Origin of the sequence: Microbacterium sp. Be9, from assembly GCF_011754135.1 — a bacterium.
GTDB classification, from domain to species: Bacteria; Actinomycetota; Actinomycetes; order Actinomycetales; family Microbacteriaceae; genus Microbacterium; species Microbacterium maritypicum_A.
Genome location: NZ_WNWT01000006.1, coordinates 1,234,588 through 1,346,076, shown reverse-complemented (window position 1 = coordinate 1,346,076; position 111,489 = coordinate 1,234,588). Strand labels below are relative to the sequence as shown.

Genomic DNA, 111,489 nt, shown 5'->3' with positions numbered 1-111,489 from the left:
ACTCAAGCCGTCGCCCGCGCCCTCCAGCTCCGATCTCCTCGCGACGCAGCTGCTCGACGGCCTCGCCGACCACGGCGTCACCGGTGACGTGGTCCGCGCCGTCGACCTCTCCCTCAGCCCCGGTGTCGAGAAGGACATGGGTGGCGACGACGAATGGCCCCAGATCCGTCGGCGAGTGCTGGACGCCGACATCCTCGTCCTCGTCACCCCCACGTGGATGGGGCAGCATTCGAGCGTCGCACAGCGCGTGCTCGAACGCCTCGATGCGGAGCTCGGCGAGACGGACGCCCGCGGCCGCCCCACCCTGTTCGACAAGGTGGCCATCGCGGGCGTCGTCGGGAATGAAGACGGCGCGCACCACATCGCGGCGATCCTCTTCCAGTCGCTGAACGACGTGGGATACACGGTCGCCGCACAGGGCTCGGTCTATTGGAACGGCGAGGCGATGCACACCGTCGACTACAAGGATCTCGATGAGACACCCGAGAAGGTCGCGTCGGCCATCGGGACGGCGACGAGGAACGCCGCACACCTGGCCCGACTGCTCAAGGCGCAGGAGTATCCCGCGGAGTGATCTCGGTCACTCCGTGAGGTCGAGTGCCCATTCGTTCACGGTCAGCTCGGCACCGCGGAACTCCTCTGTGAAGCTCCCCGCCAGGGTGAATCCGTTGCGGCGGCACACCCCGTTCGATGCCGGGTTCTCGACCCCGGGAAATGCGGTCAGGAAACGTCGTCCCTCGCGATGCGCACGGGCGTCGTCGATGAGGAGAGCAAGGGCGGCGGACGCCACACCGTGCCCCTGCGCCTCAGGCCGGACGAACCATCCCGTCTCGAGCGCAGGCTCTTCCCGCCAGACGACGTGCCAGTACCCGATCGATCCGAGTGCTCGCGCTCCCTCGTCTTCGATGACGAACATCCGCGCTTCCCCGGAGGCGACCAGCCGCAGGTAACGGGCGTGCCGCTCGATGATCTGGTCGACGCTCTCCGGGCCGTTGATGTGCGCCGTCATCTCCCGGGTGTTGGCCGCGTGCAGCAGTCCGAGGTCGTTCTCGGACCAGATCCGGAGTCTCAGGTCTTCCATGCTCGGATGCTGCCACAGGCCTCCGACACCGCCTTCAATGTGAGGGGGGCTCCGCATCGTGTGTGCTCAACGTCGGGTGCGCTCAGTGTGCGGGTGCGCGTGACGCCGGCTCCGACGCACTCCGGAACGTGACGACCTCGTCGCGCCGAGCCTTCTCGACGATGAGTCCCGCCAGCTCGAGTCGTCGAAAAACCCGCCGAGGCAGTGCGGGAAGCTCGGCGGAGAAGCCGCGCGGCGGCGTGGCGAGCCCGGCGAAGAGCGACAGGTCGACACCGGTGCCACGCACCTCGATCCGCGCGTAGTCGCTGCGGCACCGCCAGCGCAGGAATTCGAGCCTCCGGAACGGGATCGTGTGGAGCTGATCGCCTACCCGTACACGCAACTCGTCGTTCCCGAAGGCGACCGCGCACTGCGCTGTGCGTCGGCGCAGGATCGCCATGAACAGGAGGTACACGGGAAGCCCCAGCACGATTCCCATGAGGACGATCGCGATCCGCGGTCCCATCCGCATCACGATGTCGTCGAGTCCGATCAGCAGCGCGACGCCGAGGAGTCCGACGACCACGACGATCCCGACGATCGCCTGCGTGAGCGTGCGCATCCGCAGCTCGATGGCGGGGAAGCGCACGATCGACCCGTCGCCGCCTTCCTCCCGTTCCCAGTCCGGCGTCACCGGCAGCGGCTTCTTCTTCGCGTCCCGACGGGCGAAGAGATCGGTGATGCGACTGAGGAGTCCGAGCCAGATCCACCCGGTCGCCGGTATCCCCGCGAGCTGCAGGACGACGGCGACCCCGCGCACCGCCTCGGGGAAGCCGTCGAGCAGGTCTCCCCCGAACTCCACCATGAGGACCAGGACGGCCCCGAGCACGATGGCGACACCGAGGTGCAGGATCGCCCCGTTGCGCGCCGGCACCATGCCCAGGGTGACGTTCACGAACGCGAAGCCGAAGCACCAGCCCCCGACCAGCATGAGCAGGAACGGGAAGAAGCTGAGGTCATCACCCGCGAGCGTGAACCCGATGGCTGCGATCAGCAGCACCGTGCCCACGACGATCGGCGCGCGCACGAACGTCCGGTTCACCTTCGCGCGCATGCGCGTCTCGGTGGCGGTCTCGTCGATCATCGGGTCGATTCTAGGTCCGGGCGCGTGTCGACGCGCTCCCGAGCATGCGCGCTCGCCTACGTCTGCGCGTGCTCGTCTTCTTCGTGGGTCCCGTGGGCATTCCTCTGCTCCTCGGTGCGCATGTCCCAGGCGGGCTTGCGAACCGCATAGAAGATGAGCGGCGGAGCGCCGAGCACGACGATCACCGCCGCCACGATCCAGGGATACAGGGCCGGCGGGAACGCCGTGAACCCTTCCGGCGGGATGAAGGCGAACACGAAGGCCGCGAGGCTCGCCAGGAATCCGATGCCCGCCACGAGGTTGATCGCAGGAACACGGTAGGCCCTCTTCACGCTCGCCTGCGTCCGCCGCAGGACCATCGCCGAGGCGAACATCATCATGTACATGATGAGGTACAGGGCTGCGGCCATGTCGATCAGGGCGACGAACGCCGCACTGACGTTGGGGACGATGATGAAGATCGCCGCCAGGGCGGTGACGATCGTGCCCTGCAGCATCAGGATTCCGGACTGCACACCGGCCTTGTTCTTCTTCTGCAGCAGTGGGGGCAGCAGCCCCGTCTCCGCCGCGGCGAGAACACCTTTGGACGGTCCGACGATCCAGGTGATCACGGACGCCAGTGCGCCGGCGGCGATCAGCGCGGACACCGCCGCCGTCGCCCACTGACCCACACCCCAGTGCGAGAAGTACTCCTGGAACGCGAGCATGATGCCGTTGGTCAGGCCCAGCTCCTTCTGCGGGACCGCAACGGCGATGGCGATCGTCGGCAGGATGAACACGATGAGGATGAGGACCGCGGAGATGAAGATGGAGCGAGGAAAGCCCCGGCCCGGGTCCTTCATCTGGTTCACGTGGACGGCGTTGACCTCCATGCCGGCGTAGGCGAGGAAGTTCGACACGATCAGCACGATCGATGCGATGCCGGTGAAGGGGGGAATCACCGCTTCGGGCGTGAGGGGTACCTCGCTCTTCTCTCCGCTGAACACCCAGATCGCTCCGAACACGATGAGGAGGGCTGCGGGGAGCAGGGTGCCGAGGATGCCGCCCCAGGAGCCGAGCTTGGCGAAAAGGTTGCCGCCTCTCAACGCGATGAGAGTGGATCCCCAGTAGAGGACCAGGATGACCACGGCCGTGAAGAAGCCGGAACTCGACAGGGAGGGGTCGAAGAAGACGAACGCGAGCGCTCCGGCGATGAAGGCGAGCTGGGTGGGGTACCAGACCACGTTCTGGATCCACTGCAACCACACGGCGGTGAACCCCCAGCGGTTGCCCATCGCCTCCCTGATCCAGATGTACACGCCTCCCTTCCACCCGGTCGCGAGCTCGGCGGCGACCAGCGCTGTCGGCACGAGGAACAGGATCGCGGGGATGATGTAGAGCGTGATGCTGCCGAGGCCGAACACGGCCATCGCCGGGAGCGATCGCAGGCTCGCGACCACGACCAGGGTGAGGAGGGCGAGCTGCCCCACTCCCAGGAAGGAGGTCACCGCGGAACGGGGTGCGAGCGGATGGTTCGATGCGGTCGGGGACGACTCGGCCGGTGCCGGCGACGGAGCGGAACTCTGAGGCGAGGACATGGCGGCTTCTCTCAGTGGTGGAAGGCCGACTGCGGCTTCTCGATCGGCATCGGCGACTCGAGCGCGTCGAGGTACGCGACCTCGGTCTCGATCGCCTGCAGCAGTTCGATCGCGAGGTCCATGCTCAGCCCGTTGCGGACGACGATGCGCTGCACCGTGATCTGCTCGAGGTCGGCGGGCATCGGATAGGCGGGGATCAACCAGCCCTTCATCCGCAACCGGTCCTGCAGATGGTAGAGAGTCCAGTTCTTCGTGTGCCCGTCCTTGAGGCGCCAGGCGAACACCGGGATGTCGCTGCCGTCGTTCCAGAGTTCGAACGCGTCGAGCTTCGCGATCCCCGCGGAGAGGTACTTCGCGACGTCCTGCGAGGCCTGCTGCACGGCCCGGTATCCCTCGAATCCCAAGCGCAGGAACAGGTAGTACTGCAACACCACCTGGGCGCCGGGCCTCGAGAAGTTCAGCGCGAAGGTCGGCATCTCCCCACCGAGGTAACTGACCTGGAACACCAGGTCCTCCGGCAGCCACTGGGCGTCACGCCAGACCACCCACCCGAGCCCCGGGTACACGAGACCGTACTTGTGACCCGAGGTGCTGATCGAGTGCACGCGCTCGAGACGGAAGTCCCAGACCAGATCCGGCTGCAGGAACGGCGCGATCATCGCGCCGGAGGCACCGTCGACATGGATCGGGATGTCGAGGCCGGTGTTCTTCTGGATCTCGTCCAACGCCGCGGCGATCTCGGCGACGGGTTCGTACATGCCGGTGTAGGTGACACCCATGATGGCGACGACGCCGATCGTGTTCTCATCGACGTACTTCGCCAGGTCATGCCCGTCGAGCGTCTTGTGCTCCGCACTGATCGGCACGTAGCGGGGCTCGACGTCGAAGTAGTTGCAGAACTTCTCCCAGCACACCTGCACGGCGGAGGACATCACGAGGTTCGGCGTCGAGGTGTCCTTGCCCGCTGCACGCCTGGCCTGCTGCCACCGCCGCTTGAAGGCGAGACCGCCCAGCATGCACGCCTCGGACGAGCCGATCGTCGAGGTGCCGATGCTCTTCTCCGCATCGGGCGCGTTCCACAGGTTCGCCAGCATGTGCCAGCAGTTGTCCTCGATCGCCGCCGTCTGCGGATATTCGTCCTTGTCGATCATGTTCTTGTCGAACGACGCCGCGTACACCTGCTTCGCATCGTCATCCATCCAGGTGCTCACGAACGTCGCGAGGTTCAGCCGCGCGTTCCCGTCGAGGATCGTCTCGTCCTCCACGATCTGCTTCGCCGTGTCCGGAAGCGACTCACCGGCAGGGATGACATGACGTGCGGCGCCGGTAGCTTCAGCCGGCCTCGCGAACATCGGTGTTGCCGGGCTGGAGGTCTCGTGATCAGTCATGTCGTCTCCTTGCTTGCGTGCATCGCGGCGGCACATGGAACCGACGTGCAAAATCGGTTAACCGCCACCTGGGTCGATGGAAACAAGGTAAGACGTCCTCAGGGGATCACGCAAGCCTGTACGACGAAGGCGAGGCGGAAACCGCCACCGAAGGCAGCTCGAGAAGGAGGTCAGCAGGGGTCTCGCCGCTTACGAGCTCGGCCATGGCCTTCACCGCGAGGGAGCCGTTCCGGAACGGATCGGTGGCGAAATAGTCCACGCCATGCTGCGCAGCGAGCCCGCCGGGATCACCGACCGTCGTCACACGCAACTGACCGGGCACATCGAGCCCAGCCCGTTCGGCCGCTCGGAGGATGGCTGCGCTGAATGACTCGTTCATGCAGTGCACCACCGTGGGCGGCAGTGCGCCCGAGAGCATCCTCGTGGCAGCGTCGTCCAGCGACTCCCCCGGCTCCAACGCCCCTCCCCGCGGCGTGATCCCCCGCCGCGCACACCAGCGCTGAAACCCGGCGATGGCATCGTTGGTGAAGTGATCCAGTCGCGCCCCGACGAAGATCGCAGGCCGGACTTCTTCGTCACCATCTGCGATTGTGTCGAGGTAAGCCGGAAGCGCATCCCGTATGCCCAGCCGAATCTGCTGGATGCGAGCCGTCGGACGCTCGTCGTATCCGCCGACGGCGACGACCGGTCGACCGAGACTCAGCGCGCGCTCCACCACGGGGTCGCTGGGCATGGGGTCGACCACGATGATCCCGTCATACGAGAGCGTGGTCGTGATCTGACCGTCGACCCCCGCGCGGCCTGCCGTGACCGCCAAACCCATCGCGCCGGCCTCCAACGCCGCCCCCGCGAGGATGTTCCGGAAGCACGGCATGAACGAGGCTTCCGTGACGCGCGGATCGCGGAAGCTCGCCACGACCGCGATCACGTTCGTCCGCCCGAGTCGCAGTGCCTGACCCGTCTGATTCGGCTGGTAGCCGAGCCGGTCGCCGATCGCCTTCACACGGGCGCGCGTGCGCTCGGACACTCTCCCTCGCCCGTTGTAGACGTGCGAGACGGTGGCCGCCGAGACACCTGCGGCGAGAGCGACGTCCCTGATGCGAACGCGTTGTGCGGAAGGTTCGGGCATCCCCTCAGCATAATCGTTTAATCACGGTCTGGTGCCGCTTCTGTCACGCAGTGACGCAGCCCGGCGCCGCCGCGCCACGCGCGTGCCGAGCACACGAACGAAGGGCGACGACCGCGCCCGGCCTCGTGGGCGCAGTGGGCCACGATCCCGCACCCGTGCATGGATGAGCGAAGGGATTCGACGATGCAGAGAGGGCCTCGGGATCGAATGATCCCGAGGCCCTCTCACCCGCTGGTGATCCGGCTGCGCCCGAAGCTCGGGCGTCCTCCCTGACTTCTGTGCCGCGTCGACCAATCCGGCGCAGATCTGCCGCAGTTGGCTCAAGTCCCGACTGAAGTCGGGCTGTCCGTCGCCACCACCGTTGCGTCGTAGAAGTTGGCACAGTCTTGGACCCCCGGAATATCAAGGGTTCCGCGTGTCTTGCTTCGCTCTCCTAGGCGCACTTCCCGAAAGCGCACCGGTGGGGGGGGGGGGGGGGGGGNNCGGTACCCCCCCCCCCCCCCCCCCCCTCGCCAGCAAGACAATCAGTGCTTGGTGTCTCTCCCGGAAGGTTCGTTCCCCGGGTAGACCGTGTCGGCGTCTCGAATCCTCCCGCCAGGACGATGGACGTGGACATGACCTTCGCCCGCATCAGACACTTGGGCCTTCGCCCGTGTCTCCGCTTCTCTCTGCGTCGGTTCCGGGTCAGTCGCCCGATGGTGTGGTTCGTGATTGTCGATCCTCGACGAGATATTCGATGCCGCGCCGAAGGAGCGGCGCAAAATACTGCCGAGCGAACTCTCGTTGCATGACGCCGTGGAGGGGTGGGACGCGCCTCTCCACGGCATCCTGAGCCGGTACTTAGATCAGTTCAGTCGAAGAATGCCATTCCAGGCGACTGTCCCAGGGGCCCAGGACCCACCGTAATCAGCGCTGCGCGCGTTCAGCGCCACGTTGCCGGAGATTGTCCCACCGCCTACTTTTGTGAAGTACTTCCACGTGTATCCCTGGCCGGGATCGAACTGTATCGAGTTGGACACCTGCGCCCCAGAGCCGTTCCGAAGACCGAACCGCATGTACTGATCCGCAGCACCCCAGTTATGGTGCCAATCACTCAGCTGGAACATCGGGTTTGCAATTCCCGTGTTGTAGCGAAAAGTGCTGTACTGAACGAGATGTCCAGCCGCGCTGATACCGCTGTCGTTGAGGTAGTAGTCGGGCATGGTTTTCCTTTCAAGGGAGCGGCTACGCTCGAGATCTCACTGCGCGGACGATGTTCGAGTAGTCGCCGAAGATCGCTGGTGCGATGAGGTGGTCGAACCAACTGACCGGCGCCTGATGGTCATTGAACTTCTTGAAGATTTCCGTGTCGGGCACCATCGCTGCGAGGGTGAGCAAACCGCTTGTCTTGCGGCGGTCACCGTCTAGGTGAGCCCGGACAATAGCCCGCTCGATACCATCGATCCACAGCAGAAGCGCGGCGACCTCTCCCGCACCTTGCTGGTACAGGACGGCTCTGCCCTCCCCACCTCTGGGTGCGTCTACCGGGAATACGAAGCCGTCGAACACCGCTAGAGGGAAATTATCCACAGCGGTTCGATACTCCCAGTTGTGAGCGGCGTACGAGAGAAACTCGCTGGCCCCAACGCGAGGGATCTCGGCGAGAGAAGTCTCAGACGATGTCACCGGCGTTGCGCGCGATTTCTCGTGAGACCGGATCGGACAGGAACTCGGCGATGGATGTTCGCCGGAGGGAATCAAAGTCGCCGTTCTTCGCCGGTTGAACGGCCGTTGCAACGAAGACGTTCTCGTAGTCCTCGACGCAACTCCTTCCGACGTTGGAGATATAGCCGCTCTCGAGCGAGTCGAGGTGCGCCCGCGCCCCTTCGGCATCCCCACGATTGTGAGCGGCGTACGCGGCTGTCGCCATCGCGCCCGCCCAGAACAGGAATGCCTCGGCTCCGCCGGAGCCTACGCGCCAACGAACATCCACCTCTCCGGGAGGATTCGAAGCGAGCGACTTGGTCCGGAAGACATACCCTCTAGGGAGCGTCAGCGGGAATACCGCAACCGCAGCTTCGTATTCAGCATGAACCCCCGACAGGTCTGTCGTCGCTGCCTCGTGCGAGGAAGGGAAAGCCCTCAGATACGCATCCGCAGATGACGTACCGGGTGCAGAAGTCCCGCTCGGCACGCGCGACGTCGTCGATGAAGCAGCGGCTCCAGTAGCCGCGGGACCAAGGACTACGAGGCCCGCAGCGATTGCGGATCCGGTGAGGAGCTGTCTCCTTGAAACTTTGAGGTCTTTCTCTCGCATTAGAGTTCCTGTCGTAGCTCTGGCCAGATCGCAACTCCGCCTAGCTCCCGGGGCGGGAATGGCGATGCGAACAGCTCTCCTCCTCGAATAGTGGACCGAATTCGCAGCGAGGTCAAGAGCTTTTATGTACACCAATGCGGAACGGCAGTGTTGCGCCCGACAGCGACACACATACGCGCCCCGAGGCAGGCCTTGTGTGGTCCGGTGTCGCGGGATGTGGTTCGCGACGGAGCAGAATATGTCGAGCTGTGCCGGCGGCCGAGAACGGCACGCGGATCACGCAGTAGCGGCACACACAACACCTCGACGCGGATCGTTACCGCGTTGCGCTTCTGAGGCCTGATGCTACTACTCGGGACGAGTCCTAGCGTCGGGTACTGTGCACACCGTGCGAGAATCCGAAGTCGTGTCGTAGGACGTCAGCGCTAAATCCTGCGCCCGGCTCGCCGGACTACGAATCTATGGCAGCAGTTCATTCAGCTTGCTCATTCTCCCATTGCGCGCACAGCCCGCTGTCTCCGGCGAACCTCATGTTCTCGCTCCAGTCGCTGCTCCGCAGACCGGGAATGTCCCACTCCGTCGTATCCTCGTCGAGGATGGCGAGCATCGCGTCCGCAGCGACGCGGTCGCCTCCCAGCGCGTGTTCCCACGCCGCTCGGATGGTGAAGCATCCCCACAGGTACCGAGCAACGTCCGCTCCGTCCTCCCCCCAGCCGTCCTCCGGGGCCTCTGCTGGGAAACTGAAGCCAGCCGGGAGCGTGTAGGGGAATCCCTGCACTGCAGCCTTGTATTGCGACTGACGATCCATCGCTGGGGATGGGGATGCGGACGGAACCTCGGTTGTTGCGACGGTAGGAGACGGCTCAGGACTGTCTTCGCTGCGTTCGGGGACGTTCGTGCATCCGACGAGGCTTGCACACAGCGCAAGAACGATCAGAGGGAATGCTACTTTCCTAATCTCTGCCTCCGGGATTTTCGATAGGTGTTTCACGCACACTGAGCGCTTAATGTAGCACGCTCGCCGTGCACTCAGAGCGGCTGGCAGCGTAGACTCGCGCTTCGCGGAGCTCCCTACATTGTGCCAGTGAAGTGTTGCGGCACGCGCTCTCACCGGTGACGCTGCACTTGTCGGTAGAGTCGCTCTCGCGAGCGTATGAGGGCTGCCAGTTAGTCTTTTCCAGACCTTTCCGCCAGTTGCGTCTGGCCCACGCGTTCCCCCGAACGGAACCCTAGGGTGCCGAGCACAGTCACCCGCGCCGTGGTGACTCGGGACGCCCTGTCCTGGGTTCAGTCCCGTCCCGCCGACGACTACGGGCTCTCGGCGGGACGGTCCCTGTGCATCATCCTCTATGGAATCGGATTTTTAGCGTCAACCGATGCGACGTGCTCCAGGTTCGGATGCCGAAGCGCCCTCGTCAATGGGGTGGGACTCGCACTGACGTCCTAGCGGAATGACTCTTCCCACTTGCAGATCGTCAGGTACTGACTCATCCGGTTGCGGCCGTAGACGAGAGCACTGTCGCCGGTGCCGTTGTATCGGACGCATGTTCGCATGATTTGGCTGGGGGTCATCGTTCGCGTCTGATTAGGTTCGATACCCATATCGATGTTGGCCTCCATCATCATCACGAACATCGCCGACCGGAGGTTGTACTCGGCGTTCTGCAGCGCTTTCCACATGGTCCACATGTCTTGCCAGACGTTAAAGTCATAGGTGCGCTCGCTGATGAGGCCCTTGAATACCGCGAAGTTGTGCGCTTTGATCGCGGTCTTGGCGAAGATCTGACACAGACCCGTAGATGAGTCTCGGAACTCGCTGGTCGGATCCTCCGGAGCCCCCATCTCTAGAGCGAGGTAGTACGCCTCCACTAGCAGGTCTTTCCCTCTATCCTCGGCGTTGATACAGAGGCTCTCGTGAACGAAGGGGGTAAGAATCAGAGCCTTGTAGCAATCGAACTGGGCTGCGAGCGCCGTGATGTATGCGTCGTGCTGCCAGACCTCAGCTTTGACTCGCGACTGGTTCCCCGCTGTCACCGCTTGATCCTCCGCATTGCGGTGCTCGTACGTATCGCGGTACATCTCGGCCCACATGTCGTCGTAATCCTGGGATTGAATGAGCGGGTCATCCCCTTGTCCCCACACCGGAGTGAGGTAGTTGAAACCACCGTCGCGCCCCGACACGATGTTCTTGTCGATCTCCACCGCGCCGAGCCCGCTGCCTTCCCATCGCGTCTGAATCTGGTCGAAGGCCCAGTTCGACGGCAGCACTTGCGCGCGGTTACTCCCGTAGCCGATGGACATGTCCGACACGAACGCGCTGACAACGAGACCCGCAGCGTTGAGCTGATGGCAGACTCGGCGGGGCGCGTAGACGCCGACGCGATAGTTCAATCCCATCCGCCCGAGGGTCTCTGGGATGGCCGCGAAGTACGGGACGACGAACTCAGTCACCTCGGCTTCTGTTGCGTCGAAGTCGACTGAGAAGTAGATGATCGTGTTCTCAGGAATTCGGTAAGCCCAGCACGCAGCAGCTGCCTCCTCACCGACTTCCTTACCTCGCCTGGCCGTGAAATGCCCAACCTGTCCCCCTCCGGTCTGGAACAGCGGAAACACGCGTCCGCCAGCGTTGAAGATCCGCTGGAGCTCGCCGTTCTGGATGCACTTGTCGAGCTGGTTGTCAGGGGTATTGGTCAGGTAGCGCCCGAAATAGCTGTAACCAGCCGACATCAGCGCCGTCAAGCGCGGCGATGTCAGTGTGGTCACACAGTCCGCACCGGTGCCCGCTCGATCCGCATCACCGGTGCTCACGAGCAGAGAGCCCCATGTCTGTACATTCGCGCCGCCCGTTGCGGGCAGTTTGACGAACTGTTGGAAGGCGGTGGTCTTGCTTGCTGTGCCAGCCCCGTAGTTGCCATCGAAGGAGACGTCGTATCCGTTGAAGATCAGTGCAGCCTGGAAGAGATGGACGAAGTACTTGCTGGAATCGACGGACCCGTTGGAGAGGTTGGCCTGGGCCTGGAGCCGCGCCTTCGTTGTAGGGCCAAAGTTACCGTTGGCGACTCCGTCCTCAAGACCGAGTTCGTACTGAATCCCGTACAGCAACGCCGTCTGCACGTCGCCTGTGTATCGGCCGTCGGTGGGCACGGCGTAGAAGTCGCGGCGGTTGAGGTATCGCCCGTTCAGCGCCTGCTGGATCGTACGCACCGCGGCTCGTCCACCACCCACGAGTTTGAACGCGTCCATGTTCAACAGAGCTTTAAACACCTTCGGTTCGATGTCGCCGTTCCCAGGTGCGAGGCCGATGTCTTGGCGAAAGCTTTTCATGCCGGCTACGGCGGTCGCATCCCATACTCCGCCGAGCTCGCCATCTCCGCCCGGGTATCCCTTGCAGTACATCCCGCCCTGCGCGATACGGATGATGTTCTTCTTGGTCGATGAGTTGCTGATGGGCGACACGGCGCTCAACGCTGTGAGCGTTGTCGGCCCGAAACTATCGGATCGGTTGGTGATGCCAAGCTCGTACTGGAGCGCGCGCACCAACGCCGTCACCGTCTGCCACCCAGTGAAGCCGTCCTCAGTCACCGGCCCGATGTCGGGAGTCGCTGGACGTCCTGAGTATGTCGCGTTGATCCACTCTTGAGTGTTCTTGACGTATGGATCCATTCGTTCCTCCGGTTGTGTTGGCATGGATGAGAGCTCTGCACAACCGCGCGAAAAATCGCCGACGGCTGATACAGATCGGCGACTCTGTACCGAATGAGTACACCATAGAGTGCGGTTGGGCGTTGAGCTGGCAGTTCCGATCAGAATCTCAGCTTTCGAGAACGAATGTCCCCCAAACGGAGGACGCCGTGCTGGGAGATGGACCAAGAGCGTGTTGATTTAGAGAAATCCCGATTAGTCTGGAGCCCCGTGGAGCTCAAGACGTCGGGTAGCGGTCTTCTCGTTGCCTCGCACGGCTCCCATCCTCGAACAGTCAGGGAAACCATGAGCACGTCCGCCGTCTCCAGGTTGATGTCCGTCGCGGCGGTAGGCGCTCTCCTAGTTTCGTTGACCGCATGCACCGAACCCGCACGAACCTCTGAGGAACGCGCTCGCGACATCGCTGAAGAGTGGGTCGCAGCGAGCAATAGGGGGGACGAGGATTCAGCGCAGAGCTTGGCTTGTGGCGGCGCCATGCTTGGAAGCGTTAACTCCGACACTGCAGGCGCCGAGAGCTACACACTCGCAATAGAGTCTGTGGGAGACGGCGACTTTGCCGTGACCGTGACGCAGTCCTACAGCGACTACCCAGATCTCGTTTCGAATTTAATGGTGCGAACAAACGAATCCACGACCTGCATTGCGTGGGTGCGGTAACTCGTAGCCGCTGAAGGCGCCGCGCACCGTTCATCTAGGTTCTTCCTCGACCTCGCCGAGTGACGAGGAACGTATGGCGAGGATACGCGCGAGGTCGGGCACTGTCCGGAGCCTTCTATACGGTCGCTCCACGAAGCACACCAGAAGCCGAAGTACCTGACGACAGTTCTCCTCGAGGAACCCGAAGATTCAAATCATGATGACCCTCGCTCTCGGAGAGGAGATTCTCTGCGACGCCGAATACTTCGGATACGGCGTCGACTACTACGATCCAGACGGAAGCGGCGGCAAGCGCATTGGAGCCCGGTTCGGGGACGGCGGAGTTACTGCGTCCATCTTCGAGTGGTCCAGTGCTACGAAGGCGAACGCGGGAAACGTCGTGCGAGTCGATGATGGCCTGGTGATCATCTATCCGGATGTTAGCTTCGGCGTGATGAGGTGGGTTCGATTCCCGCGTTCGCGCATGTAAACGAAGATGAGGTGCAGACGGATCACGAGGTGACCGTCGTACGCTCTCGACCTTCTGCGTAACGAACGTTCAGAGCACAGGGACTATGCCGCCGGAGAGCGCAGAGCGCCCTGGCGCCGTCGCTGCACTCGCCTGCGGCCCCTTACGGCTCCTGGAACAAGTTGTCGGTGAGAACGATGCCTCGCGCCCGCAGTTCCCTCACGTCGATGTCACTGCTCCCGCCGTCCCGCGATGAGATCCTGAATCGTTCCCCCATGAAGCCGGCCTGTCCCCAGTCCTCGATGATGAGCGCGTCGTTACCCCACTGCGCGTCGACGAATGCCCCGATCCTCTCCGAAGCATTCGCTGCGCTCGGCGCGTCAACGAGGGGCCGCACTACGACCGCACTCTCTCCATCGGTAAGTCGCCATGCCTCAACGCGGTAAGCATGTCCTCCGATTGTGGCCACAGTAGGGCCGTCAATGAGCGTCGGGGTCAACTCGTCAGGCGCGAGTTCTGGGCGTACAGTGAGATTGGAATCAGTGAAGGTCACATATTCACACTAGTGCGCTCACAGAGTGATTCCTGCACGAAGGCCATCGCCGATGCGCTCCACCACACAACGCGAGCAGTGCTCGCGCATCAGCTGCACGGCGAGGCGACGCGGGAGCTCCGGCTGATGTTCGAGCCAGAGGTGGAGTCCGAGGCGACGGGTTTCGACGATGTCTCGGATCATCCGAAATCGCCGAGGCGTCTTCGAGGAGGGTCGCATCCAGGACCAGCGCTCGGACGCCTCGACCCGCACGGCCCCTTGCCCGCACTCGGGCCTCAGCATGGAAGGCGTCGAGCGCCACCAGCTGAGCGCCGACTTCGTTTCCACGCACATCGGTGAGGTCGGCGTCCGCGTGAGACGCCGCGACGAGCAGCGTCGACACCTGCTGCGCCGTGCCGGCGAAATGGGGACTCTCGTCATGGGTAGGGGCGACGCAGCAGATGGGACGGATATCCGCGCGAGGTACTTCGAGGTGTGCCATGTGAACTCCAATGTGAGGCGACCATCCTCTACCCTGCGGCGAACCGGTCGGCCCGACGGTGAGGATGGCACCGTTCGATATGTGGCACAGTCACTTTTGGAGTGACCTCCACTAGTCTTTCCCTGAGTGCACACAGTGGTGCACAGAATTGGGGATGCACTATGCCGAACTACATCGTGAACAGAAACGCTCAATCGAACGGCGACCACGAGGTCCATGACGAGGCGTCGACCCGCGGTTGCCTACCGAATTGGGACAACCGCGTATCGCTTGGCTACTTCTCCTCGTGTTCCGGTGCAGTCGCTGAGGCGAAGCGCCTCGGCTACACTCGCGCGAACGGTTGTGCTATCTGCGCGAGTGCCTGCCATACGAGCTAGGACACCGCACCGCAACGGACAGACAAGAGCGTGGGGCGCCGCCGGAAGCGACGTCCCACGCTCTTGCGCGTTGGCGCGTGTGCGCCGCTTCGGTCGCACACGCCTATCGATAGGGCTAGCCCTGACCGATGTGCCAATGTGGGAGCAGGGCCGCCTCGGCGTCCCAACCATCCTTCGTCGTCACCTCACGTCGCACCAGCTCAGCAAGAATGCTGGGCATGACCTTCTCGCGGATGACGGAGTGCGGGAGCTCGTCCGCCGCGCGCCATCCTGCGCCACCTCGAAGGTGATCCCACTCCCCGAGCCTTGTGCTCTCCACCGTCGCTGCGATCTCGTCCGAGGTCAACCAGATTGGGGCGGAGGCGAGCGGAGGTTCTGTTCGCCACACATCGAGCTTCGACCCAGCCGGCACCTGGTCGGCCACAATCGCGCGCACCACGACGACTCGGTCAGAGATGTTTCTCAGGTAGGGCGTCCATACGGATTCGATCTGAGCCGTGAAGAAAGCCGACAGCGCGAGTTGTGCTCGTCGAGCCTTGGCTTGGTACCGCCGCCTGATCTGAGAAGCGACCATGACATCGTCGATGCCCTTCAGCTGGTCATCGAGAGTGGGTAGCGAAACCTCGACACGAAACGGCTTCTCCTCATACAGCGCGACGACGATTGCTTGGACAACATCAGCGAGTTCATCCTCCGAAGCTATGAGCGCAAGCTCACCGTCGAGCTCGAAATCGAACTGCTCACCCTGCGGCTCTGGTTCTTCTGCAGAGGCGGCCGACTGGCGAAGTTGTTCAATCGCCGGCTCGATGACCGCGTCGAAGTGCGCTTTGATGTCGTCGGCGAGGTCAGGTAGACCCCGAACAGCCCGCAGTGTTTCGCCCGCGGCCTGCGACATAGCGGCTCGATTCGCCTCCGCGTTCGTCGAGTACCACTGCGAGATCAGGTAGGCGATGGCCTCGGACACAGCGGTGACGTACGCCTGCACGTCATCCGAAGACGAATTCAGAACGCGCCGGTCGTCGGCAACGATCATTGCGTCCGCCAGACGCGCCACCGCTTCGGCCCCGATGAGGCCTTCACTCATGACGGGCCGCGCGGGATCTGTGGCCAGACGCACGTAGGTGCGCGAAAGCATGCTTTCCGCCCACTCGCGGTCCGCCTGGCCAACGGCAACGAACTCTGCGGAGGCGTGGTCGGAGATCTGGCTCTTCGCCGTTCGCACCAGCGTGTCGATGCTCTTGCGGCCAAGTCCTGTGAGGTCGCCGATTGCGTCCGCGAGATCCGATGCGCCGATAAGGCGGAGAGCGACTTTCGTGAGCGCGACGGGGATGTTGGGGGATGATTTTCCAGGCAATGCTTCGGCCAAGTTCTTCTCCTTCTTGTAGGATGCTCAATCTATCGACAGCTGTCCGCGCTTCAGCTACGCGGCATAGCCCGGGTGCGCGACGAGAAGCGTACAACACAGAGATAGTGCTCTATCGCCATAGAGTCGCGGTAGTGTGACGAATCGTCTCGCGCAGATCATGGTGAAGTTCTCGCCCAAGCCCACAGCGCGGAGCGATTCATGCTCCTCGGTTAGAGAAGGTCGCGGACGGACCCGTGCCGATGCGGGCGCGGGTGCAGGCTCATGCCGCCACTCACGTCTAGCACTGCCCCGGTCGTGCGATTGGCGCGTTCAGAGACGAGGAAGCTCACCGCGTCCGCTATCGCTGAGGGCGTGGCGACACCGCCCAGCATCGACAAGGAGCTCATGTAGGCGACGGCGGTCTCGTTTGAGAAAGCCGGGTGCCCGTTATCGGTGAATCCCGGCATGACCGCATTGACGCGGATCCCTGCTGGCGCCAGCGCCTCTGCCATGTTCCGAGTGAGGGATTCGAGAGCAGACTTCGTCATCGCGTACACGATGTCGCTTGCGCTGGCGATGTGCGCGCTCGCCGACGAGATGTTGACGATGCTGCTGCCCGCGGCCATGTCGCGGGACAAGGACTGGGCGAGGAAGAACGGCGCTTTCGTGTTGATCGTTACGAACTCGTCGAACTCGTCCGGCGTCGCATCAACGAACGACGGTCCGAGCATCCGGGCGGCGTTGTTGACGAGAATTGCCACCTGAAGCCCCGACTGAGAGGCTCGAGAGCGAACTGCGTCGATGAGCGCCTCAAGCCCCGCAGAGGTCGCCAGGTCCGCTTCGACGACCTCGCCACCCGCGGGGGAAGCCGCGAGAACAGTTTCGAGTTGCGAAGCCTGCCCCCTGCCGCTCCGGAACTGTCCGACCACATAGAAACCATCTGCGCTCAGCGTTCTCGCGATCTCCGCGCCGATGCCCCCTGAGGCTCCCGTGACCACTGCCAGTCTCTCGGTCAATGCTTGCCCTCTCGTAGATCAAGTACGCCCGTGACTTTCGCGGAGCGTGCGCCACGCTGCGTGACCTCAGCCTGAAATCTCCCGCTCTGCGCGACGTTGAGCCGCAACAACGGAGCCGGCTCCACATCGGTGTACCGGTAGAACGCGAGCTTGAGCTCCCGAACACCCGCCGACGGGAAGTTCTCGACAGCCACTCTCTCAACATCGGCGAGCACCTGCATCGCCGTGAGGTGGTCCGACGGATGATCCGAGATCAGCGGGTCACGACCGTCGACCACGAGGGCACCTGCATACCTGGAGTCGGACGTCGTCGGTCGCTTCTCTGACGGCACCGATTCGGGCGGCAATCGACGCACGCGGTCGTAGACCCCCTGAGGGATCAGCGACGCTCGCGCAGTCCCCACGGCCAAAAGACCGGAGGGCACTTCGATGGAAAAGTGCTGCGAAAGAGATCTAGGCCGACCTCGGGCGCCCGTCGCGACGATGTGTGCTCGGACAGTGCCCGCGTTCCGTGGCTCGTCTGCGACGGTCGCTCGTGTCACGAACTTCAACGCAATGCGGTCGAGCACGAATACAGTGTTGCGGGGTACTCCCAGTTGCCGGTGGGCTTGCAGAATGCCGATCTGACGCTGCACCTCAATGAGGTCGACGAATCGGAGCCTCACCCCACGAGGGGGCACCTCGAAACGCGAGCGCATCGAACGCGGCGACTCGTGAACCGCGTCCTGCAACCAGACGTTCTCCGGTCTTCTCTTGTGCACCTCGTCGGGGGAAATACCCTCGACGTTCGAACCCTCCCTGCCAGGCGCAGGGTCGGAACCCGGGGGTGGGAGTAACTCTGTTGATCCAGCGACCATCGCCGGTCAGGCGCTCATGCGGACAGGACCGCTCTGAGGGTGGGAATGAGGCGCTCAACTCTTCGAGGTAGCGAAGCCCAGCGGTCCTCGAGCCCGGCGAGGACTTGCGAGCCGACGAACACGGTGTTGAAGAGTTCAGCGTAGAGGTCGACATCGGCGTCACCGCGGATCGAGCCGTCTCCGATGCCGCGCGATATGAGCGACCGCGCGATTCGCACCCATTCCATGTAGGGCTCACTAGCTTCGGGGTTCACCTCCGACGATGGTTGTCCGGCGAGGTGGATTCCCGCTTGTACGATCTCGTCACGAGAGATGAGATCTCCGAGATTGGTCATCAGGCTCAGCAGGATCTGTAGCCCAGATCCTGCCTCTTCTTCGGTGCGCACCAGGACGGCAGTCATTCGCGCTTGCTGTTCGTCGAGGACAGCTCTTGCAAGGTCGGCTTTGCTGCGGAAATGGAAGTAAAGAGCGCCTTCGCTAGCGCCAGACTCATCCGCCACATCGCGGTAGCGAGCTTCGGCATAGGTGACACGCGCGAACACGCGGGCTGCACCTGTCAAGATCGCTTCTCGCGTGTCAATCGACCGCTGTTGCTGGAGGCGCGGCATCCTGCTTGGGCACATGACGTCGCTCCCCTCGGCCGACACGTAATCGTCGATGCGCGCTCAGTCTAACGGCGCACACGCGGAGCGCGACAGTTCCAGGTATGGGTGCGGACATAGTGAACGGCTTGAACTCGGCTTCACCGTCCCTCTGCTCGACGCGGGAGACTCTGCGAGAGTGCATGGTTCGGTGGCACCGGGCGCCGAGCGCTTCGAGCCTCGCTCGTCGCGAACAGAGCCCGCCGCAGAGGGAAGTCCGTCCCGAACAGATTGATTTCTTGAAAATTCAAGTCGGGCACATTGCTTTTGTATTCAGTCGAAATACTCACCGGAATGGGGAATTGTTTGCTTATCCTGGATCGTGAGCGCGGGACCCGAACCCGCGCTCTCCCCGGACCCTGACGAGGAGCGAAATGTCTAAGCGAGTGACGGTCGAACTGTTGGACGATCTCGATGGCACACCTATCACGGACGGTGCTGGGGGTACTGTGCAGTTTGCGCTGGAGGGGCGTGAGTACGAACTCGACCTCAGCGCCGAGAACTTGGAGAAGCTGAAGGAGGCTGTCGCCCCGTTCGTGGGGGTGGCCCGCTCCTCGCAGAGTGCGCGCTCCTCATCCGGGGTTCCGCGACGCCGAAAGTCGACCACTGAACTGGCGGAGATCCGTGAATGGGCGCGTGCTCAAGGGATCACGGTCAGCGACTACGGACGCGTGCCGACCGAAGTTCGTGCGGCATACATCGCGAGCAAGTCCAAGCGCTGACGTTTTTCAACCCTCGAGAGCCGACAGCGACTGCTGAACCGGCATAACATTCGGGGAACCTTCCGCGCCCGACAGGAAGGCAACGCCTACGCTGTCCGGCATGACGGGGATCCAGCAGCGCGCTCTGCTCATCGGATACAGCGATGCAGGCGACTACGAGTACGGCGAGAAGTGCATACCCTTCGATGGTGCGCACTACCATCCGTTCATCGTGGAAGAGCGAGCGGACGGGCTGTTCCAACTGTGGCAGCTCGACGAGGGTTATGCCGCGAGCGGCCGCGCTGTCTACCGGCCGAAGGAGTCCGCGAGTCTGTCGAAACTCATAGACGCCGGTTTTGGTGATGTGCCTCGCTTTCGGATCCCACCCGCGACCGACTGACCGAATGCGGCTCCCCCGGTGGTGGTGCGCTACGTCGTCCATAGCCTCCACGAATCGGGAGTGAAGTCGCGCCACACGCTCACCCTGTCTGCACGCGGAAGCATCCACTTGCGCTTCCACCAGGCAGCGAGATCGTCGACAGGAGACGACACCCACTCCAAGTGCGGTTCTTCTCCCCTCAACCATTCCAGGCTGTTGCGCGCGAGGGGCGCGAGGAAGACCTCCCGCTGGACACCATGCATCCGGAACCGGGATGAGCTCAAGCCAACTGCGGAGAGCCCGCGTTGGATGACCTCCCGTCGATTGCGGAATCCGGTCCCCCAGTTTGCATGGCGGTGGGTTACGTCGCCCTCCCCCATCTCGCGACGAGCTGCCTCAGCCAGCAGGTCGTAGACCTCGCCTGAGAAGTGGAAATCTCCTGTCCCTTGCGTGAACCCCACGGTGCGGAGCGCCAAGGAACCGTCGGAGTCCCGCACCCTGTTGTACACGGAACTTCTCCCGAGTGCTGAAGCCGTCGTCACCAACGCGAGAGAAGCCTCCGGATCACGCCGAGAGATGAGAGTCTCCCTGTTGCCGTACCTCTCATCGAACACCGCACGCAGTTCATCGCTGCGGAGAAGAAGAGCAGCGAGCTTGCCACCGAGCAGGGCATTGTATGGCGGGATTGCGCCAAGGACGAAGGCATCCATGACGGATGTCAGCCGGCTCTTGCGTTGCTCGGCTGACCACCCGATAGCACGGTCGCGGACGCCGAGGGAGTAGACCGGATCTGCCAGTCCGATGAGCCCCATCACCGCGTCGTCATGACCTTCATCGAGGATCAGTGCACGTATCCGACGCCCGTACCCGCCGGAGACAGGAATAGACCAGTGCAGCGATAGCCATCGCCACAGCAGCGCATCACGGCCTCTGCCCGGCGGGAGGACAACCAGGCGTGGAGACACCTTCGCTGGGTCGATGGCACCTCCGTGGGCGAGGCGCCGGATGAACGTCGGCTCATGCCTCTCCAATGCACCTCGTGCTCGCTCCCGTTGCGTTGCGACAGCCAGGTCATGCAGAGAACGGACGCTGGCCTTATCTCCGACTGGTGCGAGGAGACCCTTGTCGTCGAGGAGCTTGAAGCCTTGTCCAGCAAGGCTAGAGAGGATGCGCTCACGGAGTTCCGATTCGACCGAGGCGTTCGCGCCCGGCACGACGCGAATGTCCGGGGATGCGCGTAGCGCGTTGGTCTGCACGCTTCCCTTTCCTCTCGGGGTGTCCCTGCTTGCGTTTATCGTACGGTTCACAGCCCATACATGCGCGGTCGGCACGGTTGCTCGCGACAACCATGCCTGCAACGTCCTCGTCACGCGTCCTGCGGCTACCGAGATCCAGTGTTCACTCTAGTTCTCGGCACCTCCGCGCCTCGACGCCGGCTATTCGAACATGACCGTCGTGCGAGTTACTCCCGGACGATGCCCGAGCGGACTCCGCTACTTCCGCGCGCCCGGATCATCGAGGAATGTGGGGGTTGAACACTGACCCCGGCGCGGGGACTCCTCCTCCTCCTCCTGGCTACGGTCGCGGTAACTCGATGGCTTGCATCGACCGGGGACGTGTTCTCCGCGACGCTCTCTCACCGTCTACCCTGCGGCGACTCCGGGGTGATCTCGGCCAGATTCTCCAGAAAATCTCGATGTCACGGTCGCACCAAGCTCGCTGCCAAGCCAGAACGGCTCGTTTGGCCAGTCGAGAGTAGGTCTGGTGCTCCATCTGCCAAGGTGACCAAGTGCAGGGTGTAGCCCTGTAGAGGATTTAGAGGTGAGTAGGGCCCCCTTTACTACTTACTTACTTTTGATCTCTCATATGAACTACCTACTACTTGGCAACCTTGCCACCGGCCCCCGATCCCTCGAAAACACTGGGGAAACTCCAGCCAAGGTCACCTTGGCCGACAGTTGGCATTTTCGTCATCGACCACGAATGCCGGCGTGAAACCGTTTCGTGACGGCGGCGCGCATACGGGCTTCGTGGGACCCCGTGGCACCTGCCGCAGGGTACTCAGAGACAGCGAATCACAACCGGCTCACAGACTGACAGGAGACGCCATGCGTGCACTCGACGCACAGGCTAGGCGCACTGGGACAGCGACAAGCCATTCCTGCTACGTTGTCCGTCCGTTCCGATGCTCGCCTATGCCAGGAGGAATCTGACCCCTATAACTTGAAGCCCAACGTCAATCATGTCGAAGCTGGCGGCTCAGTACCTCGGCGTTCGCGTCGCGGATGGTGAGTTCGGCGTTGACGTGCATCGCCACGCGAGCTCCGTGGGCGATAGCTTCACTCACCTGCTGTGCGGACTGTGCGACGTACCAGCGCTCAATATGTGCACGTACAGCTGCCGATCAGCCGGATCGGGGTCACCGCGATGAACAGCAGCCTTCACTCCCTCACAGACGGTTCGGTACATCCGCGCATACTGCGAGAATCGACGGATGAGAACTGCAGTGCTGCTGGGGGCCGGGGCTTCCTTCGATGCGGGGTTGAAGACCACCTTTGGCCTCGCACAAGAAGTCGTCAGGCGTTTCAACGCGCGAGACTCCAGACTCCCGCCCGGAGTGCGCGAAGCTCTGAACTTCGTGTACAGCGAGATGGTCGCCCATCGGGGTCGACACGGCGACAGCCCGCTTGAGGCGGTGAACACCGAGCGGTTGATCTCGGCGGTCCGGCTCCTCAAGAACCGCGACGAGCACGAAGCGGATCCTTTCGTCGCGTCGTGGAAGTCTGCGCCCGGCATCTTCAGTGCAACAGCATCCGCCGGCGTTCCCGATCTGCGTCGCGCGCTCTACGACGCCCAGTACTCGGAGGGCGCAGGAATCGACCCCGAACGATTGGCGCTCGCGATCCGGCAGATCGCGTCAGATCGTCACGACCACATCTTCGACCAACTGGAAGAGCACCTTCTCAAAACTGTCTCGAGCATCCTTGCGGCGCACGGGGACGTCGGCTATCTCCGACCGCTGATCGACCTTGCACATCACCAAGACGGCGTAGACATCGCAACACTGAACTACGATCTCACCCTCGAAGCGGCCGCGGCGGAGTTGTCAGCTCCCGTGCATCGCCGTATCGACCAATGGGTCCCAGGCACGCAGATGACGTTCGAGTCTGAGGCTGGTCACATGAATCTCTTCAAGCTGCACGGATCTCTCGACTGGCAGTATGTATCCGCGGAAACCCAGCTTGATGAGTGGTCAGAGGCCCACGACGCGGACTCGCCTTTCCCATTCGTTGCGGGTCCATCCGTGCGGGTGTCGCCGCATGGACCCGTAGATCGCCCCGCCATCATCATCGGCGACCGTGAGAAGCTCAACGGCGAAGGACCGACACTCGCGCTCATCGCGAGCTTCGAACGCGCCTTGTCACGGGCGACACATCTGGCGGTCGTGGGCTACTCGTTCACCGATGTACACGTCAACGCGCTTGTCCGCACCTGGGTGAACGCAGATCCGACTCGGACCATATCGGTCATTGACCCGGGTTGGCCATCGCGACAGGAAGTGGATGGCTTCCGACGGGTCCTGATCGATGCCCTCCGGCCTGAGCGTGTCCGCGCCGAAAGTGCGCCTCCCCGCCTGGATGTGATCTTCCAAGGGGCGAAGGACGCTCTACCGACAGCCCTCGACGGCATCCGGCCACGCCCCGTGCATCCCGTCACCCTCGAGATTGTACGCGGCGAGACCGGCCCCGAGCTCAGGGCGGCTAACGACTACGCACTGCTTCAGAAGGTGACGCTCTACCCGCCTTTCGCCACCCCTGACGAGCCCAATGTCGTCGAGGTTCAGATCGGTAAAACCGCGTGGGGCGGTCCATTCGCCATTGGGGCGATGCTCGCCGATGAGCATCGCACGGCCCCCATCTCAGGCGACCTCGCCGCCGGCGATGAGTTCACCGTCACCGTGGAAGCGCGAGACCACCAAGACTGGTGGAGCTACGCGGTGGCACTCCAGTGGCCAGCCGACGAAACCAGCTGAGAATCCTCGCGACAGGACCATGGCCACAGCTTTCATCGAAGGCACCGACGCACTCTCGCCGGCGGATTTCACCGCCTGGGATCGGCTCCACCGAGAGTTCGCAGGCGACCCGGACGAGCATCGCGCAGCGCAGGTACTCTGCCGTTTGACGGGCGGGGCCCCTGAACTGTGGGACAGGGATGGGCGTCACAACGCCGTGGACATTCTTCTGACGTTGCCAGGTGGAACGCTCGCGGCCGTCGAAGTCTCCTCTACCTTCGACCGGATCCTGCGACGAGATATGCACAACAGTGATCGCTTCGCGGCAGAAATTGTCTCTCGCTACAGGGGCGCGGATCACTGGGTGCTTCACCTTCATCCGGGTTGGGAGGTACCGGCAGCCCGCCAAAGACGCACACTCGCGGCGGCGGTCGCTAAGGAGCTAGAACAGCGAGAGCCGGACGGTGCATACGGCAATCTCGCCAGCGCCAACTGGGTCTTTGCGTGGCGCGACGACACTCAGCCCGCGGGCGTCGAGATTCGCGGGTGGGACTCGAGGGTGCCACCAACCTCGATGAGCGCGTCCGCGGAACTCTCCCGCTTTCTGGACGGCGAGGCGATGCGAGGAAAGCGCAAGAAGCTGGTGACGGGTGCGCACAGCACCGGCGGGCGCTACAAGTACCTCTACATCCTCACCACCCCAACCGGCGGCAACGCTCACATCGGTACGGCGACCATATGGGAACTCTCGGATGGCACCTTCAGCCTACCGACCGATATCGACGAACTGTGGCTCGACGGGCTGAATGGAACCGTCCGGCGATTCGTGCAGGCACAGGAGCTGTGGACCGAGTATTCGGTGTAAGTCACCCGTTGTGCGGACGCGAGGTGAGCGAAGCTGAGACACTTGGGGGCGCGGCCATCCCGCCTCGAACATGCAACGTGGTGGAAGCCGCGTGCGACAGCCATCACCGGGACAGCTCGCAGAGAACTGTCACCACACTCCATGGAGCAACGGCGCATGACCGCAGTACTACTATCCGTAAAGCCACAGTTCGCCCGTCGTCTGCTCTCCGGAAAGAAGACTGCGGAGGTTCGTCGTCGCTTCCCGACGCTCCCCCCTGGCACGGTCGTTTATCTGTACGCCAGCAGTCCCCTGCGGGCCGTGATCGGCGTGCTCAAGATCCATCGAGTGCACACAGGGACCCCGCAATGGCTCTGGCCGACATTCGGCAAGCAGCTCGACATCTCGGAAAAGTACTTCCACGAGTACCTCGCGGGCAGGGACTCCGCTGCCGTCATCGAACTGCAGATCGCTGAACGATGGGAGCGGCCGGTGGCGCTCGACGACCTGCGAAAGGGCTTGGGGGTGCACGCTCCGCAGAGCTACCGCTACCTGAGCTCTGAACTCGAGCAAGCACTCCGTCGTCTGTCCGCGGCTGCGTGAAGCAGCGTCGTCGCCGCTTCTGCACAACGATTCCTCCCGTTCGTCGATACTGTCTGAACAGAACAGGTCCGTCACAGTTTCGGCGCACTTACCCGCTGACACGTACCTCTACCGGCATAATGTGCATTGGACTGGGGACGACATCACCCCGCTTACGAGAGGGGCAGTATGTCCGGTCATGGGGGACCGCGGCTTGACGCGGAAACTATCGCGCTGATGACTTCGACCGATGCCTTCGAAGATAAGACCTTCGAGGCGGGACACACATACACCGCTGAGGAATTCGTTGCGCGCGGCGACACAGGCTTCGTATGGCGGGTGAAGGACCGTTACGGGCGCGAGCGAGCGGCGAAGTTCACTCCCATCGAGTTCACCGACGAATCTGATCCCCGGCGCGAGTTCGATCTTCGACAAGCGCTGCCCTCCCCGCTGTTCACCCGCGCGGAAGACGTCGACATATGGACGCACGAGGCCACCGGCAAGCGATTCCAGGTCATCGTCGAAGAGTGGGTGGCGGACGCACTCACCCTCGAAGACTTCGTCCAGCTTCATTCCGACCGTATTGACATGAACACCGTCGTGGGGCTCGTGCGCCACCTGTCCAGCGCACTCGACGCGCTGGCCGCCAAGGGCCTGGCACACGACGACCTGCACTGGCGCAACATCCTGGTCCGCGATTCGCTGCCCGGCGAGGTGAACTACTCGCCCGCCGCGAACACGCTGCAACTCGTCATCGTTGACACGGGGAGCCTGAAACTCATCGAGAACACGCGCAAGCCGTGGACCGACTACAACCACGTCGCGCACCACCTCGCCCACATGCACAACGTGATGCACGCGCGACGAGATCTGACGGCCAGCGACCGGGAGTTCCTCGGCGAGCTTCGGGAGATCATGCCGATGCTCATCGAGGAGGATGCGAACCGCGGGATACGGACGGGCAAAGAACTGCGCGATGCCATCGACGAGGCGTTCGAACGGGTACGTTTCGGCGGCCCACGACGTACACGAGCGCTGACCAACCCCTTCGAGTTCATCAGCGCGGAACAAATCAGCAGCGACAGCCTTCTTCTCGACCTCTTCGCTCAAACCTCGTGGCTCGAACAGGTCACCTCTGGCGACGCCGTTCTTCTCACCGGACCGCGCGGCTGCGGGAAAAGTATGGTGCTGCGATGGATGAGCCTACGCGCTCACGCCGAGCAACGGGGCAAGGAGGTACCTCTGGACCTCCTCAACGTCGCCGGAATCTACGTCTCATGCACCGCGGACTTCCAGAATCGTTTCGCGGAGATTCAAACGCAGTCCGACCTTGAAGAGATGCGCCATGAGGTCATCCACTACTTCAACCTGATTCATGCACGCGAACTCGTGGCGACGCTGATGGCTATCGCTGCCCGCGACGACGCCGAAACGGTCTTCGGGTTGGGTGACTCGGCGGCTGCGTCCATCGCTGCGTTCTTCGCCGCGCACATCCACGAGCCGGATGGAGCATCGTTCGAGAACATGCCGCTGCGTTCATCCGCCAGCAGCCTCGAACGAGCCATCTTCGAGTCGCAGAAGCGCCTCCACACGCACGCAGCCCCCGAAACGCCCCTCACCTCCATCTCCTTCTTAGGAGACTTGACTTCGACACTCGTGCGAACAGCTCCCTTCTTCGACAAGCACCGCATCGCGTTCCTTCTCGACGATTTCAGCCTCCACAGGTTGTCGGAGCATGTTCAGAGAGCCTTGATCCCTATCGTGTGGGAGCGACGCTCCAGCCACATGTTCAAGGTCAGCAGCGAGAAGCACGGCATCGTTGACGACTACCAAGGCGGTGAACTCACCATCGACCTCACGCGCGAACGAATCGAGGTCGACGCGGGATCCGAATTCGTCTCCGCCACGTCAGAACGCAACCTCGAGTTCGCAACTCAGTTGCTCGCCAACAGACTTAGAGCCGCGGAATGGTCCGGTACCCCCGACGAGCTCATCGGTGGCTCGCCGTCGATGAGGGCCATCGCGGACAAGCTCGCTGATCCCGCGCAGAGCAACGATGGGACGTACTACGGAATGGGCACCATCGCCAACCTCTGTTCCGGCGATGTGGCGACGCTACTGTATGTCTTCAGGCATGTCCTCGCCGGCAGCACAAGCTCGTCGAAAGCTCAGGTACCGACGAAGCAACAGCATAAGGCCATCATCGGAGTGAGCCGGGAGATGCTGCAGTCATTGATGCATCATCGGCCGCTTGGGAAGCAGTTGCACACGCACAGCGAGGCCTTCGGGCACTTCGCCCGCCAAGTGCTCGTCGACACCGCGAAACAGAGCGGAGGCAAGGCTGTGCAGATCCCGCGCATCGAGGTCGACGGCGACAGCGCGGCACTTCAAACGTTGACCGCGGAGCAGCAGCGGCTGCGGAAAGAGCTTCTCCGCAGGGCCGTGTACATCGCCATCCAGCCCGGCCGTAGCCGGCATGACATGGTGACGACGACACGGTGGCACTTGCGGCGCATCTTCCTTCCGGCATTCCTCGCAGGGCTCGGTAAGGACGAAGCGGTGAAGGCGACCGCCTCTGAGTTCGGTGATTTTCTCGACCGGCCCCACGACTTTCTCGACGACTGGCGCAAGCGGCGGCGCACGCATGACGAACCCGCCGAACAGCTCGACATCTGGGGGGAACAACAATGAGAATCACAGCCGTCTCCTACGACCGCGTGGCCGAGACACTACCCGACGTCCAGGAACTCGAAGCTGATCTTCGCGATTACGACGTGCTCATCTGCGCCGCAGGGTTTGAAGACCGCGCCACGCACATCACTGAGCGCGTCCGCATGAGCAGCGCGTCCATCGCGACCGCCATCATCCTCGACTACGACAGCAACACCGAGGACAACGCGCGCAAGCGAGACGAGCTCGTGACTCTGGTGACCGACTCCGCGAACGCGGTACACATCATCAACGACCGGGGCACGGAAGCCGATTTCGACAGTCGACTGCAGACCCTTCTTCCCTCAAACGCCCGCATTCTCTTCGATGTGAGCGCGAGTAGCGGGACTTATCTTCTCCGCGTCATGCGGGCACTCTTCGGGCATGCGCGAAGTCATGCGGTCGATGTGGACATCGCCTACGCATCCGCGCTCGACTACAAGCCGTCGCACGAGGAAGCGGAGGCACTCATTAAGAGGCTCGACGATGGCGAAGCCACCGAGGGGACAACGCTCGGCCTCGACTTCGATGCCGATGAGAACGCGCACGTCATCGCTCCCGGCGACGTGCGTCTGGAGCCCGTCTCCGAGAGTGCAGTTGTCATCTGCGGATTCAACGCCGACAGAGTTGCCGCGTCACTGGACAAGATCGACACGTCGTTCAACATCGATAAGAACCACCCCGACGTCAAGTTCATCAGTGGGCACCCGCCGCGCGCCCGCGACGAGTGGCGCTACGGCGTGATGAACCGGATCAACGGCCATCGCCCGTCGCAGAAGGCTTCGACGTTGCACTATCAGGAGACGCTCCGGCACTTGGAGGCTGCCTACGCTGCCACGGAGCCACGGAGCCGCCTCACAGTATTGCCTTTCGGCTCGAAGATGCAGTCCATCGCCGTCGCACTGTTCGCCGAAGCACATTCCGATGTGCGCGTGCAGATGCTCCCTCCCGTCAGCTACGGAGGCGCCGGGTACTCCCACGGAGTGGGCGAGACCTACCTCCTCTCCCTCGGTGACCTCGGGCGCCTCAGCCGCACGGTCAGATCCATCAACGCGCTGTGCATCGAGGAGGACGAAGACAAGCGTCCGCGCACAACAGCGGTAACGTTGACCGACCCGCTGGGAGGGGTGATCTGATGTCGTTTTTCTCTGTTCTCGACGCCGCAAAGGCCGCCGACCGGACCGGTTTTGAGGTCAGGCGTGTGCACCTCAACCTGTGGTCTCTCGCGGCGCTGGGAATCCACCGGCGGATGTTCGTCCTCGACGTCGGACTCCTCATCGAGGCGAAGAAGAAGAATGTCGGTCAGGTCACTCTTGCTCTCCCGTTTGACACCCTCGCACCGTCAAGTCTTCATTCGAAAGTCCTCGACAGGAAGCTGGCGGGACTGATCTTCGACCGCGAGGTCAGCTTCGTCGGAGACAGGGTGACCTACGGAAGTACCACGTTCACCGCGCTGGAAGCGATGACCCAGATGGCGACGAAGGTCGACGCGTTCACTCAGCGCGGCTTCTCGTTGTGGGACATCCCGCTGACGAAGGAGATCCAGAAAGGGCAGTCTGCGTACGTCCGCGTCCGCTTCCCTATCAGCGGCACCGGCCGAACGTGGCAGTGGACGAAGTCACGCCTCGTGAGGAACGGAGCGATCTTCGACTTCCGCATCTCCGATATCCGCAGTTCTCAGAAGGTTGTCGGCGGCTCTCAGCTTATCGACCGCATCCGGCCCATCCGTTCGGTGGCCGCGTTCGTGATGGCACCGATCTGGCTCCATGCAGCGACGCTGCACCCGGAACCGGAATACATCCGGCTGCTCGAGGGGAACGTCTGGTCTGACTACCTCGAGCGGTCGCCGGAACTATCGCGCAGGTCTCGCCTCGTCGTCTACTACTGGAAGGAGGAGCCCCGGCCAGACAAGCCCATCACGACGCAGAATCCCATGCGTGCCTTCGCCCAGTTCCGTGTCACGGCGAGACCTTCGGCGATTCGCACTGCTCTCATCGCGTCTCCCATTCTCGCGTTCGTCGTCTGGGGACTCTTCGGTGTGCCTGTGCGGGCCGAGATCGTCCAGTGGTGGAACGAGACATGGGCGGCAATCGCCGGCTTCATCGCACCAAACGGCATCGCCATCATTTCGATAGCCATCGTCATCGCAGGAATCACCGCCATCCTCAAACTCGTTGGTTGGTCAAAATCCATCGGCCGCTGGGTCAAGAAGCGGTTCCACGGGTTCGAGCAGTGGTTGTTCCATCTCCTTCGCGACGTCGGACCTCGCGACTGACGCGCAGGTCCGGTGCTCCTTCTCACAGTCAGAAAAGGGGTCGCGCCATCGCTTTCGCGCCATCGTCGCAGAGCCGCTCCGATGCGCCTACTGCCGTCCCCGTTCGGGCCGCTAAGCACCTATCGGCAGCCGAGTAGCCGCCTCACGGCCTCATGAGAGCGACGACCCGTGTGTCCGACTCATCGCTGCGCACCGCCGCTCCGCACTGCTCGCGGGTCAGACCGCGCGACTATAGACGTCCTCGTCACGTCCCACGCCATACCGGTCTTTCTCGGTGGCGACGCGCACAAACCCTCGCGATGACAGCAACGGGGACAGCTCGTCCCGCACCGTCGTCGCACCGGTGATGTAAATTTCCTCGCACTCAGCCTGGCGCGCGTGCAGGAGAGCAGAATCAATCAGGGTCCGACCAATGCCTGTACCTCGGTGCCCGGGAGCGACGTACAGCGTCGACACCTTGAATCGGCGAGACTCCTTCGCGATGCCAAGCAATACTCCAATGAGAGCGCCCGCGCTGTCACGTACGAGGTGGGCGACAGCTCCACCTTCGTCAATGAGCCGGAGTCGCGCGTCAAGCCACTGCTCCCCGCCCGGGTACAGGACAGGGAGGAAGTCCAGCAGGTTCCGGACGTCCGAATGCCAGCTGTTGTCGTTCGTGTGGTTCAGTTGGAGACGGGGCGGAAGAAGTCTCGTCATTACATCACCTTCAATCGACTCACTTCGAATGATAGCTGCTCGTTCATGCGAGCGGCTGGCGGAGACATGGGCGTGCAGGATATTCCGCGTCTCATCGCCGACCGCCGTTGGCAGTCCATCCACGATAGCGGTTACCGGGGACGTTTCGTCAGGCGTGTCGCGTGCGTGCACGACATCGTCAGGTCTGGGGTTTTTCGACACGCGTGCTCTATGCGCGTCACCAGTACGCAGGACCTCACTCCTGCCGCACCACCGAGCGTCGTTCTGCCGTCGCGCTCAGATCGTCAGCGGCGGGCTGTCGGCAGCGCCCGAAACGTCAGCCAGCTTCGCACTGGTCCGCCAGCCATGCCTGCGCAGCTAGGCGGGGATCGCGTCCGCCGCGCGGGTTGACGGTGACGTCCGGGTCGATAGGGCCGTCATAGACGATCTCGTCGCGGTCGACCATGAAGCTCGTCGTGAGGACTAGGAGTGCCCCGTCGCTCAATTCGAATACCTCGTTCCCCGTGGTGTAACCGGCCGTGCGGCTGCCGAAGCTTCGGACGCTGTCCTGTCCGGTGAAGGCGATGACGACTGCCTCCGCGGCGCTCGATGTCGCAGAGCTGGTCAGCAGGGCTACGGGTGCGTCAAGAACGAACCCGCTATGCCCTTGTACGCCAACGGAGAGTCAAGGAGGCGACCGTTCGCCACGTCCACGTGAGAGTGCGCGCTCTCCGACTCGAGCGTCAAGACGGTGCCGTCATCGAGGAGCGGTGCCACCGCCGCCAGCATGGGGAACATGTTCCCACCGGCGTTGTCTCGCAGGTCGATCACCCACCCGCATGACGCATTCCGATGTCCCGCCTGCAGGCCGTCGAGAGCCGCGTCTACATACTCCTGCTGCAACTCCAGGTCGCTGCTGTTGAAAGCGGGGAGTGTCACCGTCCCGACACGACCGTCGGACGTCACCTCAGGAAGCTGCACAGACTCGCCGGTCGTCTTCCACTCGCGAGCTTGGTCGGGAGTGATGAAACTTGAGTGCTTGCCGCCCGCTTGGACTGCGAGTGTGTTGAGCTGCACGTATGTGTCCTCGATAGTTGGCTGCTGGTAAAGCTCCTCGAGCGCCGCTTCGCGCTGCTGCTCCCACCGCGGACCGTCTGCATTGATGCCCTGACCGAGCAATGGGATCACCTCATCGACGTAAGCCCGAGCCTCGTCGTCGCCAGCATCGGGGACACAGCCCGCCATCGCCAGAGTCGCGAGCACGGCGAGCCCAGCCGAGCTCACGCGCAACGACTTAGCAGCGATACTCGCCACCTCCTTTCATACGCTCGTACTCGCTGGACCGCCGCTCTACTTGCTGAACCACTCCCACGTCTTGTGATCTTGCATTCCAAACGCCCCGCTCTCGTTACGACGCAACCACGAACGCGAGGACGGGTCCTCCGCACCCCACCCCAAAGCGGCTTCGATCTCCTCTCGGGACGGCGAGGCACCGCGAGTCACGACGAGGACCTTCGGTTTGATCGCTCGACTGATGAACTCGCGACGCAACAGGTCGTTGACCGCCACATCCCGGAAGCTATAACCGATGATGAGCCAGTGATCTGAGTCCTCAAGCCCCTGGTTGAACATCTCGTATGCGAGCTTGAAGGGGTGAGCAAGCACGTCGTCGATCTTCTGCCGTTCTCGATTCAGCACGACGAGAGGGCGGAGATCGGTCCTCCCCCGCCGCAGCTTTTTGAACAGCTGCTCGGCCATCACTTCGGTTCGGTCGAGCTTCCCAAACTGCTCTCCGTCTGCCGTCCCCCAGTACGTCAGGGAGCCGTGCAGATGAAGCAGCTGCACGGGAAAATCCGCCGCATCTGGAAAGTCCTCGGCGCTCTCGCGGAGAGGCATTGCGTCGATCCGGTCGTCCCCCAGTTTGATGCGCATACTAGGCTTTCCCCACGCGAGATCGGCGAAACGCCGAGTCCTCACGTTCATCAGGGCTGCGAGGAGAAGGGTGTCGTAGTTCAGGTTGCCGAACGTAACCCGCCCAGGGAATGCCGCGTACACGGCTTGCACAAGCTTCTCGAGCGGTTCAGATTTCATGAAGCTACTCCGACTTTCTCGGTAGACCACTTCGAGGACGTGACCAGTCCCCAGATCGCGAAGCTTCTGCGCAAAGTCGATCACTGCCTCAATCGATCTACCGAGCTCGCGGTCATCTGGATAGGAGTACCGCGCCAACGATTGAAGATGGGTGAGACTGCGTCCCTCAGCGCCGAATGCACCGACCAGTCGCTCGAAATCTAGGATGCTGGTCTCGCCGGGTGGCAGCGATACGTTCGCAAGCTCCCGCATCGCGCGGACAATCTTTCGTCCACCGTCTCCCGAATTCATGATTCGTTTCCGCACCTGCTTGGTGATGTTCGGCAGCAGCAACTTCTCATTGAAGGCGATAGACAGCCCATTGCCCACGAGAACTGCAACATTGTGGCGACGCTTCCGCGGCATCGGACCTCCATAATTCGGCTCTGATAGTCAGCCTACGGATAAACCCTGAGGCGGCCGCACCGCGTGCGCACACTCACGCCTACGCAAGCGTGCAACTGATCAGCTCAACGGAGACCAAGTCTGCGACTCCGTTGAGGATCTGTGTCGGACTGTGAGCGGCACTGACCGTTTCTCGAGCACTCCACGCGCGTGTCAATAGAGACCCCTCTGTGGGCGCTGGCCAGTGTCGGGCAACCCGTGCAGTGCTGACCAACGCGAACACCCCTCCCTGCGAGGAATGTCCCATGCATGTCGGAACCCGCTCCTACACTGAACCTGCTCGGCCGGAGGAAGGATGCCGTGGGCTCCAGCAAGAGGCTCGCGCCGCTGTACGACATGCAGGCGCAACACCGGTCGATTCTCAAAGCGGCGGAGGCGGGGCCGCTACAGTCGCTGACCGACCGCGAGTTGAATCTTCGAGAGCGGCCGGTGACCATCTACCCGCGGCCCTACACGAAGGTGCGGGCCTGGGTACGATTCGGCCCGGAAGCGATTCGAGTGGACGCGGTCCTGCTTCGTTCCACGCCGACCGCCGCGGGCATCGGCTTCAAGGCTGAGGGGCAGACTTTTCGATGCTGGGTGTGGGGCAACGCTATCTCCCCACTTGACGAGGAGTGACGACGTCGCTCATCAGCTTGTTGATCTGTTCTAAGTGGTCAGCTTGTCCCCTACGCGTATCGAGTCGACAGCAGAGCAACGCCGTCCCAGAGCAGCGCCCGTTCCCAGCCAGACAAGCGTAGGTATGAGTCCCCACCGTCATGGACGATGCGGCGACGTTGCTCTTCGCTGCGGAACACGTCGAGCGTCGGGACAATGACGGCCCGAGTAGGGCTGACGATCTCGATGATCCGCGACTCGATCCGTCGCACGACGACAGTCCTCGGCGTCGCTCGGATCACCTGGTAGAAGTCGACGATGTCCTGATCCCGCCCCCAGGTAGACATGAGGATGTCTCCGCGGGCGAACGGGTTGGGGTTGGCGACGGGCATCGCGCGCTCCTTGGGAGATCGGAAGGACGAGACGCCAGTTGGCGGCCCCTATGTTCCATGCGCGGTGCTTGGTCGAGTCAGCGCTATCGCGAGCCCATGGATGAGACCACCGCCACGCTCGTCGCCGCCATCATCGCCGCGGCCATCGCGGCGCTCGGCCTCGCATGGTCAGTCGTCAGTTTCTTCATCACTCGCCGCGCCCAACAGGCAGATGCCGCGCGGCAAGAGTGGGCAGGAAGGTACGAGCAGGCATTCGCGCAGGCGCTCAGCACGGATGCACGTGAGTCAGCGGCAGGGCTGCTCCTCATCGAGAAGTTGTCGAAGGCCGAATGGGCGACCGACGAGGATCGTGCGACCGCGGCGAGCGTCCTCTCCTCGCTGGCGCCTTCACCCGATGACGAGGCGGCACATATCCGTGCCTCCGTCGTCAGCGACATCACCGACAAGAGTGTCGCCGAGCAGCTGATGAATGCGCCCGTCGGTCCGCGGGGTCGATTCGAGGTGTACGACGACCGCGCCGGCGCCTACCGCTGGCGGTTGAGGGCAGGGAATGGTGAAGTTCTCGCAGTCAGCGAGGGCCACGTCACGAGGGACGCGGCCCTCCGCTCCATCGGCATCGCGAGAAGAACACTCGGTGCTCCCGAATAGTGAACGGTCGGGTCAGCGAACGCGATTCGGGAGATCGCGGACACCCGGGAGACGCGGCTTCGGCATCACGCCCGAGACCGTTCCCGTCGCGCGCACTCCTTGCACCCCCGCTTGCTGTTCGCCCGCGAGTCCCCGGTCGATGGCCATTCGTGTCTGCAGGTCTGGCATTCCCACCAGATGCGCTTGCCGGTTCCGGCCACCACGTCCTGTGGGGTCAGATCACCGTTGCGGGAGCGAGAGAACTCCGCGGCCATATCGGGTCTGGTTGTCGCCATGTCGTTGAACCCCACCCACATCTTCTTGCCGCTGCAGTACGGGCAACCCGTACCCTGTCGGACACGATTGTCGCCAGACACCTCCCAGTCGTGACCGTGCGGGATGCACAACCACCACAGCTTGTGGGACGTGCCCGCCACCACGTTGTCCGGAGTGCGCTCACCGTTCTTCCAGGGGTGGAACTCGGCACTGAGGTCAGGCCTCGTCACCCGCATGCAGTTCTTCTCGCTCACGGCACGGTTCGAGCAGTAACGACAGCCGACGCCCTCGACGCGCTTGGCGATGACGCCGTCATAGTCGCATCCGTTTACGCACTTCCACCATGCCTTTTCGGAGGACCCCGGGAACACATCCCACGGGGTGAGGTCGCCGTTCATCGTCTCGTGCCACATGGCGGCGACGTCCGGCGCGACGGTTGCCAGGCACGTGCTGGGGTGAACCACCTGGTGGGTGCAGACCAGGCACTGGGAGCCGCGGGTCCGGTTCGCCGGTGTCGTCTCGTAGTCGTGCCCGAGGGCGCACGTGAAGGTCATCCTGCACTCGGAACCCGCGACGACATTGTCAGCTGTTCGCCCCCCGCTCAGTGCCTCGTTGACTTCGGCGGCGATGTGCGGGTGTGTAGCACGGAGGGAGTTCGTCTCGTCGACGAGAAGATTCGCGCAGTATCCGCACCCAACGCCGGACGTGGTCCTCGCGTTCGGCGACACCTCGAACGAGTGGCCCATTGCAGCGCACACCCAGAACCGCTTCACGCCGGACCCGGCGAGCACGTCCTCAGGGGTGATGTCGCCGTTGCGCTGAAAATCCCACTCGGTACACAGCAGCTCGTGGGTCGCGGCGAGTGACGTGTCCGGGCTCGCCTTCTTTCTGGCGCACACGCCACATCCGCCACTCGCCTTCGATGCGCGCAACCGCCGACCGGTCGACGTGAACGGATGGCCTCCAACGCACACGTAGTCGTTGTCCCGGTCCAGGCGCCCAGCGTGCGTGAAGCGGTCACCGATGCCGTCAGGGCGCACCATCTGCGTCAGCTGCAGGTGCCGCGTGCGCGGGTAGAAGCTCGTGGTCAGATGACTGAGCAGATCCTCGTGCCCCACCATCTTCCCGTCGCTGCCGACGACGAGGTCGGCGTAGTGGTTAGCGCGCAGTAGCAGCCAGAGTGCGTCCACGAGGACAGTGGAGCTCCGGCAGTCCACCGTTTCTTCGACGGCCGTAACAAGGCGGGCGCGACGGTCCGCGGTTTCCGCGGTCACCGCGGCCTTCGGCAGCGCCTGGACGAGCGCGACTGCAACACAGAAGCGCTGAGCGGCGTCCATGGGGTGGCCTGCCGCTTCCGTCCATGCACTGACGCACGCGAGAATCTCCCCCAGACGCACGGCGTCGACGAGGCCTGCTCTCCGCATCCGGCGGTAGGCGCGGTCGGCCCGGAGGACGTCCACGTCAACGGGGTGCTGGTCTTCCGGTTCGGTACCCGGTCCCATCCACCGCATATGCTGCCGGCAGACGCGGGGACCATCGTGCGGAGTCTGTTCCGCGTGCTCCCCGTGGGTGCAGAGCACGCACGCGTGGCGTTGTCCGATTCCCTCGAACGGGCGTGCACGACGCGCGTCACGCTCGAAGTGCCGTGGGCGCAGCCCGCCGAGGATTTCGAGCACAGCGGGCCGCTCGGCGGGAGCGTGCGCGCGCAAGGCGTCATTGATGGCGACGTTCCAGGCACGCTCGGTGTAGCCGTTCGCCGCGCTCAGGCGCCGCTCGTAGCTGGCGGGAGTTTCGTGGGCGACGGGTCGGACGCGTTCCGGGAGCGCCTCCATCTGGTCACGCAGCATGAGCGACCACCTTCTTCCCCTTCGCCTTCTTCTCACCTTCGCGCTCGTACTCCCGCTCGCTGGTCAGGTCCAGTCGCACCGTCGCCATGTGCTCACGGGTGATGAACTCCTGGGTGGGGTCGCCCGCGTCGATGAGGTCGAGCGCGACCGTGGTCAGCAGGCGTGACAGGGCACTGAGCGAACCGCGGGTGCGGCTCCAGAGGTAGTCGGCGTGCGCGGCGGGGAGCGACTTCGGTGTCTGCGCGAGGAGCCCGAGCTGTGTCTCGAAGGCGTAGACGATGGCTCCCCAGAGCTTGCGTTCCTCGACCGTGTCCCGGCCGAAGTGGTTGAGCCGGACGAGGGTGGAGCGGGCGGCGAACTGCTCGCCGAGCCCCTTATCCGAGTGCAGCTTCTGCTCGAGGTTGAAGCCGAGGTAGAGCGGGACGGCGGGCACCGCGTTCATCAGATTCTTGGTCGCCTGCTGCGTTTCGGAGTGGCCGCGCCCGTTGAAGGCCATGTTCTGCATCTCGTCGATGACGATGAGCGAGGTGCGCCGGCGGATGAGGGCGTCGGTGACGAGCTTGGTGCGCTCCTCGACCGTCGTGTGGGCGGTGAAGCGCACGCCGAGAAACGTGAGGAACCGACCCATCAGGTTCTTCGGGGTGCAGGAGGATGGCGTCTCCACGTACACGACGGGTGAGTGCTTTAGGGTCCTCCACTCGGGATGCTTCCGCTCGTGCCGACGCAGAGCGTCGACCATGACGTGCTTCGCGGCGGTGGTCTTCCCGGCGGTCGGCGGGCCGCTGACCATGACGCTCGTGCGTCCGACGGCGCGGCTCATCCGGAGGGACGCGCGATGAACCTCGCGGAGGAGGTCTTTCAGGTCGGGAGTGAGGATGTCGGTGTTCCCAGCGATGCGCTCGATGCGGCGGTCATTGAACGCGGTCTTCTCCTGCGCGCCGAGGGCGGTGAACTCGTCGAGCGTCATGGGCTCGGGCTGCGGCGTCTGGTAGTTCTCAAGCAGCGGCAGCAGAGTGCGCTCTCGGTCGAAGTGACCGAGGGGCTCGTCGTCGATGAGGGACATGAGTGTGTGTGTTCTTTCTCGTGGGAGAGGTTAGGCGAGCTCGAGCTCGTCGAAGTTCAGGTAGTCGTCGGCGACGTGGCTGCGGTCGGTGACCGGTTCGACGTCGATGAGTGCGCGGCGCTTGGCGGCCTTCTTCCGGGCAGCGTCTGCTTCGGCTTTCAGCGACTTCTCCAGCGCGCCGGCTTCGCGCCGGGAGCGGGCAACGAAGGCGTGGGACTCATCATTGGTGAAGCGCTTCGTGGTCTTGCCGAGCTTGCGAGCCTGGTGCAGCATGGCGCGCTCGTTGGGCCGGAGGAGGCCGGCGTCGTCGGTCCAGCCGCAGGTAATCCACTCCCCATCGGTCGGCGACAGCACCCAGACCTGGGACGGGTCGTGACGGTCGTAGTGAACGGAGACCTTGATGCTGTGGCCGTCCGCGTCCTTCTGCAGCCGCAGGGGCGCGAGGTAAGGGCTGTCATAGGTGCGGCCGCGGAACGAGATGCCGTCGGTCTGGACCGTGCGGTCTTCGCGGGGCATGAGGGCGATGTAATCCTCTTCGCCGAGCGGGAGCATGAACTGACCGGTGAACTCGATAGACGCGGCATACATGGTGTTCGGGGAGTGGACGAAGGTCGGGTCCAGCGGGTCGGTGAGACCTTCATGCTCACGGTTCTGCCAGATGATGCTGACCCACTGGTCGAACAGTTCGATGACAGTGCGCAGCTCCAACACGTCCTCTTCCTCGGGCTTCGAGCCGCGCTCGTCGAGGTTGCCGCCGGCGTATCCAGGAAGGTGGCGGGTGAACATCGTCTTGATGGTGTCGAAGTGTCGCTCGACATGCGGCTTACCGGTCGGGGTTCGCGGCGGCGTCTCACTGATGTGCATGCCATATCGGGTGCAGGTGCCGAGGACGACGATGGCCCTGTAGTCCTGGCCGTTGTCGATGAGGATGCGGCGGGGGAAGATGTACGGCCGGTAGGTGTCGTACGAGTGGTTCTCGCCGTCCACGAACGCCGCCCACGGCATCTCCGGGAGGTCCAGTTCGGCATACTGAGCGCTCCACGGGCGCAGCGCGTGCGGAACGACGGTGCGGGCGATGACCCATGCGTGGTCTTCGGCGACGGGGGCGCCGTCGGTGAAGTTGAACCCGATGATGCTGCGGGTGCGCTTGTCGATGAGGGTGGTCAGGTGCGGGCGGATGACGGACCCGTCCGGCATACGCACGAATGCGTCGAACCAGGTCGTGTCCATCTGGCACTCGTCGCCGGGGGCGCTGACGTCGCGCTTGCGGAACGTGTGCTTCGGCACGAGAGCCGCAGTCCTTCGCAGTTCCGCGGAGGTGGTGGGGTTCTGGTTGCCGGAGAGCTGCTTCACGTACCGTTCGACGCTGGACGTCGACGGGAGCGCGGGGCGGTCATTCGGGTGCGGGAACTCATCCTTCAGCTCCAGGTCCAGGTCCGACCGGATGACGGCGTAGGACGTCCTCGAACGTCCGGCGTATGACTTCAACACCCGTCGCAGGGCGGTGATGACCCTCTCATCGGCGCGCGAGAAGGCCTCCTCCTTGCGCCCTTGCGTGCGCTTGTCCCCCAGCGCGGCGATACCGCCATCACGGTACCGCTGCAGACGCCGCTGCAGCGTGCGGTACGGCATCGGCATCCCGAGGTCATCGAGTTCCTTCATCTTGGACTCGAGGCGACCGGTCATCGGCAGGCGCGGGTCGTGCTTCGCCTGACGCTCGCCCCCGTCGACGGGGGTACCGTCCAGCAGTTCCTGCAGGTGCGGGATGAGCGCGAGGGTGTCCGCATCGAGGTGGTCGATGACCTCTGCGAGCGGCGTAAGCACCTTCTTCTTCGTGGTCTCGTCCTCTTCTTCTTCGACGGCATCGAGACGTTCGCCCGGCGCCATGAGCCGGAACAGTTCCGACTGGTGGAGGACGATGGTCTCGTTCGTGAGCTCGTGGCGGAGCCGGAAGACGACGCCTTCGTAGCCGACGAGCTTGTAGAGGCCGTCGGTGAGTTCGATGTTCTGTCCGATGAGGATGGTGCGGGGCTTGCGCATGAGGGTGGTCTTTCTCTTGGGCGACGTGGATGAGGGTGTTGTCGGTGAAGGGCTTGTCGATGGGGAAACGGAGGGCGCGCTGCCACATGAGGTGGAAGACGGCGGGCAGGTGCTCTCCCGGGCGGTCGGTGCGGAGAGCATCCCGAAGAGCACCGAACGTCCCGACCTCGCGGGCGACGTGGAGGATGAGGTCGCGGGTCTCGTCGTCGGGTTCGAAGCGTGGGTGGTGGTAGCGGCCCATCATTTCGATGTTCCACCGGGTCACGTCCGGGAACATGTCGAAGAACTCGTAGCGCCACCCGATGCGCTCGCACATCTGCCCAGTGAGCTCGAACTTCAGTGCTTCGGCCTCGGTCGTGCGGTTGGTGTCGTGGACATCGACGAGGATGTTCTCGCCCTGCGCGGTGCGGAAGAAGACATCGGGGACATGGTGCAGGTCGTCGCGCTGGAAGGTCAGCATCATCGGCTGGGAGACGATGTCGACGATGTCGAACAGGTGGTCCAGGAGCATCAGCGCGGTGAACTCGCTCATGGACTCGTACCGGACCATCGTTCCGGTGCATGCGCACCAGTAGTAGCCCTGAGACGAGCGCTGGGTATCCCACTTCATGGGCAGTCGTGCGGGGTGCGCAGGCGCGACCTTTTCCACGGACGCGGGGTCGGTGGCCCGGGCGGAGTGGACGCGGTGCTTGGCGTCCTTCCATTCGATGCGGTCGACCCCGGTGCCGGGGGTCTTTTTGATGCCAGTGATCTTGCTCATGGTTCTTCTCGTGCGCGGCGACCTCGTGGGATGACCGGGGATCACAGCATTCTTTGCTCTTTTGGCTCGGGTAGGTGCCAAAAGATAGAATTCGGGCCATGTCGAACCCCCGATACGTGCCGCGCGAGTTCGCGCTCTACCCACTCGAATACGGCCGGAAACCCCTCATCGAATGGCGCAGCGAGGAAGGTCTGACGAGTCGAGAGCTCGCCCAGCGAGATGCAGCTCACCTTCAACACGGCGTCGCGTACGGCGTCACTCAGCTGTACATGCCGCGCTCGGAGACGCGGCAGATGACGTCGCTGGCGGAGGCGTTGGAGATCCCCTACGCGCGGCTGCAGAAGGTGCTCTCTGGGCACAGCGTGATGCAACTGGAAGACCTCGGCCGCCTGCGCAGACTCATCGGCGACAGCGTCGATCCGTGGCTTCTTCGAGGACACCATGCCGCCCTGTTGACGGAAGGTCGCGCGGCAATGGACCGGGAGGCCGCACGAGAACGGCGCGAGCGACTCTCCCGGGCAGGAGCCTGGGCACGGTCGACGCCGAAGACGCCGCCACCGATGCGATAACCGAATTTCGTTGACCATCGGCGTGTCGAGTTGTATTTTCGACATATGCGGATACTAATCCGCACGTCTCCTCGCGACAAGGGCCGGTGTCGCAGACGAAAGGACTCTCATGGAAGCTCTCGAAGTGACCCGATCCATCGTGCTCCCGGACCCCCGCGTCGCCGTTTGCGGCGATTGGCACGGAAACGTGGGGTGGGTCCGCACCCTAGCCAAAGCCCTACCCCACCTCGCCCCCGACATCCGCACCATCTTGCAGCTCGGCGACTGGTGGATGGACCCGGGCGCCGACGCCCTCCTCATGGAGGCGGGCATCGAACGCGTCTACGTGACCTTGGGCAACCACGAGAACTACGGCGAGATCACCCCGCTGCTCAACGCGCACCCCGGGCACGCCGTCCGGGTCTCCGACATCACCTGGATCCTCCCTCGGCCGGCACGCCTGACCATCGGTGGCCGATCTGTGCTGTCGCTAGGCGGCGCGACTTCCGTCGACAAGGCGTGGAGACGAGAAGGAGTCAGCTGGTGGCCGGACGAGGACATCACCGACGAGCAAGTCGAAGCAGCTATCGCCGGAGGCTCAGCCGATCTGATGCTCACCCACGAGGGACCCGACCGCACTCCCGTCAGCGCCGTGCGGGCGGTACTGAGTTCGAACCCGATGGGGTTTCCCGACGACGCTCTCGCCGACTCCCTCCACTCTCGCCGGCAGGTCGCGAAGGTCTGGGATCGCGTTCATCCCGCCCTCCTCGCGCACGGACACATGCACGCGCCCGGTGGCGGTCAGACCGACGACGGCCGGCGCGTTGCGAGCTTCGGATGCGATGGACAGCAGGGCAGCATCGGGTTCCTCGACATGTTCACCCTGACCATGCAGACCCCCGGCCTCCGCGACATCCGCGACGCGGCCGGGCGATGACGAATCCGTGGGCCGCCATCATCGGGCCGTGCTACACCCGCTCCTCTCTGGCGCGAGCCCTGAGGTGGACGGAGCAACAGGTCGTGGATGCGGTGGGCGCATTGGACGTGCTGGAGATTGTCCCCGTCGACGGACAGGCGCTGTACCCCGCCTTCCAGGTTTCGGACGGCCGGATCGTCTCAGGTCTGGGCGAGGTGCTTCGGACGCTGCACACTGGGACCGACTCTCGGTGGACGTGGGCGCAGTGGCTGAATACGCCCGTCGACGACGAAACCGGCCAAGAAGGCCGACGCGCTATCGAACAGTTGCGTGCCGGGGAGATCGACGACGTACTCCTTGATGCACGTCACGCCGCAGCATCCTGGCGCGGTTAAGTCTCGACTTCCCAGCGCCCCGATGCCGACCTCGGTGGTGAGCACGTCATGCTGCCGCTGTAGCGCGCAGAGATCGAGCGATCTCACACACCGGTCAACGATGCCGCTTTCTCGTACGCGGCCTTCAGCTCCGCAGACAGTCTGCCTCGGACACCGACCGCATAGCCGTTAGCGATCCCCCACGCGCGTATCTCCCCCGGCGACCCGGCCGCCGTCCCCGGGACGGCCGCCCCCGGGGCCTTGCGCTGCGTAGCCGGCGCTCTCGGTGCGACCTTCGGGGCACCAGTGAGGGCGGGCTGCAGGTGCTTCAACAGGGCCGCATACGTCTCAGGGTCGACGATCCGTGTTCCCAGCTCGTGTGCGCGCTCGAGCTTTCCGCCGGCGAACGACCCGTCGGTGACCAGCATCGCCGTCAGCCCCGAAACTGAGCCGAGAACGCGAACCCCCAGCTCTCGGGAACGAGCTTCGAGGCGCGCACGCTGCCGGTCCTTACCCACGAAGCCGGTGAACACGACCTTGTCGCCCACGCGCAGAGGGTCACCGTGAACCCACGTGCTCGGCAGCGGCCGCAGACCTGCGCTCAGACGCGCGGCGCGGGCAGCATCAGCTTCGGCGATGAGGCCCGGCACCATCTTTGCGGGCAGGCGCAACGCCGAAGCGATGGCCTCAAGCTGCGCGCGCTCATCACCGGAGACATGCCCGTCGTCGAGCGCGTTATGGGCGAGCGCCAGGAGGAGCGCGGTGTGCGCCGATGTGATGTCGGCCGCGCTGAGATCGTACGCCTCGACGAGGTCCTGGAGCGCGGCCGCCTCAGCGTCGGTGATGACGCCGTCCTCAAGGGCATCGAGGACCGTCTCGACATATGTGAGGGACCCGACCGGAGCGCCCTCGTCTAGCACTTCCGCGAGGCTCAGTTTCGTGAGCTGCGCGATGAGCGCCGGTCGGCGCGGTGCGGTGGTGGTCCGTCGGGTGCGGCGGCGAGTCGCCGGCTCGTCCGGCACGAACGTGAGCGGTGGGCGGCTGGGTCCTGTCGGCCAGACGACGGCGCGCGCCTCGTTCGGAACGGACACGAGCGCGGGGTGCGGCGACACTCGCCCCTGAGCCTGAAGGTAATGGCGCAGAAGCCCGGCTGTTGCACGAGCGTCCCCGAGTGCGGAGTGCGCGTCGTTCAGAGGTACTTGGGCGCTCCAGCAGCAGTCAATCAGACGACGTCGGTCAAGGTTCGGGAGGTAGTGGTGGCTGCCGTCGAGCGTGCAGTACGCGGGGAGCCACGGGACGTCCCACCCTGCGCGTCGGAACTCCGCGCGGAGGAACCCGAGGTCGAAGCGCGCGTTGTGGGCGGCGATAGGAAGACCGGAGATGTAGGGGACGATGGAGGTCGCAACGTCGCGGAACAGAGGCGCGTGGGCGACGTCGGCGTCCGTGATGCCGTGGATGTGAGTCGCTCCGACGGGCCCCTCCGGGTTGAACCGCGTCGACCACTCATCGACGACCTGGCCGAGCTGATCTACACGCACCACCGCGAGTTCGAGGACACGGTCCCTCTTGGGGGACAGGCCTGTGGTCTCCACGTCGATGATGGCAAAGTACGGCGGCTGGGCCGGAGTTCGCAAGGCGGGTGCCGCGTCCGTCTTCTTCGCACCGATACCGAACAGCCTCTTGAGCCAGCTCATCGCCACCCCTTCACCTAGGTCACCAGTCATCGACGTACGTCATCATCATGCCCGAGACCAAGCACAAGTCTGGCGAACTGGTCAGTGCCGTCACGCCAGGATGGCGGCCTCATGGTCAGGCGTAGCGCCGAAGAAGCGACGCGGCGCGCTGCTGAACTTCCGGCCGCAGGTCCAACCGATGCATCAAGACCAACGTCAGCAGCCCCACCGTTTGCAGCTCGAGGTCGAACATGTTCGTGCCCCCTTCGTAGTTTCCTGTGTGCGCCAAAGCGTTACGCGCAGTGACCAAGTTCCTCACCCATTGGTCGGCATCGTCGATGACGATTGCGCGGGCAAGCTGGTCCGGAGTGCTGACGAGCTCAGCGAGGCGATCCCGGTAAGTAGGGCCGTTGCGGATCTTCGCACGCAGCCACGACCGTTCCGCCTCATCGACGGCTGCGTTGAGCACCCTTTCCCGCAATGCTTCGAACCGCTGGGCAGGCATTGACGTCGCGAGCGTTGAGAACGTGGTCTCCAGCGATTCCGCGGCAGTGGCGCTCAGCAACAGTCGCGTCTCGGTGTAGCCCGGACGCGAGTACTGCAAGCCGAAGAACACGTTGCACGCAGTGTTCGCCTCGCGTCGAAGCCGAAGCCAAGAGGGAATCAGAACCTCGAATGGGGCATCATCGCACGTGAATCGAAAGCGACCGTGCGTCGGACCGACCCGGTCGGGGACTGCCGTGTGAGTGCGCTTGCCGTACGCGTCGACCATGACGAGGTCGTCCGGCTCCATCCCCGCCCTACGTAGGATGAGCATCTCACTTATCAGCCCGGATGGCTCGCCGGAAGCCAGCGTCATCAGATCCGACAAGTGCATGATCGCTTCGTCGACCCCCTCCGCAGCCACGGGCTCGGGTGGGGTGATGAAGAGGTACGGTGTGATCTCAGTCGACACGGTCTGCGTGGCGTGCGTTGTCTCCACCCCGAAGTATTGCGGTATCGAGCGCACGCGAAATTTCCATCCGTCGGACTCGGCCTCCTCCGATCTGTACTCGCGCACAGTAGACGAAAAGCCGAGCTCGGGTCTCACTTCACCTCGCTCGATACCCGGTGCTGACAAGAACGTCGGGAGATTCTCCAGCTGTACGCGAGCGCTGGTGAAAACCTTCTCTTCAGGAAGGAAATGCGCACCGATGAAGCATCGGCTGACGTGTAGCCGCTGGAAATGGTCGCCTCCGCCCATCCCTCCGCGAGTATGCACCGCAAAGGCTCTCAGCAGCGTCACCGGCTTTCCTTCTGCTTCGCCATGAATCACGGCGATGGTGTCGCTCAGCTGAGCAAGATGGCCACCCACCTCGAGTCGCGTCTCCCCGTCGGCCTTGACCGTAAGCCGGCCCGCGACAACGGAGTCGGGCGTTCCCGCCACCCACCAGCGGCCGTGAAGGTCATGAAGAAGCTGTTCCATGTGATCTTGTCAGCGCCCGTTCTCGCGGCGCGCCTGTTCGCGTTCCTGCACAGCCACATCCGCACCCAACAGTCGAAGGAGGTGAGCGCGCACAGCTCCGTCCAGTATTCGCTCAACGTCGCGGAGTTCACGAGCGTCGTATCCGCGATTCCCGTGAGCGAGGTCATTTCGAACGATGCGCAGCGCATCGAACGGTCCCGAAGTGGTTACCTTCTCATCACGCGTGACACGTTGAAGGAGGTCGGTGTTGGCCAGCTCGTCGGTGAGGTCACGAGGGAGTCCACCCAATGTATGACGAAGAATGTGGTCGAGGCTTTCGCCGGGACGGCGAGCGAGGTGCTTCTTCACGAAGGCAGCAGCAGCCGCGGACGCTACCCCACGGATCTCCGCGACGACCGACTTCCGCCGCTCAGAATGCTTCCGAAGCCGCTCCTCATAGGTATTGCGAGTCTCATAGCCGTACAACCCCTCCAATGCCTGCAGAAGGGTGAGAAGCTGCGACCGGGGGTGTTGGGTCGGCGCATACATCATCTCCGCGTAAGTCTCGAGGAGCGGATGGTGATCCGCGCGCAGCGCCTGCCAAGAACGAAGCATCCCCAGCAAAGAGGGGCCCGCATCGCCGAACTGGAAGCTGCGATAGCCCCGTCGAGCAACGTTAGCGTCTGACGCATACGGATTCTGCGTCAACCGAGAGCCGTACACCTGGAAGGGGTGACTAGCCCCTGAAGAGCTGACCGCGGCGCCCAGATAGGTTACGGCCTCTTGTCCGCCCGTCGAGAGCGAGATGATGCGCCGCAGGGGCTCCACCCACGAGGTGAGAGCATCCTGAAGAGACAGCGCGACGACAGCGCAATGATGAGGACTGGGCTGAACAGCACCCTGTAGATGAAGCCGTTCGGAGGACTCACCGAGTTGTAGAACTTCAGGGTGATCTCAGCTCCGTCGTCTTTCCATACCTGCGTGCTGTCGGGATTCCCGTCCGCGTGCCAGCTTCGGTCCAAGTAGCGAGCATCTTTCTTGTCGCCCGGGAAGTTGACCCACTTGATGGGGCCAACGCCAGCGACAGCGTCGAGACCATGGAGTTGAATCTCGAGTGAGCTCACCGCGTTGTCGAGTGAGTCGTCGTCCGCGTGTCCGACCAGTGCCGCAGCTGCAGCGAGAACACCGACCTGGCCATCTATCGTTGTGACCTCGGCATCCAGCAGGATGACGGACATACCGTTGAGAAGCTGACCGCGGATCAGCTCGAACACCCGAACCTGCGGTCCCGTCATGTAAAAGGAACCGTCTGAGAGAGAGGTTCGTTCGACCGGCACGTCGTACACAGCGCCGGTGGGTGGATGCTCGGCACGAAGTTCGAGATCCCCCTCGCGATCAAGGAGCGAGCCGTCCAAGTCAGGCAACGCCCACCGGACGCGATATTCTCCCGGCTCGAGCACTTGACGCAGCGGAGCAGCCTCCACGACACGCTTCCTTCCCCGCTCCTACCTCGTGTACAACCGGACCCCGAGGGATTCCTCCAGCATGACGATTGCCCGCAGATGGGGCCAAGCGTGCCCTGACAGCACACGTCGCACGGATCCCTCATCGAGACCGGCATCCGCCGCGACTTTTCGAATGCTGGCCGCCCCCATCGCAGCGCGCAGATTCAGCACGAATCGGCGTGCGGCCTCACCAGCGGGATCCTCTGACGGAACGTCAGGCCAAGAGCTCGAGAGGTCCTTGGGAGTGGGGTGCGGTTTGTTGGGCATCGGCCCTGCACCCCACTCTCAATGGTTTCTTACGCCAACTACCGAATCAGTGCCTGGTCCTGTGACGTGTGCCAACTTCAACGTGTGGCGGCGCCATCTTGCGTGACGCCGCACAACTTCTCAGAAGTCCCAGTTCTTGCCAGCGGAGGACGGAGGGGCGGAATCATGCGGTTTCTGCCAACCTGCTGTCTGCTCGTGCCTTCTGCGTGCCACTCGCGGCTGTCTACCGCTCTGGCCGCAGTCGTGGACCAGGAGCACTCCCCCAAGTTTACTCGCCGCGGGCCCACCCAGACAGCTCGAATCAGCACTCCGGCTGGACGGCGCACGTCAGTCAAGTCTTCACTCGGGCGGCCGGGAAGGTTACGCACGACCTCTCGAGGTAGAGGCTCACTGAGGTGGAGACGGATCCGATAGTCGTAATTATGTCAGTCTGATTTTGGGCAGACTCCTCCTTAACCATTGGCGTAGGGCGCTTTTTGTTACTTGCTCCGCTTGGCCCGGATCAGTCGAACGGCGAGCTTGTTAGCTCGCTTCGACAGAAGGGGCAGCAGCCGGTAGGTGATTTGACCGGCTGCGATCAGCAGAGCAGGCAGCAACAGCGGATCCGAGAACAGGCTCGAAAGATCCACGTTGCGACCTCCCCTCTGGGTGGTCCGTCCACGAAACTGTGGACGGTGGAACGCGGCAATAGCCGCGAACGTGGTCCGTGCACGCATGCCCTTGGGCCACGGCTCCGGAGTAGCTCTTAACGACAAAACCCGGCTCAGGGCCGGGTTCGGGGCGCACGACTATCGCGCAGTGTCACTCTAGGGGGTCCAACGGGATCAGGCGGCTACGACACGCCGTAGGAGGGGCGGAGCCTCGCGCAGGGGCTGGTCATTCTGACGCTAGGGGGTGACAGTACTCCGTCGGCCGCTCGCCACGCCGGCCCGTGAGAACGGGTTTAGCGCGTGTCCTTCCGCGGCGACTCGTTGTTGCGACCAGAGTCGGAGTCGCGAAACTTGCCGTCACGGCCCTGGATTCGGATGTCTCCACGCCCTCCACCGGAGTTGTCGACGATCTCCCGTGCACGGTCGATCGCCTCCTTCTGGGTCTGGAAGTGACCAGATGAACGCTCTGCGTTCTTCTTCTTCACGTCCCAGCCGCCACGATCCTTGTTCTGGACGACGTACCGGTCCTCGTCATTGTTCGCCATCGCGTTTCCTCCCCGTTGAGCTGGGGCTCACGGTACATCTCATGGGCAGGTGTATCAAGAACCTCGTTGACGCACGGCTACACGGTGGTGAGGGAGGACCTCTCGGCCCATACTCGGAAGACATTGATTGGCATCCCAAGGGAGCTGTTGGTGGGGGCTCCAACCCTTGCCGGTGTCACGACGCACTGGCTGCGTCCGGCCAGCGAACGTCGACGTGTCCGGTGTGATCCCAGGCGGAGCGAAGCGACTCCTCGAACTGTTCCGGCGAGAACTTCTCTCCGCCTTCCACGCTTTCGTTGAAATTCGCAAAGAACGACATGGAATCACCAGGGATGTTGAGGAAGGGCGCCGCGCTCCCGACTCCCCAATCCACGTCATGACCGGCTCGATGCAGGTCCTTGAAGAACCACACCAGCCATTCGATGGTCAGCCAGCCATGTCGTGACGGCCCGAACTCGGCGACTGATCCGAGAGGCTCTTCGGATTGGGGAGAGAACCAGATGTCCCATCCCTCCGCATTTTCTCGCGAGCTCGAGCAGTAGACCCGGATCCCGGGGAGCGCGTTCAGTGCGCGCATCGCGCCGATCAGGTGGGCAGGTATACGGGAGTAGTCGACTACGGCCTCTCCGGGCGTTTCCTCCCATAGCGCTCGAGGCACATCAACGCCCGCAGGTACGGTCAACTGGCGCGCGCGGATAGCGGCCTCTTCGAGCAGATCCCACACCTCCTCGGGCTCTCCTTGAAGCGTTCGGGCGTTGTTCGCCCGGAGCACGGTCTTCGCGGCATGCAGCACGTCCCGCGTTCCCTGAGCAACTTCTAGCTCGGGGCGCCCCACCGACGTGGACAGCGAACCGTCGAGATAGACCGCAAGCGCTCGACGAAACAGGTCGAGATCACGGCGCCTGAAGTTTGTGATCGCGGACGAAACCGACTTTGGGCTGACTCGCAGCCTGGCCGCGATTGACTCACCGGTTTCACCTGGCACCAACGTGGCCTCGTAGATCGCTTGCCGACGGACCTCAGCTATCTCCGCCTGCAGTCCCCGTGCGTCCTCGGCTGCGGCGTCACACGATGCGATCCGTTCGAGGGGGTTGACGATCAGCTGTAGCCCGCGGACGAGTCGATCGGTGGGTTTCAAAATCGAGATAAGTTCGTCGTTCATGGCTAAACATTACCACCCGGGGTAAGAAAAGTCTTAGATTGAGAGAAGTTAGTAACGGCCGGGGCCGACACGACGAACGCCGGCGCCGTCGCGTGGTCAGGAGAGGGGCACCTACGTCAGGCGCGCTGGACAGTGAGTGCGCTGGTGGGCACGCCGACTTGAAGCACATGGGAGGCTGTCGCCGTGACATTGTTCTCTTCTCTCGAGCCCGCGGCCGAAGCTGCCCTTCGATTTCTCGTTGCAGTCGGTGAGGCCAGCGATGCGGAGCTCGCGACAGCCGCCAACCAAGGAACGAGGTCAGCCATGTTGCGATCATTCCCGCTCTCGGGCTTCGTTGGCTTTCAGTACATCGCCTCGGATTTGCGCGAGCTGGGTCTTGCCACCGCTGAACGTGGCGTCAACCGGCCTACAGAGCGCGCCCAGCGGTTGCTAAATCACACGGACACAGCACGCCTAGAGGCGGCGGATCGGAGCCAAAATCACGAGCCTCGCACGATCATCGGCGTACCTAGCGAACCGCTCATGTACGCCGGCATTCTCAGTGCGCTGGCCGGTTTGAACAGCGTTCTATTCGTCGATCCTTACCTTGCTGCCGTCGACCTCGAAGTGCTTCAACGAGTGGGAACCGTCTCCCGTGTCCTCACCGGCTCACGACTGGTCAGGGACCGCGATGAGCAGGGCGATCGAGAGACGCTATTAGCAATCTCGGCCGGACAGCAGCCGGAACTTCAAGTTCGGATCTCAGCGGGCATTCATGACCGATACGCACTCCCCGCTAGCGGCGCTGGATTCATGCTTGGCGCCTCGCTCGGCGGCACCAAGACCACAGTGGTGATCGAACTGTCAGAAGAAGCCACTCGGGATTTGCGAGAGACGCACGAGGTGCTCTGGCAGAATGCGGCACCGGTCTCCCCGATTATCCCGCCAGCACGACGCTAGGTTCGGGTAACGGTACGGCTCCTCGGCCGCCGCGGACCAAGACGCGCAGCGCCCGGTGCGCCGCGTAGGCGCCTTGCCACCAGGCTTTGTCCGCGGAGAGACGGTGAGGCGGCAAAGCGGTGCGGGTAGCCTTCGGTAGCCTCATGACATGCATCTTCACGCTGTACCTGGCAGGATGCCGGCGCCCCCATCTGAGCCGGCCGAGACCCTCCGACAGCTGATTGCTGAGGGCGTCACTTGGGGCGACTCCACCGCGTGGCTTCCGCAGCTGCCTCCTAAGAGCGTGGATCTGTTCTTCACCTCGCCGCCGTACGCAGATCAGCGGGCTTACAGCCGGATCCATCCAGATCGATATGTGGAGTGGTTCCTCCCGTACGCACGCGCGATGTACGACGCAACCTCGGACACGGGGTCGCTCGTGATCAACATCAAGAACCGCGTCGCAAAAAGCGGTCCCCTGCGCGGACAGCGGCACCCTTACGTCTTTCAACTTGTCCTCGCACTGCAGAACATGGGATGGCGGTGGGTCGAAGAGTACATCTGGCAGAAACCCAACGCGATCCCGGGCAAGTTTGGGCCACGGACGAAGGACGCCTTCGAGCACGTCTTCCACTTCGCTCGCGGCCAGAAGCCATACTTCGATCTAGATGCGGTCCGCGTCCCCTACAAGACCACAGCCGATGAGATCGCACGTCGGAAGCTCGACACCAATGGTCGGCGCACCACCGAGGCAGGATTCGGACGAGACCGGGTTACCACCTACCGGCATGGTGGGGCAGACCCGGGAAACGTCATCGCCGTCAGCCAGACCTACAACCAGCATCGTGGTGTCGCACACACCGCTCCAATGCCCGAAGGACTCGCAGAGTTCTTCATCAAAGCGCTCTCGCCCGAGGGAGGCGTAGTAATCGACCCGTTCGCTGGCGGAGGCACGACCTCCGTCGTGGCACGCCGACATGGCCGCCAAGCGGGAGGCGTTGAATTGCATGAAGAGTTCGCTATTGAAGCCCGACGCCGGATTGCCGCAGACATAGCTGATGACATCCCTGGACACGCGGTCGGCTTCAGCGCATGAGTTCGGTTGATCAGACCGTCGACAACATCGTCGGCGCAGCGACGTGGGATCAACGTGTAGCGCAGATTCGGCTGATCAGCGAAAAACACGGTACGGGACAGCACCAAGCGATCTTCGCCCGCGTAGCGCGCGAACTTTACGTGCCCCACCTCTCACCAGACTTCGCCTACATTCACTCTGCGCCGTTCTACGAACTTCCCACTTTTCAGGCTGCCTACGCCTCTGCTAGCGCTGCCACCAGCAGATTCACGGATGTGTCGGAGGAAAATCTGGCCAAGGCGATCATGGATGACCCGCGCACGCTGCTCGTGTTCCGCACGATACTCGGCCTCATAGGCAAGGAATTTGCGCAGTCCACCAAACTTCTCGCTGAGTCGACCGGGGTTTCGAGCATCAGTGCAGGGAAAGTGGACTCGATGGAGCGCAACGGCACCGCCGTCACGGCGCAGCAGGCCGAGCTGATCGCGATGACCATCACGAAAGTCATGGACGGTTCGCTCTTTGGCGACCCACCCGGTGATCTGAAGACCAAGCAGGACAAATTCGATACCGAGAACGGTTGGTCCGGCGTCGAAGCCTTTGCGCGCGAGGGAGTCCCGTTCGATGCGTTCCTGCATCAACGTCACTACGGCGGATCATTCCGTCAACTCTTGGACGCCACGTCGACCCAGCGAGGCAATCTGCTCGAGGATGCCGTTGAAGACCTGTTTACCGAGAACGGCATCCCGCACATTCGCACCGGCAGCCACAATCAAGCTGAGATCGCCGCCCGATTCGAGATCAAAGTCGCCCCCGCCCCCGACTTTGTTGTCTACGACAGCGCCGGAGCGTTGCGCGGCATGCTCGAGTGCAAGCTCGTCAACGACGGCGGGACTGCGAGAGATAAAGCGCTGAGATTCGAACGATTGCGGGCCGAGTCGGCACGGTTGGGAGGCGTCCCGCTCCTGGCAGTTCTTGCTGGTCTCGGGTGGACCCGAGTGAATGACACGATCGGTCCGGTCATCCGTGATACCGACGGGCGCGTCTTCACTCTGGCTACGCTTCCGGAGATGTTGGGAGTCAGCCCCTTCCCATCGCTCATCGGCACCGCACCGGCAGAGCCGGTGGTATGAAGATCTGAGGCGTCAGGCGCGGCCCAAGCCGAGCCTGGTCTATCTACTGACAAGTGATGAGGATCTAACGTGGCGGAACCAAGCGATGGTCAGATTGAGTTTGAGCAGCTCGGGATTGCCTCCGTTCTGAAACGACACCGTCTCGTCGTGCCGACTAACCAGCGCGAGTACGCCTGGGAGGAGGGGCACATTGAGCGACTGTTCCAAGACATCGCGCGAGCAATCACTGAAGGAGATTCGTCTTACTTCCTTGGCACGGTTGTCACGATCAGGAGAGGGCCTCATCTTGAGGTCGTGGACGGCCAGCAGCGGCTTGCCACTACCGCCCTCCTCATCCATGCGATGGCTAATCATCTCCAGGGCAAGGTCGAGATGCTCGAGCAAGCCCTCCGAAATGAGTTCCTGTTCACCGTCGACCGCAAGCAACTCGAAAGGGTGCCCCGCCTCACGCTGAACTCCATCGATAACAACTTCTTCAAAGCGGTCATCACTGACGAACACCCGCGTCCGAAGCCCACCAAGCCTTCGCACGAGCTCATCGCTGAATCGTCGAGACTTGCGAAGGCGCAAGTACGGAAGATCGTTGCCACCCTCGACGAGGCCAACCATGGCGATCACATCGACCGGTGGGTGACGTTCCTTGAGGAGAAGGCAAAGGTGGTTCTCCTCATCGTCTCTGACGACGCCAACGCCTACCGGATGTTTGAGACTCTGAACGATCGCGGGCTGCGTGTCTCCCAGGCCGACCTAGTCAAGAACTATCTTTACGGCCGTGCGGGTGACCGCCTGGAGGAAGCGGCCACCAAGTGGTCTCTGATCCGCGGCACACTTGAGGCCCTCTCTGATGAGGATGCGCTGATCGACTTTCTGCGGCACAGTCTCACCGTCAAGAACGCGCTGGTGAGGGAAGCCGACCTCTACAAGAAGGTCGAGTCGACCGTTCGTTCGCCTCATCAAGTTATGAGCTTCGCCAACGATTTGGAGGTGCTGGCAGGCACGTATGTGGCGATTCAAAACCCCGAACACGAGGCGTGGAACGCGCACGCGAAGACCGCGCGACAAGCAATCCAAGTGTTGTCGATGTTTGATATCAAGCCGATGCGACCGCTGGTACTCGCTGTCGCATCGCGCATGCCTACCAGAGAGTGCGATACGGCTCTTCGGATGCTGGTGAGCCTCGGGGTTCGTCTGTCTATAGTCGGCGGAACCAGGTCCGGCTCGATGGAAACTACGTTTGGCTCAGCCGCCGCGAAGGTTTACACCGGGGAGATCACGACGGCCGCCGCGCTCAAGCGAGCGCTGAACGACATTATTCCGATGGACAGCCAGTTTGAGGAGAGGTTCGGCACGGCGAAGGTGATCAACGGGAAAATCGCGCGCTACTACCTCCGGTCTCTCGAAGATGGACGCGAGGGTGCAGACGACCCTTGGTGGACGCCGATCGACGATCCTGCCGTCGTAAACCTTGAGCACGTCTTGCCGCGCAAGCCTATGAATAACTGGCCGCAGTTTGGCACGGACGTTGAGGCCAACGCCTTCAAGACGCGTCTAGGCAACCAAGCGCTGATCCTCGCCGACGACAACTCAAGAAACCAGAGTGATGAGTTCGCGGCGAAGAAGGCTTCCTTCGCCGCTTCCAGCTACTACTTCACCAAATGGATTGCAGATGCTGAAGAGTGGACACCGGTTGAGATCGACGAGCGGCAGCGGCTTATGGCGAAGGCTGCGGCTCAGATCTGGAAAGTCTGAGCATACGGCAGCCGGTGGACGGAACGCCGGATGAGCGATCGCATCCAGTCGATTCACGGGGGTCTATTCAGCTCCTGAGACACTACTGGCGAGAGCGCGCCTCACGCTCGAGGGTCCGACTCCGAGCACGCGACCGATACTCTCCCAACTCTGTGCCTCGGCGCGCATCCGCTCGGCCGTGATGATTCTTTCGGGCGTCATGACGCTCGGGCGGCCGCCGACGCGGCCTTGGCTGCGCGCGTAGTCGAGGCCGCGCTGCGTGTTGTCACGGATGGTGTCGACGCGGAGCTGGGCGAAAACGGCGACGATGCCGTAGAGCGCGCGCCCCATCGGGGTTGTCGTGTCGATCAAGGGCTCGGTGAGACTGACAATGTTCACTTCCCGGGCGTCGAGGTCTTGCAGCGTCTCGATAAGGATGCGCTCACTCCCGGCGAGGCGATCGAGTCGGCGGACCTTGAGAGTGTCCCCTGGCCGGAGGTAATCCAGACAGGCGAGCCACTGCGGGCGGTCAGTGACGCGGCTGGACTCGCCATGGTCGACGAACACTCGTTCGCAGCCGGCGGCGCGCAGCTCGGCCTCCTGCGCCTCGGGGTTCTGCTCCCGCTTCGAGACGCGGGCGTATCCGACTTCATGTGTCATGCCGAAAACGGTACCGCCGAAGTTACGGCGGGTTTCGGTTTCGGCAGGGGGTGTGGACATTGTCGCTTTTTGGCGGTGTTTTGTGATCGCTTAGTGACGGGTGTGGCTGGCCGGCGACTGACGGAAAGCAGAGGTAGTCGGCTCTGTGTGTTAGTTGGTCAGAGTAGGGAGCCGAGGTCGGAGCCGAGGGAGGGGTAGGTGGCGGTGGTGGATTTGAGTTGCCGGGTGGTGAGACCCAGTTTGATGGCGATGCCGAAGGTGTTGATCAGTTCGGAGTAGCCGGGGCCGAGCAGGTGCGCGCCAAGGATCTGATCGGTGTCGGTATCGATGATGATCTTCGCGGCGGCGGTGGTTTCGGCGACCCGGTAGGTGGAGTACCAGTTGCTGGTGTCAGTGAAGCGAACGGCGGTGTTGTGGCTTGTGGCGGCTTCTTCTTCGAGGAGGCCGACCCGGTTCAGCTCCGGGATGGTGAACACGGTCGTGGGGACCCCGGTGTAGTCGGGTGCTGTGGTGGTTCCTTTGAGCATGTTCGACGCGGCGACTTTCCCCTCAAACACGGCCACCGGAGTCAGGGGACGTCCCGCGGTGTCGGCGGCGTCTCCTGCGGCATAGACGGCGGGGTTGGTGGTGCTTTGCAGGTGCCCGGCGACGGTGACTCCACGTAGGCTGCCGGCAATACCGGCAGCGTCCAAATGGAGGCCATCGAGGGCGGGGACGCGACCTGCTCCATGAACGACGAGGTCCGCGTCAAGACGGGTGGTCGTGCCGTGGGTGTTGATGCTGATCTGGAACCCGGCGGGGGCGGCCTCGATGGCGGTGACGTTGGTGTTTCGGTAGACGTGGATGCCGGCTTGCTCGGTGCGGGAGGTCAGCAACTCCACCAGGTCGGGGTCGAACTCGCGCAGGGGTCGCGGGCCGTGGTCGATGATCGTGCACTGCGCGCCGGCGCGGGCGGCGATGTGCGCGAACTCGAACGAGATGAAGCCGCCGCCGATGAACACGATCCGCTGCGGTAGAGCATCGAGGTCGAGGAATTGGGTGCTGTCGATGAGGTGTGCCGCACCGGGGAACGTCAACGGCCTCGGGGTGGCCCCGGTGGCGATGAGGAAGCGGTCGGCGTGGTGGGTAGTGCCATCGATGGTGAGGGTGTTCGGGCCAGTGAACTCGGCGTGGCCGTGAAAAGTGGTGGCACCGTTGCCGGTGAGTTCGTCTTCCATGCCTTTCGGGACACCGTCGGTGAAGCCGCGCTTGCGCCGCATCAGGGCCGGCCAGTCGACACGGAGGCCGCCTTCTGTAATGCCGGTGTCGTTCATCAGCCGGGCGGCATCGACGATTTCGGCGCCGCGGCGGAGGATCTTTTTCGGGTCGCATCCCCGGAGCGCGCAGGTACCGCCGTAGGGCAACGCGTCGACAATCCCGACCCGCCAGCCCTGCGCCGCACACTTGTTCGCAGCGGACGTGCCCGCCATGCCTGCACCGATGACCAGCAGATCGAACGCGTCACTCACCGGATACCCGCTTCGACGGTCCTGATGGCGTCCCGGATCTGCTCTGTCGTGGGCGACCCGGCAAGACCTGCCGGTGTCAAATACACCCGGCACGACAGGCCGGGCGGAGCTTCTGGCGCGGGAAACAGCGGCACACCGTCGGCCAGGAGAGTCGGGGACCCGCGGAAGTCGAGAGCTTCCGCTTCCTCCTGCGTCTCGATGAGCTGCCGGCTCACCGTGACGTCGGATCGTTCCGCGGCGATCACCGTGAGGCGATCCGCGGCCGTCTCCCAGTTCGGGCACCCATCGAAGTACTGCAACGTGATCTGCATGCATCGACCGTAAACGTTGCAGCCCGGTACAAGGTCAAGTGGTGAAATGGGGGTATGCGCATTGGAGACCTCGCCGCCACCACGGGAGTCAGCACCCAGACCCTTCGTTTCTACGAACGCGAAGGGCTACTTTCTGCACCGAGTCGACAAAGCAATGGATACCGGGTCTATGACGATGAGGTCGCTTCCCGCGTCGGATTCATTCGCGCCGCTCAATCTGCCGGATTGACGCTGGCCGACATCGCCGGAGTCCTCACTCTCCGGGAAGACGGGCAGGCGCCCTGCTCGCACGTGCACTCGCTGCTCGATGGCAAACTCAATGAAGTCAGGGTCCGTCAACAAGAACTCGCCCGTCTCGAAACAGAACTCGTCGACATGCTCACCACCAGTTCGGCCGTCGACCCAGCGACGTGCTCGGAGCGCAGCATCTGCAACGTCATCCCGCGGCTGCTACCGTAAACCCGTCGTTGTACGCACCAGCAGGGCATCTCGAAAAGCTACAGCTTTTCGAGACATCGGCCGGATCCCGGCTGTGTGATCGCTGATCCGTGTGATCCTCGGTCAGCGTCTGTCTCAACAATGCGTCTCACCGGAAAGTGTCTCAGCGCGATGACGCGGCGGGGTTTGTGAGGCACAATGGCCGAGTGAGACTTCTTGGATACACCCGCGTGAGCACATCGAGCCAGGATGCGCAGCTGCAGCTCGACGCACTCGTCGCCGCTGGTGTTCAGAAGCGCGACGTGTTCGCCGATGTCACCTCCGGGAGCAAGACCGCGATCGAGCGTCGTGGGATGAAAAAACTCCTCGAGCACGCAGAAGCCGGTGACACCGTCGTCGTCTGGCGCGTGGACCGCCTCGGCCGCTCCCTCATCGACGTGCTGAACACCGTAAACCTGCTGCGCGAGCGGGGCATCCATGTGCGTTCTGTCTCGGATGGGATAGATCCAGCGACATCGACGGGCCGGTTGATGCTGAACATGCTCGCCACGCTCGCGGAGTACGAGCGTGAACTGATTGTCGAGCGGGTAAATGCTGGGATCGCCGCCGCCAGGCAGAGCGGCACTCGCTTCGGTCGTCCACTCTCGGACCCAGCGGTAATCGCCGACAAGCTCGCGATCGCCGCCGACGCCCGAGCGAAAGGTCGCACCGCCGAAGATGCAGCACGGCTCGTCGGGTGGAGTCGCGCCACGCTCTACCGCCACCAGCAAGCCCTCGCCAGCCGCGAGAGCATCACCATCTAGCGATGTGATGAGCGGCGGGGAGCGGTGGCGAATTCTTCGACTACACGTCGAGGACCAGATACCTCTCACCGCTCTCTCCCGAGAAACCGGGATTGGCCTGCGTACGCTCCAACGCTGGCACCAGCTCTACCGAGACCACGGCATCACTGCACTCGACCCTCAACCGAGAGCCGACGCCGGCATTCGTCGCACGGGGGGCGAATTGGTCAGATTCATCGAGCACCTCGCGTTGACCAGGCCGAGGCCAGCGATCGCGACGCTGCACCGCCTTGCGAGTACCGAAGCGGAGCGGCAAGGCCTGGTTGGTGCCCAGCTACGCCACTGTCAGAGATATCGTGCAGTCCCTCGACCCGGCACTGGTAACGCTCGCGTTGGATGGACCCATTGCGTATCGCGATCGATACGAGCTCGTATACCGGCGCCGAGCCGACGGGCCCAACCAGATCTGGCAGGCCGATCACACCGAACTCGACATCCTCATCACCAGTGCCGTAGGCGGCAAATCTGATCGACCCTGGCTCACGATCGTGATCGACGACCACTCACGCGCGATCTGCGGATACACCGTCTTCACCGGTGCACCATCAGCGATGAACACGGCCCTCGCGCTCAGGCAGGCGATCTGGCGCAAGACCGACCCCGCGTGGGCCATGTGTGGAATACCCGACGTGCTCCACGTCGACCACGGCTCCGACTTTACCAGCCATCACCTCGAACGCACCGCCATCGAGCTGCGCATCCGGATCATCCACTCCACCGTGGCTCGGCCCCAAGGCCGCGGCAAGATCGAACGCTTCTTCCGCACCATCAACACAGAGCTTCTCTCCACTCTCCCCGGGCACCTCAGACCAGGCGACAGGAATCCTCACCCCGCTCTAGATCTGGCCGCCCTCGACCAGGCGATCGGCGGGTTCATCGGGATGTACAACGCACGCCCGCACCGGGAGCTCGGAGTATCGCCTCGGGACGCGTGGGTCGCGAACGGCTGGCTTCCGCGAATGCCCGACAGTCTGGAACAACTCGACGGCCTCCTGCTCACGGTCCCCAAGAACCGGGTCGTGCAGCGCGACGGCATTCACTTCCAGGGCCAGCGCTACCTCGCTCCGACACTCGCCCCCTTCGTCGGGCACACGATCACAATCCGCTACGACCCGCGCGACATCTCCGAGATCCGCGTGTACGACCGCGACACATTCGTCTGCATCGCCGTCGACGAAGCCCACCCCAATCTCCGCCTCAGCCTCCGCGACATCGAAACCGCCCGCCGAGCCCGCCGCCGCGCACTCCGACACACCATCAACGACCGCATCCTCACCGCCGTCACCCGCGACGAGCCACGCGATGAACCAGCCATTCATCGTCACCAAAGAGCACCGACGCTTCACCGAATTCGCGAACGCCGTCCGCAAAGAGAAAACCATCGGCATCTGCCACGGCGACGCCGGCGTCGGCAAGACCAACTCCGCCCGCCGCTACGCAAACTGGGACGCTCTGGAGCCCTACATCAACAAGTGGGGACCTCGCGGCGAGCACGACGCCAAGCACTACGCCCTCGCCAACCGATCCCGGACTGTCTTCTACACACCCGAGGTCCTCTGCAGACCCAAAGATCTCATGCACGACATCGACCGCTGGCAGGCAAAGGTCGAGATCTGCGCCGACGAACACCTCCGCTCGCGTGAGACCGAACCGACCACCACGCCGATCGGCATGTCTCACCTCGTGGATCTGCTCATCATCGACGAAGCCGAAAGGCTCACACCGACTGCGCTCGAGCTGCTCCGCGACCGCCACGACCGTGAACACCTCTCTATGATCCTCATTGGCATGCCCGGCATCGACCAACGGTTCCGCCACTACCCACAGCTCTACAGCCGACTCGGCTTCTCCCACCACTACCGAACCCTCGGCCGAGAAGAACTCCTCTTCGTCCTCGACCGCCACTGGAAACACCTAGGACAGCAACTCGACCCAGAGGACTTCACCGACGCGCAGGCGATAGCTGCGATCGAACGCATCACCCGTGGCAACTTTCCTCTCCTTGAACGGCTCTTCCCTCAGATCGCCCGAGTGCTGAAGATCAACGGGCTTGAGACCATCACCGACGACGTCATCGAAGCCGCAGCTAGCATCCTCGTCATCGGCAACTAACGCCGCCAAGCGATCACAGAACACCGCCACCGAGCGATCAACTCCACAGATCGACTCACGGCGTGTCGCGCACCTGGTCGGCGTCAACGACCAGTCCACCGAAAACGATCGTTTTCGGCAGCTCTCGCGCAAGGCTGAGGCATAGGGTTGCCTGATCGACCCGGACCCTGTCGACGGCGGTGGTCCGGTCCGCTCGTCATGAGAGCGGTAGCCGGTCCACTCGTCGCAAGGGTGGTGCCGACGCCCCACTAATCGTCGAGACGGTCGAGAATCTCATTCATCTGGTCGATCTCTTCCTGCTGTGACGAGATGATCTGCTCACAGAGATCTTGGATCTCCGGGTCGCTGATGTCTGATTGCTCACACACCAGAATCGCTCGGGAGTGATGCGGGATCATGGAACGGAGGAACTGGTCGTTACCGACGAACGCTTCCGAGCGTCCCATGAAGAAGGCGGCAAGGAAAAGCGCGGCGAAACCGACGAGCAAGCTGATATTCGCGGCTTTGTTCGGGAACATCTTCCACATGACGATGACCATGATGATGCCCATTGGGAAGACCATCATCAGTGCCATGTAGAGGTTGCTGACGTTGAGGAAGAGATCGTCCAGAACGTTGATCATCGCGAACGTGAGGAAGTACATCACAATGAAGCTGAGCGATAGCGAGATGGCGAGCTTAAGGTAGCTCGACATCCCGCCCTGATTATTCCCCTGGGAGTGGCCGGCCGGCGGGCGTGAACCGTTGTCGGTGTGCTGGCTTGTCATAGCGACTCCAGTAGTGCAACGCACGCCTGTTCGCAGCGTCGGCATGCCTCAGCGCAGATCGTGCAGTGCTCATGCATGGTGTGCTGTTCACACTCGTTGGCACAGCTCGAGCAGGCCGTTCGAGATGCTTCGAGGGCGGCGCGGGTGAGGCTAGCGTCGTGCCCGGTGTGTCGGGAGAGGATACGGGCAGTGGTCGCGCAGAGGTCTGCACAGTCCTGGTTCGTGCGGATGCACTTGGTCAGGTCAGCAACCATGTCCTCGCTGAGGCAGGCGTCGGCGCACGCGGTGCAGGCTTGCGCGCATTCGAGACACGCGTCGATGCAGTCGACGAGCTTCGTGTGATCGATTTCGCCCAGATCTTTCGGGTATGTGCGGAGCATTTCTTCGGTGACTGTCATGAGTGAAATCCTTTCGTGAACCACGAAAGGTACGCTCGCATCGCCCGCGCAGTGAGGCCCTTGAATACCCCGCTGGGGTCTGGTAACCCGGTACCGATACGCCGCCGCGCGGCGCAGGTCAGCTTGTGAGCTGAACAGAGTCGGCGACCACGTTCGCCTAGCGGGAACAGAAACGAAACCATTGAGTTAGATACCCCCAGGGGGTATACTCGAGGCGTGAACGGGTACGACGGAAGCAAGGACGACCTGCGCAAGCGGTTGAATCGCGTCGAAGGCCAGGTGCGGGGGATCTCCCGGATGGTTGATGAGGACAAGTACTGCATCGACATCCTTACGCAGGTCTCTGCGGCGACGAAGGCCCTAGAGACGGTGGCGTTGTCGTTGCTTAGCGATCATCTGAGTCACTGCGTCGCTCAGGGAAGTGCTGAGGGGGGCAACTTCGCAGCGGAGAAGGTTCGTGAGGCCAACGAAGCCATCGCCCGCCTGGTTCGTTCATGACCACACGTCTGTTTAGTGAAGGAGAACACCATGACTGATCGCATCGAGCTGGGACTGACGGATGCGAACGCTGGCTGCGCATGCTGCGCTGCCCCATCGAACATAGAGACAGCCGTGCGCGACGATTCTGCGGTCACATCGGAGGTGCTCGTCGACGGGATGACGTGCTCGCATTGCGCGTCGAGCGTCAGTGAGGAGCTCGGCGCTGTCGACGGTGTCGAGTCCGTCACCGTGGATCTGAACGCGGGTGGCACCTCCCGGGTGACCATCCGCAGCACCGCCCCGGTTGACCCCGCTGCTGTGAAGGCTGCGGTGGAGGAGGCCGGCTACGCTCTCGCGACCAGCGGCGTCTGAGTCGCATCTGACGGCGTCCGGCTTACCCGGGCGCATCCGAACAAGGAGTCCCCGATGAGCCAGCACGACGAACACACAGATCACACCGCGCACCGCAATCACACGGCGGCGGCCGCGACGGAGCACGACCATGGGGCGATGAGCCACGATCACGCTGCACCGCACGAAGACACCGGGCACGGCGGCCACGAAGATCACGCCAGCCACGGCAGGCATGGTGGCCACGGGGATCATGTGGGGCAGTTCCGGCGCCTGTTCTGGATCATGCTGCTCCTCGCCGTGCCGGTGGTCGGGTTCTCGATGATGTTCTCGATGCTGCTCGGGTACCCCCTGCCGGACGCCGCCTGGGTCGGGTGGGTCTCACCGGTTCTCGGAACGGTCATGTACGTGTGGGGCGGCGCACCGTTCCTCACCGGCGCGGTGAGTGAGCTCCGTGCACGTAAGCCCGGGATGATGTTGCTGATCGCCCTTGCGATCACCGTGGCGTTCCTCGCGTCGTGGGGTGCGAGCCTGGGTGTGCTGCACCACGAGCTGGATTTCTGGTGGGAGTTGGCGCTGCTGGTCGTGATCATGCTGCTCGGCCACTGGATCGAGATGCGCTCCCTCGCACAGACGACCTCGGCGTTGGACTCTCTCGCCGCGCTGTTGCCCGATGAGGCGGAGAAGGTCGACGGAGACACCACTGTTACGGTCGCACCGTCTGATCTGCAGGTGGGTGATGTGGTGGTGGTGCGCCCGGGCGGGCGGGTTCCTGCTGACGGGCGGATCGTGCAGGGCTCGGCCAGCATGGATGAGTCGATGATCACCGGAGAGTCCCGCCCGGTGCGCCGCAGCGACGGCGACCCGGTGATTGCTGGCACGGTCGCCACCGATTCCGGGGTGCGGGTGGAGATCACCGCTATCGGTGAAGACACGGCTCTCGCGGGTATCCAGAAGCTGGTGACGGAGGCGCAGAGTTCATCGTCGCGGGCGCAGCGGCTCGCGGATAAGGCGGCGGGGTGGCTGTTCTGGTTCGCGCTCGGTGCTGCCGCGATCACCGCGCTCGTCTGGACTCTTGTTGGCCAGCCTGACGCTGCGGTGATTCGCACGATCACGGTGCTGGTAATCGCCTGCCCGCACGCTCTCGGCTTGGCGATCCCGCTTGTCGTGTCGATCGCGACCGAGCGCGCTGCCCGTGGGGGCGTGCTGATCAAGGATCGTCTCGCCCTGGAGAGCATGCGCACCGTCGACACGGTCTTGTTCGACAAGACCGGCACCCTCACCAAGGGCGCCCCCGCCGTGACCGCGATCGATCCCGTGACGGGGGCCGACGCCGATCAGCTGCTGGCGTGGGCGGCGGCCGCGGAAGCGGACTCCGAGCACCCCCTCGCCCGTGCGATCGTCAACGCGGCGAAAGAGAAGAACCTCACCGTTCCGCGCTCGTCCGATTTCGAGTCCTCCCCCGCCGTTGGGGTGCGTGCCCGTGTTGACGGACGTGTCGTGCAGGTGGGTGGCCCGTACATGCTCGAGCAGGAACACGCGCAGGAGCTGTCGGTTGCCGATGAGTGGCGGGAGGAGGGTGCGATCATCCTTCACGTGCTCGTCGACGGGCAGGTTGCGGGTGCGCTGCGCCTGGCGGATGAGATCCGTTCTGAGTCGCGTCACGCGGTCGAGACCCTTCATGAGCGGGGCGTGCAGGTGGTGATGATCACCGGTGATGCCGACGCGGTCGCCGCGTCCGTGGCGGGCGAGCTGGGCATCGACCGATACTTCGCCGGGGTGCGGCCAGAGGACAAGGCCTCGAAGGTGAAAGATCTACAGAGTGAAGGCCGCAAGGTTGCGATGGTCGGAGACGGCGTGAACGACGCCCCTGCCCTCGCCCAGGCGGACGTGGGGATTGCAATCGGTGCGGGCACAGATGTCGCGATCGCTTCGGCCGGTGTCATCCTCGCCAGCGACGACCCCCGATCGGTGCTGTCGGTGATCGAACTATCGCGGGCCAGTTACCGGAAGATGAAGCAGAACCTCTGGTGGGCCGCCGGCTACAACCTCCTCTCCGTGCCCCTCGCCGCCGGCGTGCTCGCCCCCGTGGGTTTCGTGCTGCCGATGTCTGTGGGCGCGGTGCTGATGTCGCTGTCCACGATTGTTGTTGCGTTGAACGCGCAGCTGCTGCGGCGGCTGAATCTCAGCCCGGACACCGTCGTCAACAAGTAGGCCCATGCGCGGCGGCAACGTACGCTGGAGGAAAGGGAGGTGAGACGGTGTTGATCTCGATCGCACGGCGCGTGAATGACCAGCGCACCCTCACCCGCACCCTTCTCACCGTCGTCGCCGTCGCCCTGTCCGTGATCTTCGGGCTCTTGGCGATGCACTCGATGAACACGCACACCATGCCCTCCGGGCACAGTGAGACCATCGCCGTCGCACCCGCGCAAGCCGACGCTCACCCCGCACACGCCTCAGACGAAGCCGCAGCGGTGGATGAGGCAGGTTGTGCGACGTGCTCTGACGATCACGGCATGGCGTGGATGGCCTGCGTTCTCGCGCTCCTGATCGCCGTCGTGCTGGTCGCGCGACCATCCACCTGGTGGCGTGCACTCACCGAAAACCCTGGCACGCTCCTTTCACGCTTTGCGTTTCGCGGCGCGCTGTATCCGCTGCGGCCGCCGTCTCTCACCGTTCTCTGTATCAGTCGCACCTGATGGCTGACGTGCCCGCGTTCTGCGGGCAACGCCCCTTCGCCCAGCCTGGTCTCGCTGGGCGCCGTCATCGACTCTTGGAGAGAACCCCTCATGAAGACCCGTTTTGCGGCGACCGCCGCACTTACCCTCACTGCTGTGCTCGCCCTTGCCGGCTGCGCTGGAAACACCTCCGGCGGCGGCGATATGCCCGGTATGAATCACGAGAGCAGCAGCTCCGCCCCGGCGTCCGCGGACGCCAATGACGCCGACATCACGTTCGCCAGCATGATGAAAGAGCACCACGCTCAGGCCATCGAGATGTCTGACATGCTCCTCAGCAAGGACGGCGTCGACGACCGCGTCGCCGCCCTCGCGGAAGAGATCAAGGCCGCTCAGGGCCCCGAAATCCAGACGATGGACAAGTGGCTCGAAGAATGGGGCGCTGACACCTCCGACATGGAAGGCATGGACCACGGCGGCGGCATGATGTCCGACGACGACATGCAGGCCCTCGAAGATGCCACCGGGCCCGACGCCAGCCGCTTGTACCTCGAGCAGATGATCCAGCACCATCAGGGTGCCGTCAAAATGGCCCAAGAAGAAGTCGACAACGGTCAGAACAGCGACGCGGTCGCCCTGGCCGAAACGATCATCGAGGCACAAACCACCGAGATCGCCACGATGGAAGACCTCCTCGCCACGCTCTAATCCACAGACGGGGGCGGGACTCTCTCCCGCCCCCACTCTGGTTCTGCCCTCACAACTCACACCCGCACGCCCGTGACCCCGCTGGTTCTCATCCCGTGACGTACCCGCGCACTCGCCTGCTTTCTCACGTCGGAGCTTCATGAACCGCTACTCACCCCTACCCGCTCTCGCGATCGCTCTCGCAGCCGTCGTCCTCACCGGATGCGCCGCACCACAAGCCACCGGCATCAACGCAGTTCCCCCCGTCATCGAACACATTCACGGCGTCGCCGCAGATCCACGTGGGGACAACCTCTTCGTAGCCACCCACGCAGGAATCTTCACCCTCACACCCGCTGGCACGATAAGCGGACCCATCGGAGGGCACGACTTCGACGCGATGGGCTTCACCGTCCTCGACGACGCCCTCTTCGCCTCCGGACACCCCGGCACCCAAACACCGGCCGAGCTCGGCGCCCCGAACCTGGGCGTCATCCGCAGCGACGACTTCGGCGAAACATGGTCGCCAATCGCCCTCAACGGCACCACCGATTTCCATGTCCTCACCGCCGGACCAAACGGCACCCTTTACGGCATCGCCTCCGACAGTGTGGACCTGCTCGTCAGCACCGACGACGGCCAGGAATGGACCCGCGGCGCCACACTCGCCGCAGCAGACCTCGCCGCCACCAACGACGGCCTCTACGCGGCCGCCGAAGAAGGGCTGCTGGTCAGTACCGACAACGGTGTCAGCTTCACCCCGGTCGCAGACGCCCCCTTGCTCTATACCCTCGACTCGCGGCCCGACGGCTCGCTCGCGGGAATCGGAACGGACGGTGCCCTCTGGTCACAGAACACGGAGGGAACCTGGGAGCGCCTCGACGCTCTCCAAGGGGCCGCGCAGGCCTTCACCGTCCTCGATGACGACCTTTTCGTCGTGGTTGACGATCGCGGGATCGTTCAGATCACGCCCGACGACACAACCGTCCTCGCGCCCGCCCGATAGGGCAACACCTATAGAACGGCCGACCATGACCCCGCGCCGCAACCCCTTCCGCCGCATGCCCGTCTTCATCGCGTGCGCCACGATTCTCGCCGTGCTAGTCGCCCTCGCGAGCTTCTACCTCATCGGAGCCACGTTCACATGATCCACCGGCATCCCATCCACCCCCGCGAGCCAAGCGCAACCGCCCGGTCGCCTATGCGCACCAGTCGGCCGACACCTTACCGACATCACTATCGACTCGTCCGGCTAGGAGCCTTCATTCTCCTTGCCGCCCTTGCACTGACCGCGATCCATTTCCTCATCGACACAACTGCCCCCGAACAACGGTCACTGTGGGTGTACACGCTCGGAAGCTACGAAACAGCGCTCATCCTCGTGATCATCGGACTCGCACTCGTGCTCCGCGAGCCCCCGGGAGGCACGGATGGATCTCGATAGCTATGGGGCAACACCCTCTGGTCCATCGTCCCCACCATCGGCGTCGTCGGACGCAGGAAAGTGGCGAACAACAGCGGCATCAGTGCCGGTGCGATCGAGTGCTCAAGGGTCGGAGCGGCTTGCCGCGTTTTCGGCCCTACGGTCGCTCCGAAGGCGATAGCGCCGATGTAGTGAGCAAGTTGATGAGTGTTCTACCACCTCACAAGGGATCTGACCCTGTGGTCACATCGCCGGCGCGGGTCATGAGGAGTGCTCCGGTGATCGCAGCGGTGAACATCACGATGTCGGCGATGTTCCCGATGAACCAGTTTCCGTAAGCGAGGAAGTCCACGACGTGTCCGCGGGCGAATCCAGGGTCCCGAAACAGGCGGTCGCCTGCGTGTGAGGCTGCGGCCCCACCGAGCGCGCCGATGATGATCGCCCATCCCGGCCGTTGAATTCGGAACGCGAAAACGATTGCTGTGACGGCAGCGGCGACAGCGATCAGCGCGAACACCCAGGTAAAGCCCTCCCCAAAGGAGAATGCCGCCCCGGGGTTATACGCGAGTTGCAGGCCGAGCAGGTCGCCCACCACCGGGATGCGCTCGCGCTCCGAGAGGGTAGCTTCGGCCCATATTTTCGTCCCCTGATCGATCAGAACGACGACCAGCGCGATCAGGAGCGCTCCACCAGTGAGCCGCCAGCGCCGCGCCGACGGCAACTTTCGCGCAGCGGACGACTGAGCCTCTGCCCCGGACGACGTCATGCGAGGACCTCAATCAGGCGGACGATGACGCCCGATTCGATCAGGATAAACAGGCCCAGACCAATGAACACGGCCGGAACGAGCCAGTGCTCGATACGTTCCAGTCCCTCAGTGACTGCCTTGTTGGTGCCGATCAGCCGTCCGGCGGCGCACCAGACCGCGACCAGGATGAGGAACACGACGATCATGACGGCGACGTCGCCCGGCGCGCTGGTGCGGAAGATCGGCGTGTACAGGGAGATGTTGTCCGCCCCGTTGGCGATCGTGATCCCCGCTACACCCCACAGTCCGACCGCGGTGATCTTGGCGTCGTCGTCATCGTCATCGCCGTTGCGACGGAGGCCGCGGACGAGCGTCCAGATGCCGATGCCGAGCGGGATCAGACCGAGGAAGCCGACCCATTCGTCCGGGACGATCGTGAGTCCGAGCGCGGCGATCACGCTGATCAGGACGAGGGTGATGAACCCGAGGTATTGGCCTGCGACGATTTGCCACGGTCGGGGTTTGCCTCGGCTGGAGGCAAGGAACAGCACGGTGAGCACGACGATGTCGTCAATGTTGGTTGCCGCGAACAAGCCGATCGCTGATCCGATGGTGGCGAGCATCAGCCCTCCAACCGTGGTGTGCGGGTGCGGGCGGCACGTAGGCCGTTGAGGATCACGATGACCTCGGCGACCTCGTGGACCAGGACGACGGCCGCGAGCCCCAGGACGCCGAAGAGTGCGAGCGGGAGCAGTGCGGTGATGATCAGCAGCGACAGGATGATGTTCTGGTTGATGATCCGTCGACCGCGGCGGGCGTGATCAAATGCCCGCGGGATGAGGCGCAGATCATGTCCGGTGAAGGCGACGTCGGCGGATTCGATCGCCGCGTCGGAGCCGGTCGCGCCCATCGCAATACCGATGTCCGCGCCAGCGAGGGCCGGGGCGTCGTTGATGCCGTCGCCGATCATCGCGACCGGCCCCGCCTTCGACAGCTCCCCGATCGCGGCCGCCTTGTCTTCGGGGCGCAGTTCGGCTCGCACCTCGCTGATCCCGGCCTGCGCAGCCAGTGCACGGGCGGTGCGGGCGTTGTCGCCGGTGAGCATCGTTACGCCGATGCCTTGACCGGTGAGGGTCCGGACAACGTCGGGGACTTCGGGGCGCAGCTCATCGCGGACGCCGATCGCTGCGACCGGTGACCCGTCACGATGCACGATCACCACGGTCATGCCTTGCTCTTCGAGCCCCGCGACCGGCTCCACGAGTTCGCCGGCGTTCAGCCAGCGGGGGCTGCCGACGGTGATTCTCGATCCGTCGACGGTGCCATCGATGCCGTGCCCGGCCTGCTCGGTCACATCTGCAGCTGCCGGAGTACCCGGGGCGGCGGCGGTGATCGCAGACGCGAGAGGATGCGTGCTGTGCTGCTCCAACGCCGCAGCCCAGGCCACCGCCTGAGCCTCCGTTACACCACCGGTGGTCAGGACGGCGGTGACCGCGGGCTCGTTGCGGGTGAGGGTGCCGGTCTTGTCGACGGCAACGTGCCGTATGGTGCCGAAGCGCTCGAAAACGGCACCGGACTTGATGATCACACCGAACTTGCTCGCCGCACCGATCGCGGCGACGACCGTCAGCGGCACCGAGATTGCGAGCGCACACGGGCTGGCCGCGACCAGCACAACGAGCGCCCGAGTGATCCACACCTCTGGATCTCCCAGCAGCGACCCGATAATAGCGACGAGCGCCGCGAGGATCAGAACGCCGGGCACGAGCGGGCGGGCGATCCTGTCCGCCAGACGAGCACGCTCGCCCTTCTCGGTCTGCGCTTTCTCTACCAACTCGACGATCGTCGTGAGCGAGTTGTCGATGCCGGCAGCGGTCGTCTCGACCTCCAGCGCGCCGGCGCTGTTGATCGCGCCGGCCGACACCGCATCGCCGGGCTCGACCTCGACAGGGATCGATTCCCCGGTGATCGCCGATGTGTCCAGGCTGGAGCGACCAGAACGCACGATCCCATCGGTCGCGATCCGCTCGCCGGGGCGGACCACCATGACCTGGCCAACCATCAGCTCTCGCGCCGGCACCTGCACAGCGGCGCCGCCCTGCAGCACGGTTGCTGTCTCCGGTACGAGCTTCAACAGTGCACGCAGCCCGCCGCGGGCGCGGTCCATCGCCTTGTCCTCGAGCGCCTCAGCGATCGAGTACAGGAACGCCAGAGCTGCAGCCTCCTCCACGTAACCGAGGATGATTGCACCGATGGCACTGATTGTCATCAGCAGACCGATGCCGAGCTTGCCTTTGAACAGTTTCCGAATCGCGCCAGGGGTGAACGTCGACGCGCCCAGCAGTAAGCCGATCCAAAACAGCGCGAGCGCCGGGATCTCGAGGCCGGACCACTCGAAGATCAGACCGGTCAGGAACGCAACGCCGGAAAAGACCGGCACCATGATCCCGCGGTCCCTCCACCAGGGCCGCTCAGCCTCTTCGTGTTCCTCTGCCGCAGTGGTGGCAGGCTCGTGCTCGCACCCGCACGCCGCGCTCACGCGTCAGCCCCCGCTCCGCAGCAGCCCGGCACCGTGCAGGCCGAGTCCACGCACGGCGCGTGCTCGTCAACAGCCAGCGTCACATCCACAAGTGCAATGAGGGCTGCGGCGAGATGAGGGTCGGCGATCTCGTAACGGGTCTGCCGGCCCTCAGGCTCGGCGACAACGATCCCGCAGTCGCGCAGGCAGGTGAGATGGTTCGACACGTTGGACCGCGTCAGCTCTAACTCGCGCGAGAGGACTGCCGGGTAGCTCGGGCCGCCGAGCAGAGTCATGAGAATCCGAGAGCGCGTAGGATCAGCCATGGCGCGGCCGAGCCGATTCATGACATCGAGACGAGAAGCAATAGTCAGCATAAGCTGAACTATACAGTGACTACTGACCTATTGCCTACGCGGTCCACCTAATATGCCTCGGGGCATGGAGCCCGCAAGCACGCCGCCGCCCAAAATGTACAGTCGAGCTCGACGAGTCTCTGGCATGGGTCGTCTTCTGGTTCCGGATGCACTCCGCGGGTTCGCGATTGTCGCGATGCTCATCGCGCACGCGGCTCCTTTCGTGCCGAACGCACCGTGGGCGGTGCAGTTCATCACCGCGAACTTCAGCAGTGTCGCGTCGCCGCTCTTCGCGCTCGTCATGGGCATGTCGGCGGAGCTTGTGTGGCGACGCGGCGGCCCCGTGGGGGTGACGTTGCTGCAGCAGACTCTGCGTGGCCTGTTCCTCATCGTCCTGGGTGTGTGGATGGCCACGTGGGGCTCTGGCTGGCGGTCATCCTCAGCTACCTTGGACTGCTCATCATCATCGGCGCGCCCCTTCTACTCCTGCGCAGCTCAGTCGTGATCGCCGCGACTGCGGTCCTCTTCCTAGCCAGTCAGCCATTGCTGAGCGTCGCACGCACCTGGATTTGGGTCTACACCGCGCCACCGCCCGTACGTGAGGTCATGACCTGGATGTTCCTCGGCCCTCAGTATCGGGTGGTCAACCTGTTACCGATGTTCCTCATCGGCGCCCTGTTGATCCGTCACGGCTTGAAACGCGATCGCTTGTTGTGGATCATGGCGGCCGTGGCACCGTTGGCGTATCTTGCCTGGGGGTTCGGGCAGCGCTTCGGCACGGTGTTGTCCGGGGACTACCTGGACTCTCTGAGAGATATTGGCCTGGTGTTCGCCGTCTACGTCTGCGTTGTACTTGGGGCTAATGCACGGCGGGAGCATACAGAGCGCTTTTGGGGCGCTGTCTTTGTTCCCCTGTCCGCGTGCGGTCGGGTGGCGTTGTCCCTGTACATACTGCACGGCGGCCTCATCGCACTCTGGAGTAACGCGTATGGCCGCCCGGTCGAGAACTTCTACTTGGGCTGGCTGGTGATCGTTCCGGGCATGATCGTGGTGGGTTGGCTGTGGTGGCGGTTCGTCGGAACTGGCCCAGTTGAATGGGTGATGGGCTGGCTCAGCGGACGTCCCAAGACTTCCTCGTTTCGCCGGTAGAACAAGCGCGTGGCTCACGGGTTCGCAAGGAATCTCGATTGGTAGGGCTGGTAGCATCCTGAGGTCATGGTCGTCCACGGTCGCACTCGCAACTGCGCCAGCCGCACCGACGATTTCCTGATAACGAAGATCATTACAGCCCTCGGACTGGCGCTTCTTCTCGTTGTCGGAGCATGGCCGGGCGGCCATCGTGACGCGACGGATGCGACTCAGTATCTGAGCACGACATCCTCGTCGTCACTAGGGACGCCTTCGACTGGCCAGGTTTCGGCTGGTTCGGATGAAAGGGTTGTCGGCACGACCGCCGAACAGGTCGTGGCCGGGGATACCGCGAACGACATCGTGATCGGCGTTGCCGGGTGCCTCTTGGGTATCCTCTGCTGCTTCTTGGGGCTCATCGTCACGCGGACCTTCCGCCGTCACGTCCCCTCTCACGTTCGCGAACGTTTGCCGCGCGCACCATCACCGGCGGCCATGACGGGGCGCCTGTTCGCCTTGCCTCCTTCTCTCACACAGCTTTCTCTGTCGCGGACCTGACTCTGGCGGCGCCATCTCTTCGATGGCGCTCCACTGATCGTCCTCGTTCGTTGTGTGTGTCTGGAGTGTCTATGAAATCTTCCGTGAAAGCGGTACTCGTCACCGTGGCTATCGCCGTGGTGTTGCTGATAATCGCGCTGGTCTTCGTCCTCACCAATCAGAGTCGAGCCGCCGCACCCGAGACGGGGACCGCTGACGGTCCCCAGGTCGTCCGTGAGAACTCGCATGTCCTCGATGACGGTGGAGAAGGGGCGGTGACGGTTGTCGAGTTCCTCGATTTCGAGTGCGAGGCATGCGGTGCTTTCTATCCGCTCGTCGAGGATCTCCGCGGCAAGTTCGATGGCGAGATCACGTACGTGATCCGCTACTTCCCGCTGCCGGGTCACTTCAACTCGAAGAACGCCGCAATCGCTGCCGAAGCCGCAGCACAGCAGGGACGGCTGGAAGACATGTATCACCGCCTGTTCGAGACGCAGCCTCAATGGGGTGAGGCTCAAGAGTCGCGTGCGGACCTGTTCCGGGGGTTTGCGGAGGAGCTCGGATTGGACATGGCCGCGTTCGATGATGCTGTCGCTGATCCTGCGACAGCAGAACGAGTCCAGTTCGATCTAGACGAGGGTGAGCAGCTCGGTGTCGGCAGTACCCCCTCGTTCTTCATCGATGGGGAGCCTGTCGTGCTGGAAACGTGGACCGACCTGGAGGACAGCATCGAAGCCGCGGTGAACGGTGCTGAATGATGGCGCGTTCGCTATCGCACCGTCGCGTCATCATCGTCGGCGCCGGGCACTCCGGATTGGCTGTGGCCGCCGCGCTCAGGGCCTCCGGGCTTGAGCCACAGAAGGACTTCGTGATCATCGATTCTGCACCCCCTGGTCAACGAAGCTGGACTACACGGTGGCAGTCGATGAAACTGCGCAGCGCGGCACGCCACAGTGTCGTCCGCGGGTTCCCTTTCCCGGGCGATGGAGACCGTCATCCGAGTGCGGATGAGATGTCCGATTACCTGTCTTCGGTGGAGAGAGCCCTCGGTGTGAAAACGGTGTGGGGCACCCGTGCGCTGGGAGTCGCCCGGTTGGGCGACGGATCCACGCTGCATTTGTCGACCTCCGCCGGGGAGGTGCAAACCCGAAATGTGGTCTGTGCAACGGGTGCTGCCGCAGTGCCGCGCATACCGGGCTGGCGCCAGGAACTGGCAGTCCCCGGTGCTGTGCTGCATTCCAGCCAGTACCTCTACCCCGCGCAGATACCTCCCGGCCGCGTGTTGATCGTTGGCGGTGGATACAGCCGAGTGGAGATTGCTGAAGAATTGGCTTCCTCCCACGACGTCACCCTCTCGACTCGAGCGGAACCCTCACGGGTATCAGAGCGGCCCGTCTGGTCAAGGCTGCGACGTAAGGGTCCAATGTCCGAGGCACGCCCCCGCGTAGATTCGACAGACGTCACTCATGCCGCCGCCGTAACAGAGGTTCACGGAGACACTGTGATGTTCGCCGATGGGGCGTCTATGAAGCCGCATTCCGTGATCCTTGCGACCGGGTACACGCCGGCAGACGCATGGCTACCCGATTCGGAGCCGCCCGGTCAGTCTTTGCAGGTCAGTGCACGCATCCCGGGACTATTCACTGCTGGCATGCCGCGATACTCCCGAGCGGATGCGGACACCCTCGCTGGGGCGGGTCGCGATGCGGCGACCGTCGCCCGGCTCATCGTTGGACGGCCGTAAAGGAGCACCATGACAGAAACAGGACACAGTCACGGTATTGGTGACGCCACTCCCCGCAATCGCCTAGTCATCGCGTTCGCGATCACCTCTTCGGTCTTCATCATCGAAGTGATCGGGGCGATCATCACGGGCAGCCTCGCACTGCTCGTTGATGCCGCGCACATGCTCACCGATGTCATCGGGTTGGCACTGGCCGTCACCGCTGCACATCTGATGAACCGTCCCCCGACTGCCAAATACACCTTCGGTCTTCAACGCACGGAGGTGCTCGGTGCGCTCGCTCAAGCAGCTCTGCTGCTCGGAGTGGGCATCTTCGCGCTCGTGGAAGGCGTACGGCGGCTGTTCGAGCCGCCTGAGATCGCCTCGGGGAGCCTGCTGTTCTTCGGCATCGTCGGTCTCGTCGCCAATATCGCCTCCATGCTCGTGTTGTTCAGCGGCCGCGGACGCAATCTCAACATGCGCGCCGCGTTCCTCGAGGTCGTCAACGATGCCCTCGGTTCCGTCGGCGTCATCGCCAGCGCCATCCTCATCGCCGTTTTCGGGTGGTATCAGGCGGACGCCGTCGCGGGCGTCTTGATCGCGCTGCTCATCATTCCCCGCACCCTGATCCTGTTGCGAGCATCCGGTCGGGTGCTGTTGGAGTCCACACCTGCCGGCCTCGATCTCGAGGATGTCCGCCGCCACATCCTTGCCCTTCCGCACGTGGTCGCGGTGCACGACCTCCACGCAACCCAGGTCTCGACCGACCTCCCCACGCTCACCGCCCATGTGGTGGTCGATGACACCGTCACGATGGAAGCTTCCGCCGCACTGCTGACATCACTTCAGCAATGCGTCAGCGAACACTTCGCCGTGAGCATCGAACACTCCACCTTCCAGATCGAACCCGAATCCCACCCCGGAGAGCACGACACCCATGCATAAACGCCTCTCGGCACGCACCACTGCCGTCCTCACCACCCTGTTGTTGTCGGCATCCGTCGTACTCGGGACTGCATCTCCGGCCGCCGCTCATGACGACTTCGTCTCGTCGTACCCCACCGCCGACTCGACAATCAACGGCTCTCCCGACGAGATCTCTCTGATGTTCACCGGAACCGTCACCGGTGGTGACGACGCAACGGTCGTCGAGGTTATCGATGAAAGCGGAGCAAACGTCGCCGTCGACCCGCCAACGGTGAGCGGTGACTCGATCACTCAACACCTCTCCCCCGACGCCGCAACCGGTATCTTCACCGTCCGCTGGAAGACCATCTCTGCCGACGGACACCCGATCAGCGGAGAGTACGTGTACACCGTCGCACCCGCGACGGGCACGGAAATCAGCACACCGACCGCAAGCCCCACCCCTGAAACCTCCCCAACGGAGGAACCAGAACCGGCCCGACCCGCGCAAACATACGGTGGCACGGCATCCGGCGGCGGCGCTTTCGAACTGCTACCCCTGTTCTTCCTCTCGGGTCTGGCACTGATTCTGGGGATCGGCGTCGTGGGAGTAGTTATGGCCGGGCGCCAGCGTCACCAGCGCGACCGTGCACAGGCCGCCAAAGATGCCGCGGCTGCGGAGAACGACGCCGATGCGTGATCGATTCCGCCGGTCGGCCGTGATGCTCATCGTCGCCGCCATCGTCATCCTGATCGATCAAGGCACCAAAACCCTTGCTCTGAACACGTTGCGGCAAGATGCGCGTATACCGCTGATCGGTGACTGGCTCGGTCTTCAACTGGCCTTCAACCCCGGGGCGATCTTCTCGCTCGGAGAAGGCTCCACATGGGTCATCACCGTCATTGGGGTCGCTGTCACCGCGGTCCTTATCGGCGCCGCCACCCGAGCCCGGAACATGTGGTCGGCGGTCGGTTTCGGTTTCATCGTGGGAGGTGCGATCGGGAACCTCATCGACCGCTTGTTCTCGCCGCCCGCGTTCGGAATCGGGCACGTCACCGACTTCCTCGCGTACGGGAACCTGTTCATCGGCAACCTCGCCGATGTCGCTCTCGGCATCGGTGCCGTGTTCCTCATCGTCGCGGGTCTGCGCACGAGCCGTCGCCGGCAAGACCCCGCATCCCGCCCCGATCCCGTCGACCCTGTACCCGCCGAAGAAACGGTTCACCCATGAGTCCCAAAGAACGCGTCCCCTCCAAATATCAGCGGAACGCCCTGGCCCCCAGCCTCGTCGCCGCCGCGATCCTGTTCCTTGCACCGGCGCTTTTCCAGGCGAACTGGGCACCCCTCGTCCTCTTCATCGCCTCAATTTTCGGGCTGATCATTGCGTGGTTTGCGCTGCAGGCACGCCACTGGTGGTGGATCCCGGTCTTCCTCGCGATCGCCGTGCTCTGGAATCCGGTGATGCCGTTCCCCTTCTCCGGTGTCGTATGGACCACAGCACAGCCCATCGCGGCCGTGGTGTTCCTGGCAGCGGGGGCGACGATCAGGGTGATCCGGAAGTGAGCGGCGTGAGCTTCGTGTCACGACCATGCGTGTGAGCGACGAGATCCCCAACAGCCCCCCGTCGCTGCAGGCGTTCCTCGCACCGGCCGATATTCCGCTTCCGGTGCTGCCCGTCGTCGCCGGGATCATCGCCGCGCTGTATCTCGTCGGAGCAATCCGATTGTGGACGCACGGGCGTCGTTGGCCCGTGTGGCGGACGGTCAGCTTCCTGCTTGGGTGCGCTCTCCTTGCGGCGGTCACCGGTCTGGGCGTTGAAACGTATGGCCAGGCGCTGGTGTCCGTTTTCATGTTCCAGCAGCTCACTTTGATGATGATGGTGCCGCCGTTACTGGTCCTCGGCTCTCCCGGAACCCTTCTTCTGCGAGCAACGCCGCATCATGGAGCGGGACGGGCAGTCCTCCAAGCGGCCCATGGTGCTCTTCGAAACCCGGCCGCGAGATGGGTACTCAGTCCGTGGGCCACTGTCCCGCTCTACCTGTTCGCGTTCTACGGCATCTACCTTGCGGGTGCTGCCGATGCCATCCTCACCATGCCCGGGGGTCACGTCGCGCTCGAGGTCGGATTCCTCCTCGCCGGCATGCTGTTCACCATCCCGATCTTGTCCTCCGATCCTCTGCCAGTCAGGTTGGGTCATGCTGCGCGTGCGCTGGACGTGTTTGCCGAAGCCGCGCTGCATGCGTTCTTCGGGGTATTCCTGATGATGGCCAGTACGATCCTGGTCGGCTCGTTCGTCGCTCCCACAGAGGCGCTGGGCATCGATCCCCTCGCCGACCAACAGCTTGCCGGCGCCCTGGCATGGTCCTACGGTGAAGCCCCGACCGTGCTGATGTTGATCTACGTGATGCATCGTTGGTTTCGCAGCGACACTGCTCGTGCGGCCGCGGCCGACCGGTACGTCGACGTGCATGGGAACGCCGACCTCGACTCGTACAACGCCTACCTGAAAAAACTGAGCTCTCATGACCGTGACCGCTGACCCGTTGGTGAGACGCGCCCTCTCCGTTCGATCAAGGTGCGGCGACCACAGAGCGCGCGATGCGCGCCCGCCTGTTGCGGTGCCGTTTCCCGTAGCGATCGTCGCGTCCGCCATCGCAGGAGGAATACTGGATCTCGCGTACCCCGCATTCGGGTGGTGGCCCGCAGCGTTCGTAAGCGTAACCATCGGGCTGTGGACGCTCCGCGGACGATCCCTACCCGGGGGGTTCCTGATCTCCCTCATCTACGGCGCGGCCTTCTTCTTCACCCACGTGGTCTGGGTGTCACGGTTTCTCGGACCCATCCCGTGGGTTGCGCTGGCCGGCTTGGAATCGCTGCTGTTCGGTGCCGGCGGCGCGCTGATCGCACTCGCCTATCGAGTCACCACCACCCGGACCGGATACGGGTACCGCGCGATCACCCCCGTGCTCGTCGCCGGGGTGTGGGTGCTGCGGGAAACGCTGATGGGGAATGCGCCGTACACCGGGTTCCCGTGGGCGCGCGTCGGTTTCAGCCTCGCCGAAAGCCCGCTCGCGGAAGCTGCTTCCTGGATGGGAACAACCGGGCTGTCCTTCCTGACAGTCCTCGTCTGCGCGAGCGTCGTGGAAGCCCTCACCCTCCGCCGATGGCAACCGGGAGCAGCCGCCGCGATCACCGTCGTCGCCGCGATAGCCGTTCCTCTGTTCCCCACCGAGCAAGCGGGAAGCCTGCGCGTCGGATGGGTGCAGGGCAACGGCCCCAGCGGCTACTTCGACACCAAGACGACCGGTGACATCCTGCGCGCACAGGAAGAAGCGACCGCTCCTCTCCTGGGACGGGAGATGGATCTTCTCGTCTGGCCAGAAGGGGCCGTCGACGCCGATCCCCTGCGCGATGACATCGTCGCAGGCCGCCTGAATCAACTCGTGCAAAGTGTCGGCGCTCCGGCGCTGGTGAATGCGGCGACCACCCGTGGAGCCGACACGTTCAACACCTCCATCCTGTGGACGAGCGCCGGGCCGCAGCAGCTCCACGACAAGGCCAACCCTGTCCCTTTCGGCGAATACGTCCCCGACCGTTGGTTCTACGAAGCCATCGCCCCCGACCTCATCGGGCTGATTCAACGCGAGTACACGCCCGGCTCCAACACACCCCTCATGAACGTTGGCGATGTCCCCATCGGTCTGGCGATCTGCTTCGACGTCATCTACGACGACGTCATCTACGAAAGCGCGTCATCTGGCGCGCAGATGTTCGTGTTTCAAACCAACAACGCGGACTTCAGAGGCACCGACGAGAACCTCCAACAGCTGGCCATCGCTCGCATGCGCGCGATCGAAACGGGGAGAAGTGCCGTGAACGTCTCCACGACCGGGACCAGTCAAGTCCTCGGGAGCGATGGGCAGGTGTTGGCTCAGGTGGCGGTGGACACGACCGCGGCGAAGACCACCGAGGTCCCCCTCCGTACCGGCACGACCCTCGCTGTCGTGCTGATGCCGTGGCTCGGCTGGACGCTCAGTGTCGGAACCGTACTGGCCCTGCTCGTCATGTCGATCCGACAGCGGCACGCGGATGCTCACTCCCAGGGAGATGGATGGATGAAGTTGTGAAGTTCAAGATTCTCACCTTTACCGTGGCGGTATGCGCGCTGCTCGTGCTCAGCGGCTGCGCACCCACCGTCCACCTCGAGCCCGCAGCAAACGCGAATGACCCGCTGTGCGCGGAGGTCACCGTGCGACTACCGGACTCGATTGGCGATCAGGCTCGCGTCTGGACGGACGCTCAGGCCACGGCAGCATGGGGTACCCCCAGCAGCGTGCTCCTCACCTGCGGCTTGGAGGCCCCGGCCCCCACCACGCTGCAATGTGTCAGCTTGGGTGGCGTCGACTGGATCGTCGATGAGGAGGAGACCCCGAATCTGCGGCTCACAACCTACGGCCGGGAGCCGGCTGCCCAGGTGTACGTGGACACCACCACCCTGTCTGCAGACACGGTTCTTGAATCTCTCGCCGGGGCGATCCAGCAACTCCCGAAGACCGGTGAATGCACGGCGCCTGTGACGGAAGACCCAGACGTCGCGGACGATGAAACGGGAGGTTCCGCTCCATGAATCCCGTCGTTCTCCGGATCGTTGGACCGACGATCCTCGTTGTCGCGGCACTCATCGCTGTGGTGGTCGGACTCGTGATCGGTGGAGGAGCTGCACCGAGACTCACCAGCGACCCTGGAGCGATCGTGCGATGGGGACTCCCCGCCGCGAAACTGTTCGTCAATCTCGCCGGTGCGTCGATGCTCGGGCCCCTGGTATTGGCGGTGTTCGCTCTCCCATCGGCAGGGAAGCCTTTCACCGTCGCGCTCGATGTTGCCTCTGCCGGCGCCGCGACCCTCACCATCACAAGTGGGGTGGTGGCTTTCCTCACCTTCCTGTCGTCATTCAATCCGCAAGTGAACCTGAGCGCCGAGTTCGGTGCGCAGCTGGGCCGCTTCCTCCTCGACACGGAGCTAGGACGATCATGGCTTATCACCGCGATCCTCGCCTCGGTCGTGACAGTCCTCGCATTCGCTGTGCGCAGCTACGGTGCAGTGCTGATCACAACCGTGCTCGCGGTCATCAGTCTGATACCCATGGCCACCCAGGGCCATTCGGGTGAGCTCGCCAACCACGATCCCGCTGTCATGTCCCTCGTCCTGCATGTCATTGCGGCCGCGATATGGCTCGGGGGCCTCATCCTGCTCGTCGTCGTGCGACCGATCAGCTCTCCGCACGAACTCGACAACATGCTCCGCCGGTACTCGACGGTGGCCCTCATCGCGTTCATCGGCGTCGCTGTCTCGGGATACGCGCGGGCGCTCACGGCCCTCGGCCGGTGGGAGGGCGTGGCCTCACCGTACGGCCTCATCCTCCTCACAAAAATCGGCGCTCTTCTGGTCATGGGAGTGCTGGGCGCCACCTACCGCCGTCGACTCCTCGCCAAGGCCAGCGAGGGCCGTGGCGCCTTCTGGATGATCGTGTGCGTCGAACTCGGTTTCATGGGTATTGCGAGCGGGGCCGCCGCCGCCCTCGCCCGCACCGCCGCCCCCGCCGATACGATCGCGCTGCCGCAGAACACGGCCGCGGAAATCCTCACCGACGCACCCGTCCCGATCGAACTCACCCTGCAGCGATGGTTCACGGCGTGGAGCCCCGACCTCCTCTGGGTGCTCGTCGCGGGTTTCGGAATCGTCTTCTACCTCGTCGGCGTGCGACGCGCTCAGCGCCGCGGGTATCCGTGGCCAGCCCGGCGGACAATCAGCTGGATTGTAGGGATGGGGGTGCTTCTGTGGACGACCAGTGGACCGCTCGCCGCCTACGACGACGCGCTCATCAGTATGCGATTCTTCTCCTTCGCTCTCCTCAGCCTCGCGATCCCCTTGCTCCTTGTCTTCGCGGCGCCCGTCACCCTCGCAACCTTGGTCATCCATCCACGGGACGATGGAAGCCGAGGACCGCGGGAATGGCTTCTCTGGGCCGCCCACAGCCCGCTGGCACGGTTTACTCTGCGCCCCGTCGTCGCCGCGGCTCTTTTCGCCACGTCGCTGTGGGTATTCCACTATTCCGACCTGTTCCGATGGTCGCTCTACGACCAGCTCGGCGCGGAATGGATGATCAGCCAGCTCCTCGTCACCGGATGTCTCTTCGTACGATCGCTCGCCCTCAACGCGTCCACGACCCCCGAGGGGCGGTGGCGTTTACCCTCGCTCATCGCGCTCACAGGCGTGGCCACCTTCTTTGGCATCGTCACTATCACTCGCTCCGACCTCATCGTCGCGGAGTGGTTTGGTGCCATGGGGCGGACGTGGGGGCCCGCCCCCCTCCAGGACCAGGCCCTCGCCGGAGGCGCCACCTTGATGATCGCCGGAACGCTCGCAATCCTCACCGGCTTCTCCGTCCTCCACACGAAACGCAACAACAGACCTACCGACAGCACCCCCGTGCCCGGCGTACGAAAGGACCCGCACCTGTGACCTCCTCCCGCCGCACCCGCTGGCTCGCCAGCACCCTTCTTGCCCTCATCGCCCTAGGAATCGTGGCTGCCCCTGCCCCTGCAGCTCTCGCGCACGACAACCTCCTGGGGACCGTGCCCGGGGCAGACGAAACTGTCATTCAACTTGACGACGTCGCTCTCACGTTCAGCGGGGAACTCATTGACTTCAGCCAGGCGAGCTTCGCCCAAGTACAAGGCCCCGACGGCCTCTTCTACGAATCCAGCTGCTCCACCGTCGACCGCAACATCCTCACCACCCCGGTCGCACTCGGAGAACCGGGCGTCTACACCGTGCTGTGGAACGCCGTGTCCAGCGACGGTCACCCTATCTCCGAGACCTTCACATTCACGTACGCTCCCACCGGCATCGAGCCGGGACTGGGGTGGAACAAACCAGCATGCGGGAACGAACAATCACGGATCCAACCAGCAAAGGCGTCACCCTCCGCCACGCCAACCACCGAACCTCCCGCAGCGGACACCACTCCACCGGCGGCATCCGCAGGCGAGAACGAGGTGACTTCGATCGCGATCCCGCTCATCATCGCCGTCGCTGTCATCGGTGCCGCGGTGATCACCGCCACCGTTGTCGCACGGCAAGTGAAGAAGAAACGCCACGGGTTGAGCGCCGACGTTCACTCGGACACGAAAGAGTGAGCTTCGTGTCAGGGCAGTCGAGCTCGAGAGCGGGGCGTCAGATTTGGGCCGCAGATCAGGGATCGCGGGCGAGTCTGCGCCGCTTGGGCGACCACGCACGGACGATAGACCAGACGGCAGGCAACGGGAGCATGGCTAATCTGCGCGCCCCTGGCCGCAGAATCCATGAGGCCGAGCTCAAGGAGAGGGCACAGTGAACGATCGAAGCGTCTCTGCGGCTACGGAGGCGGCCGAGGAATGCGGGTGTGCGCCCACGCCGGCCGAGCGCGATTCGTTCTGGAAGCTAAGTGTTACTCGACGTGGTGCTTTCGGACTCGGCGCCCTCGGCGTCGCTGCATTCGCTGCCTTCGGTATCGGCTCCGGCGTCTCAGCGGCGTACGCTGCGTCGTACCCGAGTTGGGACGATGTACAACGCGCCAAGAACAACGAAGCTGCCAAGGCTGCCGAGATCACGCGCATCGAAGGGCTGATCGAGTCCTTGACGCAGAAGGTCGCCGAGACTCAGGCTGCCGCCGATACAGCCTCCGACGAGTTTTATGCGGCGCAGCAGGAATACTTCGCTGCGATCACGGAAGCCGAGAGCCTGCAGGCGCAGGCGGACGAACAATCAGCGATTGCCGAAACTTCTGCGCGCAGGGCGGGCCAAGTCGCGGCACAGCTCTACCGCAACGGTGGAGACGATTCAGCACTTCAACTGTTCTTCTCCGGTTCCGCGGCCAATGCCGATGAGCTGCTGTCCCGTCTGGGCACCATGGACAAGCTGCTCGAGTACAACCAATCGGTCTACGATGACGCTATTTCGGCACGCAACACCGCCCAATCGCTGACGGATCAGGCAAAGGTCGCCCGCGACGAACGCGACCGCCTGCAGCAGGTTGCAGAGCAGAAGATGATCGCCGCACAGGAAGCGGCCGACGCTGCCCAGGCCGCTCTCGATGAGCAAGCCGAGAACCTCGAGACCATGCAGGCTCAGCTCGCCGCCCTCAGGGACACCACTACGCAGACGGTCGCCGGTTACCAGGCCGGTGTAGCCGCACGCGAGGCCGAAGAGCGAGCCCGCCGCGAACGCGAAGCCGCCGAAGCGGCAGCCAACGGTGGCGGCAACGGTGGCGGCGGAGGCTCCGCCGGAAGCGGCGGTTGGGTCCGACCCCACGGGGGCGGCCGCAGCTCAAGCTACGGTCCTCGCACTCCGATCTGCGGCTCGCAGGGCTGCTCGTCGAGCTACCACTACGGTGCGGATCTGGCCAACGGTTGCGGGGCGGCGATCTACGCCGCCAACTCCGGAACAGTGGACTACGCCGGCGCCAACGGTAATTACGGCAACTACGTTCGCATTCAGCACGGCGGAGGCATCAGCACCGGCTACGCGCATCAAACCCGGAGGTATCGTCGTCGGTCGAGGCCAGTGGGTCAACTCCGGCCAAGTCATCGCCTACGCCGGCGACACCGGCCGATCCTTCGGCTGCCACCTCCACTTCGAGGTCTACATCAACGGCGGATACACCAACCCCGTCCGATTCATGGAAGACCGCGGCGTCTACATTTAAGGCTCCGATACGGATCGCGAAGTGGCTCCGTCGACGTGAGCACTCGGGTCGAGAGGGCTGCTCCAGAAGTGACTCGCGACATCCTTGCTAAGGATCTCAGAGAGGGAGGATGACGGTGCCCATTACCGCCGTCAGTCGCGACATGATGTCGGTCCACAGCCCGGTCACCATCAGGATGCCGAGGGCGATCAGCAGGATGCCGCCGCAGACGTTCACCACCCGGATGTGACGACGGAGGAACTCGACTGTCTTCGCCGCCCAACCGAATCCGAGTGCAACCAGCAGGAACGGGATGCCGAGGCCAAGCGAATACGCGAGGCCAAGGAAGCCGGCCCGGACAGGGTCGCCCGCGTTGAACGAAAGCGCGATGATCGCGGCCAGCGTCGGACCCATGCATGGCGCCCAGCCGATACCGAGTGCCACTCCGAGTAGCGGCGCCCCTATGATTCCTGCCCGGGAGCCGACGTGGAAGCGGACCTCGCGCTGGGCGAAGCTGAACAGTCCAAGGAAGACGAGCCCCATGAGGATGACGACGACTCCGAGGATACGTGTGATCACGTCGCCCCAGCGGAGGAAGAACACGCCAGCCGTCCCGCCCAGCGCAGTGACGAGAACGAAGACGACACTGAAGCCAAGGATGAACAGCAGCACGCCGGCTACAAGCTGACGGCGCCCGGGCGCGACTGCGTTCGTCGCCCCACCCTTCGAGCGAGGCGTGACCGCCCCGCCAAGGAAGCCGAGATAGCCGGGGACCAGCGGGAGCACGCAGGGCGACAGAAACGACACGAGACCGGCGAGCATCGCGATGGGAACTGCGAGCCAGAGCGCACCAGACCCGATGATGGTGTCGGCGTTCACGGTGTCTCCGCCAGAGCGTCCTTGACGAGCGTCGAGAGGATCGAGGTGCCGTCGATGGGTCCGATGATGCGGGCGGCGACACGGCCCTGTCTGTCGAGAACGAGAGTCGTCGGTGTCGCCTGGATCGGCACGACCTTGGAGAAAGCGAGTTTCGCCTCAGCCGTGTTCACGTCGATCAGGCTCGGGTAGGTGACGCCGAACTCGTCAGAGAAGGCCTGGGCAGTATCGGCCTGATCGCGGGTATTGATGCCGATGAAAGCTACATCTTCGCCGCTGTACTCCTGCCAGACACTCTCGAGATCCTTCGCCTCGACGCGGCACGGCGCGCACCCGGCGTACCAAAAGTTGACCACCGTGACCTTGCCAGAGTTGTCGGCACTGTCGAACTCATCGCCAGTTTCAGTAATGCCGCTGAAGACGACCGGTTCGCTCCGCTCGGCCACCGGAATCTCGACAATCGCGCCGTTGGCGGCTACATAGCCGGTGTTCTCGCCCCGCAGGAAGGAATCGCTGACCGGATCCGGCGCACACCCGCTCAGGCCGATCGCGAACACCGCAGCGAACATGAGTCCGACCGACCCACGAACGGTACGGAATTGCGGGTTTCGGGACACGTTTCGCACTCTATGCAGATCACCTATGCGTCCGCCGAGCCCCAACTATTTCGCGATCTCGAGGCCGCAATCCAAACGCCGCTCTAGAACACATTGAACGCCGCCGATAGGCGCGGTTCGCGCTCCCATGCCTGGGTTGCGACCTGGACGGCGTCCCATGGGGAGCCGAGCGGGGGTGTGTAGGAGAGGTCGAGGTCACTCATTGCTGCGACGGTCATTCCGTGGTGCAGGGACGTGGCGTAGGTGTCGACGCGCTTGGAGATTTCCGCACCGCGGGTGCCGACGAGCTGCGCGCCGAGCAGACGCCCGTCGTTGGTGTCTCCGGTGATGCGGATGCTGATGGGCGTGGCGCCCGGGTAGTACCGCTTGTGGTCGTCCGCGATCGCGGTGTGACTGTGCGGGGCGAAGCCTGCGGCTGTCGCTTCGTGGTCGCGGAGCCCCGTGCGTGCGGCCACGACGTCGAAGACCTTCACGACCTGCGTGCCGAGGCTCCCTGCGAACCGTGTATCCCCGCCGATTGCGTTCTCCCCTGCGACGCGTCCTTGCTTATGCGCCGTGGTGCCGAGAGGAAGGTATGTGACGCCGAGCAGGCGGTGGTGGGTGATCACCCCGTCGCCGGCCGCCCACACGTTCGGCAGACCGGTGCGCATCTGTTCGTCGACGACGACAGCGCCGCCCGCTCCCGTGGTTGCGCCGGCTGCGGTGAGCAGGCTGGTGTTGGGCCTTACTCCGACGACGACGAGCACCACGTCAGCGGTGCGAGAGAGGGCCTCTCCATCGTGAGTGCCGGTGACGGTGATCCTGCCGCCGTCACGGGCGACGGCTTCGACGCGCGTCCCGGTGAGGACGTCGACGCCGTGTCGGGTGAGTTCGTCGTGGACGAGTGAGCCGAGTTCGGGATCGAGGGTGGAGAGGACTTCGGGGCCGCGCTGCAGCTGGGTGACCTGGAGGCCCCGCACAGTGAGCGCTTCGGCCATTTCGAGGCCGACGTAGCCAGCTCCTACGATGATTGCCGTCTCGGGCTGGTGCTCGTCGAGGTACTTCTCGAGCGCGAACGTGTCGCCCATCGAGTGCAACAGGTGCACCCCGTCGTCGGGACCGAGCTGGTCAAGACCTGCGATGCCAGCGGTTGACGGGGATGCTCCGGTACCGACCATGAGCTCGTCGTACGGGATGGTCGATTCGCGGCCGTTCGCGTCACGGACCGTGAGTCGTCGGCCGTTGACGTCGATGCCCGTGGCGAGGGTGTCCAGACGGAGGTTCATGCCGGTGGCTTCGAGATCTGCGTGGGTGCGGTGCGCGAGGGACTGCCAGGGCTGCACCTCGCGGGAGAAGTAGTACGGGATGCCGCAGATCGAGAAGTTCGGGTACGAGTCGGCCACCACCACGGTGACGTCGACGGACGGGTCGAGTTCGCGGGCACGGAGGGCGGTGGAGATTCCGGCGTCGCTTCCGCCGATCGCTACAAGATGCATGAAGGCGCCTTTCAGGGCTGGGTTTCGAGTTTCTGAGGAACCACGACGTCGCCGGCCGTGCGGGCGGCGATTGGATAGAGGGCGAGGAGCAGTGCGAGGCCGATGGCAGCCCCGACGAGCTGTGCAGCGATGAACGGCGCCACAGACGACGGTGCGATACCGGCGAACGTATCGGTGAACATGCGAGCGATCGTGACGGCGGGATTCGCGAACGATGTGGAGCTGGTGAACCAGTAGGCCGCGCCGATGTACGCACCGACCGCGGCGGCCGTGACCGACCCCTTTCCGGTGCGGGCGAGAGCGAAGATCAGCAGCACGAGCCCTGCAGTGGCGACCACTTCCCCGACCAGGTGCCCGCCTGTGGCCCGGTCGTTGGACGAGAACCCGGGGCCGGTGTCGAACATGACCCCCGCTAGCAGGGTGCCGGCGATGCCGCCGAAGATCTGCGCGAGCACGTACGCAGCGACGTCGCGCAACGGAAGCCCGGTGCTGGCGCTGCGGCCAAGCAGCCAGTCCGCGACCGTCACCACGGGGTTGAAGTGCGCGCCAGACACTGGCCCGAGCATCAGGATCAGCACCGTCAGACCGAGGGCAGTGGTCAGGCTGTTCTCCAGCAGCTGGAGGCCGACATCATCCGGGGACAACCGCTGCGCGGCGATACCGGAACCCACCACGATAGTGACGAGCAGACCAGTTCCAAGGAACTCGGCGGTAGCTCGGCGCAGAAGGTGTGGCCGCGCGAGGGCGGGGTGAGGTGTTTTCATGTCGGCTCATCTTGACCCGAACGGGGTACTTCAGTCAAGATTGAGACAATGAACACTGAACGAACTGACCAGGTGGAGGTGCGCGCCGCGAAGCACGCTGCGCTGAGCGACCCATCTCGCCTGCGGATCGTCGATCGTCTCACGCTGGGCGACCTCTCGCCCACCGAAATCGGAATGGCGTTGGGCCTTCCCTCCAACCTCGTCACCCATCATCTGAACGTGCTGGAGTCGGTGGGGATGGTCTCGCGGTCCCGCTCGGAGGCCGATAGACGGCGCAGCTACGTTCACCTCTCAGATAACGCACTCCGCGGGCTCACACCCGGCCGGGTCGAGCGCGCAGATCGCGTCGTGTTCGTTTGTACGGCGAACTCCGCCCGGTCGCAGCTCGCCGCGGCGTTGTGGTCGACCCGCAGCAGTATCCCCGCGACGTCGGGAGGAACGCACCCGACGGGGCGGATAGATCCGGGCGCAGTCGCCGCTGCCGATCGCCACACTCTCGCGCTGCACGATGAGGCACCCCGCGCTCTGACTTCGGTCCTGACCGATTCAGATTTCGTGGTGACGGTGTGCGACAGCGCCCACGAAGAACTCGGCGCCATCGGACACCTGCACTGGTCGATCCCCGACCCCGTTCGGATCGGCACCGATGACGCCTTCGACACCGCCTACGACGAGCTGGAGCGCCGCATCGCGGAACTCGCACCCCGGCTCGCCGCCAGCTGAAACCCAACCTGAAAGAGCCCCCGTGACTGACACCACTCCGACCGTCCTTTTCATCTGCCAGCACAACGCCGGCCGGTCGCAGCTCGGCGCGGCTCTCCTAGAGCACCTGGCCGGGGACCGGTTTCGGGCCACGTCTGCGGGCCTCTCCCCCGCCGACGAAGTGAACCCGGCCGTGGCCGACACTGTCGCAGAACTCGGAATGAAAATCACCGATCGCGTACCGCGCGCCGTCACAGTCGAAGACCTGGACGCCGCCGACCTCATCGTCCTTATGAAGCCCGGACTCACCCTGCCTTCCACCCCTCGCGGAAAGGTTCTGGAGTGGTCGTTCCCCAACCCCGAGTCCTGGGACGCCGAAGCAGTGCGCCCGCTACGGGAAGCGGTGGCCGAGAAGATTCGTACGACGATTCTCACCTGAGTTTCCCTTGTCACGAACCCGGCCCTGGCGTGGGTGATTCGTGCGGGACCGGGTGAGTCGACATGCTGGGAACGTGAGCAACCTCGTCGCCTGGTGGGAACGTCATCAGATCGCCCTCTATCTCGCAGCGATCGCTGCGGGCGTCGTGCTGGGCTTGTTGACACCAGGAGCCGCGCACCCTCTCGAGCTCGCGATCAACCCCGTTCTCGGGCTGTTGCTGTACGCGACATTCCTCGGTGTCCCTTTCTCGATGATCGGACGCGCCTTCCGCGATATGCGGTTCCTGTCCGTGGTGCTGGTCGTGAACTTCGTGATCGCCCCCGTCATCGTGTTCTGCCTGTCTCGGTTCGTCGCTCACGACCAGGCGCTGCTGGTGGGTGTGCTGTTCGTCTTGCTGACGCCCTGCATCGACTATGTGATCGTCTTCACGGGGCTCGCCGGAGGGGCGAAGGAACGGCTACTTGCGGCCGCGCCGATCCTCATGCTGGGACAGATGCTGCTCCTGCCGGCATACCTCTGGCTGTTCGTCGGCCCTGAACTCGTCGCCGCGGTCGACCTCGCGCCCTTCGTCGACGCTTTCCTCCTGCTCATCGTGCTCCCGCTCATGGCGGCCGGCCTCACCCAGTACGTCGCCTCCCGCACGCGCTGGGGCCGCACTCTCCGAGACACCGCTCTAGCCGCCATGGTGCCGCTGATGATGCTCACGCTCGCCGTCGTCGTCGCTTCCCAGGTCTACGGCGTCAGCCGGCAACTTCCTGCACTGTTCGCCACAGTTCCGATCTATGCCGCCTTCGCGGCGGTCATGATCCCGGTAGGGATATTCGCGGGGCGTGCGGCACGACTCGATGTCTCCAGCACTCGCGCCGTCGTATTCTCCGGCGCGACCCGCAACTCCCTAGTGGTTCTCCCGCTCGCCCTCGCGCTCCCCACATCGTTCGCCCTTGCCCCTCTCGCCGTCGTGACGCAAACACTCGTCGAGCTCGTCGCCATGGTGATCTTTGTCCGCCTGATCCCCCGGCTCGTGGGTGACCGTCGTCTCGCAACCGATTGAGGCACCGCCGAAAACCCCTGCCGTAAGGGACTTCTGGAGAGCGTTATCGGCAGCTGCTCACGGCCACAGAACGGTCTCACGCCGAAAACGATCGTTTACGGCAGGCGCACGAGTTCTCGTCGGACTCGCACCGCTAGAGCTACCAGTCACGCGGGAATGCACACGACTGGCCTTGAGTTGGATACCCACAGGGGGTATGTTTTAATCATGAACGGGTACACCGACAACAAGGCTGATCTGCGTAAGCGGTTGAGTCGCGTCGAGGGTCAGGTGCGAGGGATCGCACGGATGGTCGACGAAGACAAGTACTGCATCGACATCCTCACGCAGGTTTCTGCAGCGACGAAAGCGCTCGAAGCGGTGGCGTTGTCGCTGCTGAGCGATCATCTGAGTCATTGCGTCGCCGAGGCCAGCGCTGAGGGCGGCGAAGTCGCGGCAGAGAAGGTCCGCGAGGCTAACGAAGCCATTGCCCGCCTGGTCCGTTCATAACCGCCACGTCTGTCTACTTGAAGGAGCACACGATGACTGATCGCATTGAACTTGGCCTGAAGGACGAGAACGCTGGCTGCGCGTGCTGTGCCGTTCCATCGAACACCGAGGCATCCACACCCACTGCGGCCTCGTCTTCCTCGGAAGAGGTTTTGGTTGCGGGTATGACGTGCTCGCATTGCGTGTCGAGCGTCAGTGACGAACTGACGGCTGTGGACGGTGTCGAGTCCGTCGACGTCGACTTGAACGCCGGCGGCATCTCCCGCGTGACCATCCACAGCGCAGCACCGGTCGATCCTGCTGCTGTGAGGGCTGCGGTCGAAGAGGCCGGCTATACCCTCGCGACCAGCCAGGCCTGAGTCGCTAACTGTCTGCACCCGGCTCGACCGGGCGCATCCGAGCAAGGAGTTCCGATGAGCCAGCATGACGAACATAGCCATCACGCCGCGCACGAGAACCACGGCAGCGCGCCGACAACGGAGCATGACCACGCGGCGATGAGCCACGATCACGACACTTCGCCAGAACATAGCGGCCATGGTGGTCACAGCGGACATGGTGGCCACGGTGATCATGTGGGCCAGTTCCGGCGGTTGTTCTGGATCATGCTGATCCTCGCGGTCCCGGTTGTCGGGTTCTCGATGATGTTCTCGATGCTGCTCGGATACCCACTGCCAGACACCGCCTGGGTCGGGTGGATCTCCCCGGTTCTCGGAACCGTCATGTATGTGTGGGGCGGTGCCCCGTTCCTCACCGGCGCGGTGAGTGAGCTTCGCGCCCGTAAGCCCGGGATGATGCTGCTGATCGCCCTCGCGATCACGGTCGCGTTCCTCGCGTCATGGGGTGCGAGTCTGGGCCTGTTGCACCACGAGCTGGACTTCTGGTGGGAGCTGGCCCTGCTGATCGTGATCATGCTTCTCGGGCACTGGATCGAGATGCGCTCTCTCGCGCAGACCACCTCGGCACTGGATTCCCTTGCCGCTCTGCTGCCCGATGAGGCGGAGAAGGTAGAGGGCGACACGACAACCACTGTCGCGCCTGCTGACTTGCTGGTGGGGGATGTCGTGGTGGTGCGCCCCGGCGGGCGGGTCCCCGCGGACGGGCGGATCGTGCAGGGCTCGGCGAGCATGGACGAGTCGATGATCACTGGCGAGTCCCAGCCGGTGCGCCGTAGCGACGGCGATCAGGTCATCGCCGGCACCGTCGCGACCGATTCTGGTGTGCGGGTGGAGATCACTGCGATCGGCGAGGACACTGCTCTGGCGGGGATTCAGAAGCTAGTGACCGAAGCGCAGAGTTCGTCGTCGCGGGCGCAACGGCTCGCGGATAAGGCGGCGGGGTGGTTGTTCTGGTTCGCGCTCGGCGCTGCCGCGATCACCGCGATCGTGTGGACGGTCGTCGGCCAGCCCGACGCCGCGGTGATCCGCACGATCACCGTGCTCGTGATCGCCTGCCCGCACGCTCTCGGCTTGGCGATCCCACTGGTTGTGTCGATCGCGACGGAGCGCGCCGCCCGTGGGGGTGTGCTGATCAAGGATCGTCTCGCGCTGGAGAGCATGCGTACCGTCGACACGGTCCTGTTCGACAAGACCGGCACCCTCACTAAGGGCACCCCCGCCGTTACCGCGATCGACCCCGTCTCCGGCACCGATTCCGACCAGTTGCTGGCGTGGGCTGCGGCCGCGGAAGCGGACTCCGAGCACCCCCTCGCCCGCGCGATCGTGAACGCGGCCAAGGAGAAGAACCTCACCGTTCCCGCGTCCTCTGACTTCGAGTCGTCCCCGGCTGTCGGAGTTCGTGCGCGTGTCGATGGACACGTTGTGCAAGTCGGTGGACCGTACATGCTCGAGCAGGAGAACGCCCACGAGCTGCCGGTTGCCGACGAGTGGCGCAATGAGGGTGCGATCATCCTCCACGTCCTCGTCGACGGCAAGGTTGCGGGCGCTCTACGCCTGGCAGACGAGATCCGCTCCGAGTCGCGTCACGCAGTCGAGGCCCTCCATGAGCGCGGTGTGCAGGTGGTCATGATCACCGGTGATGCCGATGCGGTCGCCGCCTCCGTGGCGGGCGAGCTGGGCATCGATCGTTACTTCGCCGGGGTGCGACCGGAGGACAAGGCCTCGAAGGTCAAAGAGCTGCAAGGCGAAGGCCGGAAGGTCGCGATGGTCGGAGACGGTGTGAACGATGCGCCTGCGCTCGCGCAGGCGGATGTCGGTATCGCCATCGGTGCGGGAACGGATGTCGCGATCGCCTCCGCCGGCGTCATCCTCGCCAGCGACGACCCCCGGTCGGTGCTCTCGGTGATCGAACTGTCCCGAGCCAGCTACCGGAAGATGAAGCAGAACCTCTGGTGGGCCGCCGGCTACAACCTCCTCTCCGTCCCGCTCGCAGCAGGCGTACTCGCCCCCATCGGTTTCGTGCTCCCGATGTCCGTGGGTGCCGTGCTGATGTCGTTGTCGACCATCGTCGTCGCGCTCAACGCGCAGCTGCTGCGCCGGCTGGACCTGCGCCCCGACGCAGTGGCCAGCAAGTAGCAAGAAACAGTCGGGACGACGGACGTAGGCTGATAGGAACGGGAGGTGAGTATGTCGCTGATCAACGTCGCACAACAGGTGCGGGGACCGCGCACGCTCACTCACACCGTCTTGGCCGTCATCGCGGTCGCCGTGGGCATCATCGCCGGCCTGCTGGCGATGCACTCCTTCAACTCGCACGCGACAACTGCCGGCCACCACGACACCGTCGCTGTCAGCACTCAAGCCGGAGCGTCCGACCATCATCGCGATGCGTCCGCTTCCGCCGTCTTGCCGGACTCACCGCAAGTGGACGCGGGATGCGCGACGTGCGGGGGTGGGGACTCGATGACGTGGATGGCGTGCGTTCTCGCGCTCCTGGTCGCCACCATCCTGCTCGGGCGGATCGGGCTCGGCTGGCGGCGTACCGCACTTATCGCGGTACTCGCTGCCGCGACGACACGCTCGCCTGCCCGCGCTCGCGCCCTCCCGCTACCCCCTTCTCTCACGGTTCTCTGCATCAGTCGCACGTGATGACGCGCTAGCCCACCCAGCAGGCAACGCACCCCTGGCGCCGGCAGTAGCCGGGCCCCATCACCGACCCTTGGAGAACACTCATGAAGATTCGACCCGCGGCGATCGCCGCACTCACCCTCACAGCTCTGCTCGCTCTCACCGGCTGCGCCGGAAACACCGGTTCCGGCGACGGCATGGAAGGCATGGACCACGGCGGAAGCTCGTCCGCACCCGCCGACACAGCCGACGCGAATGACGCCGACATCATGTTCGCCAGCATGATGAAGGAGCACCACGCGCAGGCCATCGAAATGTCCGACGTCCTTCTCAGCAAGGACGGCGTCGATGAACGCGTCGTTGCTCTCGCGGAAGAGATCAAGGCCGCTCAGGAGCCGGAGATCCAGAAGATGGATCAGTGGCTTGAAGACTGGGGCGCGGAGATGGACAGCATGGAGGGCATGGATCACGGCGACGGCATGATGTCCGAGGAAGACATGCAAGCCCTCGAAGATGCCACCGGTCCCGATGCGGGGCGTCTGTTCCTCGAGCAGATGATCCAGCACCATGAGGGCGCTGTCGACATGGCACAGGAAGAAGTCGACAACGGTCAGAACAGCGACGCCGTCGCACTCGCTGAGACGATCATCGACGCGCAGACCGAAGAGATCGCCACCATGAAGGAGATCCTCGCAACCCTGTGATCCATTGGGTGGGGTGCGGGACTCCCGCACCCCACCCAGTGATCTGTTGCGCACACCATCATGCGAACCCTCAAGACGTCCATGCTGCCCACCTTCCGAACGCGACGCCGTGCGGCACTCACGGTCGCGACAACGATCTCGGCCAGCATCGTGCTGGCCGGGTGCACCGCACCCGCCGAGCCCACCACCGGACACGACCACGCCACCACCATCAGCCACGTTCACGCGATCGTGCCCAACCCCGCAGAGGACGGGTACCTCCTGGGCGCCCATGACGGGATCTACACGGCCACATCCGATGGCGAGGTCGGCTCCCGTATCGAGACCACCGACTTCGACGCGATGGGCCTCATCACCGTCGGTGACGCTCTCCTCGCGTCCGGGCATCCCGGACCGACCACGCCCCCAGAACTCGGCTCCCCCAACCTCGGAATCATCCGGAGCGACGACAGCGCCAGATCTTGGACGCCCGTCTCGTTCACTGGCGAGAAAGACTTCCACGTCCTTGCCGCCGGGAAGAACGACACCCTCTACGGGATCGCCTCGGACTCCGCGGAGCTCCTCCGCACCGACGATCTCGGTGAGACCTGGTCGCCGGTCGGAGAAATCCTGGCGTTCAGCCTCGTCCTCGACAACGCGGGACAACTGATCGCTGCCACCCCAGACGGGCTGCAAATCAGCACTGATGAGGGCGCCACCTTCGCGCCCCTGAACGACGCACCTGCGCTCTACCTCCTCGCCGTATCGCCTGACGGCAAACAGCTGGTCGGTGTCGGCCGCGGCGGGCAGATCTGGGCCAGCACAGGATCCAACGCCGAGTGGGTTCCCGCCGGCGTCACCCATGGCTCCGCGCAAGCGCTCGCGACCACGAACGACGGTGACATCTTGGTCTTTGATGACAGCGGCCTGGCGGCAATCGCCAAGTAGCCGAGAAGACGACATCTCCAGCGGAAGGCGCTCACTTGTCCCGCTATACGCCGAAACTGTCTGCCGATAAGAGGTTTCGGCGAACCATAGCGGCACGCCTTCGAGCGCCGACTAACTGCTGCTGCCGCAAACGATCGTTTCTGGCGGGGCCTATAGCTAGGCCGTGTTGCTAAACCGGGGTCGGGGTTTCGAGCCGGCCCCGCCCCCGGTCAGCATCAGGGTGGGCGGAGCGAATGTTCCGTCGCGCCCGCTGCGGGTCAGAGGTACGGCTGGGTGATCAGCTCGAGATAGTGCCCTGAGGGATCGAGAAGGTAGACGCCTCGACCGCCGTGCTCGTGGTTGATCTCTCCGGGCTTGGAGCGCTGGGGGTCTGCCCAGTGATCGAAGCCGTAGTCAGTGATCTTGGCGTATGCACGGTCGAAGTGGGGGTCTTCGAGGAGAAATGCGTAGTGCTGCGGCGGGAACTCCATCGGCGGGGCTGCGAACTGCAGCAATACCCCGCCGGCGATCTGGACGTTGACGAACGGGCCCCATGCGGGCGCGTCGTCGGCTTCGAGCAGGTCACGATAGAACTCCGCCATTTCGGCAGCGTCGATCGAGGCGATGATTGTGTGGTTGAAGTGTGCTGTCATGATTCTCCTTGTGTCGTGTGGGTGAGTTTGGGTCACTCACACAAGGAGGAGCGCGGATCAGCGCACGACCAGATCGCCGTTCTGGGAGCGGCCGACGCGGGCCTGGCTGGTCATCATGCTCACAAGGATACCGTGACCGCGAGTTGATCTCCCTCGATGCGCTCCGGAGCCGACATGCTGCCGAGCCAGTGCAGAGTGGCGGCGAGGCAGAGGCCGGCGTGGTAGTTGCGGGCGAGCTTGTCTGAGCGCATCGCTATCCCGCGCCACTGCTTGAGCTTGTTGAAGCACCGCTCGACGACGTTACGGCCGCGGTAGCGGGCCCGCTGCTCGTCACCGAAGTCGATCGGCCGGCCGCGCCGCTTGCGTCGGTGAGCGATCTGATCCTCACGCTCCGGGATCGTCGCCGCGATCCCGCGCTCGCGCAGCCCGGCCCGGTTCGCCTTCGATGGGTAGCCCCTGTCCGCGAGCACCCGGTCCGGCCTCGACCGTGGCCTACCCCTCGCGCCGGGGACGCGGATCTCGCGCAGCGTCGCGGGCAGCATGCTGGTGTCCGCCGCCTGCCCCGGGGTGAGGATGAACGCGAGAGCGCGTCCCTTCCCGTCGCAGACCAGGTGATTCTTCGTCGTCAACCCGCCACGGGAGCGGCCGATCGCATGATCGGGCGGCTCGTCACCGAACTTCTTGTAGTTCGACAATGCCCCCCGTGGTGCGCGGAAGGGTCGCACCATGCTGATGCACGCGCACGATCGTGGAGTCGATCGACGCGACCCAATCCAGATCACCGGACTGCTGCGCGAGCGACTGTGTCTTCTCCAGCACCCGCGCCCACACGCCCTGCTCGGACCACCGGTTGAAGTTCTTGTAGATCGTGTTCCAGTTCCCGAACCGCTCCGGCACGTCCCGCCACGGTGCCCCGGTCCGGAACCGCCACGCCATCGCCTCGACCACCGTGCGCCGATCCACCGGCGGCCGACCCGTCGACTTCGCAGTCGGGAACAGCGGCCCGATCACAGCCCACGCCTCATCCGAGATCACATCACGCAACACGGTTCAAGATTCGCCCACGAGGCACCCGAAGGCGTTTATCAACACGGCCTAGGGCTAGACGTGAGTTCCGTGCTCCGTGCTTCTCCCGGTCGCGGTGCTCGCACAATTGAGCGCCTCAACAGCCCAGCCGCGACGTTATGTGGGGAGGAGAGGAGGATGGTGCGGAATGGTGATGGGTCGCGTTGACCTGCTCTGCTCGTGCAGTCGCCGCACATCGTCGAGCGCCTCGACGGGTGACATGTACCGTGTCGCGACGGGCAAGGTACGCATCCACATCACTTCGACTTCGTACGGGTCAACTTCGTAGACGCAACCGACAGTACGGCGGGGGTCGTCGGCTTCGTATTTGTGGTCGAGGATCAGCCAGTCTTTCTCCGCGACTTTGCGGAGTTCGAACCGCGCCTGAGCCAGTTCCGTCATCTCGTCCTCCATCTCGACATCCTCACTGTCGCGGTGCGTAGCTTCCAGGAGAAGATCCTTGACAGCTCTCATTCGGCATGGGTAGGTCCCCGGTCCCCCTCAGGCGTTCACGAGCGAGGGTGCCAGACTCTCGGACAGGATCCGTGAGGTGAGCTTGAGGCGGAGATGCCAGGCGGCGCCGTAGTTCTGTTCGGGGAGGTCCTGCAAAAGCGCACGGTCGTCTGCGCCGAGCCCGTCACGGGTGGCCTCGCGGAGGAGATCGTCCCGTGTGGCGGGGTATTCCATTTCGGTGAGGAATCGTTCGAGCGACGGTGAGAGTGACATGGGTCGTCCTTCCGAAGGGTGTTGGGGACGGTGGGCGGTCGCGACGAGTAGTGCGACCACCCACCGTCGCTGCGGTGACGCGGGGATCCGATGAGTTAGGCGGTCACGGCCTTGGTGTCGTGAGAGCCCATCGATTCGATCTGGATCTTGCGCGGCTTGGCGCGTTCAGCGATAGGGATAATCACGCTGAGCACACCGTTGTTGTAGGTGGCGCTGATGCCCTGGGCATCGACGTCGTCGCCGATGGTGAATCGGCGGACGTACGAGCCGAAGGGGCGCTCCTGTGCCAGCCAGCGAGAGTTGTCGCGGCTCGCCTCCGTGCGTTCGGCACGGATCGTGAGGAGGTGACCGTCGACATCCACGTCGACCGAACCGGGGTCAACCCCCGGGAGGTCAGCGTTGAGGACGTAGCGGTCGCCTTCGCGGAACAGATCCACGGGCATCAGACGCGGCTGCCTGCTGGTGTCGAACACGCTCTGCGCGATCCGGTCCAGCTGGCTGAAAGGATCAAATGACATCGACATGGCGAAAAATCTCCTTCCGAAGATGAACGGCGTGACGCCGTTCGACGAATGATGATCAACGGTGGAGGCCGCGCGCGGCCACATCACACGGAGGCGCGCGCACCCGCTCGGGAAGCTCGTCTGCCCGGAGGATCCCAGCAGGCGGCGTCACAAATTGCCGCGGACCTGCGGGAGCTTTTGCGCGAGGTGGCATCGCGGCTGTCATGGTCGACAGGGCGCGGATGCCGGCCACCATCCGATCGAACTCGGTACGGACCCACTCGGGATCCGCGCAAACGATGTCCGCGAACACGACCCGCGTGTCATCGACCCGGCTCGGTACCGCCACGGTAAATCACCTCCATACCTGTCATCGCCAACTGCTGCGGGCGTCGGAGATTCCAACACCTGCAACCCCGAGAGATCTGGATCACTTGATGCATATTTTATAACCCGGCTACTTGACCTGATGCAAGCGCTTCGAGCAAAATTTCTGCATGGAATCGACTCCTCAAGAGCGACCCGTCTACACGATGGGGATCGCGGCCGAGCTCCTCGATCTCCCTCCGGCGACACTGCGACTCTACGAGCGCAAGGCCCTGATCTAACCCGCACGCACGGACGGCGGAACGCGCCGCTACAGCGCGAACGACATAGAGCGGATGCGCCGCATCGCGGACCTACAAACCGACGGCGTCAACCTCGCTGGCATCGGCAAAGTGATGGGCCTTCAGGATGAGAATGCCGAGCTGCGGGCGTCACTCGACCGCGCAGACCCGGAATAGGCTCATTCGGATTCCGTGCTGCTCGTCGCGTGCGGCGTTCCGACAGGTTTCGACTCGCTGGAGCCGCGTTGTCGCAGGTAGATACTGAAGACCACCATGGCCCCGACGGCGAGGAACTCCGACTGCCAGTTCTGCAACGTCCGGTTCCAGAAGTCAGACGACGCGACGTAGCCCGCCCACGACACGGGAGGCATCCCGTGCTGCGCGTTCTCTTCATTCGCGACGATCTGGCCGGCAAGCGATTGCGCGAACCAGGACAAGAGGAAGATCGACCCCATCAGGATCAGCAGAGAGTTGGAGTAAGCCCACAATCGGATGCCGCGGACGCGTGCCCACGCCGGTGAATCGGCTTTCGCGTGCTCATCGACGAATTGCTCCTCGTCGGTGCCCACACCCTCGTCTCCAGGTCTCTTGGACTCCGGAGAGCCTCGTTGTATCAGCCACACCGTGGCCAGGATGAAGAGAAAGAACTGCAGGAACTCCGACTGCCAGTTCTCCGCGACATCAACTAGAAAATCCGACGAGGTGATGAAGTCCAGGTACCCCACCGCCGGCTCACGGTGCTGCAGCAGTTGCTCGTTCGCATACGCGTGACCTGCGAGGGACTGACCCACCAGGGCGAGGAGGAAAATCGCCAGGAAGGCCAGACTCAGCCCGTTGTCCCGAATCCGCCGACGCATAACCTCACCGTCCCGCGATCGGCAGCACGATCATCACCGCGAGCCCCGCGCCGATGATGACGATCCACGTCCAGAAGACGCCCCGACCTGAAGATTCGCCACTACTCGCCACGAAATCAACCCTTCCTACGCGATGAACACGCCACAAATGTACGACCCGCCCGCTAGACACGGAAGGGGACCGCCATTCGCGGAAGGGGACGTCCGTCCGCCGGTTACCCGCTACTGCGTCGGTTCGGGAGTCTCGAGAACCTCGTCCACCAACTGGATGCCGCCGGAGGAGCTCGCCGAGTGCATCAAGTCCTCGATCCACCTCAGGTTCAGTTGCGGCGCCTCGGGCTCTTCGAAGGTGAAGCGCAACGGAATCGAGGGGTGTAGCCAGATCGTGGAGCGGCCCCCGGATTCATCGTCGGGGTGCTTCCACGACAGTGTGAAGCTCTCGTTCCGGCGGAGCTTGGTGGCGATGACGACCTTGAGGTGCGCGAGCGCGCGATCTTCAATGTGGATCGGAGCATCCTCATTGCCATATGACAGAGTGGCCATGTTCAGAACTCTACTGTCCGTCGACTCACGCCCACCGACCGCCTATGTGAAACGTAGGACGCACTACGCGGGGTCGGATGTGCCGAGCTTTTCCGCCGATGCTCCGTCCGTCGGCTCCGCAACGAGGTAAAGACCGCTCGGGGAACTCGCCATATAGGCGAGCGCGTCGACCCATTCACGGTTGATCGACGGTTGACGACTACCGTGATACTTGAAGACGAGCGAGCTACCAGCGTGGATCCACAAGTCGTGCGACCGCCACCGACGCTCAAATCCTCCCGCCAGGCGAAGCTAAACGGCTCTCCCCGCCGCAGCTTCGCGGTCATCACAAGTTGCAAGTGAGTAAGGGCAGGGTCTTCGATCTCAGTCTTAACGGACCCGTCCGGGGTGGCTTCGAAGTTGTCGACCTGCCCGCTGTTGAAGCAGCCATCTGCGGCATCCATCTCGGTTCCATGGATTACATCGCCGAAAGCTGGCAAGCGATCCACGCTGAGATATTTGCTCGAGGGCTTGTTCACTCGGGACCGTGTCGTGAACTGCATGTTCGGGCGGTCTCGCAGAACCAATCCGATTGGGTGACGGAGTTGCAGCAGCCTGTTCGCCGCAGCTGAAGACTGTACGGCGCCCCGCATTCCCGCTGGATGTTCCCCACAGCTTGAGTCATGCTCGCCCGCCAAAAACGATCGATTTCGGCAGCTCCTGAACCTCGCTGCCGAACGACCGGCTCGGATCTGTCGCGGGCGAATTGCTCGCCGTGAAACTGCTTGAGGAGGCCGCGGGGAAAAGAATGAGCCGCTGAGAGTGTGGCGGGGCACAGCAGCGGTCCCGGTTCAGTCTGGGGAACTGGTCGGGACCGCCGGTCGGCTTCGCTGGGGACTCCGCCGACCCAGACCGCCTACGTAGCGCGGCCACAAACAACGTAGCCGGGGCCTCCCCGGTGTTCAGAGGGGCTTGCTTAAGCAGCCGCCGTGATAATTCGTTGCAGTGACGCGGGTCACTATCAGCAATCCGCAACAGACGAGAGCGTTGCCCTACGTCCAAGCCCGGTTCAATCGGCGGAAGTTACAGCAGCTCGTCCACGCCATAGATTTGTCGTTTCGGGGGGCGACGAGAGTAGTCCCCGGCTGTCACTGCTGGGCTGTCCCTGAACCAGGGTGTCGTTAGGGGCAGCCCAGCCCGGCTCAAACGCCGGCTCGAACAGTGCGTTGCGCCCGCTCCCCAGTACCGACCGACCCACCGCGCGGTAGATCCATGGTCGCACCTTTGCTCGGATGACAAAAGGTCTCGTGGACGCACCGAAGTAATGTGGTGTTCGGACATCACAGACTGAAGGACGGGGGCTAGCGACTATCGTCGTGGCTCCAAGTCGGGTATCCGTGGAGACAAGAAAAGGATCCGTCATGGGCAAGTTTATTTACGAGGGTGGGCCGAAGGTTGAGATCGAAGACCGTGCTCTCACGCATCTTCAGCTCGTGATGACTGCGAAGTTGCGGCGCGGTGAACCTTTCACTTTCACGTGGAAGGAAGACGTGAGCACTGGTGGGGGCCGTACAAGCGTCTGGATCCACCCGGGCAGTTCGATGGTGTTCAAATTCTTCGGTAGTCGAGCGCCAGCGATCAACCGTGCCTGGGTGGATGCTCTCGCTTTTGGCGCGAACTCCCCCACGGGGCTGTACCTCACGCCTGAACCGGTAGAAGGAACACGGTTGGAGCGCGACTCGGAGACTGCCTCAATCCGCGCGTGATTGCAACCCCCGTCGAGCGCGTATCACTCGTATGTAGGGTTCTGGCATGCGTGAGCGTTCGGTGGTGCAGACTCGTGTCAGCATCGACGGCTCCAGTTTTGTCCTTGCTCCCTCGCAGGACATCGAGCAGCTGTGTGATCGGCTGGAAGCTGCCGTCACGGGGACGGGGAGGGTAGTGCTCTTCGTAACCGCGGATGAGCGACGGGTGAGAGCGCTGATCACCCCGAGCAGCCGGGTTGTGATCTCTGAAGAGGACGTGCATGTCGATTCCGACGACGCCGTGCTTTCGCTGAATGGGTCGGGGAGCTGGGATCTGCTCTAGGCCTGCTCGAGTTCGGGCGTGTCCAGCACTTCATCGACGAGCGCAATCCCGCCGCTGGAGTTCGCCGTCTGCATGAGCTGCTCCACCCATTTCATGTTGATCTGAGGTGGTTCCGGTTCTTCGAACACGAACCGCAACGGAATCGAGGGATGAATCCAGATCGTTGAACGCCCGCCGGGTTCGCCGACGGGGTGCTTCCAGGAGAGCGTGAAACTCTCATTGCGGCGGAGCTTCGTCGCAATCACCAGTTTGAGATGAGCGAGCGCGCGATCTTCAATGTGAATCGGCTCGGTGCCTGGACCGTAAAACAGGATCGCCATGCGACCTACCCTACTTACGGTGCTAGTCACAGTGTGGCCGATACCCGCGTGAGACGTTGCGTCCATGATCGACGGCTGACCACATAGTTGTACGGCAGGCGCATCTGCGTCTGATCTTCGTGGTCGGGCCGTTCGCTAACGTAGAAGACGCACTCCTCAGACCCCGCACTTGGAGGCAGCCTTGAGTCTTCTGGAAGAGGTTCGGCGAATCGTCGACGCAGTTCCCTCGGGGCAGGTGATCACGTACGGCGAGATTGCTTCGCTGGTGGGGGTTCATCCCAGGCAGGCAGGCAGGCCGGCTGGTGGCACGGCTCGAAGATGACAGTCCTTGGTGGAGAGTGGTGTACAGCGATGGGTCTCCGGCGACCTGTCATGATGGTGCCGCTCGTACTCTTCTTCGGGAGGAGGAGACACCGATGTGTGGTGAACGAGTCGATGTCAGGAGATCTCTTGAGCAACGTCGAAGCTCCTGATCCTTTCGCTCTGCTTCGCCATGAGCTGATCCACGATGTCGCCAACAGCGGTTTCCGAGAGCAGGGCATGGATCCCGTATATACGGCGGGCGCGAGCGCCCGTGTCGCTGTCATCGGTCAGGCGCCGGGTCGGCGTGCACAAGCCAGCGGGGTGCCCTGGGACGACGCGAGTGGCGCCACGCTCATGGAATGGCTGGGGGTCACGGAAAGACAGTTCCGTGACCCGGAACAGTTTGCTCTCCTGCCGATGGACTTTTACTACCCGGGACCCGGTCGGAACGGATCGGGCGATGCACCTCCGCGACCAGGCGTCGCCGCTCGGTGGCACCCACCTTTGTTCTCGTTGATGCCGAGTATCCGATTGACCCTTCTCATCGGTAGATATGCCCAGCAGGCATATCTACCGATCGCCACCACACAGACTCTGACCGACACCGTGCGGAACTACGAGCAGTTCCTTCCCGAACGATTCCCGCTGGTGCACCCCTCGCCGCTGAACTTTCGCCGGCATGCCAGGAACCCGTGGTTTGCGACGGATGTCGTGGAGGACCTTCGTCGGCATGTCGAGAAGGCACTGCGGTAAGTCCTGTAGTGAACGCCGAGCCGCTGCAGCTTGGCCGCCATGTCCCCCCTTTGGGGGACATGGATGGTAACGTTTGGTTAGTAGCTGGGGCTACTTGCGGAGCGTCTGGGGCGCTACGCCACACGCAACGAGGCTATGTCACGTTTCTGTGACGAGCCCTCTCGGAGCCTCGGTTCTGGGGAACTCATCGTTTCGAGAGGGCTGCCCCCTCGGCTCGAGAGTCTTCGACTCGCAATACTCAAGGCGGGCCCACGTAGTGTCGTTCCCGCTCGAGCGGGGTCATCCTGTGGGTGTTTCCAGGACTTCCTCGAGGAACGTGATTCCTCCGGAGCTGTTGGCTGACTCCATCAGCGCGTGGATCCATTGCAGGTTGAGTTGCGGAGGTTCGAGCTCATCGAAGGTGAATTGCAGTGGGATCGACGGGTGTAACCAGATGGTGCTGCGCCCTTCAGGGTCCCCTTCCGGATGGCGCCAGGACAGGGTGAAGGACTCGTTGCGGCGGAGCTTGGTGGCGACGATAACTTTGAGGTGAGCGAGGGCCCGTTCCTCGATGTGGATCGGTGCTTCGGAACCGCCGTAGTGCAGTGTGCCCATGGTGGACGACATCCATTCTCGGAATGACAATTCGGTCACATCGGCGGGAGGCTCGCTATGTCTCCCCTTGCTCTTTCAGGTTAGTGGGCGGGTACCAGACCCGATTGCCCTCCACCGATGCGAACGACGTGAGTGTGTGGGGTTTGGTGGAGGTGGCGCTCATGATGTCCTCCACAGAAATGTGGCGAACGACCAGCGCATCCGCGATGAGAGACCGGTGGCAGCGCCACGGGACCGCTTCCGCGCACATGATCGCCACAGTCTTCTCTCTTGCTCGATCGATCAGACGGTCTATTCCACGCGCGAAGGGCTCGGTTTGCATGTAGTCGGCGTAGCTGCGGAAGCTTTTGTTGCGCCAGGCGCCGTTGATGCTCTCCACATTCACTGGGGTGTGGCGGAGACCGCCGAGTTCTTCCATCCGCGCATAGTGCAGGCCTGCGTCCGTCAGGCTTTCCTCAAGCGCCTGCGCGCCGAATTGCGGGTTATGTCGGGAGCCGGGAACCGTCCGCACATCGATGAGTTGTTGCACGCCGTTGTTTTCGAGCAGCGCTATGAACTCCTCGATCGGGTGTGTGGAGTGACCGATGGTGAACACTGTCGGGGGTTGCATCCTGCTCCTGAACGGTTGCGAGCGGTCGGTTGCGACCGGGGAACTCCTCGCACCCAAGGGGTCCCCCGGTCAGCCGATCAGCGGCTCGCTCCCTTGCGCGGCTTGAGGAAGACGTCGGGTTCGCGCTTTTCGCGCTTGGCCGCTCGTTTTTCCTTGATTGACAGCTGAGCGATCTTTTTCGCTCCACGTGTGGTTGGTGACTTACCGGGCATCAGAACTCGCTTCCCCTATTTGGCTGGCGGATGAACCTCTGACCATAGCCGTCTTCCAAGGGAAGTCAACTTTGCAATCCGCCGCGCAGTCGCGGTGTAGGAAAAGGCCTTTCCTTTCAGATGAAGTCGTTTGCGGATGCTTGGGCCATTGGCTCTTCCCAGATGAGGGTGTAGGTCGGCCGGGCGCGTCGGTCCGCAGATAGACGTCGAGATCTCCCGACGATGGAGGTTCCTACGCCATCCATCCGAAAGACCTCGACGTGACCGACGCTACCCCGCCGGCCGGCTTTGGCCGCCCTGACCTGACCGCCTTCGCGTCTTATCCCAATCGACTCTGATCGGGTCTGCTGATCCTCTCGACGAGAACGCAGCGACATCACAGCCACCCAACCCCGACCGTCCGGGAAGCCGGGACACGTCACATAGCCTGTGCGGCGGGCGTGTCGAGTGGGTCGTCCAGAGGCGACGCAGGAGCGTCGACGCGACGTGCTGAGAGGTGGTTCCAGTCGAGCACTAGCACACCGGCTACAGGCATGGCGATAGGTCAGGAACGGCGTCGCTCCCTACGCAGGAGGGAGCGCAGAGTCTCGGCGTTCGCGTAGCCGACTCGTAGCGCGATCTCGGCGGAGGTGAGGTCCGTGGTTGCTGAGAGGTGCCGAGCTCGTTCGATGCGAAGCCGTTGGACGAAGCCGAGCGGAGTGAGGTTGAGCGCCGCACGGACTCGTCGTTCGAGGGTGCGCCGGCTGGTGCCAAGTGACTGCGCGACGAACGCGACGTTGAACGGTTCGTCCAGGCGGGCGCGCACGAAGCGTTCGAACTCGACGACGATCGGGTCCTCGTGCCGGAGATGTTCGTAGGCGACGAAGGCCGCCTGCGACGGACGCTCGTCGATGATGAGGAGCTTGGCGACATGTTGGGCCAGGTCGGGGCTGATCGATCGCACGAGTGAGAGCGCGAGGTCGATGTGGGCGAACGCGGCGCCGGCGGTGACGAGGTTCCCGTCGGCCACGACCATGGTGTCGAGATCGAGGGCGACGGTCGGATAGCGCTTCAGGAACTCCGGCCCCAGGAACCAGCTGGTCGTCGCCCGCCGATGATGCATCCGTCCGGTCTCGGCGACAGCGAACACGCCGGTGCACGCCGCGGCGATCCGGGTGGTCGCCTCGTCGAGGCGCCCGAGCGAGGCGATGACCGAACGAGCATCTCGGCTCTGGAGGGCGTCGTTGGTAGCGGCGGCCGTAAGGGTTCCAAGCGCAGGGACGACGACCACGTCGAACTCTCCGGACTCCGACAGCGGGTGGTCCACCGACAGGGTCATCGATGCCGTCGTGGTCACTCGCCGTTTCGGTCCGAGGATGGCGAGTTCGATCGGGTCGATCCGCGGGTCGACATCGCCGCGGGCTCCGTCGGCCACCCGCACGATGTCGATGATCGACGCGATAGCCGAACCGAAGCAGCCGTCGATCGCGATCAGTCCGATACGCATGACGTAAACAATAGCAATACTGCCGTATACGCCACTCCCCACCGGTCCTCGCTCGTCATACGCTGAACTCGTCCCACGAAGAACCCCGATTTCAAGGAGAGTCCCTCATGTCCACACCCGCATCACTTCCGTATGCCTTCGTCGCCAAGATCGTCGCGGCCGATGGACAGCACGACGCGCTCGCCGATCTGCTCGCCGGCGCTGTCGCACTCGCCAACGAAGAAGTAGGAACGATTGTCTGGTTCGCGGTCAGGACCGACGCCGACACCTTCTGGATCTTCGATGCATTCCCCGACGAGGCCGCTCGCGACGCCCACGCCAACGGCGCCATCGTCGCAGCCCTGATGGCCAACCAGCACCTCCTCGGCGCAGCACCCGAGATCCTGGCGGCCGACGTCCTCGCGTCCAAGCTCCCGTAGTCCGCCAACGCACGAGACGATCGCGCCCCGCCGAGCCGTCGCCAGGTCGCGACGCAACGCCATGCTGCGTTGCCGAGCGGTGCGAGGCCTATCGGCACACGGACAGGATGCCGGCCGCGAGCGCTCAGCCGGCGAGGGGTCCGTCGCACAGGAGAGCGACGTCGGTGTCGGGCAGAGCCGTGAGGCCAGCGCATCGCGCGACCACCAGAACCGAACAGAGGCGTGGAAAGTCGCCCTCCACTGACCTTGGGCGTTCATCGGCGCACGACCGGTAGCCGATCCCTGAGGTGTGTACACACTTGATTCGCCTGTGGAAAGTTTGGCTGCTCAGTGCTCTTGTGACTGCGTACCGGGTCATCGGTTGTCAAGCGTCGGCTCTTCTGCTCAGGTAGCCGCAACGATCAGTTTGATCGCGGCGGCAAGGTATTCCGCGGACGCGCCGACGCCGTTCTCGGCAACTTGTGCAGGAGTTCCAGCGGCGACGACTGCGCCGCCATCATCGCCGGCGCCGGGTCCGAGGTCGATGACGTAGTCGGCTGCTGCCACCACCCGCATGTCAAGTTCCACCGCGACGACGGTGTTTCCTGCGTCGACGAGGGTTTGCAGATGCGTCACGAGCCGGTCAGCGTCAGCGCAGTGCAGGCCCGAAGTTGGTTCGTCGAGAACATACAAGGTGTCCCCTCGTTGTGCGCGCTGTAGCTCGCTTGCGAGCTTCACGCGTTGTGCCTCACCTCCAGAGAGCTCGGTTGCCGGTTGTCCGAGTCGCAAGTATCCGAGACCCACGTCTGACAGTGCAGCTAGTGAGCGGGTGATGTCGTCTTCACCGTCAAAGAACGGGTGGGCTTCCTCAACGCTCATCGCGAGCACGTCAGCGATGGTGCGCTCCCGCCAAGTGATCTCGAGGGTCGAGGCTTTGTACCGGGTCCCGTGACAGTCGGGGCATTCGGTGTACACGGATGGGAGGAAGAGTAGCTCGACCATCACGGACCCTTCGCCCTCACAGGTGGGGCAGCGGCCGCCGGAGACATTGAAGGAGAAACGGCCGGGCTTGTACCCACGCGAGCGAGCTTCGGGCGTCTCAGCGAAGCGTCGACGGACGTGGTCGAACAAGCCCGTATATGTTGCAACGTTCGATCGGGGGGTTCGGCCGATGGGTCGTTGATCGATGTTGACAACCCGCCGGACCCCCTCGAGAGAGCCGTCGAGGACACCATCGAGCCGCTCTGGGGTATCGGCAAGGAGCAGCTCGTCGCCGGTCGGTTCGTCCTCCGCCGGAATGCTGTGACCGAGGCGGTCACCGACGAGAGCCGGGAGGGCCTGGCTGACCAAGCTCGACTTGCCGGAACCCGAGACTCCGGTGACCGCGGTGAAAACACCCATGGGAATGTCGATGGAGACGCCGTGCAGGTTGTTACGAGTCACGTCCTTCAAGTGGAGCCACCCGCGCGGGTCGCGAGGGGTGTGCGGGGGCAGTCCACTGCCACCGAAGAGGTAGCCGCGTGTCACTGAGTCCTTGACGTCGGCAAGCCCATCGGTAGGGCCGCTGTAGAGAACGCGGCCGCCATGCTCGCCCGCGCCGGGGCCGATGTCCACGAGCCAGTCCGCGTGCCGCATGACATCGACGGAGTGTTCGACGACGAACAGGCTGTTTCCGCTTCTCTTGAGCCCGTCGAGGATCTTCAAGAGCGCTGTCACGTCTTGTGGGTGAAGGCCTGCGGATGGTTCATCGAGGACATAGACGACGCCGAACAGGTCGGAGCTGAGCTGTGTGGCGAGCCTGATTCGTTGCAACTCGCCACCCGACAGGGTCGGGGTGGTTCGACTTAACGACAGATACCCGAGGCCAAGATCGGTCAGTGGGCGGAGTCGCTCGATCACCCCGGAAGCGAGCCGGGACGCAGCGGCGCGCTTCTCCGGCGAACGGTTCGCGGTGCGGCGCACATCGGGTGCGGCGGCGTGCGCGGACCCTCCGGCGGCGATGCGCTGCTCCGTGGCTGCGCGACGGGAATTGGCATGCAGCACAGCACCATTCGGAACGGTCTCGGCCTGTCGCGCTCCCGCGACAACGTCGGAGAGCATGTCAGCAAGCTCTCGAAGCGGCAACTGCGAGAACTCCGCGATGTCCAGGCCCTCGAACGTGACCGAGAGCGCTTCAGGCTTCAGCCGCTTCCCGTGACAGACCGGGCACAGGGCAGCGTCGAGGTACTGCGCGACGCGACGCTTCATCGACGCGCTCTTCGAGTTCGCGAATGTGTCCAACACATACCGGCGGGCTCCGACGAAGGTGCCCGAGTAGCTCGGCTCGACCCCGGCCTTGGTCGCGGCGCGAGCCTCAGCAAGCGTCAACCGGGAGTGGACCGGAACGAACGGAGTCTCATCCGTGTAAAGGATCCAGTCCCGGTCTTTTCGTGGCAGATCTTTCCATGGCACGTCAACGTCATAGCCGAGGGCCACCAACACGTCGCGGAGCTGGTGTCCGTGCCATGCCGTCGGCCAGGACGCGATCGCGCGCTCCCGGATCGTGAGCGACGGATCCGGCACCATCCGCTCCTCGGGCACCGCGTAGACACGACCAATGCCGTGACACTCCGGGCAGGCCCCCTGCACCGTGTTCGCAGAAAAATCCTCCGCGTAGAGCATCGGCTGCCCATCCGGATAGTCCCCGGCGCGGGAGTACAGCATCCGCACGAGACTGGACACCGTGGTGATGCTTCCCACCGTGGACCGGGCACTGCGTCCTCCACGCTGCTGCTGCAACGCCACGGCCGGCGGCATCCCGGTGATGGAGTCAACATTGGGAACACCCGCCTGGTCGATCAGACGGCGAGCGTACGGCGCCACCGACTCCAAATACCGTCGCTGCGACTCCGCGTACAGCGTCCCAAACGCCAACGATGACTTCCCGGAACCCGACACACCCGTGAACACCACTAACGAGTCCCGCGGAACGGAGAGGTCCACATTCCGCAGGTTGTGCTCCCGAGCACCCAAGACCCGAACCTGCGCGTCGGCGGCGAGTGAAGAATCAGACGAAGTCATGACCAGATCGTACTGACCTGTGAGCAGCTTCGCTTTGTGTCGTCGTTTTCGCTGCGATCGGTGTCGGGTTAGACCACGGGTGACCGCTGGTGAAAATCAGATCGACGTTGCAATAAGCTGCGCCCGATTGCGCGCGCCGACCTTCCGGAGAAGGTTCGACACATGGAACTTCACCGTGTTGACGGAGATGAGGAGCTCTTCCGCGATTTCGGCATTGCGCGCTCCCGATGCGAGAAGCCGTAGCACATCTCGTTCGCGCATGGAGAGTTGTGAGAATTCCGGAAGTGGCTCGGGTTCCGCCGGCGGATCGAGGGGGAGCCGGATGTCTACTGAGGACCCCCAGCCGGGTGTTGAGGAGACCGAAATCGCGCCGTCGAGGGCTGTGACGCGTTCGACGATTGGGCGGATCGAGTCGTCGTGTGCGGAAAGTTCGCCGGCCCCGTCATCTCGGATGCCGATCAGGAGATTCAGGCCGTCGCAGTCCCACTGGATGCGCACCCGCCGAGCCTCGCTGTGATCCGCGAATGCGAGCACCGAGCTGCGGACGATGGCGCGCGCCGCGTGCGCGACCTCTCCTGGGAGTGCCCGACCGGTCGCGGGCGGCTCAACGAACTGCACGTCGAGATCGCCGAACCGGACGAGGGGGAGCAGGTCGCTCTGCAGCCGGGCGAACGCACCGACGACGGGTTCGAGGATGCTGCTGCGTTCCTGATCGGTAACAGCGCGCAGCCCGATCAAGGCGCTCGTTGCCGCCTCGATCGCCATGTTGCGTGCTGCGCGGTCATCGAGGCGGGGCGATCGCAGAAGCGCGAGCATAGATTCGAGCGTGATCGCGTGCCGGTCAGCATGTTCGGCGACGATTCGCGCGTGGTCGGCGACATGCTGACGTGACGCGGGCGACGCCAGTTCGGTGAGGTCCATGGTGGCAACCTACCCACTCAGGTAGGCCTATGCCTACGGGTAGGTGGGCCTGCTCCTTTGCGGGGGAGCCAACGCGACCGACGGCCGTGATGATAGAGCGATGGATGTCCTCGAAATCGGTGTGGGTGACTCGCTCAGCTGCATCGCCCGCGAACTCGAACTCGCCACCCACAGACTGATAGCTCGCGACCCGGCGGGATTGGCGGAGCTCGCGGATATCGTCGGCGCTGCTCCGCGAGTCTTCGTGCTGGGTGCAGGCCGATCGGGGCTCGCGCTGCGAATGACCGCGATGCGACTCATGCATCTTGGCCTGGCCGTCCACGTCGTCGGGGAGGTCACCGCTCCTGCGATCGAACCAGGTGACTTGCTCCTCGCTGCCAGCGGTTCCGGAACGACGGGCGGCATCGTGCGCGCGGCACAGACTGCCGTCGATGCTGGCGCCCGGGTGGCGGCTGTTACAACAGTCCCAGACTCTCCGCTCGCAACGCTGGCAGCCGTCACGATAGTCGTGCCGGCTGCCGGCAAGCTTGATCGCTCT

116 protein-coding genes and 5 pseudogenes (2 of these 121 cut by a window edge) are annotated in these 111,489 nt (G+C 63.7%); 64 read left to right on the top strand and 57 right to left on the bottom strand.

Features of this window, described 5'->3' with window-relative positions; translation table 11 throughout:
- On the top strand, positions 1-574 hold the 3' portion of the coding sequence (locus GLO27_RS17600) for an NAD(P)H-dependent oxidoreductase (protein WP_029259577.1). 38 nt of this gene lie to the left of the window's left edge; the window shows 574 of its 612 coding nt (coding positions 39-612); the start codon falls outside the window, past its left edge; its stop codon occupies positions 572-574.
- A gap of 6 nt (positions 575-580) precedes the next feature.
- On the opposite strand, the gene GLO27_RS17595 is transcribed toward GLO27_RS17600, so the two are convergent.
- From GLO27_RS17595 to GLO27_RS17545, 10 genes are all read right to left on the bottom strand, one after another.
- Positions 581-1,081 (bottom strand): GNAT family N-acetyltransferase, encoded by a 501-nt coding sequence (locus tag GLO27_RS17595; RefSeq protein ID WP_167256056.1) that lies wholly within the window; start codon positions 1,079-1,081, stop codon positions 581-583.
- Between the two features lie 82 nt (positions 1,082-1,163).
- Positions 1,164-2,204 carry a hypothetical protein gene (locus GLO27_RS17590; RefSeq protein ID WP_167256054.1) on the bottom strand — a complete coding sequence of 347 codons (1,041 nt, stop codon included), beginning with the start codon at positions 2,202-2,204 and terminating at the stop codon, positions 1,164-1,166.
- Positions 2,205-2,260: 56 nt separating this feature from the next.
- On the bottom strand, positions 2,261-3,781 hold the full coding sequence (locus GLO27_RS17585) for an amino acid permease (RefSeq protein ID WP_167256052.1): 1,521 nt from the start codon (positions 3,779-3,781) through the stop codon (positions 2,261-2,263).
- A gap of 11 nt (positions 3,782-3,792) precedes the next feature.
- Entirely contained in the window at positions 3,793-5,169 is a 1,377-nt protein-coding gene (locus GLO27_RS17580; protein WP_021199953.1) for a glutamate decarboxylase, read from the bottom strand.
- A gap of 106 nt (positions 5,170-5,275) precedes the next feature.
- Positions 5,276-6,298, bottom strand: a complete 1,023-nt coding sequence (locus tag GLO27_RS17575; protein WP_167256050.1) for a LacI family DNA-binding transcriptional regulator — start codon at positions 6,296-6,298, stop codon at positions 5,276-5,278.
- A gap of 845 nt (positions 6,299-7,143) precedes the next feature.
- The gene (locus GLO27_RS17565; protein ID WP_167256046.1) at positions 7,144-7,500 is read right to left on the bottom strand and encodes a hypothetical protein; all 357 of its coding nucleotides are present in this window, start codon (positions 7,498-7,500) and stop codon (positions 7,144-7,146) included.
- 22 nt (positions 7,501-7,522) lie between these two features.
- Positions 7,523-7,867 carry a hypothetical protein gene (locus GLO27_RS17560; protein WP_167256043.1) on the bottom strand — a complete coding sequence of 115 codons (345 nt, stop codon included), beginning with the start codon at positions 7,865-7,867 and terminating at the stop codon, positions 7,523-7,525.
- Positions 7,868-7,949: 82 nt separating this feature from the next.
- Positions 7,950-8,207 (bottom strand): hypothetical protein, encoded by a 258-nt coding sequence (locus GLO27_RS19645; RefSeq protein ID WP_208323820.1) that lies wholly within the window; start codon positions 8,205-8,207, stop codon positions 7,950-7,952.
- 859 nt (positions 8,208-9,066) lie between these two features.
- The gene (locus GLO27_RS19640; protein ID WP_208323819.1) at positions 9,067-9,402 is read right to left on the bottom strand and encodes a hypothetical protein; all 336 of its coding nucleotides are present in this window, start codon (positions 9,400-9,402) and stop codon (positions 9,067-9,069) included.
- 635 nt (positions 9,403-10,037) lie between these two features.
- Positions 10,038-12,257 (bottom strand): glycoside hydrolase domain-containing protein, encoded by a 2,220-nt coding sequence (locus GLO27_RS17545; protein ID WP_167256037.1) that lies wholly within the window; start codon positions 12,255-12,257, stop codon positions 10,038-10,040.
- A gap of 892 nt (positions 12,258-13,149) precedes the next feature.
- On the opposite strand from GLO27_RS17545, the gene GLO27_RS17540 reads away from it, so the two are divergent.
- Positions 13,150-13,422, top strand: a complete 273-nt coding sequence (locus GLO27_RS17540; RefSeq protein ID WP_167256036.1) for a hypothetical protein — start codon at positions 13,150-13,152, stop codon at positions 13,420-13,422.
- A gap of 142 nt (positions 13,423-13,564) precedes the next feature.
- Here GLO27_RS17540 and GLO27_RS17535 read toward each other — a convergent pair whose 3' ends face one another.
- From GLO27_RS17535 to GLO27_RS17510, 6 genes are all read right to left on the bottom strand, one after another.
- Complete coding sequence (locus tag GLO27_RS17535; protein WP_167256034.1) at positions 13,565-13,954, bottom strand: hypothetical protein; 390 nt, start codon at positions 13,952-13,954, stop codon at positions 13,565-13,567.
- 18 nt (positions 13,955-13,972) lie between these two features.
- Positions 13,973-14,137: a hypothetical protein gene (locus tag GLO27_RS17530; RefSeq protein WP_167256032.1), complete on the bottom strand. Its 165-nt coding sequence runs from the start codon at positions 14,135-14,137 to the stop codon at positions 13,973-13,975.
- 790 nt (positions 14,138-14,927) lie between these two features.
- A complete protein-coding gene (locus GLO27_RS17525) occupies positions 14,928-16,178 on the bottom strand; it encodes a hypothetical protein (protein ID WP_167256030.1) in 1,251 nt (416 codons plus the stop codon).
- 209 nt (positions 16,179-16,387) lie between these two features.
- A complete protein-coding gene (locus tag GLO27_RS17520) occupies positions 16,388-17,155 on the bottom strand; it encodes an SDR family oxidoreductase (RefSeq protein WP_347878414.1) in 768 nt (255 codons plus the stop codon).
- Between the two features lie 14 nt (positions 17,156-17,169).
- Positions 17,170-18,030: an AfsA-related hotdog domain-containing protein gene (locus GLO27_RS17515; protein WP_167256026.1), complete on the bottom strand. Its 861-nt coding sequence runs from the start codon at positions 18,028-18,030 to the stop codon at positions 17,170-17,172.
- 14 nt (positions 18,031-18,044) lie between these two features.
- A complete protein-coding gene (locus tag GLO27_RS17510) occupies positions 18,045-18,590 on the bottom strand; it encodes a TetR/AcrR family transcriptional regulator (RefSeq protein WP_167256024.1) in 546 nt (181 codons plus the stop codon).
- A gap of 455 nt (positions 18,591-19,045) precedes the next feature.
- Here GLO27_RS17510 and GLO27_RS17505 point away from each other — a divergent pair, with 455 nt between their 5' ends.
- Both GLO27_RS17505 and GLO27_RS17500 read left to right on the top strand, forming a co-directional pair.
- Positions 19,046-19,393: an Lsr2 family protein gene (locus tag GLO27_RS17505; RefSeq protein WP_167256022.1), complete on the top strand. Its 348-nt coding sequence runs from the start codon at positions 19,046-19,048 to the stop codon at positions 19,391-19,393.
- A 100-nt stretch (positions 19,394-19,493) separates the two neighbouring features.
- Positions 19,494-19,772 carry a hypothetical protein gene (locus GLO27_RS17500; RefSeq protein ID WP_167256020.1) on the top strand — a complete coding sequence of 93 codons (279 nt, stop codon included), beginning with the start codon at positions 19,494-19,496 and terminating at the stop codon, positions 19,770-19,772.
- A gap of 29 nt (positions 19,773-19,801) precedes the next feature.
- On the opposite strand, the gene GLO27_RS17495 is transcribed toward GLO27_RS17500, so the two are convergent.
- Positions 19,802-21,007, bottom strand: a complete 1,206-nt coding sequence (locus GLO27_RS17495; RefSeq protein ID WP_208323818.1) for a Druantia anti-phage system protein DruA — start codon at positions 21,005-21,007, stop codon at positions 19,802-19,804.
- A 1,238-nt stretch (positions 21,008-22,245) separates the two neighbouring features.
- Between GLO27_RS17495 and GLO27_RS17490 the strand changes: the two genes are divergently transcribed.
- The 6 genes from GLO27_RS17490 to GLO27_RS17465 all read left to right on the top strand — a co-directional run bounded on the left by GLO27_RS17490 (position 22,246) and on the right by GLO27_RS17465 (position 30,173).
- Complete coding sequence (locus tag GLO27_RS17490; protein ID WP_167256018.1) at positions 22,246-23,784, top strand: SIR2 family protein; 1,539 nt, start codon at positions 22,246-22,248, stop codon at positions 23,782-23,784.
- Positions 23,785-23,803: 19 nt separating this feature from the next.
- Positions 23,804-24,628, top strand: coding sequence for a hypothetical protein (locus tag GLO27_RS17485; RefSeq protein WP_167256016.1), 825 nt, complete (start codon positions 23,804-23,806; stop codon positions 24,626-24,628).
- 156 nt (positions 24,629-24,784) lie between these two features.
- The gene (locus tag GLO27_RS17480) at positions 24,785-25,210 is read left to right on the top strand and encodes a hypothetical protein (RefSeq protein ID WP_167256014.1); all 426 of its coding nucleotides are present in this window, start codon (positions 24,785-24,787) and stop codon (positions 25,208-25,210) included.
- Positions 25,211-25,426: 216 nt separating this feature from the next.
- Positions 25,427-27,880 (top strand): protein kinase family protein, encoded by a 2,454-nt coding sequence (locus GLO27_RS17475; protein ID WP_167256012.1) that lies wholly within the window; start codon positions 25,427-25,429, stop codon positions 27,878-27,880.
- On the top strand, positions 27,877-29,034 hold the full coding sequence (locus GLO27_RS17470) for a hypothetical protein (protein ID WP_167256010.1): 1,158 nt from the start codon (positions 27,877-27,879) through the stop codon (positions 29,032-29,034). The genes GLO27_RS17475 and GLO27_RS17470 overlap by 4 nt, the downstream gene beginning before the upstream one ends.
- 113 nt (positions 29,035-29,147) lie before the next feature.
- Positions 29,148-30,173, top strand: a complete 1,026-nt coding sequence (locus GLO27_RS17465) for a hypothetical protein (RefSeq protein ID WP_208323817.1) — start codon at positions 29,148-29,150, stop codon at positions 30,171-30,173.
- 216 nt (positions 30,174-30,389) lie between these two features.
- Here the strand turns inward: GLO27_RS17465 and GLO27_RS17460 are convergent, their stop codons facing one another.
- The 4 genes from GLO27_RS17460 to GLO27_RS17445 all read right to left on the bottom strand — a co-directional run bounded on the left by GLO27_RS17460 (position 30,390) and on the right by GLO27_RS17445 (position 33,344).
- A complete protein-coding gene (locus GLO27_RS17460; RefSeq protein WP_167256006.1) occupies positions 30,390-30,869 on the bottom strand; it encodes a GNAT family N-acetyltransferase in 480 nt (159 codons plus the stop codon).
- Positions 30,870-31,185: 316 nt separating this feature from the next.
- Complete coding sequence (locus GLO27_RS20150; protein WP_279588006.1) at positions 31,186-31,314, bottom strand: hypothetical protein; 129 nt, start codon at positions 31,312-31,314, stop codon at positions 31,186-31,188.
- A 167-nt stretch (positions 31,315-31,481) separates the two neighbouring features.
- The gene (locus tag GLO27_RS17450) at positions 31,482-32,132 is read right to left on the bottom strand and encodes a S41 family peptidase (protein WP_208323816.1); all 651 of its coding nucleotides are present in this window, start codon (positions 32,130-32,132) and stop codon (positions 31,482-31,484) included.
- A gap of 66 nt (positions 32,133-32,198) precedes the next feature.
- Complete coding sequence (locus GLO27_RS17445) at positions 32,199-33,344, bottom strand: SIR2 family protein (RefSeq protein ID WP_167256005.1); 1,146 nt, start codon at positions 33,342-33,344, stop codon at positions 32,199-32,201.
- A gap of 339 nt (positions 33,345-33,683) precedes the next feature.
- On the opposite strand from GLO27_RS17445, the gene GLO27_RS17440 reads away from it, so the two are divergent.
- Positions 33,684-34,001, top strand: coding sequence for a hypothetical protein (locus tag GLO27_RS17440; protein WP_347878411.1), 318 nt, complete (start codon positions 33,684-33,686; stop codon positions 33,999-34,001).
- A gap of 50 nt (positions 34,002-34,051) precedes the next feature.
- Here the strand turns inward: GLO27_RS17440 and GLO27_RS17435 are convergent, their stop codons facing one another.
- Complete coding sequence (locus tag GLO27_RS17435; RefSeq protein WP_167256003.1) at positions 34,052-34,372, bottom strand: hypothetical protein; 321 nt, start codon at positions 34,370-34,372, stop codon at positions 34,052-34,054.
- A 96-nt stretch (positions 34,373-34,468) separates the two neighbouring features.
- Between GLO27_RS17435 and GLO27_RS19940 the strand changes: the two genes are divergently transcribed.
- Positions 34,469-35,020, top strand: a complete 552-nt coding sequence (locus tag GLO27_RS19940) for a DUF1508 domain-containing protein (RefSeq protein ID WP_243844858.1) — start codon at positions 34,469-34,471, stop codon at positions 35,018-35,020.
- Positions 35,021-35,085: 65 nt separating this feature from the next.
- On the opposite strand, the gene GLO27_RS17425 is transcribed toward GLO27_RS19940, so the two are convergent.
- The 3 genes from GLO27_RS17425 to GLO27_RS17415 form a co-directional block, all read right to left on the bottom strand.
- On the bottom strand, positions 35,086-36,612 hold the full coding sequence (locus GLO27_RS17425) for a zinc-ribbon domain-containing protein (protein ID WP_167256001.1): 1,527 nt from the start codon (positions 36,610-36,612) through the stop codon (positions 35,086-35,088).
- Between the two features lie 499 nt (positions 36,613-37,111).
- The gene (locus tag GLO27_RS17420; protein ID WP_167255999.1) at positions 37,112-38,185 is read right to left on the bottom strand and encodes an ATP-binding protein; all 1,074 of its coding nucleotides are present in this window, start codon (positions 38,183-38,185) and stop codon (positions 37,112-37,114) included.
- Between the two features lie 30 nt (positions 38,186-38,215).
- Positions 38,216-40,225, bottom strand: a complete 2,010-nt coding sequence (locus GLO27_RS17415) for a Mu transposase C-terminal domain-containing protein (RefSeq protein ID WP_167255997.1) — start codon at positions 40,223-40,225, stop codon at positions 38,216-38,218.
- Here GLO27_RS17415 and GLO27_RS19635 point away from each other — a divergent pair.
- From GLO27_RS19635 to GLO27_RS17400, 4 genes are all read left to right on the top strand, one after another.
- On the top strand, positions 40,224-41,180 hold the full coding sequence (locus tag GLO27_RS19635; protein ID WP_208323967.1) for a hypothetical protein: 957 nt from the start codon (positions 40,224-40,226) through the stop codon (positions 41,178-41,180). The genes GLO27_RS17415 and GLO27_RS19635 overlap by 2 nt on opposite strands.
- A 98-nt stretch (positions 41,181-41,278) precedes the next feature.
- Positions 41,279-41,554 (top strand): hypothetical protein, encoded by a 276-nt coding sequence (locus GLO27_RS19935; RefSeq protein WP_243844857.1) that lies wholly within the window; start codon positions 41,279-41,281, stop codon positions 41,552-41,554.
- A gap of 109 nt (positions 41,555-41,663) precedes the next feature.
- Positions 41,664-42,470, top strand: coding sequence for a metallophosphoesterase (locus GLO27_RS17405; protein ID WP_167255993.1), 807 nt, complete (start codon positions 41,664-41,666; stop codon positions 42,468-42,470).
- 83 nt (positions 42,471-42,553) lie between these two features.
- Positions 42,554-42,844 (top strand): hypothetical protein, encoded by a 291-nt coding sequence (locus GLO27_RS17400; RefSeq protein WP_167255992.1) that lies wholly within the window; start codon positions 42,554-42,556, stop codon positions 42,842-42,844.
- Positions 42,845-42,927: 83 nt separating this feature from the next.
- On the opposite strand, the gene GLO27_RS17395 is transcribed toward GLO27_RS17400, so the two are convergent.
- A complete protein-coding gene (locus GLO27_RS17395; protein ID WP_167255990.1) occupies positions 42,928-44,517 on the bottom strand; it encodes a histone-like nucleoid-structuring protein Lsr2 in 1,590 nt (529 codons plus the stop codon).
- 115 nt (positions 44,518-44,632) lie between these two features.
- Positions 44,633-45,961 (bottom strand): HEPN domain-containing protein, encoded by a 1,329-nt coding sequence (locus GLO27_RS17390; RefSeq protein ID WP_167255988.1) that lies wholly within the window; start codon positions 45,959-45,961, stop codon positions 44,633-44,635.
- On the opposite strand from GLO27_RS17390, the gene GLO27_RS17385 reads away from it, so the two are divergent.
- The gene (locus GLO27_RS17385; RefSeq protein WP_167255986.1) at positions 45,944-46,627 is read left to right on the top strand and encodes a hypothetical protein; all 684 of its coding nucleotides are present in this window, start codon (positions 45,944-45,946) and stop codon (positions 46,625-46,627) included. The two genes, GLO27_RS17390 and GLO27_RS17385, sit on opposite strands and share 18 nt — an antisense overlap.
- Before the next feature lie 86 nt (positions 46,628-46,713).
- Here the strand turns inward: GLO27_RS17385 and GLO27_RS17380 are convergent, their stop codons facing one another.
- The 3 genes from GLO27_RS17380 to GLO27_RS17365 all read right to left on the bottom strand — a co-directional run bounded on the left by GLO27_RS17380 (position 46,714) and on the right by GLO27_RS17365 (position 50,069).
- A complete protein-coding gene (locus GLO27_RS17380; RefSeq protein WP_167255983.1) occupies positions 46,714-47,424 on the bottom strand; it encodes a hypothetical protein in 711 nt (236 codons plus the stop codon).
- A 1,231-nt stretch (positions 47,425-48,655) separates the two neighbouring features.
- Positions 48,656-48,907, bottom strand: a complete 252-nt coding sequence (locus GLO27_RS17370) for a DUF2188 domain-containing protein (RefSeq protein WP_167255979.1) — start codon at positions 48,905-48,907, stop codon at positions 48,656-48,658.
- A 175-nt stretch (positions 48,908-49,082) separates the two neighbouring features.
- Positions 49,083-50,069 (bottom strand): hypothetical protein, encoded by a 987-nt coding sequence (locus GLO27_RS17365; protein WP_167255977.1) that lies wholly within the window; start codon positions 50,067-50,069, stop codon positions 49,083-49,085.
- Between the two features lie 183 nt (positions 50,070-50,252).
- Between GLO27_RS17365 and GLO27_RS17360 the strand changes: the two genes are divergently transcribed.
- From GLO27_RS17360 to GLO27_RS17345, 4 genes are all read left to right on the top strand, one after another.
- Entirely contained in the window at positions 50,253-51,008 is a 756-nt protein-coding gene (locus tag GLO27_RS17360; RefSeq protein WP_167255975.1) for a hypothetical protein, read from the top strand.
- 148 nt (positions 51,009-51,156) lie between these two features.
- A complete protein-coding gene (locus GLO27_RS17355; RefSeq protein ID WP_167255973.1) occupies positions 51,157-52,083 on the top strand; it encodes a site-specific DNA-methyltransferase in 927 nt (308 codons plus the stop codon).
- Positions 52,080-53,195, top strand: a complete 1,116-nt coding sequence (locus tag GLO27_RS17350) for a hypothetical protein (RefSeq protein WP_167255972.1) — start codon at positions 52,080-52,082, stop codon at positions 53,193-53,195. The genes GLO27_RS17355 and GLO27_RS17350 overlap by 4 nt, the downstream gene beginning before the upstream one ends.
- Positions 53,196-53,264: 69 nt before the next feature.
- Entirely contained in the window at positions 53,265-54,944 is a 1,680-nt protein-coding gene (locus tag GLO27_RS17345) for a DUF262 domain-containing protein (RefSeq protein WP_167255964.1), read from the top strand.
- 63 nt (positions 54,945-55,007) lie between these two features.
- Here GLO27_RS17345 and GLO27_RS17340 read toward each other — a convergent pair whose 3' ends face one another.
- From GLO27_RS17340 to GLO27_RS17330, 3 genes are all read right to left on the bottom strand, one after another.
- Positions 55,008-55,583 carry a recombinase family protein gene (locus GLO27_RS17340; RefSeq protein ID WP_167255962.1) on the bottom strand — a complete coding sequence of 192 codons (576 nt, stop codon included), beginning with the start codon at positions 55,581-55,583 and terminating at the stop codon, positions 55,008-55,010.
- A gap of 158 nt (positions 55,584-55,741) precedes the next feature.
- Complete coding sequence (locus tag GLO27_RS17335) at positions 55,742-57,091, bottom strand: NAD(P)/FAD-dependent oxidoreductase (protein ID WP_082750005.1); 1,350 nt, start codon at positions 57,089-57,091, stop codon at positions 55,742-55,744.
- On the bottom strand, positions 57,088-57,402 hold the full coding sequence (locus GLO27_RS17330) for a hypothetical protein (protein WP_060921760.1): 315 nt from the start codon (positions 57,400-57,402) through the stop codon (positions 57,088-57,090). The genes GLO27_RS17335 and GLO27_RS17330 overlap by 4 nt, the downstream gene beginning before the upstream one ends.
- A 54-nt stretch (positions 57,403-57,456) precedes the next feature.
- On the opposite strand from GLO27_RS17330, the gene GLO27_RS17325 reads away from it, so the two are divergent.
- The 5 genes and pseudogenes from GLO27_RS17325 (at position 57,457) to GLO27_RS17310 (ending at position 60,794) form a co-directional block, all read left to right on the top strand.
- On the top strand, positions 57,457-57,861 hold the full coding sequence (locus GLO27_RS17325) for a heavy metal-responsive transcriptional regulator (protein ID WP_082750004.1): 405 nt from the start codon (positions 57,457-57,459) through the stop codon (positions 57,859-57,861).
- Between the two features lie 185 nt (positions 57,862-58,046).
- On the top strand, positions 58,047-58,643 hold the full coding sequence (locus GLO27_RS17320; RefSeq protein WP_060921759.1) for a recombinase family protein: 597 nt from the start codon (positions 58,047-58,049) through the stop codon (positions 58,641-58,643).
- The gene (locus GLO27_RS19930) at positions 58,558-59,151 is read left to right on the top strand and encodes a helix-turn-helix domain-containing protein (protein ID WP_315071177.1); all 594 of its coding nucleotides are present in this window, start codon (positions 58,558-58,560) and stop codon (positions 59,149-59,151) included. Before GLO27_RS17320 ends, GLO27_RS19930 begins: the two co-directional genes overlap by 86 nt.
- Positions 59,087-59,785, top strand: a pseudogene (locus tag GLO27_RS19925) (DDE-type integrase/transposase/recombinase); the annotation flags it as partial. The gene GLO27_RS19930 and the pseudogene GLO27_RS19925, both read left to right, overlap by 65 nt.
- A gap of 199 nt (positions 59,786-59,984) precedes the next feature.
- Complete coding sequence (locus tag GLO27_RS17310; protein WP_167255960.1) at positions 59,985-60,794, top strand: AAA family ATPase; 810 nt, start codon at positions 59,985-59,987, stop codon at positions 60,792-60,794.
- 248 nt (positions 60,795-61,042) lie between these two features.
- Here the strand turns inward: GLO27_RS17310 and GLO27_RS17305 are convergent, their stop codons facing one another.
- Positions 61,043-61,561, bottom strand: a complete 519-nt coding sequence (locus tag GLO27_RS17305) for a DUF305 domain-containing protein (protein ID WP_243844855.1) — start codon at positions 61,559-61,561, stop codon at positions 61,043-61,045.
- On the bottom strand, positions 61,558-61,959 hold the full coding sequence (locus GLO27_RS17300) for a four-helix bundle copper-binding protein (RefSeq protein ID WP_167255958.1): 402 nt from the start codon (positions 61,957-61,959) through the stop codon (positions 61,558-61,560). The genes GLO27_RS17305 and GLO27_RS17300 overlap by 4 nt, the downstream gene beginning before the upstream one ends.
- 216 nt (positions 61,960-62,175) lie before the next feature.
- Between GLO27_RS17300 and GLO27_RS17295 the strand changes: the two genes are divergently transcribed.
- The 6 genes from GLO27_RS17295 (at position 62,176) to GLO27_RS17270 (ending at position 67,164) form a co-directional block, all read left to right on the top strand.
- Positions 62,176-62,457, top strand: coding sequence for a metal-sensitive transcriptional regulator (locus tag GLO27_RS17295; protein WP_167255956.1), 282 nt, complete (start codon positions 62,176-62,178; stop codon positions 62,455-62,457).
- A gap of 30 nt (positions 62,458-62,487) precedes the next feature.
- Positions 62,488-62,811, top strand: a complete 324-nt coding sequence (locus GLO27_RS17290; RefSeq protein WP_167255954.1) for a heavy metal-associated domain-containing protein — start codon at positions 62,488-62,490, stop codon at positions 62,809-62,811.
- A gap of 138 nt (positions 62,812-62,949) precedes the next feature.
- Entirely contained in the window at positions 62,950-65,004 is a 2,055-nt protein-coding gene (locus GLO27_RS17285) for a heavy metal translocating P-type ATPase (RefSeq protein ID WP_243844932.1), read from the top strand.
- 47 nt (positions 65,005-65,051) lie between these two features.
- Positions 65,052-65,492, top strand: a complete 441-nt coding sequence (locus tag GLO27_RS17280; protein WP_167255950.1) for a DUF6153 family protein — start codon at positions 65,052-65,054, stop codon at positions 65,490-65,492.
- Between the two features lie 90 nt (positions 65,493-65,582).
- On the top strand, positions 65,583-66,179 hold the full coding sequence (locus GLO27_RS17275; RefSeq protein WP_167255948.1) for a DUF305 domain-containing protein: 597 nt from the start codon (positions 65,583-65,585) through the stop codon (positions 66,177-66,179).
- 139 nt (positions 66,180-66,318) lie between these two features.
- Complete coding sequence (locus tag GLO27_RS17270) at positions 66,319-67,164, top strand: F510_1955 family glycosylhydrolase (RefSeq protein WP_167255946.1); 846 nt, start codon at positions 66,319-66,321, stop codon at positions 67,162-67,164.
- Positions 67,165-67,801: 637 nt separating this feature from the next.
- On the opposite strand, the gene GLO27_RS17265 is transcribed toward GLO27_RS17270, so the two are convergent.
- From GLO27_RS17265 to GLO27_RS17250, 4 genes are read right to left on the bottom strand one after another with little or no spacing between them, the layout of a single operon-like run.
- Entirely contained in the window at positions 67,802-68,347 is a 546-nt protein-coding gene (locus GLO27_RS17265; protein ID WP_167255944.1) for a signal peptidase II, read from the bottom strand.
- On the bottom strand, positions 68,344-68,952 hold the full coding sequence (locus GLO27_RS17260; protein WP_167255942.1) for a cadmium resistance transporter: 609 nt from the start codon (positions 68,950-68,952) through the stop codon (positions 68,344-68,346). The genes GLO27_RS17265 and GLO27_RS17260 overlap by 4 nt, the downstream gene beginning before the upstream one ends.
- Positions 68,952-70,868 (bottom strand): cation-translocating P-type ATPase, encoded by a 1,917-nt coding sequence (locus GLO27_RS17255; RefSeq protein ID WP_167255940.1) that lies wholly within the window; start codon positions 70,866-70,868, stop codon positions 68,952-68,954. Before GLO27_RS17255 ends, GLO27_RS17260 begins: the two co-directional genes overlap by 1 nt.
- Complete coding sequence (locus GLO27_RS17250) at positions 70,865-71,224, bottom strand: metalloregulator ArsR/SmtB family transcription factor (protein ID WP_167255939.1); 360 nt, start codon at positions 71,222-71,224, stop codon at positions 70,865-70,867. The genes GLO27_RS17255 and GLO27_RS17250 overlap by 4 nt, the downstream gene beginning before the upstream one ends.
- Before the next feature lie 124 nt (positions 71,225-71,348).
- On the opposite strand from GLO27_RS17250, the gene GLO27_RS17245 reads away from it, so the two are divergent.
- The 16 genes and pseudogenes from GLO27_RS17245 (at position 71,349) to GLO27_RS20330 (ending at position 84,244) form a co-directional block, all read left to right on the top strand.
- Complete coding sequence (locus GLO27_RS17245) at positions 71,349-71,708, top strand: heparan-alpha-glucosaminide N-acetyltransferase domain-containing protein (RefSeq protein WP_167255937.1); 360 nt, start codon at positions 71,349-71,351, stop codon at positions 71,706-71,708.
- Positions 71,618-72,352, top strand: coding sequence for a DUF418 domain-containing protein (locus GLO27_RS19920; RefSeq protein WP_208323814.1), 735 nt, complete (start codon positions 71,618-71,620; stop codon positions 72,350-72,352). Before GLO27_RS17245 ends, GLO27_RS19920 begins: the two co-directional genes overlap by 91 nt.
- A 66-nt stretch (positions 72,353-72,418) precedes the next feature.
- The gene (locus tag GLO27_RS17235) at positions 72,419-72,889 is read left to right on the top strand and encodes a hypothetical protein (RefSeq protein WP_167255933.1); all 471 of its coding nucleotides are present in this window, start codon (positions 72,419-72,421) and stop codon (positions 72,887-72,889) included.
- Between the two features lie 71 nt (positions 72,890-72,960).
- Positions 72,961-73,626: a thioredoxin domain-containing protein gene (locus GLO27_RS17230; RefSeq protein WP_167255931.1), complete on the top strand. Its 666-nt coding sequence runs from the start codon at positions 72,961-72,963 to the stop codon at positions 73,624-73,626.
- Positions 73,623-74,612, top strand: coding sequence for an NAD(P)-binding domain-containing protein (locus tag GLO27_RS17225; RefSeq protein WP_347878410.1), 990 nt, complete (start codon positions 73,623-73,625; stop codon positions 74,610-74,612). The genes GLO27_RS17230 and GLO27_RS17225 overlap by 4 nt, the downstream gene beginning before the upstream one ends.
- Before the next feature lie 9 nt (positions 74,613-74,621).
- A complete protein-coding gene (locus tag GLO27_RS17220; RefSeq protein ID WP_167255929.1) occupies positions 74,622-75,536 on the top strand; it encodes a cation diffusion facilitator family transporter in 915 nt (304 codons plus the stop codon).
- Positions 75,529-76,197, top strand: coding sequence for a copper resistance CopC family protein (locus GLO27_RS17215; RefSeq protein WP_167255927.1), 669 nt, complete (start codon positions 75,529-75,531; stop codon positions 76,195-76,197). Before GLO27_RS17220 ends, GLO27_RS17215 begins: the two co-directional genes overlap by 8 nt.
- Positions 76,190-76,729 (top strand): signal peptidase II, encoded by a 540-nt coding sequence (gene lspA / locus GLO27_RS17210; protein WP_167255925.1) that lies wholly within the window; start codon positions 76,190-76,192, stop codon positions 76,727-76,729. The genes GLO27_RS17215 and lspA overlap by 8 nt, the downstream gene beginning before the upstream one ends.
- Positions 76,726-77,061 (top strand): DUF6804 family protein, encoded by a 336-nt coding sequence (locus GLO27_RS17205; protein ID WP_167255923.1) that lies wholly within the window; start codon positions 76,726-76,728, stop codon positions 77,059-77,061. Before lspA ends, GLO27_RS17205 begins: the two co-directional genes overlap by 4 nt.
- A 25-nt stretch (positions 77,062-77,086) precedes the next feature.
- Positions 77,087-78,037, top strand: a complete 951-nt coding sequence (locus tag GLO27_RS17200) for a cytochrome c oxidase assembly protein (protein ID WP_167255921.1) — start codon at positions 77,087-77,089, stop codon at positions 78,035-78,037.
- Positions 78,038-78,116: 79 nt separating this feature from the next.
- Positions 78,117-79,625, top strand: coding sequence for an apolipoprotein N-acyltransferase (lnt, locus tag GLO27_RS17195; RefSeq protein WP_292776160.1), 1,509 nt, complete (start codon positions 78,117-78,119; stop codon positions 79,623-79,625).
- Positions 79,610-80,125: a DUF3515 family protein gene (locus GLO27_RS17190; protein WP_167255917.1), complete on the top strand. Its 516-nt coding sequence runs from the start codon at positions 79,610-79,612 to the stop codon at positions 80,123-80,125. Before lnt ends, GLO27_RS17190 begins: the two co-directional genes overlap by 16 nt.
- A complete protein-coding gene (locus GLO27_RS17185) occupies positions 80,122-82,020 on the top strand; it encodes a cytochrome c oxidase assembly protein (RefSeq protein WP_167255915.1) in 1,899 nt (632 codons plus the stop codon). The genes GLO27_RS17190 and GLO27_RS17185 overlap by 4 nt, the downstream gene beginning before the upstream one ends.
- Positions 82,017-82,697, top strand: coding sequence for a copper resistance CopC family protein (locus GLO27_RS17180; protein WP_167255913.1), 681 nt, complete (start codon positions 82,017-82,019; stop codon positions 82,695-82,697). The genes GLO27_RS17185 and GLO27_RS17180 overlap by 4 nt, the downstream gene beginning before the upstream one ends.
- A 751-nt stretch (positions 82,698-83,448) precedes the next feature.
- Positions 83,449-84,018: pseudogene (locus GLO27_RS20335) on the top strand (M23 family metallopeptidase); the annotation flags it as partial.
- Positions 83,930-84,244: a M23 family metallopeptidase gene (locus GLO27_RS20330; RefSeq protein ID WP_347878413.1), complete on the top strand. Its 315-nt coding sequence runs from the start codon at positions 83,930-83,932 to the stop codon at positions 84,242-84,244. The pseudogene GLO27_RS20335 and the gene GLO27_RS20330, both read left to right, overlap by 89 nt.
- Positions 84,245-84,340: 96 nt before the next feature.
- Here the strand turns inward: GLO27_RS20330 and GLO27_RS17170 are convergent, their stop codons facing one another.
- The 4 genes from GLO27_RS17170 to GLO27_RS17155 form a co-directional block, all read right to left on the bottom strand.
- On the bottom strand, positions 84,341-85,102 hold the full coding sequence (locus GLO27_RS17170) for a cytochrome c biogenesis protein CcdA (RefSeq protein WP_167255911.1): 762 nt from the start codon (positions 85,100-85,102) through the stop codon (positions 84,341-84,343).
- Positions 85,099-85,668, bottom strand: coding sequence for a TlpA disulfide reductase family protein (locus GLO27_RS17165; RefSeq protein ID WP_167255909.1), 570 nt, complete (start codon positions 85,666-85,668; stop codon positions 85,099-85,101). The genes GLO27_RS17170 and GLO27_RS17165 overlap by 4 nt, the downstream gene beginning before the upstream one ends.
- Positions 85,669-85,799: 131 nt before the next feature.
- Positions 85,800-87,191: an FAD-dependent oxidoreductase gene (locus GLO27_RS17160; RefSeq protein WP_167255907.1), complete on the bottom strand. Its 1,392-nt coding sequence runs from the start codon at positions 87,189-87,191 to the stop codon at positions 85,800-85,802.
- Between the two features lie 11 nt (positions 87,192-87,202).
- A complete protein-coding gene (locus GLO27_RS17155; protein ID WP_120227542.1) occupies positions 87,203-87,955 on the bottom strand; it encodes an MIP/aquaporin family protein in 753 nt (250 codons plus the stop codon).
- 48 nt (positions 87,956-88,003) lie between these two features.
- Here GLO27_RS17155 and GLO27_RS17150 point away from each other — a divergent pair, with 48 nt between their 5' ends.
- The 9 genes from GLO27_RS17150 (at position 88,004) to GLO27_RS17110 (ending at position 95,293) form a co-directional block, all read left to right on the top strand.
- Positions 88,004-88,678, top strand: a complete 675-nt coding sequence (locus tag GLO27_RS17150; protein WP_120227543.1) for a helix-turn-helix domain-containing protein — start codon at positions 88,004-88,006, stop codon at positions 88,676-88,678.
- A gap of 22 nt (positions 88,679-88,700) precedes the next feature.
- Complete coding sequence (locus tag GLO27_RS17145; protein ID WP_167255905.1) at positions 88,701-89,096, top strand: low molecular weight phosphatase family protein; 396 nt, start codon at positions 88,701-88,703, stop codon at positions 89,094-89,096.
- A gap of 73 nt (positions 89,097-89,169) precedes the next feature.
- The gene (locus tag GLO27_RS17140; RefSeq protein WP_167255903.1) at positions 89,170-90,147 is read left to right on the top strand and encodes a bile acid:sodium symporter; all 978 of its coding nucleotides are present in this window, start codon (positions 89,170-89,172) and stop codon (positions 90,145-90,147) included.
- A gap of 207 nt (positions 90,148-90,354) precedes the next feature.
- Positions 90,355-90,636, top strand: coding sequence for a metal-sensitive transcriptional regulator (locus tag GLO27_RS17135; protein ID WP_167255901.1), 282 nt, complete (start codon positions 90,355-90,357; stop codon positions 90,634-90,636).
- Positions 90,637-90,668: 32 nt separating this feature from the next.
- Positions 90,669-90,995, top strand: a complete 327-nt coding sequence (locus GLO27_RS17130) for a cation transporter (RefSeq protein WP_129172371.1) — start codon at positions 90,669-90,671, stop codon at positions 90,993-90,995.
- A gap of 246 nt (positions 90,996-91,241) precedes the next feature.
- A complete protein-coding gene (locus GLO27_RS17125; protein WP_243844928.1) occupies positions 91,242-93,170 on the top strand; it encodes a heavy metal translocating P-type ATPase in 1,929 nt (642 codons plus the stop codon).
- Between the two features lie 51 nt (positions 93,171-93,221).
- Positions 93,222-93,683, top strand: coding sequence for a DUF6153 family protein (locus tag GLO27_RS17120; protein WP_243844927.1), 462 nt, complete (start codon positions 93,222-93,224; stop codon positions 93,681-93,683).
- Between the two features lie 83 nt (positions 93,684-93,766).
- A complete protein-coding gene (locus GLO27_RS17115; protein WP_129172368.1) occupies positions 93,767-94,366 on the top strand; it encodes a DUF305 domain-containing protein in 600 nt (199 codons plus the stop codon).
- Positions 94,367-94,426: 60 nt separating this feature from the next.
- The gene (locus GLO27_RS17110; protein WP_241830691.1) at positions 94,427-95,293 is read left to right on the top strand and encodes a F510_1955 family glycosylhydrolase; all 867 of its coding nucleotides are present in this window, start codon (positions 94,427-94,429) and stop codon (positions 95,291-95,293) included.
- Positions 95,294-95,550: 257 nt separating this feature from the next.
- On the opposite strand, the gene GLO27_RS17105 is transcribed toward GLO27_RS17110, so the two are convergent.
- The 5 genes and pseudogenes from GLO27_RS17105 to GLO27_RS17085 form a co-directional block, all read right to left on the bottom strand.
- Complete coding sequence (locus GLO27_RS17105; RefSeq protein WP_167255895.1) at positions 95,551-95,925, bottom strand: VOC family protein; 375 nt, start codon at positions 95,923-95,925, stop codon at positions 95,551-95,553.
- Between the two features lie 200 nt (positions 95,926-96,125).
- Positions 96,126-96,972, bottom strand: a pseudogene (locus GLO27_RS17100) (IS5 family transposase); the annotation flags it as partial.
- A 135-nt stretch (positions 96,973-97,107) separates the two neighbouring features.
- Positions 97,108-97,404 (bottom strand): hypothetical protein, encoded by a 297-nt coding sequence (locus GLO27_RS17095; RefSeq protein WP_243844854.1) that lies wholly within the window; start codon positions 97,402-97,404, stop codon positions 97,108-97,110.
- 87 nt (positions 97,405-97,491) lie between these two features.
- Positions 97,492-97,716 carry a DUF2795 domain-containing protein gene (locus GLO27_RS17090; RefSeq protein ID WP_167255893.1) on the bottom strand — a complete coding sequence of 75 codons (225 nt, stop codon included), beginning with the start codon at positions 97,714-97,716 and terminating at the stop codon, positions 97,492-97,494.
- A 95-nt stretch (positions 97,717-97,811) separates the two neighbouring features.
- A complete protein-coding gene (locus tag GLO27_RS17085) occupies positions 97,812-98,240 on the bottom strand; it encodes an Hsp20/alpha crystallin family protein (RefSeq protein ID WP_167256234.1) in 429 nt (142 codons plus the stop codon).
- 599 nt (positions 98,241-98,839) lie between these two features.
- Between GLO27_RS17085 and GLO27_RS20140 the strand changes: the two are divergent.
- Positions 98,840-99,004: pseudogene (locus GLO27_RS20140) on the top strand (MerR family transcriptional regulator); the annotation flags it as partial.
- Between the two features lie 2 nt (positions 99,005-99,006).
- On the opposite strand, the gene GLO27_RS17075 reads toward GLO27_RS20140, so the two are convergent.
- The 3 genes and pseudogenes from GLO27_RS17075 to GLO27_RS19915 form a co-directional block, all read right to left on the bottom strand.
- Positions 99,007-99,684 (bottom strand): DUF6766 family protein, encoded by a 678-nt coding sequence (locus GLO27_RS17075; protein ID WP_167255891.1) that lies wholly within the window; start codon positions 99,682-99,684, stop codon positions 99,007-99,009.
- Positions 99,685-99,906: 222 nt separating this feature from the next.
- Positions 99,907-100,227, bottom strand: a complete 321-nt coding sequence (locus GLO27_RS17070) for a hypothetical protein (protein WP_167255889.1) — start codon at positions 100,225-100,227, stop codon at positions 99,907-99,909.
- A gap of 63 nt (positions 100,228-100,290) precedes the next feature.
- Positions 100,291-100,670, bottom strand: a pseudogene (locus GLO27_RS19915) (ATP-dependent DNA ligase).
- A gap of 957 nt (positions 100,671-101,627) precedes the next feature.
- On the opposite strand from GLO27_RS19915, the gene GLO27_RS17065 reads away from it, so the two are divergent.
- Positions 101,628-101,972: an ATP-dependent DNA ligase gene (locus GLO27_RS17065; protein WP_167255887.1), complete on the top strand. Its 345-nt coding sequence runs from the start codon at positions 101,628-101,630 to the stop codon at positions 101,970-101,972.
- Positions 101,973-102,018: 46 nt separating this feature from the next.
- Positions 102,019-102,294 (top strand): hypothetical protein, encoded by a 276-nt coding sequence (locus tag GLO27_RS17060; protein WP_167255885.1) that lies wholly within the window; start codon positions 102,019-102,021, stop codon positions 102,292-102,294.
- On the opposite strand, the gene GLO27_RS17055 is transcribed toward GLO27_RS17060, so the two are convergent.
- Positions 102,291-102,614, bottom strand: a complete 324-nt coding sequence (locus tag GLO27_RS17055) for a hypothetical protein (RefSeq protein WP_153244297.1) — start codon at positions 102,612-102,614, stop codon at positions 102,291-102,293. The two genes, GLO27_RS17060 and GLO27_RS17055, sit on opposite strands and share 4 nt — an antisense overlap.
- A gap of 235 nt (positions 102,615-102,849) precedes the next feature.
- On the opposite strand from GLO27_RS17055, the gene GLO27_RS20325 reads away from it, so the two are divergent.
- Positions 102,850-102,936: a hypothetical protein gene (locus tag GLO27_RS20325; protein ID WP_292776176.1), complete on the top strand. Its 87-nt coding sequence runs from the start codon at positions 102,850-102,852 to the stop codon at positions 102,934-102,936.
- Between the two features lie 128 nt (positions 102,937-103,064).
- Positions 103,065-103,670, top strand: a complete 606-nt coding sequence (locus GLO27_RS17045) for a uracil-DNA glycosylase family protein (protein WP_243844852.1) — start codon at positions 103,065-103,067, stop codon at positions 103,668-103,670.
- Between the two features lie 279 nt (positions 103,671-103,949).
- Here the strand turns inward: GLO27_RS17045 and GLO27_RS17040 are convergent, their stop codons facing one another.
- The 3 genes from GLO27_RS17040 to GLO27_RS17030 all read right to left on the bottom strand — a co-directional run bounded on the left by GLO27_RS17040 (position 103,950) and on the right by GLO27_RS17030 (position 106,572).
- The gene (locus GLO27_RS17040) at positions 103,950-104,264 is read right to left on the bottom strand and encodes a hypothetical protein (RefSeq protein WP_167255881.1); all 315 of its coding nucleotides are present in this window, start codon (positions 104,262-104,264) and stop codon (positions 103,950-103,952) included.
- Between the two features lie 55 nt (positions 104,265-104,319).
- Positions 104,320-104,874 carry a DUF488 domain-containing protein gene (locus GLO27_RS17035; RefSeq protein ID WP_167255879.1) on the bottom strand — a complete coding sequence of 185 codons (555 nt, stop codon included), beginning with the start codon at positions 104,872-104,874 and terminating at the stop codon, positions 104,320-104,322.
- Between the two features lie 756 nt (positions 104,875-105,630).
- On the bottom strand, positions 105,631-106,572 hold the full coding sequence (locus GLO27_RS17030; protein ID WP_039994216.1) for a helix-turn-helix domain-containing protein: 942 nt from the start codon (positions 106,570-106,572) through the stop codon (positions 105,631-105,633).
- 107 nt (positions 106,573-106,679) lie between these two features.
- Here GLO27_RS17030 and GLO27_RS17025 point away from each other — a divergent pair, with 107 nt between their 5' ends.
- Entirely contained in the window at positions 106,680-106,991 is a 312-nt protein-coding gene (locus GLO27_RS17025) for an antibiotic biosynthesis monooxygenase (RefSeq protein ID WP_084452093.1), read from the top strand.
- A 384-nt stretch (positions 106,992-107,375) separates the two neighbouring features.
- On the opposite strand, the gene GLO27_RS17020 is transcribed toward GLO27_RS17025, so the two are convergent.
- Together GLO27_RS17020 and GLO27_RS17015 are read right to left on the bottom strand one after the other, a co-directional pair.
- The gene (locus tag GLO27_RS17020; protein WP_167255877.1) at positions 107,376-110,030 is read right to left on the bottom strand and encodes an excinuclease ABC subunit UvrA; all 2,655 of its coding nucleotides are present in this window, start codon (positions 110,028-110,030) and stop codon (positions 107,376-107,378) included.
- Positions 110,031-110,126: 96 nt separating this feature from the next.
- Positions 110,127-110,951 (bottom strand): LuxR C-terminal-related transcriptional regulator, encoded by an 825-nt coding sequence (locus GLO27_RS17015; protein ID WP_243844851.1) that lies wholly within the window; start codon positions 110,949-110,951, stop codon positions 110,127-110,129.
- 100 nt (positions 110,952-111,051) lie between these two features.
- Here GLO27_RS17015 and hxlB point away from each other — a divergent pair, with 100 nt between their 5' ends.
- Positions 111,052-111,489: the 5' portion of a 6-phospho-3-hexuloisomerase gene (gene hxlB / locus GLO27_RS17010; RefSeq protein ID WP_167255874.1), read on the top strand. It continues 141 nt past the right edge of the window; 438 of the gene's 579 nt are visible here — the first part of the coding sequence; the start codon lies at positions 111,052-111,054; its stop codon lies off the right edge, out of view.

Excerpts from the sequence above, each read along its gene's own strand:
- GLO27_RS17215 (WP_167255927.1), top strand. The coding sequence starts at position 75,529 with ATGCATAAACGCCTCTCGGCACGCACCACTGCCGTCCTCACCACCCTG.
- GLO27_RS17395 (WP_167255990.1), bottom strand. The coding sequence starts at position 44,517 with ATGAGCTGGCTCAAGAGGCTGTTCGGTATCGGTGCGAAGAAGACGGAC.
- GLO27_RS17125 (WP_243844928.1), top strand. The coding sequence starts at position 91,242 with ATGCTGATCCTCGCGGTCCCGGTTGTCGGGTTCTCGATGATGTTCTCG.
- GLO27_RS17220 (WP_167255929.1), top strand. The coding sequence starts at position 74,622 with ATGACAGAAACAGGACACAGTCACGGTATTGGTGACGCCACTCCCCGC.
- GLO27_RS17020 (WP_167255877.1), bottom strand. The coding sequence starts at position 110,030 with ATGACTTCGTCTGATTCTTCACTCGCCGCCGACGCGCAGGTTCGGGTC.
- GLO27_RS17130 (WP_129172371.1), top strand. The coding sequence starts at position 90,669 with ATGACTGATCGCATTGAACTTGGCCTGAAGGACGAGAACGCTGGCTGC.
- GLO27_RS17290 (WP_167255954.1), top strand. The coding sequence starts at position 62,488 with ATGACTGATCGCATCGAGCTGGGACTGACGGATGCGAACGCTGGCTGC.
- GLO27_RS17480 (WP_167256014.1), top strand. The coding sequence starts at position 24,785 with ATGACCGCAGTACTACTATCCGTAAAGCCACAGTTCGCCCGTCGTCTG.
- GLO27_RS17120 (WP_243844927.1), top strand. The coding sequence starts at position 93,222 with ATGTCGCTGATCAACGTCGCACAACAGGTGCGGGGACCGCGCACGCTC.
- GLO27_RS17585 (WP_167256052.1), bottom strand. The coding sequence starts at position 3,781 with ATGTCCTCGCCTCAGAGTTCCGCTCCGTCGCCGGCACCGGCCGAGTCG.
- GLO27_RS17115 (WP_129172368.1), top strand. The coding sequence starts at position 93,767 with ATGAAGATTCGACCCGCGGCGATCGCCGCACTCACCCTCACAGCTCTG.
- GLO27_RS17245 (WP_167255937.1), top strand. The coding sequence starts at position 71,349 with ATGGGTCGTCTTCTGGTTCCGGATGCACTCCGCGGGTTCGCGATTGTC.
- GLO27_RS17205 (WP_167255923.1), top strand. The coding sequence starts at position 76,726 with ATGAGTCCCAAAGAACGCGTCCCCTCCAAATATCAGCGGAACGCCCTG.
- GLO27_RS17545 (WP_167256037.1), bottom strand. The coding sequence starts at position 12,257 with ATGGATCCATACGTCAAGAACACTCAAGAGTGGATCAACGCGACATAC.
- GLO27_RS17470 (WP_167256010.1), top strand. The coding sequence starts at position 27,877 with ATGAGAATCACAGCCGTCTCCTACGACCGCGTGGCCGAGACACTACCC.
- GLO27_RS17465 (WP_208323817.1), top strand. The coding sequence starts at position 29,148 with ATGTTCGTCCTCGACGTCGGACTCCTCATCGAGGCGAAGAAGAAGAAT.
- GLO27_RS17285 (WP_243844932.1), top strand. The coding sequence starts at position 62,950 with ATGAGCCACGATCACGCTGCACCGCACGAAGACACCGGGCACGGCGGC.
- GLO27_RS19635 (WP_208323967.1), top strand. The coding sequence starts at position 40,224 with ATGAGGGTGGTCTTTCTCTTGGGCGACGTGGATGAGGGTGTTGTCGGT.
- GLO27_RS17415 (WP_167255997.1), bottom strand. The coding sequence starts at position 40,225 with ATGCGCAAGCCCCGCACCATCCTCATCGGACAGAACATCGAACTCACC.
- GLO27_RS17370 (WP_167255979.1), bottom strand. The coding sequence starts at position 48,907 with ATGGCGAACAATGACGAGGACCGGTACGTCGTCCAGAACAAGGATCGT.
- GLO27_RS17075 (WP_167255891.1), bottom strand. The coding sequence starts at position 99,684 with ATGCGTCGGCGGATTCGGGACAACGGGCTGAGTCTGGCCTTCCTGGCG.
- GLO27_RS17385 (WP_167255986.1), top strand. The coding sequence starts at position 45,944 with ATGAAGAAGCTGTTCCATGTGATCTTGTCAGCGCCCGTTCTCGCGGCG.
- GLO27_RS17025 (WP_084452093.1), top strand. The coding sequence starts at position 106,680 with ATGTCCACACCCGCATCACTTCCGTATGCCTTCGTCGCCAAGATCGTC.
- GLO27_RS17185 (WP_167255915.1), top strand. The coding sequence starts at position 80,122 with ATGAATCCCGTCGTTCTCCGGATCGTTGGACCGACGATCCTCGTTGTC.
- GLO27_RS17235 (WP_167255933.1), top strand. The coding sequence starts at position 72,419 with ATGGTCGTCCACGGTCGCACTCGCAACTGCGCCAGCCGCACCGACGAT.
- GLO27_RS17110 (WP_241830691.1), top strand. The coding sequence starts at position 94,427 with ATGCGAACCCTCAAGACGTCCATGCTGCCCACCTTCCGAACGCGACGC.
- GLO27_RS17515 (WP_167256026.1), bottom strand. The coding sequence starts at position 18,030 with ATGGTCGCTGGATCAACAGAGTTACTCCCACCCCCGGGTTCCGACCCT.
- GLO27_RS17390 (WP_167255988.1), bottom strand. The coding sequence starts at position 45,961 with ATGGAACAGCTTCTTCATGACCTTCACGGCCGCTGGTGGGTGGCGGGA.
- GLO27_RS17155 (WP_120227542.1), bottom strand. The coding sequence starts at position 87,955 with ATGAAAACACCTCACCCCGCCCTCGCGCGGCCACACCTTCTGCGCCGA.
- GLO27_RS17445 (WP_167256005.1), bottom strand. The coding sequence starts at position 33,344 with ATGCCGCGGAAGCGTCGCCACAATGTTGCAGTTCTCGTGGGCAATGGG.
- GLO27_RS17350 (WP_167255972.1), top strand. The coding sequence starts at position 52,080 with ATGAGTTCGGTTGATCAGACCGTCGACAACATCGTCGGCGCAGCGACG.
- GLO27_RS17065 (WP_167255887.1), top strand. The coding sequence starts at position 101,628 with ATGGGCAAGTTTATTTACGAGGGTGGGCCGAAGGTTGAGATCGAAGAC.
- GLO27_RS17090 (WP_167255893.1), bottom strand. The coding sequence starts at position 97,716 with ATGTCACTCTCACCGTCGCTCGAACGATTCCTCACCGAAATGGAATAC.
- GLO27_RS17420 (WP_167255999.1), bottom strand. The coding sequence starts at position 38,185 with ATGTCCCTCATCGACGACGAGCCCCTCGGTCACTTCGACCGAGAGCGC.
- GLO27_RS17055 (WP_153244297.1), bottom strand. The coding sequence starts at position 102,614 with ATGGCGATCCTGTTTTACGGTCCAGGCACCGAGCCGATTCACATTGAA.
- GLO27_RS17460 (WP_167256006.1), bottom strand. The coding sequence starts at position 30,869 with ATGACGAGACTTCTTCCGCCCCGTCTCCAACTGAACCACACGAACGAC.
- GLO27_RS17530 (WP_167256032.1), bottom strand. The coding sequence starts at position 14,137 with ATGATCCGAGACATCGTCGAAACCCGTCGCCTCGGACTCCACCTCTGG.
- GLO27_RS17160 (WP_167255907.1), bottom strand. The coding sequence starts at position 87,191 with ATGCATCTTGTAGCGATCGGCGGAAGCGACGCCGGAATCTCCACCGCC.
- GLO27_RS19640 (WP_208323819.1), bottom strand. The coding sequence starts at position 9,402 with ATGGATCGTCAGTCGCAATACAAGGCTGCAGTGCAGGGATTCCCCTAC.
- GLO27_RS19940 (WP_243844858.1), top strand. The coding sequence starts at position 34,469 with ATGGATGAGACCACCGCCACGCTCGTCGCCGCCATCATCGCCGCGGCC.
- GLO27_RS17085 (WP_167256234.1), bottom strand. The coding sequence starts at position 98,240 with ATGTCGATGTCATTTGATCCTTTCAGCCAGCTGGACCGGATCGCGCAG.
- GLO27_RS17405 (WP_167255993.1), top strand. The coding sequence starts at position 41,664 with ATGGAAGCTCTCGAAGTGACCCGATCCATCGTGCTCCCGGACCCCCGC.
- GLO27_RS17165 (WP_167255909.1), bottom strand. The coding sequence starts at position 85,668 with ATGTTCGCTGCGGTGTTCGCGATCGGCCTGAGCGGGTGTGCGCCGGAT.
- GLO27_RS17260 (WP_167255942.1), bottom strand. The coding sequence starts at position 68,952 with ATGCTCGCCACCATCGGATCAGCGATCGGCTTGTTCGCGGCAACCAAC.
- GLO27_RS17265 (WP_167255944.1), bottom strand. The coding sequence starts at position 68,347 with ATGACGTCGTCCGGGGCAGAGGCTCAGTCGTCCGCTGCGCGAAAGTTG.
- GLO27_RS17225 (WP_347878410.1), top strand. The coding sequence starts at position 73,623 with ATGATGGCGCGTTCGCTATCGCACCGTCGCGTCATCATCGTCGGCGCC.
- GLO27_RS17015 (WP_243844851.1), bottom strand. The coding sequence starts at position 110,951 with ATGGACCTCACCGAACTGGCGTCGCCCGCGTCACGTCAGCATGTCGCC.
- GLO27_RS17490 (WP_167256018.1), top strand. The coding sequence starts at position 22,246 with ATGAGAACTGCAGTGCTGCTGGGGGCCGGGGCTTCCTTCGATGCGGGG.
- GLO27_RS19935 (WP_243844857.1), top strand. The coding sequence starts at position 41,279 with ATGACGTCGCTGGCGGAGGCGTTGGAGATCCCCTACGCGCGGCTGCAG.
- GLO27_RS17425 (WP_167256001.1), bottom strand. The coding sequence starts at position 36,612 with ATGGACGCCGCTCAGCGCTTCTGTGTTGCAGTCGCGCTCGTCCAGGCG.
- GLO27_RS20150 (WP_279588006.1), bottom strand. The coding sequence starts at position 31,314 with ATGGTCGACCGCGACGAGATCGTCTATGACGGCCCTATCGACCCGGAC.
- GLO27_RS17105 (WP_167255895.1), bottom strand. The coding sequence starts at position 95,925 with ATGACAGCACACTTCAACCACACAATCATCGCCTCGATCGACGCTGCC.
- GLO27_RS17230 (WP_167255931.1), top strand. The coding sequence starts at position 72,961 with ATGAAATCTTCCGTGAAAGCGGTACTCGTCACCGTGGCTATCGCCGTG.
- GLO27_RS19645 (WP_208323820.1), bottom strand. The coding sequence starts at position 8,207 with ATGGCGACAGCCGCGTACGCCGCTCACAATCGTGGGGATGCCGAAGGG.
- GLO27_RS17070 (WP_167255889.1), bottom strand. The coding sequence starts at position 100,227 with ATGGCCACTCTGTCATATGGCAATGAGGATGCTCCGATCCACATTGAA.
- GLO27_RS17150 (WP_120227543.1), top strand. The coding sequence starts at position 88,004 with ATGAACACTGAACGAACTGACCAGGTGGAGGTGCGCGCCGCGAAGCAC.
- GLO27_RS17365 (WP_167255977.1), bottom strand. The coding sequence starts at position 50,069 with ATGAACGACGAACTTATCTCGATTTTGAAACCCACCGATCGACTCGTC.
- GLO27_RS17095 (WP_243844854.1), bottom strand. The coding sequence starts at position 97,404 with ATGGAGGACGAGATGACGGAACTGGCTCAGGCGCGGTTCGAACTCCGC.
- GLO27_RS17565 (WP_167256046.1), bottom strand. The coding sequence starts at position 7,500 with ATGCCCGACTACTACCTCAACGACAGCGGTATCAGCGCGGCTGGACAT.
- GLO27_RS17190 (WP_167255917.1), top strand. The coding sequence starts at position 79,610 with ATGGATGAAGTTGTGAAGTTCAAGATTCTCACCTTTACCGTGGCGGTA.
- GLO27_RS17435 (WP_167256003.1), bottom strand. The coding sequence starts at position 34,372 with ATGCCCGTCGCCAACCCCAACCCGTTCGCCCGCGGAGACATCCTCATG.
- GLO27_RS17595 (WP_167256056.1), bottom strand. The coding sequence starts at position 1,081 with ATGGAAGACCTGAGACTCCGGATCTGGTCCGAGAACGACCTCGGACTG.
- GLO27_RS17310 (WP_167255960.1), top strand. The coding sequence starts at position 59,985 with ATGAACCAGCCATTCATCGTCACCAAAGAGCACCGACGCTTCACCGAA.
- GLO27_RS17485 (WP_167256016.1), top strand. The coding sequence starts at position 23,804 with ATGGCCACAGCTTTCATCGAAGGCACCGACGCACTCTCGCCGGCGGAT.
- GLO27_RS17325 (WP_082750004.1), top strand. The coding sequence starts at position 57,457 with ATGCGCATTGGAGACCTCGCCGCCACCACGGGAGTCAGCACCCAGACC.
- GLO27_RS19930 (WP_315071177.1), top strand. The coding sequence starts at position 58,558 with ATGCAGCACGGCTCGTCGGGTGGAGTCGCGCCACGCTCTACCGCCACC.
- GLO27_RS17355 (WP_167255973.1), top strand. The coding sequence starts at position 51,157 with ATGCATCTTCACGCTGTACCTGGCAGGATGCCGGCGCCCCCATCTGAG.
- GLO27_RS17200 (WP_167255921.1), top strand. The coding sequence starts at position 77,087 with ATGCGTGTGAGCGACGAGATCCCCAACAGCCCCCCGTCGCTGCAGGCG.
- GLO27_RS17040 (WP_167255881.1), bottom strand. The coding sequence starts at position 104,264 with ATGGGCACACTGCACTACGGCGGTTCCGAAGCACCGATCCACATCGAG.
- GLO27_RS17060 (WP_167255885.1), top strand. The coding sequence starts at position 102,019 with ATGCGTGAGCGTTCGGTGGTGCAGACTCGTGTCAGCATCGACGGCTCC.
- GLO27_RS17340 (WP_167255962.1), bottom strand. The coding sequence starts at position 55,583 with ATGACACATGAAGTCGGATACGCCCGCGTCTCGAAGCGGGAGCAGAAC.
- GLO27_RS17575 (WP_167256050.1), bottom strand. The coding sequence starts at position 6,298 with ATGCCCGAACCTTCCGCACAACGCGTTCGCATCAGGGACGTCGCTCTC.
- GLO27_RS17300 (WP_167255958.1), bottom strand. The coding sequence starts at position 61,959 with ATGACAGTCACCGAAGAAATGCTCCGCACATACCCGAAAGATCTGGGC.
- GLO27_RS17500 (WP_167256020.1), top strand. The coding sequence starts at position 19,494 with ATGACGGGGATCCAGCAGCGCGCTCTGCTCATCGGATACAGCGATGCA.
- GLO27_RS17250 (WP_167255939.1), bottom strand. The coding sequence starts at position 71,224 with ATGCTGACTATTGCTTCTCGTCTCGATGTCATGAATCGGCTCGGCCGC.
- GLO27_RS17580 (WP_021199953.1), bottom strand. The coding sequence starts at position 5,169 with ATGACTGATCACGAGACCTCCAGCCCGGCAACACCGATGTTCGCGAGG.
- GLO27_RS17475 (WP_167256012.1), top strand. The coding sequence starts at position 25,427 with ATGACTTCGACCGATGCCTTCGAAGATAAGACCTTCGAGGCGGGACAC.
- GLO27_RS17275 (WP_167255948.1), top strand. The coding sequence starts at position 65,583 with ATGAAGACCCGTTTTGCGGCGACCGCCGCACTTACCCTCACTGCTGTG.
- GLO27_RS17330 (WP_060921760.1), bottom strand. The coding sequence starts at position 57,402 with ATGCAGATCACGTTGCAGTACTTCGATGGGTGCCCGAACTGGGAGACG.
- GLO27_RS17035 (WP_167255879.1), bottom strand. The coding sequence starts at position 104,874 with ATGCAACCCCCGACAGTGTTCACCATCGGTCACTCCACACACCCGATC.
- GLO27_RS17270 (WP_167255946.1), top strand. The coding sequence starts at position 66,319 with ATGAACCGCTACTCACCCCTACCCGCTCTCGCGATCGCTCTCGCAGCC.
- GLO27_RS17030 (WP_039994216.1), bottom strand. The coding sequence starts at position 106,572 with ATGCGTATCGGACTGATCGCGATCGACGGCTGCTTCGGTTCGGCTATC.
- GLO27_RS17135 (WP_167255901.1), top strand. The coding sequence starts at position 90,355 with ATGAACGGGTACACCGACAACAAGGCTGATCTGCGTAAGCGGTTGAGT.
- GLO27_RS17305 (WP_243844855.1), bottom strand. The coding sequence starts at position 61,561 with ATGACAAGCCAGCACACCGACAACGGTTCACGCCCGCCGGCCGGCCAC.
- GLO27_RS17540 (WP_167256036.1), top strand. The coding sequence starts at position 13,150 with ATGATGACCCTCGCTCTCGGAGAGGAGATTCTCTGCGACGCCGAATAC.
- GLO27_RS17505 (WP_167256022.1), top strand. The coding sequence starts at position 19,046 with ATGTCTAAGCGAGTGACGGTCGAACTGTTGGACGATCTCGATGGCACA.
- GLO27_RS17590 (WP_167256054.1), bottom strand. The coding sequence starts at position 2,204 with ATGATCGACGAGACCGCCACCGAGACGCGCATGCGCGCGAAGGTGAAC.
- lspA (WP_167255925.1), top strand. The coding sequence starts at position 76,190 with ATGCGTGATCGATTCCGCCGGTCGGCCGTGATGCTCATCGTCGCCGCC.